Raw genomic sequence first — 81,242 nt, 5'->3', positions numbered from 1 at the left:
AGTCTGGAGTAAAGGTGAATTGAACGGGGCCTGACGTATGATTATCAGACCTTACGCTCGACTCTTCGATACATTCGACTGCTGGCTCCATCCCATCGGATGGGCCTGCCTCTCTCTTCCGTCTCTTCGCGGTATCCGGTTCTCAAGGTACCCGCCGCGGTCCCCGTGGGGCCGCGCGGCAAGGAGATATAATGCCAGAGAAACCCCGCCCCCCGGGCGACTTTCTCGCTCTCCACGACTCTTACACAATTGATTGGTTCGGAGATCTTCCCGACTTGCCGTCACCCGTTTCTGATATACCCGTCTAGCTGCTCTTTTAACCAGATATACGGACTGTCCGAATTGAAAGGCCAAAGATCTCCCCGATTCGGATTCGTCCATATACATGTCCTTCAACGCCAGAAAAATAATTTTTAGTCGCTGAATTGCGAAGTCAAACGCTATTGCCCATGCGTTTCGAGCGACATTGAATTCGAAGCCGGCCTTATCTGAACGGTCAATCCCTACATCAAAGTTGCGTTGCCTATGAATTAATGCACTTTGAGGCCGTCAAAAGGGAGAAAACCATAGGCAACAGCCAGAGAGCATAGGCGACTGCCAGAAACCATAGGCAACAGCGACGAACATACATCTTTATGCAGCATTCACGTCTATTACTCTACGTCTACTGCTCTATTACCTATGAATTGATGCGCTTTGAAATCTCCAAAACGCAGAAAATCATAAGCAACCGCAATGGAAGATAAATGCCGTGTGGATGCATCAGTGCCGCGCGGGTGCATAAATGCCATGCGGATGCATAAGTGATACGCGGTCACCAATCCACAGATATCGGTATACAAAAAGCGAGGCGTCCGAAGACACCTCGCTTGCAAACCCAACGGGTATTGATATGAGACTTAGGCCTCGAGCGCCTTCTTGGCGATGGCTGCGAGCTCGTTGAACGACTCGATGTCCTCGTAGGCCATCTGAGCGAGGACCTTGCGGTCGAGCTCGATGCCGGCGAGCTTCAGGCCGTGCATGAACTGGGAGTAGGAAATGTCGTTCATGCGGGCAGCAGCGTTAATACGGGTGATCCAGAGGCTGCGGATCTCGCGCTTCTTGTTGCGGCGATCGCGGTACTGGTACTGGAGGGAGTGCTGGACCTGCTCTTTGGCGTACTTATAAGAACGGGATGCCTGACCGTAGTAACCCTTTGCGCGGCTCAGGACAACACGGCGCTTCTTCTTGGCGTTCACAGCGCGCTTCACACGTGCCATAGTTAATCAACTCCTAAAACAGATAGTGGGAAAAACGGGGATTAACGACCGGCGAGGCGGGCGTTGATGACCTTGGCGTCGGCGGCGGCGAGCTCGGTCTCCTGACGGAAGCCGCGCTTACGCTTGGTGGTCTTCTTGGACAGGATGTGGCTCTTGTAAGCCTTGGCACGCATGATCTTGCCCGTGCCGCTGCGGCGGAAACGCTTCTTGCTGCCGCTGTGGGTCTTCATCTTAGGCATTGCAAACTCCTTCTATTACCTAGGAAACTACTACTTATCGCTCGGCTCGCCAGCGCCCTCGTTGTCGAAGGCTCCCTTGATGGGGGCGAGAAGCATGAGCATGTTACGGCCTTCCAGTTTGGGCTGGGATTCGACCGTAGCGTACGGCTTGAGATCCTCTGCGAGGCGCTCGAGAACGTTAAGACCCTGCTCCGGATGGGCCATTTCACGGCCGCGGAACATGATGGTGATCTTGACGCGTGCGCCCTTCTTGAGGAAACGCAGAACGTGGCCCTTCTTGGTCTCGTAATCGCCCACATCGATCTTCGGACGGAATTTCATTTCCTTGACCTCGATCTTGGACTGGTTCTTACGAGCCTGTTTGGCCTTCATGGCCTGCTGGTACTTGAACTTGCCATAGTCCATAACCTTACACACCGGCGGATCGGCATTGGGCGCGATTTCCACCAAGTCGAGGTTCTGGTCATCGGCGATGCGTTGCGCGTCACGCGTGGCGAACAGTCCCAGCTGCGAGCCGTCCACACCAATGAGACGAACGCGCGAAGCGGTGATCTCATCGTTGATGCGGGTGTCATCAGACTTAGCTATGTCCTTACCTCCTTTTGCATCTCGAACAAAAAACCCGGAACCATGGCGGTATCCGGGCGAACAGCTTCTTTGCAGTCGTGCGGCCACAGGGGCGAACACAGGCAACTCAGTTGTACGACCAGACAGCTACCGCAATGGCGCCGAAAGGTGGGGACCCTCGGGTCCCGCTTCCATGGCTGGAAAACCCAGCGACTCGTGAAGTTTATCACAAAACACGGGGGCTTCATGCATTCATCACGAGAATATGCAGATATATGGTGCCCGAGGTGAGATTCGAAGCGTGCGCCTTGCGGCGCCCGCACCGCTCGAGCTTGCGCTCTCGCGACCTCGCTACGAACAGGCCGCAGGCCTGTTCGCTTGACGCTCGGGCACTCGCGTGAGTTCGGCACGAAACCGCCGATCGCACAAGGCCAAGCTCCACCAAACAGGAATGGTGCCCGAGGTGAGATTCGAACTCACACGCTGTCGCCAGCGGAGGATTTTGAGTCCCCTGCGTCTGCCATTCCGCCACTCGGGCAACAAATACGCCGGGCTATGATACCACATGATATCGACAAGGATGTTGTACTTTTGAGAACGCAACGCACTTTGCGTCATGACGAATACCTCCGCTCGGAGCAGTCCGAGGAACCCTTCTCCATTCTCAGAACATTCCATATCGAACAATTCGCAGACAGCTGCACCCACATCTGAAGGCGTTTGGCGCTCTCAGATGCGAACGGCAGAAACAGTAGGGTAAACGGAGGACAGGTAGTAAGGCGACCACATTGCTGCAATGCTATATTGCTATAAATATATTAACCTCGTTAAATAGTGATATAGTTTGATTGCGTATATTTTCTAATTACATTTAACGAGGTAGACGATGCATGATGACATTTCTTTCGTATCGATGGCAGAGGCGGCTCGTGAGCTTAAGGTCACCAAGGCGCGCATTTCGCAGCTCCTCAGTGCCGGACTGCTGAAGGGAACGCTGGTTGAGGGACGACGCATGATTGATGTTTCGTCAATCGAAGCGTATCGCCGCGGTAGCTCTGGCGCATCTTCCCTCTTGAGAAAAAAACAATTCACGCTCATGTCTGCTCAGCATGAAATTGCACGCATTGACTACGATGACCGGAGAAATAACCCCTTGTCCGTTCTGGAGATAGTCGATCCTGCGCGGATGCCATTTGGAACCATAACCTCAAATGACACGATCAAGACACGGGAGTTCAACGACTGGTGGCGGCATCGATCGGTCCCCAATACCAGACCTGGCCTGATGCGCAAGCTTGACGAGTTCGGCCTTACGGATGCATCGGGCTTGCCCGTACGTAATCTCGGACTGTCCCTTTCCGACTGCTATTGGTTGCGCCCAGAAGACCAGAGCGCCCTTTCATGGGATGCGATCAACTACTTTGATAACGACTTTGAAGGAGCCGATTCCAATCGATGGGATGAATGGCTTGGAGCAATCGGCCTTGACTCTCCCGATAACACATCTGAAGGAGAGTTGCCCAAGCGATGGGGTATTAAGGACGGGATGCGCGTCTTGATAAAAGGATGCGGTTTCGATGATCAAAGACCGTATAACGAGGCCGTTGCAACGGCACTGTATCGCCGCCTGTTGGATGCCGGCGCTTTCGTAGCCTATGAGATTACGCGCGTAAGCGATAGGGCCGCCTGCATGTGCCCCTGTTTTTTGGGGGCACATGAGGAATATATCCCAGCGGTCTATGTAAAAAACGGCATCGGCAACACGCGGGGCGCGTCGACGTATGACAGGTTTGCGCGATACGCAGGCCGATGGACCGGCGATGAGGAAGAAGCGCGTCTAGCGCTATCCCAAATGATCGTGTGCGACGCGATAATCGCAAATACAGACAGGCATTGGCGCAACTTTGGCTTCGTTCGCTCCGTCGATACGCTCCAGATGCGCCCTGCGCCGATTTTTGATTCGGGCAACAGTTTGTGGTATCAAAAGTCAACTGTTGACTTGAAACAAGGAGACTGGACGTTCTCAGCACGGCCTTTCGATATTAATCCCGATCGCCAGCTAGCTATGGCAGACAGATTGGATTGGTTCGATTCAAGCCGCCTGTCAGATTTTGTCGACGAGGCGATGGCCATACTGTCCCAAAGCGAAAGCGCAACACGAGGCGGCAGATTGGACCTGCTTGCGCAGGGATTGAAATTGCGCGTTGAAACTGTTTCCGCGGCGGTTAAGACGCTAAGACACGTTCCGCGCTAACTCACTACCAGACGAAAAAGAGGGACGCCGTCGATTAAGACCGCATCCCTCCTATTAGCTGGGAATTAATACCAAAGTGCCCTTAGGCCTTGTTCACGCTGCCGAACTCCTCCATGAGCTCCTTGGTGCGCTCGACAATGGCGTCGCGACCGGGCTTGAGGAGCTTGCGGGGGTCGTAACCCTTGCCCTGCTGATCCTTGCCGGCCTCGATGTACTCACGCGTGGCAGCGGCGAAGACGAGCTGGAGATCGGTGTTGACGTTGATCTTCGCAACGCCCATGGAAATGGCCTTCTGAATCTGGTCCACCGGGATGCCGGTACCGCCGTGCAGCACGAGCGGGAGATCGCCGACCTCGGCCTTGATCTCGGCAAGGCGCTCGAAGGACAGGCCCGCCCAATCCGCGGGGTACACGCCATGGATGTTGCCGATGCCGCAGGCGAGGAAGTCGACGCCCAAATCGGCAATCTGCTTGCACTGTGCAGGGTCGGCAAGCTCACCGTTGGAGGTCACGCCGTCCTCGGTACCGCCGATACCGCCGACCTCGGCCTCGATGGACAGGCCCTTGGAATGGGCGAGCTCAACGAGCTCCTTGGTGCGGTCGAGGTTGATCTGGAAGGTTTCCTCGTGGGAACCGTCGTACATGATGGAGGTGAAGCCGGCCTCGATGCAGGCAAGGCACTGCTCATACGTGCCGTGATCGAGATGCAGGGCGACGGGAACCGTGATGTTGAGGGCGTCGATGCAAGCCTTGACCATGTCGGCGCAAACCTTGAAGCTGCCCATCCACTTGGCAGCACCACCGGTGCACTGGATGATCAGCGGGGACTTGGTCTCCTCGGCTGCCTTGAGGATGGAAAGCGTCCACTCCAGATTGTTGGTGTTGAACGCACCGAGGGCGTAATGACCGGCCTCGGCATCCTTGAGCATGTCAGCGGCATTTACGAGCATAGTCGGACCTCCTGTTGTCCATACTCGAACAGTAACGTTTCCAAGTTTACCATCGGGGTGCCATCACCTCGTAATCTACAGCACGGCACCCTACTTACGGAAATGCCGCAAACCGCGGCGCATGAAGAGATTGCCTTCGAGCTCCTCCGCGATCGTGGTGGGATCGTTGTGTCCGATCAGGCACAACGTGTCGGGAGGAAGCATCGAACCGAGCTTACCGAGCGAATGGAAAATCGCCGCCTCGTCTCCCCCCTCCAAATCCGTACGTCCATGGCCTTTGGGGAACAGCGTATCGCCTACCCAGGCGATATTGCCCGTCTGTGTTGCGGCGAACAGCACGATGCCGCCCGGCGTGTGCCCCGGCGTCTCCAGAACCTGCAGAGTTACATCGCCAAACGAAATGGTATCGCCCTCGCTGAGCAAGCGATCGGGCACAGGCGGCATCTCGTACTCGTAACCCCAGGTCACGAGCATGTGGCGAATCGCTCCCGGAATAATGTCGGCATCGTTTTTCGAAATGAGGAACGGCACGTCATCGCCAAGTGCGCGTCGCACGCCCGGTACGCCGCCGATATGATCGGCATGGCCGTGCGTGCAAATGATCGCCTTGAGCGTGACGCCCGGGCACTCTTCCTCAAACGCCGCTGCGAGCTTCTCCCCCTCCCAACCGGGGTCGATCATCACAGCTTCATTGCCACTCACGACAAAATAGGTGTTCGTTTCAATCGGTCCGTTCACCACGCAGTGGATTTCGAGCGACCCGGCAGGATTCAAATCGAGTTCCATACTCCCTCTTTCCAGATAAGACACAGCGCCCTTTTGCAAGAACGCTGTGCTGATGCTTTCCTTCAAGCGCCGTCATTTTCGACTGCGCTACACCTATCGGGCACGTTTCTTCTTCGACTTTGACCCCTCGCCCGGCATGAGGCGACGTGCGTCGTACACGTTTTCGACCGCGCCGATGGCCCCCAGCAACGGATCGAGACGGCTCGAATCGGAGATCTCAATAAGGAAGCGCAACGTGGCAATACCCTCGCGGCTTGTGGAAATAGCTGCGGAAAGAATGTTGCCGCCCGCATCTCCAATCGCGATGGTCACGTCTTTGAGCATGCCCATACGATCGATGCCCTCGACGATCACTTCCACCTGCACCGCGGCATCGGCGGCGTTATCCCAACTCACACCAATCATGCGCTCGGGATGCTCCATAAGCCCCTTGACGTTGGGGCAATCCGCACGGTGCACCGAGACGCCGCGGCCGCGGGTGATGAAGCCCACGATCTCGTCGCCTGCCACCGGGTTACAGCAGTGCGCCAAGCGCACGAGCATGCTGTCGCCATCGGCGCCTTCGACGCGAACGCCCGACTTGCTGCGCTTTCTTTGGGCGTTTCCCGTTCGGGGCGGCTGGTTTATCACATTGGCAATCGCTTCGGCCTTCGCAGAGGCAGCATCGGCCGGACGCGGATCGAGAATGGCCTGGACCTTATTGCCAACGGCGCGCGGCTGGACCTTGCCCGCGCCCACAGCGGCAAACAGATCCTCGAGGCTCTTGTAATTCATGTCCTCGGCAACGGCGTTGAGGGCACGCGTCGAGCGCGGGGTAGAAATACCGTAACCGCGCTTGCGCAGGTCCTTGGCGAGCATTTCGCGGCCGGCCGCTGCGTCCTCGTCCTTCGTTGCAGCGGCGAAATAGCGGCGGATCTTCGACTTGGCACTCGGCGTACGCACGATGTTCAGCCAGTCACGCGAGGGCTTGGAATTCTTGTTCGTGAGAATCTCCACGCGATCGCCCATCACCAGCTCGTGCGTAAGCGAAACAACCGCACCATTGACCTTGGCGCCTACACAATGGTTGCCTACCTCGGTATGGACGGCGTACGCAAAGTCAAGCGGCGTCGAACCCGCGCGCAGGCTCATGACCTCGCCTTTGGGGGTAAAGACGAAGATCTCCTGGTCATACAGGTCGACCTTGAGCGAGTGCAGGAACTCCTTGGGGTCTTCGATCTCCTCGTTTGCGACCCAATCGAGGCTGCGCTTGAGCCAGTTGATCTGGTCATCCAAACGCTGGGAGCTCGAGTCCTTCGTAGCCGTCGAGCCGCCTGAGCGCTTGTAGAGCCAATGGGCGGCGATGCCGTATTCGGCCTGCTCGTGCATCTCGTACGTGCGGATTTGAATTTCGAGCGGACGCGCCATGGGACCGATAACGGTCGTGTGCAAGCTCTGGTAGTTGTTGAACTTGGGCATGGAGACATAGTCTTTGAAGCGACCTGGCATCGGGTGCCACAGAGAGTGCACGGCGCCCAGCGCCGAGTAGCAATCTCCCACCGTGTTCATAATGACGCGCAGCGCAACAAGGTCGTAGATCTCGGAAAACTCCTTGCCCTTGCGCTTCATCTTCTGGTAGATGGACCAGTAGTGCTTAGAGCGACCCGTGATCTGGTAGCCCACAAGGCCCGCCTTCTTGAGCTCGTCGTCAAGTGCCTTTGTGGTTTCGGCCAAGAAGCGCTCACGAGCCTCGCGGCTCTCGGACACCATGCGGGCGATGCGCTGATACGCTTCGGGTTCCAGATAGAAGAACGAGAGGTCCTCGAGCTCCCATTTAATTGAGCTCATGCCCAAACGATCGGCAAGCGGAGCGTACACGTCCATGGTCTCGCGCGCCTTGAACAGACGACGATCCTCACGCAACGCTGCAAGCGTACGCATGTTGTGCAGACGGTCGGCAAGTTTGACAATCACCACGCGGATGTCGCGGCTCATAGCAAGGAACATCTTACGCAGGTTGAGTGCCTGCTTGGCATCCATCGTGTCGACATCGATGTTCGTGAGCTTCGTCACGCCGTCCACGAGCTCGGCGACGGTTTCGCCAAAAAGCTTCGTCACATCATCGAGCGAGGTGGTCGTGTCCTCAACGGTGTCGTGCAGCAACGCCGCACACACCACATCGCAGTCCATTTTGAGCTCAGCAAGGATGATAGCTACCTCGACCGGATGGTTGATATACGCCTCGCCGCTCCTACGGCGCTGGGCGCAGTGCTTTTCGGCGGCAAAACAATACGCGCGCTCGACCAGGCCCCGATCGTGCTCGCCCATGTACTTTTCCACCAAATCGAGCAGCTTGTCAAAGTTGTCCGCCTGGTACTCGGCAGGCAAGGCATCAGCGCTGGGATAGTGCACCATCTCGTCGCTCGGACGAAGTGGCTCGGAGCCCTGCTTCCACTCCTGCGCCTTGGGAATGCGCTCAAGGTCGAGCATGTCAGCCCTGGTTTCTCTCTTAACCATCTCAGTTGCCTCCCTCGCTCGTGTGCGGGGTAATTGGACGATTCACGCGTGCCAGCATATCACGAGGCGATGCGCTCAAAGCCCAATCCTTGAATGCGGAAAACTCAAGTTGGGCGTGCAGCCCCTCGAGATAGCGAATGGAACGATCAAGGTCCACGTGTCCGGGATTCTCAACCATCTCGATATGGTGAATGCCATCCACCTCGCTCAAGCCCACAAACCCGAGCTCTTCGAAAATCGCCAAACCGCTTGGAACCATGCGGTCCTCAACGGGTATGCGCGCGTCAACAGCCATGCACATCTGGGCAATATCCAAATCACTCGCGCAAAAAGACCGCTCACTGGTTTCCGCACGATGGCTGCGCCACATGGTCTGCAACGCACGGTACAGCGTCACGAGCGCCTTGCGCTCGGGAGCCGCCGCGTTAAGCAAGCGCTCATTGATGCGCGCATCGCGGCTTGAATACAGCAAATGAATCGTGGCAGGTTTGCCATCGCGCCCCGCGCGACCGCTCATCTGATTGAACTCGATGCTGCCAAAGGGCATGTGATAGAGCACCACGTGGCGAATGCCGGGCAGGTTCACGCCCTCACCAAACGCTGAGGTTGAAATGATGCACGTCAGCTCGTCGGCGCGGAAAGCCGCTTCAACAGCCGCGCGATCGGCGCGGGAAAGCCCGGCGTGATAAAACGCGATACGGCCGCCGAGCTCGGGAACACGACGGCGCAACGTCCTACAGAGCGCCACGGTCTGCTCGCGCGAGTTGACATACACCACGCACTTCTCACCCGTCGCGACAATGGACACCAAGCAGTTTTCCCTACTCGTCAGGTCGCGCTCATCATCCAAATTGAGATTCTCGCGCACGGCGGTATCGAGCACGCGCTCGTCGATGGGCAAAACGCGTTCGATTTCCTGAGCAACCTCATAGGAAGCCGTGGCCGTCAGGGCAAGTACGCACGGATTTCCCAGCGCTTTCAAGACAACGGGCATGTCGAGGTATGCACTTCGATTGCCGCCCTTTGCACCCGCCACGTGATGCGCCTCGTCAAACACGACGAACCCCACGCGCTGTGACGCGGCAAGGCGGTCGTAATGAAGCGCCAGGTATTCTGGCGTCGTAAGGATGATGTCGAGCTTGCCCGCAGCGAACTGCTGGTAGGCGCGTTCACGCGCAGAGGGAACCGTCTCTCCGGTGAGCACGCCCACGCGGACTCCCAACTCGGCGAGGTCCTCAGCAAGATGGAACGACTGGTCGGACACGAGCGCTCGGAGCGGATACACAAAGATGCTCGCACGATTGTTGAGCAGCGCCTCGCGCACCGCATGCACGTGGAAAATCAGAGATTTGCCGCGACCCGTTCCCATGACGGCGAGAACGTTCTTGTGTGCCTGCAGCGCATCAAGCGCCTGCAATTGAGCGCGATGGGGCTGCGCTGCCCCGATAAAGGTATGGATGAGGGAGCGCGTGAGCTGGTCATACGGCAACTTTGCATACGCCGCACGGCGCTCTGCGCTAGGAACGCATTCAGGCATAAGCGAAGAAACAGAGCTTGATGCCGAAATACCATCCTGGACATTCGTCCCGCTCGAATCATTCAGCTCCAACGGGATCTCGATTGTCGGGCGTGTGTCATCGCAGCTGCGACACAAGATGTCCTTCACCATGAGCTTGGTTTTGGTGCGCCCCTGCCAGCACTCCGCAACTGCCTCGAATACCAAGTCGACAACCGTGTCGCAATTCACCAGGTCTTCGACCTGCGGAACGCGGAACATGATGGCGGGGATGCTCGTCAGGCCGTCCGTGGCGAAAAAGCGCATATGATCGCCCGTTTTTCCCACCACGGTGCGGTCGCACATCGTCACGCCGCACGCGGCGAGCAACGGGACCTTGTTGCCCTGACCAAAGGGCTCAAGCGCGCTCATCTGCTGAACGGTTTCGATATCGAGCTCGGAGAGTTTAACCGTCGCCGCGATCTCCCCACGATCCTCAAAATCCTCGAGAGGAGCTTCGGAGAGCACGGCATTCAGGCGCTCACGCAAAGCATCCAGGTTCTCCGCAGCGCACGTCACACCCACAGCGCCCGCATGGCCGCCGAAGCGAATGAGCAAATCCGAACACTTCTCAACCGCTTGGAACAGGTTGATCTGCCCCACCGAGCGACCCGAACCGCGTGCGATGCCGTCTTCGATGGAGAACAGCAGCGTAGGAACGTGATAGCGGTTGACCAGGCGACTTGCCACGATGCCCTTGACACCCTCATGCCAGCCCTCACCGCCGACCACGATAACGCGGCCGCCGTCATACGTGCTCGCAACCAGGGCCTCCGCCTGTTCGGTGAGTTCCGCCTCGATGGAGCGCCGCTCGCGGTTGATGTCCTCGAGCTCCGAGGCAAGACGTCCCGCCTCAATGGCGTCGGTCGCCATCAGCAAATCGAGCGCCAGCGTCGGATCAGCCATGCGGCCGGCGGCGTTGAGGCGCGGAATCAAAGAGAAGGACAGCGCGTCTGCCGTAATCGTCGAGAGGTCAGTGCGTGAAAGCGCGGCGAGCGCCACATATCCAGGACGCGTTGTCTGCCGCATATGGGCAATACCATCTGCCACCAAGGCGCGGTTCTCGGGCGTAAGCAGCATCATGTCGCTCACCGTTCCGAGTGCCGCCACCTCGGTGAACGTCCGCCAAAGACCGGGATTTCCCATGCGAGCACCCAGCACCTGAACAAGCTTGAGCGCCACGCCCGCACCCGCAAGTTCGCGGCTCGGGCTCTCAGCGTCAAACTTGGGGTCGGCAACGGGAATGCCCTGCGGAACAAGGTCAGCAGGCTCGTGGTGATCGGTCACCACGATGTCGATACCGCGTTCTACGAGATACCCAACTTCATCTCGGGCGGCGATACCGTTGTCGACGGTGATGACAAGCGATGGATTGCATGCTTCGATAACACGATCGAGGGCATGTTGTGTTAAGCCGTATCCCTCGTCGAAACGGTGCGGAATAAAGGGGTGCACGCAGGCGCCCAGCGCACGAAATGCCTCGGTGAGCAGGCATGTCGACGTGATGCCATCGACATCGAAATCGCCAAAGACCGCAATGGTCTCATGGGAGCGAATCGCACGCTCAACACGGTCGGCAACTTCACGCATGCCGGGAATGATAAGGGGGTCTGTCCAATCGCGCTCCAGCGAGGGTGTGAGGAAGCGCTTGCCCTCCTCTACATCCGCAATGCCGTGAGCGACCATGACGCGTGCTACGAGCGGCGCGACGGAAAGACCGCGGACAAGTTCCGCCTCGAGCTCTGAATTGTTAGGCGCAATGCACCATCGGTGCGAGGTCTTAAGGGAAGCCATATCGTTTGATCCTTTTGCAACTGGCCCACACCCCTTCCACAAACTCATGGAAATGGGGCGCAGCCCAGACCCGCTGCGGCGGGCGTCTTTGTTGAACATGCATAAGTATACACGCGCATGCGGACATGCAATTGCACATGCCGTATTCCCAGCGCGCTTTTCACCTTGTTGAAATGCGGTCTGCATTCCTTTTCGGAAGGATTAACGAACATGGCGCGGACCCAGCGATGTCGCGCGCGCCCTATATACTTGCCCTCACAACCTGACACACGGCGCGGCGATTGGAGAGTTTTGGACGCGTGGCAAAAACTGGGAAGATTTATCGGGTCACACATGCCCTTCATCGTGCCGCTCTGCGTTGCGACGGGCGTGCTCTTTCCCGACCAAATCGGTCCAGTCAAGACAATCGTTCCCACGCTCTTCGCCTTCATGACGTTTCAGGGGGCGCTCAACAACACCCTAGAGCAACTGGTTCAGGTGTTTCGTAAGCCGTTGACGCTCATCGCCGTCCTCACAACGACGCTCGTGGTCATGCCCACACTCGCCTTCCTTCTGGCAAGCCTGCTGTTCGGCGGCAACATCAACATCGTAACGGGCATCGTGCTTGCCTATAGCGTGCCCGTAGGCATCGTCAGCTTCATGTGGATCGGTATGTTCTCGGGCAATGGACCACTTGGCCTTGCCATCATCTTGATTTCGACGGTGATTTCCCCCGTCTCCATTCCCCTCACCTTGAAGGTTCTTTTGGGTCAAACCATTCAGGTTGATGTTATGGGCATGTTCACCGACATGGTGTTCATGATCGCATTGCCTGCACTCGCCGGCATGTTGCTCAACGACTTCACGCACGGATGGGGGCACTCGAAGCTCTCCCCCGCCACCGCTCCGCTCAGCAAGATACTGCTGATCGTCATCATCACGTCAAACGCGACGGGCGCAAGCCCCTATGTGCTGCACATGAACGGCGAGCGCGTGCTGGCAATGCTGTTCGTGCTGCTTTTCACCACATCGGGCTTTGTGTGGGGTCTTTTGCTCTCACGTGTGTTGGGTAGCAGCCGCGAAGACTCCGTCACCCTCGCATTTGACTGCGGTCTGCGCAACATCTCCTCGGGCACGGTCATCGCCACGCAGTACTTCCCCGGCGAAGTGGTGTTCCCCGTCATGTGCGGCACGCTGTTCCAGCAGATGCTCGCGGCGCTCTTCGGCCGCGCCGTCGGATATGTTGTGGACAAGCGAGAGAAGAAGCGCGCGGAAGCGTGAAGCTGAATGCGCTGGTACATGAAACCAGCGCAAAGACGCGGCGCTCGCATGCGGGGTTTTGTATGCGATGAAATCCGGCGTCTCGTTATTATGCGTTTGAACTGAATAAGGCCGGTGTTTCTAAAGCTTGACGATGTTCGTGCCGTGAAGCTCCTCGACACCGAGTGCCCGGGCAACCGCCGCGGCGTTTTCGTGGGTGATACCGCCGCCGGGCAGAATGATAAGGCGATCGCCCGCATAGTCGATGAGCTCGCGCAGGTGATCGAAGTTGTCCTCGATCGGGGCGCCCGCAGCACCACCATGGGTGAGAATACGATCGACACCCAGCTCAACCAAGGCGTCAATGGCAGCGAGCTGGTTTGCAGGATCGATGGCGTCAAATGCCATGTGGAAAGTGATACCGAGCTCACGACCGCGCATCTCGCCCGCGCTTTGGGCAACCTTGACCAAGCGCTCCGTCGCCTTTTGATCGAGCATGAACCCACCGCTCTTGCGCGTTTTGAGGCACCCGAGCGCCACGCCGTCGATACCGTTGGCGGACGCCATGCGAATGTCGGTCTCCATGGCCTTGAACTCCGCCTCCGTATATACAAAGTCGCCACCGCGCGGACGGATCATGCAACGGACCTCGGCGCCATCGTATTCGCGCACCAGGGCAACGGCTTGCTCCATCACGCCAAGCGAAGGAGTCGTCCCTCCGACAGCAAGGTTGTCGCAAAGCTCGATACGGCCTGCGCCCGCGTCAAGTGCAGCGGCAATGTTGGTAAGGTTCTCGGCACAATACTCGAACAGCATGGCATGGCTCCTTGCGGCTTTCCGATGTTTCGCTCACAGAATAGCGCAACCGACGTGCGCGATGCGCGGCATTTAACGCACGGAGCTATCGAATGACGATTGCAAAGCGAGGTCACGCGGGTCGTGCGTGGCGACGATGAGCGTACGCCCCTGCAGGTGCTCAAGCACAAACGCGATTGCACAGTCATGCGCTGCAGCGTCAAGCCCCGTAAAGGGCTCATCGAGCAAAACGACGTCACCTGGAATAAGCATGGTGCGCACCAGTTCGACACGACGACGTTGCCCGCCGGAAAGCTCATTGACTGGCGCATTGGCGTCAATGTCAGGGATGAGGTCTGCAAGCAGCGCCTCAACTTCGTTCGCTTCAACGTTGCGTGGAGCAAAGAGCAGAACGTTTTGCAGAGCTGAAGCATGCTCAATCAAACACGATTCCTGAAACATCATCGAGCATCGAGGAGGGGCGCAGACCTCGCCCGAAGCAGGTTTCAGCAACCCCGCAACCAGGCGCAATGTGGTCGTTTTGCCCGACCCGGATGGACTCGTAAGGCACACACGCTCACCGGGAGTAACCGTTAGGTTGATATCTTGCACGAGCGCAGGAAAGGGCACGCGCACACCGTGCAGTTCGATACCCGTTGCAGAACACTCAGAGCTCTGCTCTTCAGCGGACCCCCTAAAGCGCAGCGCCAACGACACGGCTGCCGGCCCGCTGGCGCGCAGCAGGAAAAGCACCATTCGCTCGCAAAGCATCGACAGCACGATGATAGCGAACGTCCACGCAAGCACATCGGCCGTCTCGAGCAAAAGCTTCGACTGATATACACGCTCTCCGATACTCCCCAGCGGAACGCCGATGAGCTCGGCCGCCACACCCGCCTTCCACGCCATGCCCACCACATTCGCGCTGGCGGCGCATACGTACGGAAGCAGCTGTTGCCATGTGAGCGCAAGCGAGCGGCGTGCACCGTGAACCGCATGAGCGTCGAACAACTCCACCATATGCGAATCTTGATGCGCCAGGCCCTCAAGCGAGGTGAAATACAAGTTGGGCAGCGCCATGAGCAGCACCGCAGCAAAACTCACGTTGGCAGAACCCAACCACAGCAGCAGCAACACCACCAAACACGCGATGGGCGTGGCCTTGATGACCTGCAAGGGAGGATTAAGTAGCGTGCGTACGACAGGAAAACGATATGCCAGCACGGCGGCGGGAAGCGCTAAGACGTAGGACGCAAGCAAGCCCCCCATGATACGCAGGGCTGAAGAGCATACCGTCGTCCAAAAAGCAGCGCTCGGTACGAGAGCTACACAAGCGCGGAACACCTCGATTGGCCCCGGTAAGATAATCGGCTGCCCCATACACCACGAGGCAAATTGCCATACGCACAGCCACGCAGCGACGGATGCAACTGAGGCGCCCGTCGCCTTCAAGCTCTGTTCTGTCGAGTGCAACTGCGACATCGAGCGCTTACGCCTCTACATCCGTTAAGTAGAAATCCTCGTCGGGCAACGCACCGCCCACCGACGCGGAGTCGGCGTCGTACAGTACCTCGAGATAGCCCGAAAGCGCGTCGTACATCTCAGTGCCGGACAGGCACACGATGTTGCACCCGGGAATCGCCTTGGCAGCGACAGCAGCCTGCTCGACGATGCCGGCGTCCACCACGCCCTGCGCCCACGCCTCGGGATCAGCCACCACTGCCTCAGCACTTGCTGCATGCTCGCGCAGGAACTCGACCACAACCTCGGGATGCTCTTCCGCAAAGGTACGGCGCACCACCGTAACGCCCGTAACGAGCTGGGAGCCATCCTCCCCCGCATACTGAGCCCACACATCGGCGAGGCTCACCGGTGAAGACAACGCCTCATTTTTGGCAAGAGCCGCAGTCTTGAACGGCTCGGGCAGCACGCCCACCGCCGTGGGGTCGGCAACGAGGCCGGAGACGACCTCGGTCGCCTCAGATTTGAACTCGAGTGTCACCGAATCGACGAGACCCGCGGCGTTGAGCAGGTAGTTCATCACGTACTCGGGCGTAGTTCCCTTGCCCGTAAGGTAGACCGTGCGACCGGCGAGGTCTTCAAATGAGGTGATCGATGCGTCGCCCGTCACCACGTTGAGCACGCCGAGCGTGTTGATGTCGAGCACGGCGACTTCGCCCTCGGTTTTGTTGTACAAAACACTCGCCACGTTGGCAGGCACGAGCGCGATGTCGAGATCACCCTTGACGACCAGGGGCACAATCTCGTCAGCGGCAGCTGTGATCGTAAAGTCGTAGTCGTTTTCGAGCTCACCAGCACCCGCTTTATCCATGAACGGAACGAGGCCAATCGAGGTCGGGCCCTTAAGCGACGCCACACGAACGGCAACGGGCTCTGAATCAGAGTCGCTCACTGCCGCCGAGCCCGAGGCAGAACCGGAACCCGCAGGCGAGCCCGCACAGCCGGAAACAACAAGCGACAGGCCGCCCGCCGCCATCGCAACAAATCCCCTACGTGTCATGAAATCCATGTTCTTCATGAAGACCTTCCCATGCCAAAGCTCAGCGGACACCGAGCACATGTTCAAACGATGCACATTACTTCGATTATTCCACGGTTCCGTCCTTCGACCCTCTTCATTTTCAGGTGTGTGACGTCTTCTGTCGCGTAACAAAAAGAGCTCTCCCCATGCAATCATCGGGAAAGCTCTTTTTGGATTGGACTATATCGGGAGGAAGGGCGTGGTAAACGTGCATTTCCTCCAGGCGCTGTCATACCAACAAGGGGCTCATGGCCACGTCCGGCGGCACGCGAGTCCCAACGCAAAACTAGCCGCCGAGGTATGCCTTGCGCACCTCGTCGTTGTGCAGCAGCTCATCGCCCGTGCCGGTGATGGTGATGTTGCCCGTCTCCATCACGTATGCACGAGAAGCGATAGAAAGCGCCATCTGGGCGTTTTGCTCCACCAACAAGATGGTGGTACCAGCCTCGTGGAGCTCCTTGACGATCTGGAAGATCTGCTCGATCAGGATGGGCGCGAGACCCATAGACGGCTCGTCGAGCATGAGGAGCTTCGGCGAGCTCATAAGCGCGCGGCCCATGGCGAGCATCTGCTGCTCACCGCCGGAAAGCGTACCGGCAACCTGACGACGGCGTTCCTGCAGACGCGGGAAATGCGTGTACACGCGCTCAAGACCCGGCTCGATTTCGCTCGCGGGACGCGTGTAGGCGCCCATCTGGAGGTTCTCTTCGACGGTCATCTGCGCAAACACGCGACGACCCTCGGGAACGTGCGCCAAACCGCGCGCAACGAGCTTGTCGGCCGGAACATGCATGATGTTCTCGCCCAAGAACTCGATGGAACCCGTCTGCGAACGCAAAAGGCCCGAAAGCGTCTTCAGCGTGGTGGACTTACCTGCGCCGTTCGCGCCGATGAGCGCGACGATCTCGCCCTCATCGACCTGGAACGACACGTCCTTGATGGCGTGGATGGCGCCGTAATACACGTTGATGTCCTCAACGGACAGAATGCGGCTGCTCATCTACTCCTCCTTCTGCTTGCCGAGGTACGCCTCGATGACGGCATCGTTGTTCTGAATCTCCTCGGCGGTGCCCTTGGCGATGACCCTGCCGAAGTTGAGCACGCAGATGCCCTCGCAGATGTTCATGACGAGGCTCATGTCGTGCTCGATGAGCATGATGGCGATGTTGAACGTGTCGCGAATCTTGACGATGTTCTCCATGAGCTCGGCCGTCTCGGACGGGTTCATGCCCGCGGCGGGCTCGTCGAGCAGCAGCAGGCTGGGGTTGGTCGCCAGCGCGCGGACGATCTCCAGGCGACGCTGGGCGCCATAGGGCAGGCTGCCCGCCTGGTGGTTCGCGAGATCTTGCATGTCGAAGATGGACAGCAGCTCGAGCGCCTTCTCATGCGCCTCTGCCTCGCGGCGCCAGTACGACGGCGCGCGCAGGATGCCCGAGAGCGTGGAGTACGCCTTAGTGTTGTGCAGGCCCACCTTGACGTTCTCCTCGACCGTCATGGTGTTGAACAGGCGGATGTTTTGGAACGTGCGGGCGATGCCCATGCGGTTCACCTGGCTGACGCTCTTGCCGCTCGTGTCGTTGCCGTTGAGCAGAATCGTGCCGCGGGTGGGCGCGTACACCTTTGTGAGGAGGTTGAACACCGTGGTCTTGCCCGCACCGTTGGGGCCGATGAGGCCGGCGATCTCGGTCTTGCCGATGGTGAGGTTGAAGTCGTCAACCGCCTTGAGGCCGCCGAAGTCGATGCCCAGGTGCAGCGCCTCGAGGACCGGGACGGAGTTGACGTCGCGCTCGGGGACGATGGAGTGGCTGGGCACCGGCACCATCTTGCCGCGCTCGAATTCGAACTTAGGCATCTGCACGCACCTCCTCTTCAAGCGACGTGCGCTTGGGCAGCACGCGGGAGATGAGATTCTTCAGCGTGTCGTTGTTCGTGGCGATCATGACGATGATGAGCACGATGGCGTACACCAGCATGCGGTAGTCGGAGAACTGGCGCAGGGCCTCGGGAAGGATGGTGAGCACCGCCGCGGCCACAATGGAGCCGCGCATGTTGCCCAGGCCGCCCAGCACCACGAACACCAGGATGAGGATAGACATGTTGAAGTCGAACTTCGTGGCGGAGAGCTGGGAGAAGCTGTTGCCGAACAGGGCGCCCGCGGCACCGGCGAGGGCGGCGGAGACCACGAAGGCGATCATGCGGTACTTTGTGGTGGAGATGCCCACCGACTCGGCTGCGATGCGGTTATCACGCACGGCCAGGATGGCGCGGCCGGTGCGGCTGCGCACGAGGTTCAGCACGACCACGAGGGCGACCATGACGAGCAGGAACCCGGCGAAGAATGACGAGATGGTCTCGGTGCCGGCGGCGCCCTGCGCGCCCTTGATGATGGCGAAGCCGGTTTCGGTGAGGCCCAGGTCGTCAACGGTGAGCTTGCCTGTGAGGTTGAACAGCGCGTGGATGCCGCGCTCGTCCACGCCCACGATGAGGCAGGTCACGACCTCCTTGATGATCTCGCCGAACGCGAGCGTCACGATGGCGAGGTAGTCGCCGGAAAGACGCAGGACGGGGATGCCGATGATGAAGCCGGCGAGAGCGGCGGAGGCTGCACCCACCAACAGGGCGATGACCAAGCGAATGCCGTCGTTGGGGACGGCCTCGGCAAGGCTCATGGCGGCGACGATACCCGTGTAGGCACCCACGCTCATGAAGCCGGCGTGGCCGAGAGAGAGGTCACCCGCGACGCCCACGACCAGGTTGAGCGAGATGGCCATGACGATGTAGGCGCAGATGGGGACCAACTGGCCTGCGATCATGCGGGGGATCATGTGGTTTGCCTGCATGAAGCTCACAACGATGAACGCCAAGATCACCAGGCCATACGTCACGAAATCGTGACGCGTCTTCTTGTTCTTGAGAAACTGAGGCATGGCGCTACACCTTCTCCGGGACGTACTTGCCAAACAGGCCGGCGGGCTTCACCAACAGCACGACGATCAGCACGGCGAAGACAATCGAATTCGCGAGGCTCGTGGAGATGTAGGCCTGCGCCATCGCCTCGATGATGCCGAGGAGGATGCCGCCGACGAATGCGCCGGGAATCGAGCCGATGCCTCCAAAGACGGCGGCGGTGAACGCCTTGATGCCGGGCATGGAGCCCGTGGTGGGCTGCAGCACCGGGCTGTAGGAGCACAGCAGAACGCCGGCGATGGCGGCGAGCGCCGAGCCGATGGCGAAGGTCATGGAGATCGTGCGGTTCACGTTGATGCCCATGAGTTGCGCGGCGGCTTTGTCCTCGGAGCAGGCGCGCATGGCCTTGCCCATCTTGGTCTTGCCGGTGAACCACATGAGCGCCGCCATGATGACCAGGCACGCCACGACGGTGACCAGCGAGACGGCGGAGACGTTGTAGGCCTTGAGGAACGCGGGCACCTGGAAGCTCACGATGGACGTGAAGTTTTTGGGCGTGGCGCCCCAGATGAGCTGCGCGGCGTTTTGCAGGAAGTACGACACGCCAATGGCGGTGATCAGGACGGCGAGCGGACCGGCCTGACGTAGCGGCTTGTACGCAAGCCTCTCGATGAGGATGCCTAGCACCGTGCACACCACGACGGCGGCGAGCACCGACACGACCGCCGGCAGCCCCAGATACGAGGTCACGCAAAACGAGATGTAGGCGCCGATCATGATGACGTCGCCGTGGGCGAAGTTCAGCATCTTGGCGATGCCGTACACCATGGTGTAGCCGAGCGCGATGATGGCATACACGCTGCCCATCGACAGACCGTTCACAAGATATTGCAGAAAGACCGTCATGGCGCTTCTCCCCCTTTCATATGCAATGCGCCCGCAGGCGCGACAGGCAAAAGGGACGAACCTTGCATCCAAGGCCCGTCCCCCGTAATTCTATCTGCGCACCGATTGGTGCAGGACGGGCGCGCTTACGCCGCTACGTACTTCCCGTCCTGAATGACATAGACCATCGGGTCCTTCTCGACCTCACCCTTGTCGTTCCAGGTGAGGGTGCCGGTAAGACCCTCGACCTTGATGGAGGTCACGGCCGCCGGAAGCTTCTCGGCGATCTCGGCGGGATCGGCGTCGATGGCGAGGCCGGCCTCCTGCATGGCCATGACGATGGCGTGGACCGCGTCGTATGCGTCGGCGGCGAACTGATCGGGCACCTCGTCATAGGCGGCCTTGTAGGCGTTCACGAAGTCGGCGTTCTTCTCCTCGTCAGCCGAGAACGGCGTCATAAGGAACAGGCCCTCGGCGAGGCTGGTGTCGAAGCCCTCGACGCCCAGGATGCCGTCCATGCCGTCGCAGCCCATCATCTTGACCTCGTAGCCCATTTCGTTGGCGTTGGTGAGCAGCACGGAGGCGGGAGTGTAGTAGATGGGGGCGAAGATCATCGTGGCGCCGGCGTCCTTGGCCTTGGTGAGCTGGTTGGTGAAGCTCGTCTGGGAGTCATCCTTGAAGGACTCCTCGTCGACGACCTCGAGCTTGAGCTCGGCAGCCTTGGCGACGAACGCGTCGCGAATGCCGGCGGAATACGGGTCGCCGGAGTTGTAGAACACGACGAACTTCTCGTCGGGGAACATCTCGGCGAGCTTGACGGCAGCGTTCTCGCCCTGGTTGGGGTCGTTGAAGCACGCCTGGAAGACGCACGTCTTGTTGGCAGTAACGTCAGGGCTGGACGCGGACGGGGTCATCATGAAGACCTTGGGATCGGAGTTGGCGACCTCGGCCACGGCGATGGAGGCGCCGGTGGTGGTGGGGCCGACGAGCGCCTGCATGCCCCAGTCGGCGAGGCTGTTGAAGGCGTTGACGGACTTCTCGCCGTCGGCGACGTCGTCCTCGGCCTTGGACGTGAGCGGGAACTCATCGGTGGAGAAATCCTTGCAGCCGAGCTCGACGCCGTTGCACACGGAGTTGCCGTATGAAGCGGCGGCACCCGTCAGCGGGCCGATGGCACCGATCTTGAAGGCCGCGCCGTCGGAAGCGCCAGAGCCGCCCTCGGATGCGCTATCGGAGCAGCCAGCAAGAATGCTCGTTGCCCCCAGACCTGCTACGCCTGCGATAACGCTCCTGCGATTCATTACGGGATTGAACGTACCGGTGAGGCTCGACATACGGCTCTCCTTTCAATTGCGGCCAACGCTCGAGCGAAGGCAGTTGATGGATCCAAGCGATCGGGCGCATCGCAGGTGCCCGCCGCTCGGTTCGCATCACTTTACACGCTTTAGCAAAGAAAAGTACGAAATTCGACATCTTGAAATACGGGTGTAACAAACATGCAATTTTTGCCAGGGGCTTTGACATGCCGCAGCGTGATGTTCATGCGGCACGTACAATGCTTTCCCATGCAGATACCCAGCAGGTATCATGTTCATTAGACCCGTTTTCCCATCAGCTTCCCAAGGAGGCACCATGCAAGCACCTGCACAAACCGTCAATGTCGGCATCATCGGCCTGGGAACCGTGGGCGGCGGCACCGTGCGCGTCATCAACGAGCATCGCGCCGAATACTTGGATGCCTATGGCATCAACCTGCGCGTGGCGTGCGGCTGCTCGCTCGAACCCGAGGCCGCCGCTGCCCTGGGCCTTGAGGGCGACGCGTTCACGACCGACTGGCACGACATCACGTCCAACTCCGACATCGACATCGTGGTCGAGCTCATCGGCGGTGTGCACCCCGCAACCGAGATCTACCTCGACGCCTTTGCGCACGGCAAGCACGTGGTGACTGCCAACAAGGCGCTGCTGGGCAAAGAGATGGAGCACCTAGCGGGTGCCGCACGCGAAGCTGGCGTCCAGCTGCGCTGCGAGGCATCTTGCGGCGGCGGCATCCCCATCATCGACACGCTCGAACGCGGTCTGGCTGCAAACGGCATGCGCACCATCGCGGGCATCGTGAACGGCACCACCAACTACATCCTCTCGCGCATGGATGCCGAGGGCCTCGACTTCGCCGAGGTGCTCGCCGACGCGCAGCGTCTGGGCTACGCCGAGGCGGATCCCACCGCCGATGTCGATGGTCTGGACGCCGCCGCCAAACTGGCCATTCTCTCTTCCATTGCGTTCAAGTCGCGCGTGACGAGCGACGATGTGTACACGCAGGGCATCCGTGACGTGGGCGCCCTCGATATCGAACAGGCGTGCGCGATGGGCATGCGCATCAAACTGTTGGCGGTGGGCCGCAAGACGAGCGCCGGCATCGAGGCGCGCGTGCATCCGGTCATGATCCCGGCAGACCATATGCTCGCCGGCGTGAACAACGCGATGAACGCGATCTTCGCCGTGGGCGACGCCGTGGGCGAGACCATGTTCTACGGCGCGGGCGCGGGTTCGCTTCCCACCGCGAGCGCTGTGGTGGCCGATATCCTCGCACTCGCCGAACCGCTGGCGCATGGCCGCGCGGTCGTGGCGGAGGCCGAACCTTATGCGCGCGAGTTCCCCGTCGTGCCGATGGACGAGCTGGAGACCTGCTTCTATGTGCGCGTCGCGCTCACCGAGGACACGGAAGGTGCAAAGGTTGCGATTGCCGAGGAGTGCGGCGAGCGGGGCGTGACCCTGGCAAGCGTCGATCTCGTTGGGCAGGAGGTCATATTCACCACCGAGCGCGTGACCGAGTGCACGATGTCCGCAGCCCTTGAGACACTCGAGGGCCNATCGACGCCGTGCTGCGCAGCCAGGCCCCGCGCATCGCGGAGGCGACCGGCCGCAGCCCGGAGGAGGTCGCGCGGGCTATCGGCGAACTCGACATACCCTCATGGGGCATCGGGTCCCTTCCCGCCGGCGCCGTCGAGAGGCTCGCCGTCGAGACGAGCCTCTCGGGCATCGACGCCGTCCTCACCATCTACGACGACCCCGGCTACCTCACCCTCGAGGCCGGAGGGCAGCGCCTCACGCTCTCGGTCCCGCAGGGGGCGCAGGACCTCATCTCCCACCTCGGCGACTTGTAGCCGCGCACCCGGGACGCCTGAAAGGAGACAGCCATGCCGTTCGAGCCCATCGATGCGCACCTGCCCGCATTCAACCCGTTCGAGAGGTTCGGCCGCGACTGGGCCCTGCTCACCGCCGGGGACGCCGAGGGCGTGAACACCATGACGGTCAGCTGGGGCGGCCTCGGGGTGCTCTGGAACCTCGACGTCGCCACCGTCTACGTCCGTCCGCAGCGCTACACCAAGGAGTTCATCGAGCGAACCGGCCGCTTCACGCTCTCCTTCTACGCACCCGAGCACAAGGCCGCGCTCGGGGTGCTCGGACGCGTAAGCGGGCGCGACGAGGACAAGGTCGCGCGCGTGGGGTTCACCCCGGTCGAGCTCGACGGCGACTTCGCGTTCGAAGAGGCCGAGCTCGTGCTCGCCTGCCGCGTGCTCTACGCCGACGAGATCGACCCGAAGCTGTTCCGGGACGCCTCCTGCGATGCGCGGAACTACCCGGAGCGCGATTACCACACCGCCTACATCGGAGAAGTCGAGCGGACCTACGTCCGAGCGCGGGGCGTGCCGCGGGAAGGAGCCCTGCGAAGCTATGGCGGCTGAGGCTCATCGTCGAGGTCGCGGTGCACGGCGGCTTCACCGAGGCGGCGCGACGCATGTTCGTTTCGCAGCCGAGCGTCACCGCCGCCATGCGCGACCTGGAGCGCGAGGCGAGCATCTCCGTCTTCGAGCGAACGAGCGAGGGCATGGTTGCCGCCATGGAGGGCCAGACCTTCCCTGGTTACACCCGGCAGGCCATCGAACAGGCGGACCTCCCCCAAGATCAGGCACACGAGGCCATCGAGGATGTCGCCGACCGCCCCGCCCCTCAAAATGGGCACAGGCACCTTCTCGAGCAGGCGAACCGTACCGAAATGCGGTGCGGCTCCGAGCTCAATTTAGCGCCCGCCCCCAATCTGAGACCCGGGCGTCCCGCATGCGCTGCGCCCGTCCCGGCGCGCATGCGGGACGCCGTTATGTCAAGTACACTTCTCTCAGCATGACAATTGATATCGAGGAGGGGGCGGAAACATGGCACCGGATGCATCCGAGGGCTTCTTTGAACGCGTGTACGGAATGGTCGAGCAGGTACCCTGCGGCATGCTGGCGACCTACGGACAGATCGCCGCGCTCATCGGCGCGCCGGGGCGCGCCCGCCATGTGGGCTATGCGCTCCACGCCAACCCTCGACCGGGATGAGTACCTTGCGGCCGCATCGTCTTCGCCGACGGCCGCCTCGCCAAGGGCTTCGCGTTCGGAGGGCCCGAGGCCCAGCGCGCCCTGCTCGAGAATGAAGGCGTCACCTTCCTCGCAAACGGCCGCGTCGACCTCGCCGCCTGCCGCTGGCACGCCGGCATCGAGTGAGGTGCGCCCCGATGCGGAGCCGAGCGCCCTGACGGGAGCAGTGAATCGAGAGCAGAAGCGACCCTCGCATGCAATTCCTCCGACTTTACCCATCCGATTCAAGAAAAGCCTTTGTATACCGGCGCGCAAGCATTTTGTGAACTGGGGTTTTGTTTCTTGAAACCGGAGTCTACTCGACCATTTTCAAAAATGATGGGAAAAGTCGTCAAAACTGCATCTGAAACACCCCCGTTCTCTTGCAGCAATGCCCCTCGCGCCCGACCCCCCATAAAGGAGCGTCTATGGTCATAAGGCCCATCGAACCCCGCGACGACACCGCGATAGCGGAGATCGTGCGCCGCAGCCTCGAGGCACACGGACTCGATATCCCCGGCACCGCATACTACGACCCCGAGCTGGACCACCTGAGCGCGCAGTACGAGGACGGGAACGGCCGAGCTTACTTCGTGGCAGAAAAGGACGGCGAGGTGGCGGGCGGGGCGGGATGCTCCGCCGTCGCCGGCACGGACGGCGTCATCGAGCTGCAGAAGCTCTATGTCGCAGCCGCGTGGCGGCGGCACGGCATCGCCCGCGCCCTCGTCGCAGCCGTCGAGGGCTTCGCGCGCGAAGCCGGCTTCTCGACGCTCTATCTCGAGACGCATCACGACCTCGAAGCCGCCGTCGCGCTCTACCGCGCGCTCGGCTACCGCGAAACCGGCGAACCGCTTCCGGGCAGCCCACACACCACGATGGATGTGTTCTTCGAGAAAGAGCTGTGAGGGCCTTCGTGCAAGGCGAACGCACCCCGGAATCGCCCCGGGCCTTCTAGCAAATCGTCTCGCGCGCGTCGGTCGCCCGAGCCGCCGTACCCCTCTTCCCCGCGCCGCGCTCGAACCAATTGCGCAGGTCCTCCAAGGTGCTTCCGGCTGCATAGACCCTGAACTTCCGGCCGTCCGCGGCCGTGACCGCGCAGCGGTCGCCGCTCTCGCTCCCCTCGTGGGGCCCGACCCTCTTGAGGTAGTCGCGTCGAAACGCCACCACGCGGGCGTTGCTGATCTCGATGAACCAGTCGTCGACAACGAGCGAGGTGCCCGTGGCTCCGCGCTCGGCCATCTCGTCGGCGAACGAGAAGCCGAGCGCGGTCCGCACGAGGATGCGCTCCCCGTCGACATCGAGGCGGGGCAGGCTGACGAGCGCCCACACGCCCGCTCCCGCGAGCGCCATGGCGTGGCCGAACCACACGAGCTCGTTGTCCCACTCGCCCAGCGCGACGCCCTGCCATACGTAGACCCCGAGCATGAGCAGCTCGAACAGCACGGCGCACTCCGCCAGAGCGCTACCCAATCTTGCGGATGCTCGGGATCGCCCAGGTGATGCCTGCTAGGATCACCATTGCAGCACCGATGAGCACGAAGCACGCGCTTACGCCGATGGCGTCCGCGAACAAGGTCGATGCGACGAGCCCCACGGGCATGGCCCAGCTGCAGACCGCTCCGTACAGGCCGAAGACGCGGCCCATGCACTCGGGATCGACGCGCTCCTGCATGAGCGCCATCTGCGGCGCGCTGTACAGCGGACTCGAGACCCCCATCGCGAACGTAAGCCCCAGAAACACAACGAGCGCGGAAGGGGGCACGAGGCCGCCCGCGAGCGTGCCCGCTCCGAAGAGGCCGATGGCCAGCGTGCACGAAAGCGCGCGGTTCTTAAGGCCACCCGTCGCCCCGATCCAGCCGCTCGCCGCGATCATGCCGACCGAGAACGCGATCTCCACGATAGCCGACTGCGTAGTGGTGCCCCCAAAATGGTCGAACACCATGAGCGGGAACAGCGCGGATATGGGCGAGAACAGGACCGAGAAGGCGAAGCCGATCCAGAGCATGGCGAACAGACCGTGATGGCGTTTGAGCTCGCGGTACCCGTTGGCCGTCTCCAATAGGAAGGCCCGCACCGCGTGGTGCGACGCCTCGGCGTTCTCCTCGGGCGTATGGCGCTCGGGCGCCGGCGTCTTGATGCCGGAGGTCGCCACCGCGATGCTCGCGAGCACCGCGCCGGCGACATCGAGCGCGATCATGAAGGTCAGACCAAACGCCGGGTAGACCACCGCGGCGATGGCGTTGCCGATGATATAGCTACCCGACTGCATGAACTGCAGCATGCCCGCCAGCTTGCCGAGCACCTCGGGCGGGGCGATGAGCGGTGTGAGCGCGTTGAAGGCGGGCGTATGGAGCGTGCTGCCCAGCGCACGGACGAACAGCACCGCCGCCACAACGGCGACAGAGAGGTCGCCCCGAAGCGAGCCGAAGACAAGCGTGAGGCTCACGGCCGCGATGAAGAGATCGGCGCCGATCATGAGACGCTTGATGGACGTGCGGTCCACGATGGTGCCCGCGAAGGCGCCGAGGAGCGCCATGGGCAAGAAGGCCGCCAGGCTCACGAACGACAGGGCGCTCGCGGAGCTGGTGGTGAGGGTGACGTGCCAGATGAGACCCATCTGCAGAATGGAGCTCGTGAGCACGGAGAAGAACTCGCCGATCCAGACGATGGCGAGCGAGCGCTTCCAAGAAGCGCAGGGATTCGGTTGTGTCATGGAATAATCCTTTGATGCGATCGGTGGTATGCAGCGAAGTACCGGTCGCTCACGCGACCGTGGCTAGAGCCAAATCCTCATGGAAGCAAGCATGGTGCAGTTCCCCTTTCCAAATCTCGAGGTAAACCTTCAGCCGTGAGTGGGGGCTATTGTAGGGACTTGCGAGCCGAGATGCAACAGGAAGACCTCTACGGAGCGTAGATGCCGGGCGCCCCGAACCACTTATGCCATGAGAGACGGCATCCGATTCTCCTTGACTTGGTCTCAATGTGATATCACAATGCAATCAGCAGCCGCACGGACTGCTCGGGGATTCGCCTCCTCCCCATCGCAATCTGGAGGCGGCGCCGGGGCCGTCACGCAAACGCCAGCGCAGTCGTGAAAGGAACTCACAATGAGCGTGGAAAAGCAACTCAAGGCCACGTCGGGCTATGGCGTGCTCGCCGCCGTCATCGCGGCGCTGCTCGCCATCGTCGGCCTCTTCATATGGAGCGTCGCGGGGCTAGCCGGAACGCCGGACGGCGTCGACGCGCCGGCCGCCTACGGCTGGGGCCTAGGGCTCAGCATCGTATCCTTTTGTTTTTGGTTCCTGCCGCTGAACGGCTTCTTCTCACTGCAGCCCGGTCAGGCGCGCGTGTGCATCCTCTTTGGCAAGTACGTGGGCACCGTGCGCGACGAGGGCTTTTTCTGGGCAAACCCGTTCTTTAGCAAGAGCATGGGCGTGAGCGGCACCTCCGAGGACGCCATGGCCGCAGCCGCCGCAAAGGCAAGTCTTTCCCTGAGCGAGAGCGTCAAGGCGGCGGGCAACGCCGCCAAGGGCTTGTCCACCACCATCTCCACCCGCGTGCGCACCCTCAATGGCGAGCGCCTGAAGGTCAACGACAAGATGGGCAACCCCATCGAAATCGCCACCGTCGTGGTGTGGCACGTGGCCGACACCGCCAAGGCCCTGTTCGACGTGGACGACTACCAGAGCTACGTGGCCANCGAGCGCGGTCCGCACGAGGATGCGCTCCCCGTCGACATCGAGGCGGGGCAGGCTGACGAGCGCCCACACGCCCGCTCCCGCGAGCGCCATGGCGTGGCCGAACCACACGAGCTCGTTGTCCCACTCGCCCAGCGCGACGCCCTGCCATACGTAGACCCCGAGCATGAGCAGCTCGAACAGCACGGCGCACTCCGCCAGAGCGCTACCCAATCTTGCGGATGCTCGGGATCGCCCAGGTGATGCCTGCTAGGATCACCATTGCAGCACCGATGAGCACGAAGCACGCGCTTACGCCGATGGCGTCCGCGAACAAGGTCGATGCGACGAGCCCCACGGGCATGGCCCAGCTGCAGACCGCTCCGTACAGGCCGAAGACGCGGCCCATGCACTCGGGATCGACGCGCTCCTGCATGAGCGCCATCTGCGGCGCGCTGTACAGCGGACTCGAGACCCCCATCGCGAACGTAAGCCCCAGAAACACAACGAGCGCGGAAGGGGGCACGAGGCCGCCCGCGAGCGTGCCCGCTCCGAAGAGGCCGATGGCCAGCGTGCACGAAAGCGCGCGGTTCTTAAGGCCACCCGTCGCCCCGATCCAGCCGCTCGCCGCGATCATGCCGACCGAGAACGCGATCTCCACGATAGCCGACTGCGTAGTGGTGCCCCCAAAATGGTCGAACACCATGAGCGGGAACAGCGCGGATATGGGCGAGAACAGGACCGAGAAGGCGAAGCCGATCCAGAGCATGGCGAACAGACCGTGATGGCGTTTGAGCTCGCGGTACCCGTTGGCCGTCTCCAATAGGAAGGCCCGCACCGCGTGGTGCGACGCCTCGGCGTTCTCCTCGGGCGTATGGCGCTCGGGCGCCGGCGTCTTGATGCCGGAGGTCGCCACCGCGATGCTCGCGAGCACCGCGCCGGCGACATCGAGCGCGATCATGAAGGTCAGACCAAACGCCGGGTAGACCACCGCGGCGATGGCGTTGCCGATGATATAGCTACCCGACTGCATGAACTGCAGCATGCCCGCCAGCTTGCCGAGCACCTCGGGCGGGGCGATGAGNTCTTCGCCGACGGCCGCCTCGCCAAGGGCTTCGCGTTCGGAGGGCCCGAGGCCCAGCGCGCCCTGCTCGAGAATGAAGGCGTCACCTTCCTCGCAAACGGCCGCGTCGACCTCGCCGCCTGCCGCTGGCACGCCGGCATCGAGTGAGGTGCGCCCCGATGCGGAGCCGAGCGCCCTGACGGGAGCAGTGAATCGAGAGCAGAAGCGACCCTCGCATGCAATTCCTCCGACTTTACCCATCCGATTCAAGAAAAGCCTTTGTATACCGGCGCGCAAGCATTTTGTGAACTGGGGTTTTGTTTCTTGAAACCGGAGTCTACTCGACCATTTTCAAAAATGATGGGAAAAGTCGTCAAAACTGCATCTGAAACACCCCCGTTCTCTTGCAGCAATGCCCCTCGCGCCCGACCCCCCATAAAGGAGCGTCTATGGTCATAAGGCCCATCGAACCCCGCGACGACACCGCGATAGCGGAGATCGTGCGCCGCAGCCTCGAGGCACACGGACTCGATATCCCCGGCACCGCATACTACGACCCCGAGCTGGACCACCTGAGCGCGCAGTACGAGGACGNGATGCGCCTGGCGCCCGCCGGCGTCGAGGTCGACGACGCGCGCCTCACGCACCTCGCCTATGCACCCGAGATCGCCCAAGCAATGCTGCGCCGTCAGCAGGCCGAGGCCGTCATCGCCGCGCGCAAGAAGATCGTGGAGGGCGCCGTCTCCATGGTGGACATGGCCGTGAAGGAAATGGCCGCGGGTGGCACCATCGAGCTTGACGAGGAGCGCAAGGCGCAGATGGCCAGCAACCTCATGGTGGTGCTCTGCGGTGAATCCGAGGCGCACCCGGTCCTGAACGCAGGCTCTCTGTACTAACCACCCAACCTCAGTTTAGGGACAGTCCCTAAACTGAGGTTTTGATACGCTTGGAATCGTTCCAGTTACACGCATCTCAGCTCGATAAGAAAGCACGTCATGGCACGCAAGCAATACCCCCTTCGCATAGACCCCGCCATATGGGAGGCCGTCCAACGCTGGGCGGACGATGAGATGCGCAGCGCCAACGGCCAGGTCGAGTGGATCTTGCGCGACGCCCTCAAGCGCGCGGGAAGACTTCCCAAAAAGGAAGCCTTACCCAAAAGCGCGTCCAAAGACGATGAGGGCTAAGCGGCCCCGCGGGCGTCGCGAGCCCAACGCGAACTCAACGCAAAGTCAGGGCGGCACTCACTCCATATGTGAAAGCCAACCCCCGGAGGCATTCGCCTTTGGGGGTTTTATTTTCCCAGCTAGATGGCATATATAAAGCCTTTTGACAGCTCGTTTTTGCGCTGCGGGCGACAGATATAAAGACCTTTGATGGTACGATTTGCCCGCCAATGCCATGGTGGCCCTCGACAGGGGTCACCCCGACCCGCAAGGAGCAGACGCATGGAGCTGGGCTCGCACATCAAGGAGCATCGGACGGAGCTCGGACTGTCCCAGGACGACCTGGCGGAGCGCATCTACGTGTCGCGCCAGACCATCAGCAACTGGGAGTGCGGCCGCACGTACCCGGATGTCCAGAGCCTGCTGTTGCTCTCCAACGTGTTCGGGGTGACCGTGGACTCCCTCATCAAAGGAGATGTGGAAACCATGGCACAGGTAATGAACGAAGCGGTCAAGAAGTACAATGCCCTCTCCACGGTCACGGTCGTGAGCGCGGTCGTGTTCCTGGCGCTGAGCGCGTGGGCGGCGTTCCAGTTCGAATGGGGCTGGGGCGCCCACATCGCGCCCACCGCGGCGTTCGCCGCCGCGGCGCTCGTCGTGATGCTCGTGGCGTTCGTGTATATGGAGCGAATGAAGAAGCAGCACGACCTCGTCACGTACCGCGAGGTGCTGGCGTTCAGCCGCGGCGAGCAGGTCGAGCGCGACACGCTCGAGGGACGCCGCGAGCGCGAGATGAGCCCCTGGGTCAAGGGCGCGCGCAACGGCGTGCAGATCATCCTCGGCGCGATCGCCGGCGGCCTCGTGGGTGTTGGCATCGGCATGCTCGCCAAGATGCTGAGCTAAAAGCGCAGCGGGGAAGCTTAAGACCTCAATTTAGGGACTGTCCCTAAATTGAGGTCCACCCGCCGATACTGTCGCCCCGTTTCCGGTCGCTCATGCCAGAATGGGGGCGATCCCCGTTTAAGAGGTACCCCATGAACGTCACCGCACGCGCATCCCTCATCGCATTGATCGCAATCGTCGGCGCCTGCTGGGCGATCCCCGTCCTCCTGGTGAGCGTCGTCCCATCCGATGCCGGCATGATCGCCATGATGGCGCTCCTCTACGCCCTTCTCCCAATCACTGCGGTCGCCCTCGGCATGCTCGCCGCGGGCTCCGCGCGAACGCTCTTCTGGATACCCGCGGCGCTCGGAATCGGATTCGCGCTCCTGCTTCCCCTCGCCATCGAGGGTAGCCGGGACCTCGCGTTCCATGGCGTCGCCTATGCCGCGATCGGCTATGCCGCCATTGGCCTGCGCGTCTGGATGGCCGCTCGACAACATCGCTAAGCCATCGCCCCGCAAGCCTCCACAAGCCAGATCTCCCCGCGGCGATGGCATGCATCGCAGCAACAATCATGCAGGTAAACCCCGTGCAAAACAGATTTTGCAGCGCCCGGCAAGCCTTACCGCATATGATGTACAGCAGATTCGATAGCGCAGCCGGCGTGTTCGCGGGACGCTCCTTCACGACCGGGAGGTGACGATGGACATCAGCAACCAGATCAAGACGAGGCGCGAGGCGATGGGGCTCTCCCAAGAACAGCTCGCCGAGAAACTCTACGTGTCGCGTCAGACGATCTCGAACTGGGAGCGGGACAAGACGTATCCGGACGTCCAGAGTCTGCTCATGCTGAGCATCCTATTCGACACCTCCATAGACACGCTCGTGAAGGGAGACGTGACCGTTATGGAAGAGGCAGTCGAAAGGGACCGCAAGCGCATGGGGACGCGGATGCTATGGCTGGCTGTATTGATGCTCGCGTTATTGGCGGTGGCGTTCGCGCTGATATTGTCACCGGCGTTTAGCTGGATGGAGGATACCTGGGGCGTCGGCGTCGCCGCGGCCATAGCGTTCCTGCCGGCGATAGCGGCGCTTGTTGTCGCAACGGTCCTAGAGCGCATCAAGCGTGAGAACGACCTGGTGACCTACCGCGAGATCCTCGCCTTCATGAACGGCGAGGCGAGCATCGAGCGCGATCCGCGGGCACTCCTCCGCCGCGCATGGCCGGCGAAGCATCGACTGGCGTACGACTTGCTGACCTTCATCGCCGCGGCCGCCATCGGCGGCGCGCTCGGCTTTGCCGCATGGGGCCTGCTGAACTAGAGGCCGCATCTGCCGAAGTCCGCATCACGCGCGTCAAGAATCGGCGCTTTTCCCATCGGCGTTGCACTCGCGATGCGACCTCAATTTAGGGACTGTCCCTAAATTGAGGTCGCGAACGTCCTATCGGTCTCCGTCGATGCCCTTGAACACGATAGACACGATGCCGCATAAGATGCCGCCGATCACCCAAGGGAGCCAGAAGTAGCTGACAGGGGAATCCGCCACCGAATGGCCGCTGCCGATGGCGTCCCAAGTGGTCCCAGCGAGCGAAGGACCCATGAACAGCCAGCTCAGCGCAACGATAGTGGCAACGAGCATGATGACGCCACAGGCAGTCTCGATCTTCTTGTGCGTGCGCTTGGCAGATCGTAGCTCGGCTCGCACCGCTTCGGGAACATCTATGCGGGCGATGTCCTCAACCTCGAGTTCCTCGACCGCATCGCGGTTGTACTCATCGATATCCACGCGACCGTACATCATGCCCGCATGGACAATCAGCCATACGCCCACCGCGACCAGGGCGAGCAACGCAGCGGCCGCAGGAGCCTCCGTGCCAGACTCATGCTCGATGAAGTTGCCCAGCAGAACCCCCATCATGATGAGCATGAGCCCGGTAACCAACCCGCGTACCAGCAGTTGGCGTGCCTGAAGACGATCCTCGTCAGTATAAAAATCCTCGATAAAGGGATGCGCCTTCACAAAGGCAGAGTGCTCCATGCCGGCGGAGACCAAGATGCCAATGCCCGTAAGCACGCCGGCGAACAGGGCACCCAACCCCAGAAGCTCTCCCCAACTTGCAGCCATGCCGCTATTGAACAGGCCGCGCAGAGCCGTCCCCTCCCCAAACAGTACGAGTCCCACAACGCCCAGGATAAAGGCGGAGACGCCCGTGGGAACCCGCTTGGCAAACGAGCGCATGTGGTCGTCATAGCCGCACACATCCGTCGCGGGACCGGGCGGCACGGTAGCTGCGGCGGGTGCCGGAACTCGATCGGTAAGGTCACCCTGCACCAGATCATCGAGCGAGCACTCGAAGATCTGGCACATCTTGATGAGCTTATCCATCTCCGGGTAGGACTTCTCGGCCTCCCACTTGGTGACGGACTGGCGGGACACCCCAAGCAGCATGGCGAGCTGCTCCTGGGTCATGTGGCGCTCGGCGCGCAGATACTGAAGGTTGGTACGGAAGCTCATAGTAGGTCCTCTCGTTGGCTGGGAGCGACCGCTCGGGCGTTATGATCTTGGCTCACGGCGACGGCGCGGGCGCGGCATCCCAGCGTTTAGCGTTTTCCTGCCGGCGACTTACACACTACGGTAGCCACATGGCGGAAACCACCAACTTGAGGCTTCATTTTACGCAACCTGCGGGCACCCTATGGTTGCAAACCGCAGGTAGACTGAATGGACGTCAAATTATCAGGAGCTTGCATCCCCTGTGAACTCAAACAATCCCCGCCGATGTTACGACCCGTTGCTTGCGGCAACGGACCATCTGCGGGCAGCATTGCGGTAACGTAGGAACCGGGCGAGAGAAAGGATCCGCCATGCTGAACGAGAACATCCAGGCCCTCAGGAAATCGAAAGGGCTATCGCAGGAGGAGCTCGCGCTCAAGCTGAACGTGGTGAGGCAGACGGTTTCCAAATGGGAACGCGGGCTCTCGGTGCCCGACGCGGAGATGCTCGTCGCCCTCGGTGAGACGCTCGACGTGCCGGTGAGCACGCTGCTGGGAGAGACCGTTGCAGCGGCCGAGCCCGATGGCCTGCAAGCTCTCTCCGAAAAGCTCGAAGTGCTGAACGACCAGTTCGCGCGGGCGAGGGAATCCAAGCGGAGCGCGTTGCACGCCCTTTGCATCGCAATCGGCGTCGCGACGGCCCTTGTCCTCCTCGTGCTGGGGCAATCGGAGGCTCGTATCTCGAATGGGATTTCTCGAATCCCGAGTACGCGGTGGCGGGAACGATGCTCCACGGGTTCGAATGGCTCTTTGTGCGGATCGCGCCCTTCGTCCTGCTCGCCGCCGTAACGGGGGCTGTCGCCACCCGCAAGCGGGGCTAGAGAGATAACGCAGCAACAAGAGTCTCGGCACCGCATGCCAATCTCCTCGCAGACGTGAATTTCGAATGAGCGCAAAACCTTCGTTTGAGGTCATTCAAATATAGGTTTTGCGCACACCCGATGTGAGCGATCGGGAAAACCGCGCCTTATCACTTGCCGCGATGTTTCCGGCGCTTCTTTTCTTGACGCTGCTTCCAACGCTCCTGCGCTTCGCCCTGATGCCGATTTGCACGCTCGGATCGCGCCCGGTCCTTCATGCGCTCCCGTTCGCGAGCGAGTGCGAGCTGTGATGCAGTTGACGCCCCTCGCATATGCAAGACCTTTGCAGCTTCTCGTGCACGGCGCTTGGGATTGCCCGGCAGACGATTTGAACGGGACTCAGCTGGCTCGGTCTCCGCACTCAAACGCAAACTCGACCAATGTCCAAGCACCCATGTATAGACTTCTTCATTTGAAGGCTCCGCGCCAAACACCACACGCGCAACGCTCAACATGCCGTTTTCGACATGCTCGACCACGCCCACCCAGAACTGACCGTCGTGATAGACCGTCAGGGTCGATGAGACCTCACTCTTTCGCATAGCCGCGACCTCCTTCTATGTAGGGCTACGCGAAGAAGGGACAACCAAGGAGGCAGGTTACTGGCAGGCGGGCGCCCACGGCCCGACTACCCGACGGGCACTGTGTTTTATCTTCGATAAGCATTAGTATAGCGCCATGAAACTCGCCACATAAGGGAACAGCCGCCCTGGCCGGAGCGGCTGTTCGTGCGGGTTTTACCCCACCAACTCTGTTCCAGGAGGGCGTACGCCTCCCTAGTCGCCACCAGTATACCCGCTTTCCCGGCGCCCCTGCACGCCGTCTGCAGGTTTCTGGGCGGCGCCGGGCCTCGCGAGCTCGGCGCCGTTCTCTGATAATCGGACCTCAGCGTTGCGATGGCATGACTCTGCACAAAATCCCACAAACGAGCCTTCTACGGTCGCCCATCTACGCCCTGCGAATCGGATGCCTGATCACCGTCTTGAGCTTCTCGGGCGCAGTGCGACGGGCATCGTTGAGATAGATCTCGTGATGCAGGCGCTCATCGGAGAAATCCTCGACACAGCCCTGCTCCTCAGCGAACGCGCGCATCAACTCGACGGTCACCGGCTCGTCATCATACGGCCCGATATGCAGGCACTGGACGCACAGCTCAACCATGTCGGAACTGCGGCGCGAAGCGGCCTGCCACGTGTAGTAACCGACGAGTTGCACCATGAAGGGATACCCGGCGGCGGCGGCCGTAAGCGAATCGGACACCCCGGGGGCGACGGATTTGCCCGCGCGTACCATCGTGTCCTCGAACGAATCGCCGACCTCGAAATCCATCAGGCGCTTGAGCTCGATGTGCTTTGCCCGCTGCAGGAACGTCAAGGCCTCGCCAACCACAACGCCGTCGACCGAAGCGGGAAGTCCCGCGAAGGCGAACGCCACGTTCGCGCCCTGGCGAACCAGCAGCTGAATCTCGTTGCCGAGCTCCCGCATCTCGTCAAGAGGCGCGTCTTGAATCTCGTCTCGACCGATGAGCTCGGGTGGATTCATTCCAGCCGTCGGCTTGAACGGATTGACACGCGCCGCCATGCATCACCTTCTGCAGTCGCCGAAGTTTAACAACTTGAACAAGGTTTAACGAGATTAGCAAGGTTTAACAAGTTAAACAGACAATGCGCGTGCCAGCAGGCGGCAATGATGACCACGGGAACGCCAGGGGTCAGCGCGCGACAGCCGAATCGAGTGCGAGAAGGACGCAAAAGAGTCCTGCTCGAGAACTCCCGCAAGCTCCCCGCACGTATCCAGCAGATCAGCCCCCACCCGCTCTGCCACCGAGCACCGCCCGCTCCACCGCACGCGCGGTCACCAGGCCGTACACCGCCATGAGGCCGATGGTGAACGCCAGCACGCCCGCGACGATCGAGAAAAATCCGCTGGAACCGATGGCGAAGGCGAGGAAGGCCACGAGGAAGAGCCCGAAGACATCGTGCACGAGGGCGCCCGCCATCGGCGCGGCGAAATACAGGCAGATCTGACGCCGCAGTGATGAGCGCATAAGGGCCCGCTCGCATCCGAGCCGGTCGAGCACGCCGTATGCGCGACGCGCGTCGGCGGCGCCCGACAGCTGCTGGAGCGCGAGCACCGCCGCGGCGCTCAGCAAGAAAACCGCCCCGTAGAAGATGCCGATGTATCCGATGGGGGCCATCGACGCCGCGACACCGCTCGGCGGCATCTCGGGTGACCGCAGGCCGACGCTGAACGCAAAGCCCGCGACCATCATGCACACGGCCACGGCGATAAGCGCGCACACGCAGGCGAGCGCCATGGACGTACTGGACACACGGCCCTCGACCTGGCGCACCGTGAATGCCCGAAGGCCGCTCAGGTAGCGCTCGGGGCGGCGGCGCTCGCGCGCGCCCCAGGCCGATACGCCCAGGCGCGCGACGAGCGATGTCGCGAAGCACGCCGCGAACCCCATGGGGATGATGAAGGCGATGAAGTACACGGGCTGGAACAGGCAGGCGCCCCACACGACCGCGAGCAGGACCGCGGCCAGCAGCGCCTGGGCACCGCGCGCCATGCGCCCGCCCAGGCGCATGCGCTCGGGGACGCGGTCGGCGGAGAGGAGCTCGATGATCGGACGGCGGACGATATCGCGAGCCCCGTCCACCGCGTTAAAGGCGAACACCATGGCGAAGCACCCTGCGGTCCAAGCCGCGGCGTCGTCTGAAAACGTGAAGACGAGTCTCCACGGCACGTCGAACACAAACGCCGCGACGGCGCCGAACGCGGGCGAGAACGCGACGCCCACCGCGATACCCAACGCCAGCGCCCCGGAGCCGACGAGTGCCGTCTCCCCCACGAGCACGGCCGCAAGCGGGCCGCGACCCATGCCGCACAGCTCGTACAGCGCGAACTCGCGCTTGCGACGGCGCAGCAGGAAACGGTTGGCGTAGCGCACCAGGAACAGGAAGACGAGCACGGTGAAGATGGAGAACGCCTCGAGCACGTCGCCGGCACTGCCCAGCACTCCCATCTGGTCGGGCGAAAGGCCCATCGCGCGCAGATGGTCCATGGACCCGACAAAGGAGTAGAGCAGGCACGCTGCGAAGCCGAGCGTTATGAAATAGACCGAGTAGTCGCGCGCGCTGCGGCGCACGTTGCCGAGGGCGAGCTTGAGATACAGCCGCATACGAGTCCCCTTCCATGCGAGTTGCCGTGCTCATTCTCGCGAACGGGACTCGTCGCTACCATCGATTCGGCTTACGCGCGGCGAACAATACCGTAAGGTTGCCGCGGTCGGGGCGCCGTCGGCGCGGACCTCAGGACCGGGTCCTCTATAGGTCAAAGCTCGCGGATGATGCGAGCGGGCACCCCGGCGACCATGACGTTGTCGGGGACGGAATGCGTGACCACCGCCCCCGACCCCACCACGACGTTGTCGCCGAGCGTGACACCCGGGTTGATGGTGGCGTGCCCTCCGATCCAGCAGTTGCGTCCGATGGTCACGGGCTCGCCCCACTCGCGTCCCTGCGCGCGTTCCTCGGCATCGAGCGGATGCGTCACCGCGTAGATACCCACCTGCGGGCCGATGAGGGTGCCGTCGCCGATGCGCACGGGGGCGCAGTCGCAGATGACACACTCGACGTTGATGAACACGTCGTTTCCCAGGTGGATGTTGGAGCCGTAGTCGCACTTGAAGTTCGATTTGACGTTCACGTTGCTCCCGCAGGAGCCGAAGAGCTCCCGGAAGATCTCCCGACGCTCCGCTTTGTCGCCGTTGCTGGTCGCATTGAGCCGGTCGAGCAGGGCGTAGCAGCCGTGACGCATGGCCATGAGCTCGGGGTCGTCGATGAGGTAGAGTTCGCCGGCGAGCATCTTCTCGCGCTCGGTCTTCTGCTGGGACATGGGGCTCCTTTCGCGTCGGGCGTCTTCCCGTGCACCCATTGTAGCGACGCGCACGCCGGAAGATCGTGCTCTCGCACTGCCCGATGACGGAGTGGCAATCCATGTCGCACGGGTCCTGGCACCTGCACGGCAACATCCACAGCGCGGGCTCGGCATACAACGAGCTCAACCGCAGGCAGGGCCTCATGTGCTACGACGTGGACATGGACGCGAACGGGCTCGCCCCCCCGTGAGCCTGGACGAGGTCCGCGCACGGTTCGACGGCGTCGAGTTCCAGGGCCGCGCGCGGTGGTGGGAATGGGTGAACGGCACGAACGACCCGGATGTGGCGCGCGATTGCGAGGCCATCCGGGAGCTCATGGTCGAGACCCCGACTACTCGCTGCGCAGGGCCTCGACGGGATCGCGGCGGGCGGCGGAGCGGCTCGGGATGAGCCCCGCGACCACGGTGAGCACCACGGAGATGACGATCAGCCCCAGCGCCGACGAAACGGGTAGGTGCATGACACTCTCCACGTCGTAATCGGCGAGCACCCAGGCGTTGACCGGGAACGACACGAGCACCACCACGGCGATGGCCAACACGCCGGCGATGAGCCCTTCGATGAAGGTCTCGGCGTTGAACACGTTGGCGATGTTGCGCTTGGAAGCGCCCATGGCGCGCAGGATGCCGATCTCCTTCTTGCGCTCGAGCACACTGATGTAGGTGATGATGCCGATCATGATGGAGCTCACCACCAGCGAGATGCTCACGAACGCGATGAGCACCAGGCTGATCATGTTCACGATGTCCGTGACGCTGCCCATGAGCACGCCCATGTAGTCGGTGTACACGATGGCCTTGTCCTCTTCACCCGCGTCCGTGACCTCGGCGTTATAGGTGTCGATCACCTGGAGCACCGTTTCCTTGGCCTCGAAGTCCACGGGATAGATGCTCACGGCCTGCGGGTCGGCCTCGTCGGCATATCCCAAGGTCATGAGGTTGTTGTCGTAGGTAAGCCTGCTCGCGTTGGCATAGCTCGTCATGAGCGATGAGAGGTCGTCGGCATCCATGTTGAAGTGGATGGCGCTAGCGAACGCCGCGCCGTCCACGGAGAGCGCGTTTTGCATATTGACGGCAAGCTGCTGCGCCATCTGCGTGCCGAGCTGCCCCATTGAAACGGCGAGGGCGGACTGCAGCTGACTGGAAACCTCCGCCGCGATCTTGTCTCCCACCTGGTCGAGCAACGTTGCAAACACCTGCTGCATATAGGCGGACAGGTCATTTTGCACGTAGTCCTGCATCTTCTGCTGCACACGCTCCGCCACCGGCTCGCCCGCGTTCTTGGCAATGATGGAGAGCTGCGCCTGAGCCTCGGGGGTCTTGTTGTACTCCTGCAAAGCCGCGACCAGCTTTGCCGAATAGTCGGGGTCGCTCGGCGAGATGCCCCCGCCGTGGGTAGTGAGATACACCAGGAATCCCTGCTGGTATTCGACGACTGCGCGCACGGTATGGTCGAGCTGCTCGGGCGTGAGCAGGTCGCCTTGCTCCAGGTCGTCCAAAATGCCCGAGAAGTCAGGTGTCGGCGCGCCCGCAACCAGACTGTCGACGTCAATCGAATCCATCACGCCCGAAAGGTCGATGTTCACGCCACCCAGGTCGAGCCCCGCAAAATCGAAGCCCGAAAGATCGAGCCCGGCACCCAGTGCATTCTCGTCAAACTTGAATGCGCTCTTGATGCCCGCCTCGTCCACCGAGAACAGGCTCGACAAGTCGACACCGTGCTTGGCCTCTTCCTGCAACGTGTCAAACGACTTGCCGGTAAACACATCCGTCTCGGGATGGGCAAGCTGCTGTTGCACGATCGCAGAGTCGGCGGAGCGCTCCATGAGCTCGGAGGTCAAGCCGCTCGTATAGGCGATGCCCTGCGTGAGCGCCGCGGATTTGGCAGTGGGGCTCGGCTTCACCACGCCCACGATCTTGAGGTCGATGCCGTTTGCCACCTGCGCATTCATGAACTCTGCGTCGTCAGACATGTCGGTCCAGCCGCCCGTTTCCTCGTTTTTGCGATACGCGTCGGAAGCGGCGAGCACCTTGAACTCCGTACCGAGGGCGTCCTCGTAGGTGAAGTCGACGTCGACCTCGGGCACCTCGACCTCACCCGCACCCGACATGGTGCGGTCGACCATCTGATCCAGATCGGCAGGGTCGAGCACGCCGATGCTATAGAGCGTGAAGTCGGAAATCTTGCCGCGCTTGCTGAGCACGAGCACGCACTCGTCGGGCTCGGTTGCCCAGCGACCCGCCACCACGTCGTACTGCTCGTCCAAAAGCTCGGGGTTGTCGATCATCTCGTTGAAGGCGGTGGTACCGCCCGTCATCATCGTCCCGGCCATGGCGCCGCTCGACGCACCGCCGCTCATGGCATCGCTCATGCTGTTGGGGCTCAACTTGACCGCCTCGCCCTCGTCGTCGACGCGGTATACAACGGGCATGATACCGTAATCGTATTGGATGGCGGTCGCGTGGTCGGCAAGCTCGTTGGCGTGATCGTCGAGGTAGGTCTTGAAGCTCTTCATGTCGTTTGAACGCACCGTGGCGAACATATCGGAAAGCATGGTGAACACGGGGATTTTGTCTGTTGCCGCCGGGGCCTCGGAGGACGAATCACTCGCTTTGTCTTGAGCCTGGTCTGCGGTGGCCTCACCCGTGCCTTCTTCGCCCGACATGCCTCCGGCGCTGTCAGTGAGCATGCTCGTGAGGTCGTAGCTTTGCCGCGCGATGGTGAGCGGGTAACTCGACAGCGTGTCCTGCTCGACCTTGGCGATGTAGTCGTTCACGCCGTTGGAAAGCGCCAAAATCGACGCGATGCCGATGATGCCGATCGACCCGGCAAAGGCCGTCATAATGGTGCGGCCCTTTTTGGTCATAAGGTTGTTGAACGAAAGTGCAAGGGCTGTGAGCAGGCTCATCGATGCGCGCTTGGGCTGCGTGGAGGCGTCCTCGTCGACCTGACGTGCCGCCGCCAGCTCCTCTTCGGTCACCGGTTGCGTGTCGCCCACAATGCGGCCGTCCTTGATGCGCACGATGCGCGAGGCGTAGTCCTCGGCGAGCTGGGGATTGTGCGTCACCATGATCACCAGGCGCTCCTGGGCGATCTCGGCGAGGATGTTCATGACCTGGATGCCCGTCTCGGTGTCGAGGGCGCCCGTAGGTTCGTCGGCAAGCACGATCTCGGGGTCGTTGACCAGGGCGCGCGCGATGGCGACGCGCTGCATCTGGCCGCCGGAAAGCTGAGCGGGCCGCTTGTTGATGTGATCTCCAAGTCCCACACGCTCGAGCGCGGCACGGGCACGCTCACGGCGTTCTGCGCGGTCCACGCCCGCCAACGTGAGCGCCAACTCGACGTTGGCAAGGACGGTCTGATGCGGAATCAGGTTGTAGCTTTGGAAGATGAAGCCGACGCGGTGGTTGCGATACGCGTCCCATTCCGCATCGCCGTAATCGTGCGTCGAGACGCCGTTGACCACGATGTCACCGGAATCCGCATGGTCAAAGCCGCCGAGGATGTTCAAGAACGTGGTCTTGCCCGAACCCGAAGGGCCCAACACCGCCACGAACTCGCTCTCACGGAAGGTGATGGATACCTTGTCCAACGCCCTCTGCACCAGGTCGCCCGTGGTGTAGCTCTTGGAAATGTCACGAATCTCGATCATGCGCCGCCTCTTTGCCGCTATGCGTCTCAGATAAAAGATGCTATTAGATACCCAAAAATGGACGCATCCATCCATATTCCACGGGCGTGTTGCGGAAATCCACACCGTCGGTAGTCGACGCAAAGAGGGCGCGTCCCCATGGGAACGCGCCCTCCTGTTCAGCGCAACGTCTGCCTAACCGAAACTTCTCTCTTATATTCCAACACCACGCGCTACTCGCGCTCAGGTCCAAGCGGCAACGGATCCGCTTGCATGGCGACGTGACCCTTGCCGTTCGGATGCGGGCAATACGCTTTGCCGGAAATCGAATCGAGATGCACGACCCAGATCGCGGTCTTGTCGATCTCGCGATCGATGGCGCCGCCAATCTCCTTCTTGAAATCGGGAACGTACTTCAGACACAGCTTGGCGAGCGCCCAGCGGATCTTGGTCTCGTCGGTCACGCGCTCGACAGAGCCGCGTGCAATGATGCTCGCATAATACGTGGTAAAGAGAGTGCGCTCGTACACGGGCTCCATGTCGACCGCCACGGTGAGGCACACGCGAGCATCGCGCTGCCAGTCATCGGTCTTTTGACCGCCCTCGGCGCCGGTGTGGATAAACAGGTCGTTTCCATCAATGACGTAAGAAAGTGGTGTGCAGTACGGTGCACCGTCCTCATCGACCGTGGCGACTACACAATACTCTCCCGTTTCGAGAATCTCACGAGCGGCCTCATCCGAAATCGCGCATTCTGGACACTGCTTGATTGGGCGTTCCATATCGGCTCCCTTTTCGTGGACGAACGTCTACCGCATTATACCCGCACGCAAAAATGACGGAAATGCATAAATCATTCCGGGATTCCCGAGTACAGGCCTGTTTTCCGAGAAGAACCCACAGGTCAAAAGCTCGCACAATCACGCATACTCGACGAATCGCAAACGAATTGCGCATTTCCGTCATTTTTGTTTTGTACAAGGCCAAGCTTGGCATTTTTGCCCGGTAATTCGCCATCTCCCGCAACATCCGACCCCGCACCGGCTGCGCCGCCATGCACTGATATAGAAATACGCTCGAGAGACGCGAATAGACGTACTGACCAGCGACCCGCTGTCGTATCATGGAACAGTTAGCCATCCCCGCTGGACTATGGGCGAGCGACGGTGCACACGCACCGCGCACATACGTCGCAATGCCGTCCATTACCTGCGGGCCAACCGTTCACAGAAGGGCAGGACTTCATGGTCTCTCGCGTGTACGTAGAAAAGAAACCCGGGTTTGACGTCGAGGCGCAGCAGCTCAAAAACGAGCTGCGAACCATCCTCGGCATCGAGGGTCTTTCCGAGCTGCGCCTGATCAACCGGTACGACGTCGAGGGCATCGACGAGGAACTCTTTGCCCGCTGCGTCCCCACCGTGTTCTCCGAGCCGCAGGTCGACATCGTCTCTGACGAGCTTCTCGAAGATGCCGACGCCATCGTGTTCGCCGTTGAGTCGCTCCCCGGCCAGTTCGACCAGCGCGCCGACTCCGCAAGCGAGTGCGTGCAGCTCATCTCCCAGGGCGAGCGCCCCACCGTACGCACCGCCAAGGTCTACGTCCTCACCGGCGAGCTTTCCAACGCCGACATCGAGACCGTCAAGGGTTACGTGGTGAACCCCGTCGAAGCGCGCCTCGCCTCACTCACCAAGCCCGAGACGCTCGCTACCTCCATCCCCGATCCCGAGCCCGTCGAGATCATCGACGGCTTCCGCACCATGAACGCCGCCGCCCTCGATGCCTTCATCGCCGAGCGCGGCCTTGCCATGGACGCCGCGGACATCGCATTCTGCCAGCAGTACTTCCAGGAGGAGGACCGCGACCCCACCATCACCGAGATCCGCGTGATCGACACCTATTGGTCGGACCACTGCCGCCACACCACCTTCGGCACCGTGCTCGAGAACATCGAGATCGACGATTCCGTGGTGCAGGCCGCGTTTGACCGCTACATGGAGATGCGCCACGAGCTCGGCCGCGATGAGAAGCCCGTCTGCCTCATGGACATGGGCACCATCGGCGCCAAGTGGCTCAAGAAGCAGGGCATCCTCACCAACCTCGACGAGTCGGAGGAAATCAACGCCTGCACCGTCAAGGTGACCGTCGACGTTGACGGCGAGGACCAGGATTGGCTGTTCCTGTTCAAGAACGAGACCCACAACCACCCCACCGAGATCGAGCCCTTCGGCGGCGCTGCCACCTGCATTGGCGGCGCGATCCGCGACCCGCTCTCCGGCCGCTCCTATGTGTACCAGGCCATGCGCGTCACCGGCGCAGCCGACCCCACGGTCCCCGTGTCCGAGACCATCGCCGGCAAGCTGCCCCAGCGCAAGCTCGTGACCACCGCTGCCGCAGGTTATTCCTCCTACGGCAACCAGATCGGCCTGGCAACCGGCCAGGTGAGCGAGCTGTATCACCCCGGCTACATGGCCAAGCGCATGGAGGTCGGCGCCGTGGTGGGTGCCGCTCCCGCAAATCACGTGCGCCGCGAGTGCCCCGCACCCGGTGACAAGATCATCCTGCTCGGCGGCCGTACCGGCCGTGACGGCATCGGCGGCGCCACCGGTTCTTCCAAGGCGCACAACGTCGAGTCCATCGAAAAGGACGGCGCCGAGGTCCAGAAGGGCAACGCCCCCATGGAGCGCAAACTGCAGCGCCTCTTCCGCCGTGGCGATGCGTGCCGCCTCATCAAGCGCTGCAACGATTTCGGCGCGGGCGGCGTCTCCGTGGCCGTGGGCGAGCTGGCCGACGGCCTGTACATCGACCTCGACATGGTCACGAAGAAGTACGAGGGTCTCGACGGCACCGAGCTTGCCATCTCCGAATCCCAGGAGCGCATGGCCGTTGCCGTGGCAGATGAGGACGTTGAGGAGTTCATGGGCTACGCCGCCGAGGAGAACCTCGAGGCGACCGTGATCGCCGAAGTCACCCACGAGCCGCGCGTGCGCATGGCTTGGCAGGGCGACGCCATCGTGGACCTTTCTCGCGCGTTCCTCGACTCCAACGGTGCGCCCAAGTACCAGGACGTGCACGTTCCCGCCCAGGGCATCGCCCCCATCAACCCCGACAGCGAGCTCGCCGAAGCCGCACTGGCTGAGTTCGGCAGCCTCGAGGGCATCTACGAGAGCACCGTTCCCATGGTGCCTGGCGCCGAGACCTGCGAGTCGTTCCACGACGCCATGATCGAGCTGCTGAGCGACCTCAACGTGTGCTCCAACAAGGGCTTGTCCGAGCGCTTCGACTCCACCATCGGCGCAGCCACCGTGCTCATGCCCTTCGGCGGTGCCACCCAGCTCACGCCCGCTCAGGCGATGGTCGCCAAGTTCCCCGTGGACGGCGAGACGACCACCGTCTCCGGCATGGCATGGGGCTTCAACCCCTACATCATGGACGCCGACCAGTTCCGCGGTGCCTACCTCTCCGTGGTTGAGAGCATCGCGCGCCTGGTGGCAACCGGCTTTGACCACACCAAGGCATACCTCTCCTTCCAGGAGTACTTCGAGCGCCTGCGCGACGTACCCGAGCGCTGGGGCAAGCCCATGGCTGCCGTGCTCGGCGCCCTCATGGCCCAGGTCGACCTGGGCGCCGGTGCCATCGGCGGCAAGGATTCGATGAGCGGTTCCTTCGAGGACCTCGACGTCCCGCCCACCCTGGTTTCCTTCGCTGTCGCCGTGGACAAGCTCGCCAACGTGGTCTCCCCCGAGTTCAAGGGCGCCGGCCATCGCGTCGCGCTGATCGAGCCCGCTTACCGCGAGGACGACCTGCTGCCGCAGACCGACTCGCTGCTCACCGCTTTCGGCCTCGTCGAGGAACTCGTGCGCTCCAGCGCTGCGCTCTCCGTCTCGACCGCGGGCTTTGGCGGCCTGGCCGAGGTCCTGTTCAAGGCCTGCCTGGGCAACCGTCTGGGCTTCGAGGTCTCCGACGCGTACTATGAGGCTGACTGCCGCGACCTGTTCGATCACTCCTACGGCTGCTTCATGGTGGAACTTGCCGAGGGTGTTGAGCTACCCACCGCCGAGAACGTGCGCGTGGTTGAGCTCGGTTGCACCACCGATGAGTACACGCTCGTCGCTTACGGTGAGACGCTCGACCTCGCTGAGCTGCAGGAAGCCTGGGAGTCCGGCATCGAGTCCGTGTTCAGCTACCGCACCTCTCCCGAGGAGGACGCCAAGCTGGAGCCCGTCGCCGCCGAGCATTACCGCTGCGAGGAGGAGGGCCGCATCCGCGCCACGTACGGCGGTCTCAAGATCGCCCGCCCGCGCGTGATCATCCCCGTCTTCCCGGGCAACAACTGCGAATTCGACTCTGCGCGCGCCTTCACCGCCGCCGGTGCCGAGGCCGACGTGTTCGTTATCAACAACCTCACACCCGAGAACGTCGCCGAGTCCACCCGCGAGCTTGCGCGCCGCATCCGCGAGAGCCAGATCGTCATGATCCCCGGCGGCTTCTCCGGTGGCGACGAGCCCGACGGCTCCGCCAAGTTCATCACCGCGTTCTTCCGCGCACCCGAGGTCACCGAGGCCGTTCGCGATCTGCTCCAGGCGCGTGATGGCCTGATGCTCGGCATCTGCAACGGCTTCCAGGCGCTCGTGAAGCTCGGCCTCGTGCCGTACGGCGACATCGTCGATGCCACTGCCGACGCGCCCACGCTTACGTTCAACACCATCGGACGCCACCAGAGCCGCTTGGTGCGCACGAACGTTGTGAGCGATCTGTCCCCGTGGATGTGCCAGTGCGACCCGGACGAGCTCTACACCGTGGCGATTTCCCACGGCGAGGGCCGCTTCGTCGCCAACGACGAGGTGCTTGAGCAGCTGCGTCTTGGCGGCCAGATTGCCACGCAGTACGTGGACGAGGCGGGCGTGCCGTCGATGAACCTCGACGTGAACCCCAACGGTTCTGTTGCCTGCATCGAAGGCATCACGAGCCCCGACGGCCGCGTGTTCGGCAAGATGGGCCACGTGGAGCGTCGCGGCGACGGTCTGTACAAGAACGTCCCCGGCGAGAAGTTCATGCCGATCTTCGAGAGCGGCGTGGCGTACTTCGGTTAAGCCGAGGTTTTGGCGTACGTCGCGTCTCGTACCGTGCTTCGCGTCAGCGCCTGGCTTGCATCACAAACTGGGCGTTGGTTCGTACCGCAAACTGAGTGTTGGTTCGTACCGCACTCCGGACGCTCCCCATCAAGGTCAAGAGGCCGTCGTCCCATGTGGGGCGGCGGCCCTTTCATTCTCAACTGACGACCGTCGGCTCTGCACTCCTCAATCAATTGCACGAAGTACAGGAAACAGGGTACAAGGTGGATATTTAATCGCCACCAAAAGGAGGCGCCATGCCCATGAACGACCACGACCTCGTTTTATACATGAAACCGACATGCCCATTTTGCGTTAAAGTGCTCAATTTTATGAAGGAGCGCGGCATCGTGCTGCAGCAGCGCAACATCTCTGTTGATGCCGAAGCCGCCGAGGCGCTCGTTCGCGTAGGTGGAAAACGCCAGGTTCCATGCCTGTTCATCGATGGTGAACCGCTATACGAATCGAGCGACATCATCGCTTGGCTCGACCAAAATGCATAACGTCGCTTTCGCATAACGCTGTCTCGCTGCAACTGAATTACACCTGTTTCCTATGCGGGCTGCTTTTCCTTGTCCGCTCCTCACGCGCCGCTTTTCCGCTATCTCGATTTCCGGCACCGAACCGATATCCATGGGTGCTATGCTGACGTGCGAACAAATGGATGATTTACGGCGGAGGCACGCTGCATGATAGGTTTGGGAACGCTCATCAACGTTGGGCTCGTCATAGCGGGCGGTCTGGCCGGGCTTATGTTTGGCAGGTTCATCACCGAACGCATCCAGGACACGCTGCTCAAGGCTATTGGCGTTTGCATCCTGTTCGTGGGACTGAGCGGCGCCATTGAACACATGATGAGTGTCGAGGGAACGCATCTGGTCGGCAGCGGCTCCATGATGATGCTCATCTCGATGTCGGGCGGAGCCCTGATTGGCGAGATGCTCGACCTTGAAGCGCACATTGAGCAATTCGGCGAGTGGCTCAAGCAACGCACCGGCAGCCAGAACGACGCCTCCTTTGTCAATGCATTCGTGACCTGCTCACTGACTGTCAGCATTGGCGCCATGGCGATTGTCGGCTCCATCCAAGACGGCGTGACGGGCGACTGGTCCACCCTCGCTCTCAAGGGGGCCATTGACGCGGTGACCGTTTGCGTGATGACCGCGGGTATGGGACGCGGATGCATTTTCTCCGCACTGCCGATCCTTGTGTTTGAAGGCGGTATGACGCTGCTGGCACGCGTGCTTGAGCCCATCTTTACCACGGCGGCACTGTTAAACCTGTCGCTCGTGGGCAGCTTGCTGATCTTCTGCGTTGGCGTAAACCTCATCTGGCCTAAGACATTCAAACCCGCAAACTTGCTACCTGCCGTGGTCATCGCCGCGTTGCTCGCGTTCATATAAACGATGTGGTGCGCTTGGTTATGGCGGCGCTGAACCGGTCCATTTGAGCAGAATCGATAAGCCTGAAATCCCTTTCCCGCAACTTTTTTTGATGAAACAAAGTCAATTTGGCAAAAAATGCCAGATTGTAAGCTCGAGTCGCATACACAGAGCGCTTGAGACTCAGCTGCCGCAACAACATAACTGTTGCAGTTCTCCACGACCTGCGCTTTTAATGGGAACGATTGGCCGGCAGATTGCACAAAGCGTTTGAGACGCCTCTCGATTGACTTTTCTTCCTAACCCAACCGTGCAAATCTGGCATTTTTTGCCACTTTCGGCTCAAAACAAAAGAAAAAGTTGCCGGACAGAAATGCCCGAAGACTCATCAAACGTTAAATCCATCCCAACAAACAAAAAGGCCGGCTCGCCAATGGACGAACCGGCCTTTTCAACGACATGTTGATGACAACTACTGGCGGTTATAGTTAATCAGGCAACCGGCCTTTACGATCTCGCGCTCTTCGGGCGTCATCTCAGCGATGCTCAGCTCGATTTCCTCAACCGAGCCGTCCGCACGAACTACCCAAGCGGGAATGCGGGACAGATCGCCATCGAGCGTGGCGCGAATGCCCGGGACGAACACGTAATCCCCCACCTCAAACATGGGGTCGCCATCGAGTTGGAACGGCAACATGCCCCAGTTCATCACGTTGGAGCGATAGCGCTTGGTGGCATATTCGCGCGTGATGTTGGCAAGACCGCCGAGCACGCGCTGGCAGCTCGCAGCCTGCTCGCGAGCAGAGCCGTCACCGGGCTTCACCGCGTAAATCATCGAGCCAATTTCAACCTCGGCGGAAGCAACACCCTCAAGCGCGCCTGCGCCGCGAAGGGCATCGAACACAGGGGTAACCTCAGGGACAGCCTCGCCTGCAAGACGCGCGGCCTCAAGTTTGGCAATCTCCTTGGCGCGACCCACGTACTCCGGATCGCGACGGCTCAGCGTGAACTCAGCCAAACCGAGCGGGTTGGAGCGATACGAACTCGTCTCGCCCGAGGGAATCAGCTCGTCGGTCGTAGTGACATCGTCCATGATTTTGGATGCCACACGCAGCAGGATGTTATCGGCCAGCGGTTCGATCTCGGGCCAGTCCTTGATATTGGGTCCATAGACGAGCTCGGAATCCTTGTTGCCCGCACCAAAACCCTGGTACACGCGATGCTCATACGCGCTTGCATCAAAGTGGTACACCACCTGCTCATCCCACGTGTCGACGGGCAAATCGGTTGCCGGCGTCAGCACTCCGCCCGCAGCGGCAGTTGCCGCAATGGAACGGGCATCCATGAGCGCAACGCCCGTGAGCTGGCCGTTTCCCGGCTTTGAACCCTCACGGTTAGGGAAATTGCGCGTAGTGTGGCGGATGGAAAGACCGTTGTTCGCCGGCGTATCGCCCGCGCCAAAACACGGACCGCAGAACGCCGTGCGCAGAATGGCGCCTGCCTGCATGAGCTCCAACGCGGCGCCGTTGCTTGCCAACTCCAGGAACACCGGCTGCGAACTCGGATAGACCGACAACGCGAACTCGCCGTTGCCGCAATTCTTGCCGCGCAAAGCGCGCGCGGCCTGCATCACGCTGGTAAACGTACCGCCCGAGCAACCGGCGATAACACCCTGCTGCACGTGCAAACGACCATTGCTATCAATCTTGTCACGCAGCGAAAGCGTTGCACGCCCGCCACCGATCTCGAGAGCACGCTGCTCAACCTCGGCCAAAAGCTCGTCGAGGTTGCCGTTGAGCTCGTCGATCTCAAAGGCGTTGGACGGATGGAACGGCAGAGCGATCATGGGGCGAACCGCCGACAGGTCGACGCGCACACAGCCGTCGTAGTACGCAACCGGCGCGGGGTTGAGCTCGCGGTAATCGTCCGCACGGCCATGTTCGGCCAGGAAGGCGCGGGTGTCCTCGTCCGTGCGCCAAATGGAAGACAAGCAGGTGGTCTCCGTGGTCATGACGTCCACACCGTTGCGGTAGTCGGTCGTCATGCTGGATACGCCCGGACCCACGAATTCCATAACGGCGTTCTTGACATATCCGCAGTTAAACACCGCGCGCACGAGTGCGAGCGCGATGTCCTGCGGACCGACGCCCGGCACGGGGGCACCTTCGAGATACACCGCGACCACGCGCGGATACGCCACGTCATACGTATTGTTCAGCAACTGTTTGACCAGCTCGCCACCGCCCTCGCCAATGGCCATGGTGCCCAGAGCACCGTAACGGGTGTGCGAGTCGGTGCCGAGGATCATCTTGCCGCAGCCCGCCTGCATCTCGCGCATGTACTGGTGGATAACAGCGATGTGCGGCGGAACAAAGATGCCGCCGAACTTCTTGGCAGCGGAAAGACCGAAAACGTGATCGTCCTCATTGATGGTGCCGCCGACCGCACACAGCGTGTTGTGGCAGTTGGTGAGCACGTACGGCAGCGGGAACTCGGTCATGCCCGAAGCGCGAGCCGTCTGGATGGCGTTCACATACGTAATGTCGTGGCTGGCAAGAGCGTCAAAACGAATCTTGAGCTGGTCCATGGAGCCGCTCGTATTGTGCGCCTCCAAAATGCCGTACGCCATGGTCCCACAACGAGCGGCTTCGGGGTCGAGCACGCGTCCGTCACGCTCCGCAACACCTTGGGCATCCTTGGCAGCAACAAGCTCCTTGCCGTCCAGCAGGAACACACCACCGTCGTAAAGCTTCACTGGATCTGCCATACTCGTTTTCCTTCCCATCAATGACATTCGATACGGCTGCGGCATCAGCCCCGGCACGCATCGACGCGATTGCACGATAGCTTTAGCATGGGAAAGTATAGCCGACCGATTGGAGATCAACGAGGGGACGCGTCATTCGGCCCTGAAATCGAGCAGCTTTAACATACCGCACGCTTTGACTGCACGATTTGACAACGCCCAGGCGAACAGCGAACCGCCCCCCGTCTTATTGACGACGTCCTAACGGACGGCGCATCGCGTCCTTCCCCCTTCCTGACGGACGGCGCATCGCGTCCTTCCCCCTTCTTTTCAATTCCTTGACGAGCAGCGCGCCACGCCCTTCTCTCTTGATAACAAGAACGCACGTTCGATGTCATGATAGAATGATTTGTTACCACAAGCGTCGAATTGCCGTTGCAGATGAACGTGCAAGACGCATCGAACCGCGAAGGGAGGGGACATGGACGATCAGTTGTACCGGGACGAACCGATTCCGCAAAGGAGATCGAGCCGCCCCTCTCCGCGCACGCCCATGAACGGCAGCAAGCCCGAGGCAAAACAGATCATCGAGCGCATCCTGGCCGACGAGCGATTCGCACATGTGCGTCTTCCAAAAACCGTTACGCATGCCGTAAACGACGAGCGACCTGCACATGCGCATCCGTCGATCGAGCCCACGTTCGAGCTCGAACAACGGACGGCTTCGAACTTGCCGAACCGCTATCGGGAAATGCGCGCGATATCGCGGTGGGAGCAGAGCACTGACGGTAAGCGGGGCAGATGGCTCTCGGAAGCCGAGCTCTTCTACCGTCAGGGCAAATTCATGGAGGACTTTGAGGACAACTGCCCGTACGAAGGTTCCTTCAAGTCGTATTTCCCCACGTACAATGCCATGAGCGACCGTCAGTTGCGGGGGTATTTCGCATGGCGCACGGCGGTGCGGAGCGGTGAAATTGAGCGGACCTCGCTGTCCTATGCGTATGTGTACCTCTATGAGCTCATCAACGGCATCGGCGTGACGGACCCGCTCGGCGGGTTCCGCACAATCGAACGCTTCTGGCAAGCGTATCGTGCGTTCTCCCCCGAAATCGACCGCTTTGCAGGCGTGTGGCTCCAAGACTACGCGGTCTACCACAACCTGCCCGCAGAGCTGCTTGAACCGTATAAAACGCTGGCGTTTGACCGTTCGCTCATCGCGTTACGCCGAGCGGACGAACAGGCCGCGCGTTACTTTGAGATGGAGCAGATGGGTACAGCTGAACATTTACAGGAGCCCGCTGCAGCTCAAAGCCCAAGTGAATCGCTTGAGACGCCGCAGAGCCGCACCAAATCGCGCAGGAAAAAGAACGCTGCATCCGCACTCCCTCTTCCCGTCCGCACTGAGCTGGAAGAACCGCTATTCCACGCCATCAACGCGCTTTCGACGTATCGCCTCACTGGAAGCAAACTGTACAAGGAACAACCCGCTGCCCTGTGCCATGTTGCCTGTGCGGTCTTTGTCCGCATGAGCGCATACCATCGTAAACATCGAAAAGGGACCTTGTTGGAGAGCTGGTTTGGCGAGGAGGTGGCACTGCCTTATACGATGTTTGGGTCGGCGGTCTTTTTTGCCGAGAAGGAGCACGAGGATTGCGTCTATGAGCTTGACGAAATCCATCGATATCGGTGCTCGCGCGGGTATTGGACCTGCGAGCGACACCATGGAAGTAGATCGAAAAGTCCCAAATTGGGAAGCATGATGCACGCTGTTGATCGCTCATTGCGAGAGGCCCTGGAGTTCGAGCACCCGCTCAAGAAAATGGATAAAACTCCGAAGTACCTGCAGAAATTCATTGATCAGGAGATTGAGATCTGGCTTTCTTGGAGCGAAGCACACGCACCGCGACGCATCGACATCGATCTTTCGCAGCTTGCGGGTATTCGCTTTGCGGCGGAGGCCACACGCGAGTCCCTACTCATCGATGAGGAACGCGACGGGCGGGGCGGGGCAATGCTTGATGCCGCGATACCCGATGAGGGAACGACCGGCAGGAAGGCAGGCAGCGAAGTGATGATCAGCGCAACAACTCCGTTGCCTGAATGTGCGGAAACGCCTGCCGAGCTTACAGGATGTATTGATGTCCCCGCTAAGTTGAACGAGCACATGTACACACACATGGACACGTCCCCCAAACCGAGCTCTTCAACAGGTTCCTTCGATGGAAAAGATAGTGCCCTAGAACGTGGCAAACCTGTTGACGTTGCGCCAACTTTAATGCAACCACTGGGCGCGGCGACAGAGTTAAATTCGCCTTTGACGTGCGATCAACGCGCCTATATCCAAGCCCTGTATGAGGGGGACGAAACGGCGCAAAAGGAAGCTTTGCGGACATCGGACATGTCGGAAGACATGCTGGTCGACGCCATTAACGAAGCGCTATTCGACCTCATCGGGGACACCGTGATCGAATATGGATCAGAGGGACCCGAGCTCATTGAAGACTATCGAAGCGATGTGGAAGGATTCATCGACCATGCCCAATGCGCATAACCCTGCGAACCAACCCACACCGACTCAAACGAGCCTCGGCCAGAACGCACCGCGCGTTCCCAAGCGCGTGGCTGCCGTGGTGCTGAACTCCCTCAAGGGCGGCGTGGTGCCGCGCATCGGCTTGCCTTACATCACCGTGGGACGCGAGTTTGAAATCCAAGCGCTGCTCACAGACCTAAAGCTCATCGAAGATGGAGGCGCGAGCTTTCGATTCCTCGTGGGGCGTTACGGTGCGGGCAAAAGCTTTTTGCTGCAAACCATTCGCACACACGCCATGGGTGAGGGCTTCGTAGTCGCCGATGCCGACCTCTCCCCCGAACGACGTCTGCAGGGAGGCCAGAGGCAGGGCCTTGCCACATACCGCGAGCTTGTGCGCAACCTTTCCACCAAAACGCGCCCTGAAGGAGGGGCGCTCAACCTCATCCTCGATCGCTGGGTCGCCAACATCGAAGCGGAAGCGACCATGGATGCCGATTCGGTTGCGTCGTGCAGCCTCAGCGCGCAAATGCTGGAACTGCAGGAGCTCGTACACGGATTCGAATTCACCCGAGTGCTCGACATATACCGCACGGCCAATCGCGAGGGCGATGACGAGCGGAAGGCAAGCGCCGTCAAATGGCTGCGCGGCGAGTACCGCACCAAAACTGAGGCGCGGGCAGATCTGGGCATCACGACCATCATCGACGATGACGGCTGGTACGACTACATCAAGCTCATGGCGCGCTTCTTGGTCGGCGCGGGATACAAGGGACTGCTTGTGCTCATCGACGAGCTGGTAAACCTGTACAAGATTCCCAACGCCATTACGCGCCAATATAACTACGAGAAGATTCTGCAGATGTACAACGACACGCTGCAGGGAAAAGCTCAGCATTTGGGCATCATCATGGGCGGTACGCCCACCAGCATCGAAGACCGCAGGCGCGGCGTGTTCTCCTACGAGGCGCTGCGCAGTCGTCTGACGCAGGGGCGATTTGCCCGCGAGGACATGCGCGACATGCTCGCACCCATCATTCGCCTGCACCCGCTCACGTATGAAGAGCTGCTCGTTCTGATTGAAAAACTCGCGCAAATCCACGCCGGATATTTTGGATATGAATGCACGCTTGCGGTAGATGATCTGGTCGATTTCCTGAAGATCGAGTTCGGTCGCGTTGGCGCAGATACGCACCTCACCCCGCGCGAGGTCATCCGCGACTTCATCGAACTGTTGGACATCATGTATCAGAATCCCGATGCCAACATGGCGGATCTTCTAGCACGGACAGGCGGATGGAATGGAGCATCGGAGGGCATGGGCGTTGAATTTGCAGGCACAGCAGGTGGGGCAACCATGTCGGATGGAATAAGAGTAGAAAGTGCGACCAGCGCCATGGGAACGAGCGGAACTTCATCGGACGCCCCATTCGCTGAGTTCACGATTTAAGAAAAGAAATTCGTCGCTGAAACATAACATCGCGGACACCATCGACAGTTTCATCTTTTATAGCTATTTCAGTTATAACTGAAATTTTTTCAATCAATCGCATATAATTCAGTTGTATCTGAATTATCTTAGGAGCGCCTCATGATTGAACGGCCAAAATATATCGAAAAGGTCTCACGATGGGCCAATCGAAACGTAATCAAAGTGTTGACCGGCGTGCGTCGTTGCGGAAAATCCACCCTCATGGAAATGTGGGCAAATACCCTCCGCTCGCGCGGAATCGAGAGCCGTAACATCATTCACATCAACCTTGAACTACTAGAAAGTGAAAAGCTCCTGGAATATCACGTGCTTCACGATGAAGTGCTGCATCGCTGCGCGCCATCAGGAATGAATTATGTGCTCATAGACGAAATCCAAAACGTACCCGAATTTCAAAAAGCAATCGACAGCCTCTACATCAGGCCTAATATCGATCTGTATGTGACCGGCTCCAACGCGAAACTGCTGCGTGGCACCCTCGCAACACTTATGTCTGGCAGATACGTAGAAATCGAGGTGCTTCCGCTTTCTTTTGCGGAATTCGTATCAGCAAAAGCTCAACATCCAAACGAGCCCCTCTCTTCGCTAACCCGTATCTGGTCTGAATACCTACAAAATGGATCAATGCCCGCCGTGTCCGAATTCGCCAATCATCCCAGTATTGTCCACGATTACCTGCAGGGAATCTTGGATACCGTCCTACTGAAAGATGTTATTGCGCGCCTCGGAATCAAAGGAACCGACAAACTCTCATCGGTTGCCACGTATCTATTCGACAACGTTGGAAACCTCATAACGCCAAACTCGATCTCGAAGGCATTCGCATCATCTGGCATTCGAATTGCCCCCGAGACGGTTTCTGATTATCTTGAGGGCCTTTGTTCTTCCTATATCTTTTATTCTGCGTCCAGATTTGACCTGCGCGGCAAACGGGTGATGCAGCGAGAGAGAAAATACTATGCTGCCGATTTGGGTATGCGTCGCATATCCTGTTCAAACAACCTTCGAGATGAAGGCAGGTTGCTAGAAAACATCGTTTACCTCGAACTTCGAAGACGTGAAGGCGAGGTCTATGTCGGCCAAGGAACACGCGGTGAAATTGATTTCGTAACCAATGGTTACGAAGGTCGGAAGTATTATCAGGTCTCTCAAAGCGTGAAAGACCAAACAACACTTGAACGAGAGCTATCGTCTCTCGAAGCAATAAACGACAGCTACCCCAAAACACTCATCACTCTGGATGACATTGGAGAAATATCGCATAACGGTATCCGTCAGGTTTACGCACTGGACTGGCTTCTTGAATGAGAGACACGCCAGGCGTGAAGTATCACTGCGAACGTTTCTAAATGCATGTAGCAAATCCAACCGATTACTCGAGAAAGATTCCAGGCAATCGCGACACAGACAGTGTCAGATTACTATAATAATAGAACATTTGTTCGTATTATGCTAAGATGAAGCTGCTCGATGGAGGGAGGTTGATTCGTGAACACGTTTGATCGATACGCGCCGTTTGTGCAGGACTTCATCTACGCTCATGAATGGGAGTCGTTGCGCGCCATTCAGGTGGCTGCGGCCGATGCCATTTTCAATACCGATGACCACGTGCTGCTCACCGCCTCGACCGCATCGGGAAAAACCGAAGCCGCCTTCTTCCCCATCCTCTCAGAGTTCTGGGGAGACCCACCTGCAACAGTGGGAGCGTTGTATATCGCCCCGCTCAAAGCCCTTATCAACGACCAATTTTACCGACTGAACGACCTTTGCGAAGAGGCGGACATCCCCGTATGGCACTGGCATGGAGATGTGTCTGCCTCGCACAAAGCCAAGCTACTCAAACATCCATCCGGCATCTTGCAAATCACGCCCGAGTCACTTGAGGCACTCCTCTTGCACAAGCATCAAATGGTCGGACGGCTTTTCGGCGACTTACGCTATATCGTAATCGACGAGGTGCACTCGCTGTTGCGCGGGGACCGCGGTGGACAAACCCTCTGCCTGATTGAACGCCTCTCGCGCTTGGCGGGTGTCGATCCGCGCCGCATCGGGCTTTCGGCGACTATCGGCGATCCGGAACGAACGGGAGCATTCCTCGCTGCAGGAACCACGCGCGGATGCGTGATTCCACGCTTTGAGGAACCGCGACGCACGTGGCGCTTGTCGATGGAGCATTTCTACATCTCGGGTCCCCAGGCACCGGAACGCGCGCAGGACGCACAGGGGATTATTCCTGCGGATGTAACAAACACAGGACAATCCCATGAGCTGCCCAAACCCGACGAAGTGCGCATCGAGGGACCGAACGAGCAGGCACTTCTTACCACTACCGACATGGCGCCGCGTGATGCCGATCCGGGTCTTGGCTATATCTTCGAGCACACGCGAGGTAGCAAATGCCTGGTATTCGTCAACTCGCGCGAAGACGCTGAGGCGGTTTGCACGAGTCTGCGCGGCTACTGCGAGGCAAACGGCGAACCCGATCGATTCCTCATTCACCATGGCAACCTCTCTGCCGCCTTTCGTCAGACCGCCGAAGAGCTCATGCGCGATGAAGAGCAAGTGCAAACCACCATCACCACCGCAACACTTGAGCTGGGCATCGACATCGGTCGCCTCGAACGCGCATTCCAAATCGACGCACCCTTTACGGTGTCGAGCTTCTTGCAGCGCATGGGTCGAACCGGACGTCGCGGTATGCCACCGGAGATGCATTTTGTAATGCGAGAAGAACAGCCCGAACCGCGAATGATGATGCCCGAGAGCATTCCTTGGAAACTACTCCAAGGCATTGCACTCGTGCAGCTCTACCGCGAGGAACACTGGGTCGAACCGCCTGCCCTCGATCGTTTGCCCTATAGCCTGCTCTACCATCAGGTAATGGGAATCCTCACGAGTTGCGGAGAAATGTCCCCCGCTGAATTGGCCGCTCGCGTACTCACTCTGACCTATTTTCACCGCGTTTCACCTGACGACCTTCGCTGCCTATTGTGTTATCTCATCGAAATCGACCACATCGAAGTTACCGAAACGGGTGGGCTCATTGTGGGTATCGCCGGCGAGCGAATCATCAACTCCCACAAGTTTTATGCCGTGTTCCAGGAAAACGAAGAGTTCACGGTCAGATCGGACAGCGCCGAGCTTGGAACGATCGTCAACCCACCGCCTGCGGGGGAGCGAATCGCCATTGCAGGTCATTGCTGGCTCGTTGAAGAAGTGGACTGGAAACGACGCCTGGTTTACTGCACGCAGGTCAAAGGCCGCGTGCCGGCGTATTTTGGCGATGTTGCGGGAGATATCAATACACGCATCCTCGAACGCATGAAACGTGCCCTTGAGGAGCATGAACCCTACCCGTATCTAATGGAAAACGCACGGGCACGCCTCAATCACTCACGTCATGTTGCTCACAACGCCGGCGTTGTTGGGCGAGACGCCAGCCCCCTTATCAATTTGGGGGGCAACACCTGGGCGCTCTTTCCTTGGCTGGGCAGTTATGCATTCCTCGCCTTGGAACGTTTGCTCAAAATCAAGTGCGCCTCGCAGCTGGGCCTGCGTGGACTGGACCCTTCTCGCCCCTACTTCATGCAGTTCCAGATGGATGCCGATGCCGAAACATTCTTCGATGTGGTAACCGCAGAAGCCGAAGCGGAATTCGAGCCTTTGGAACTCGTATATCCAGGTGAAGTTCCACGTTTTGACAAATACGACGAGTTCCTACCCGAGGAGCTCATTCGCAAAGGATTCGCCGAAGGTGTGCTCGACATCGAAGGGATGCGCAAACGCGTGCTCGAATGGCGCGCATAACCTTTGAGACGGCTGATGAGGGCGCAGTAGAACGGAGGTCGATTCGAATTAATGGGACATGCTCGGCACATTAGGATGCAGGCGAATCGCCGTCATGAAGCACCGTGCTGAAAAGGGCCTCATCAAATGGCATACAACCTGAAAAGTCATAGGACGCGTCAGAAGCAACGAGCAGATAGTTATCTTCTCCTCCGAAGACCTCGTCCTCGCAGGGAATGATAGCTACGCGAGAGAAAATGACCGCGGCCGTCGTCAGCGCATTGCGCAGGAACTCAATGTTACATCCAGCGTTTTCAGATACCACATTGGCAAGATACAAACCTCCTGGACGCAAGCACTCCTTAACTTGACGCAAAGCTTCGACCGTTGCCAATGCGCAAACGGGATTCGCACCCGTAAAGCAGTCATTTACAATCACGTCATATCGTACGTCTGCGTTCGCGGCCTCGGCCAGGTAGATGCGCGCATCCTCGGTGTGTATATTCAGGCGCTCGCCCACTTTACGCTCGAGCTCATCGAGGAAGAACCAGCGGCGAGCGATCCTGACAATACCCGGGTCGATTTCCACCACGTCCATGGTCAGTTCAGGATGTTGCGATAACGCGTGCTTTGGATAAGAAAAACCTCCACCGCCAAGCATCAAAACGCGCTCTATGCCGTGACCTGCCAACTCGCGCATAGCGGGCTCAGCCTCAAACATCGCATCAAAGGCTCGGTAATACGAAAACACGGGTTCAAAGCGTCGCTCATCCAGATACGTCGCGCTTTGGAATACGCCACCTTGCTGCAAGACGCGCACGCGCTCGCCTTGCTCGCCGCGAATCATCTTGACGCGTGCAACTCCAGCGCGCGTGCGAACGATCTGCAAGCATTGAGAACCAACGGCAACAGCCGCGGCACCCACAGCAACCGCGCCGATTGCCACGCCGACAGCGATTCCCGCGGCGGAGGTGATATCGAGCTTTCCCCTGCTCATGACAACCTTCTTTGCTGGTACAAACCGTGATCCACAAATCCCAAGTGTCGGTAGTATTCGCGCGTCCCCACGGCGCTGATAACGTTGAGCCGCTGATAGCCCGCCTCACATGCTAGCCCGCACGCGCGTTCTACGAGGCGCTTACCCAGGCCAAGATGCTGCGCTGAAGCGCCGTCCTCGCCGAGTTGCGTCGATATGCCATACACGTGAACCTCGCGAATCATCGCCTCATCACATTCAACGGGAAGGTCGCCGGCACGCCGCTCAACATATGCAGCGTGAGGAAGTGAGAGACGAAGGAACCCAGCAATGCGATTCTCGGGAGTAACCCACTGAAGGAATCGCTCACTCGTATTGCTCGTCTCATACGAGACGATGTCAAGTCGAAGCGCGTTCACGTCGACATTCGCCGTGCCCACCTCGCGAAAACGAATCTCCTGAATACCCTGGGTATTTCCCTGCTCGCGAAGACGTTGCTCAACAAGTTGGCGCAGGTTAGGCTTTTTGTTACCCACCAAGATGTCTTTGGATGAGAAATCCCTAATCATGCGCGAAATACGACAGAACGGAGGCGTTACCGCCACATCGCTCACCAGCACATCGAGCAACTCGTCCTCAGTGTAGGGACGCCATGAGCCATCTTGGAAATACTTGCACAGCCGCGCGCCTTCAATCAGCGCGCACGGATAGAGCTTGATTTCGTCGGGTTGGAATGGAGCATCTTCGACCAAACGCTGGAAATCCTGCTTATCGAGCTCGGGCGTGGCGGTGTACAGATTCGCCATCGCATGCGCATGGATTTTGAAACCGAAGATACGCAGCAGCTCAAAGGCATCCTGGATGCGAGCAACCGAAATACCGCGGTCATTTGCATCGAGTACGTCCTGGCGAAGCGTTTGGATTCCCATCTGGACCTTGGTGCACCCGAGGCGCCGGATGAGCGCAAGCGACTGCGGAGAAATGGCATCGGGGCGCGTCTCGATAACCAAACCCACCACGCGATGCCGCGCCGTCTCATTTGCGTGCTGCAGCTGTTCGAGATCTTCCAAGTTCGCTGTTTGCATGCGCGCGGCGCGGCTCCACGCGGAACTTGTACCGTAAAGCTCTCGAAACGCCTGGTTATACGAATACCGCAATGCATTGAGTTCGCTTTGGGACTGCTGGGAAAACGCATCGAAGTCAGTTGCATTTTGGGGGAATCCGGCGTGTCGGTAAAACGCCCGCCGCTCTGAAACGGTACGCCCCATGTCGCCGAATGCATTGCCAGGTGCCTGCACCGCATCTATTGGACGAAGATCCACATCCTGTGAACAACCCACGTGATGCGAAGAATCGCCATTTTGCACTGTCGCCGTTGCGTTGTCGTTGAGCGCCCGGAACAGCTCCGAGATGAACCAGATTTGATAGCCTTGCGGATAATCGCTCCACGTACCACCAAGCACGATGAGCTCGATTTTGTCCGTCGAATGCCCCATCTGGGACAACGCGGTGAGGCGAGATGCCACCTGAAGATACGGATCGAACCAGTTTTGCTCAGCCCGCTCGCACGCAGGTTCACCATGTAGGTAACTTTTGGGCATGCGAATGTCGTTGGGGCAGAACAGACAATCGCCACCGCAGGGCCACGGCTTGGTAATGACCGTGATGGTCGCCACGCCGGAAGCGCTGCGTCGGGGCTTCATGCGCAAAACGGAAACGAGCTGTTCCTCCAGCTCGGGCGTAACGTTCCAGCTTTTCCATCGCACGGGGTCATTGCGCTTGATATCTTGGTAAAACGGCAGCAGACGGCGCTTGGCAAACATGCGCTTGTCGGAGTCCGCGCGACGCGCTGCGGCATGGCTCAGCTTGAGCAGCGTGCGGTCATCCACCGTGCCGCCTGCCCGCAGCGTATCAAGTATCTGCAAAATAATCTCTTCCATGCGTACAAATTGTACGCCATTCCGTACGTCGGGCGTCTGATGCCCCCATCAACATGGAATTCGTTTCCAATAAGGCACCCCATGTCCGGATGGGCCATTACAATACCAACGGAAGGAGGCACATGGACACCGCAACTGCTCGCGCGCTCATCGCGCTCAACAATTCGTTTTACTCGCAGCATACGGCATCGTTTTCCTCTACACGCTCTGCACCGTGGGACGGATGGAAACGCCTTGTCGATGTGCTCCGCTCTTGTGGGTGGGGCGACGTCGACACGAATAACAAAGCTCGCACGGTACTTGACCTCGCATGCGGTAACTTGCGTTTCGAGCAGTTCCTCACCAGTGCTTTTTTGGGTGAGAAGGATGCAATTGAAAGCCGTACAGCAGGTGAGCGCCACACTGATTCTCCCCTCACCTTCCATGCCGTTGATTGCTGCCCAGCCCTTGTAGACACCGACACGCTTCACAGCCGATCGATTGTCTATCACGAGGTCGATATCCTCGAGCGCTACTGCAATCACGCAGATCCCCTCGGCGGGATTTCCGTCTGCGATCTCTCCGTCTGCTTTGGATTCATGCATCATGTCCCCGGCGTCGACCTGCGCAAACAAGTGCTTTCCGACCTGCTTGCACATACTAAGGCCCATGGCTTGGTCGTCATATCTTTCTGGCAGTTCATGCATGACGAGCGTCTTGCACGCAAGGCCTTGCAAGCCGATGAGATCGCACAACGCAAGGATTTCGGGGCTGATGCCGATCCGCCCTTCAACCCTACCCACCTCGACGAAAACGATCACTTCCTGGGCTGGCAATCGGACAGCAACCCGCTGCGGTACTGCCATCATTTCTCCGAAACGGAAATCGACGAGCTTGTAGCCTCTATGGGCGCGGACGTTCGCGAGCGCGAACGCTACTCAGCAGACGGCGCATCTGGTAACCTCAATCGGTACCTTGTCCTCGAAAAACTCTAGAAAAGCGAGAGCACATCCATGCATGCACGCATGCCCAAAAACTTCGTCCTCGACCAGCGCATTGAACGTGCGGCCGACGCCATTGAGACCAACGCTGCCGCATATCGCGGGCGTTGGGCAGAGGCCTGTTTTCCCTTGTGCGCCGAAGGCGTATCGCGCTTTGAACGCGTACATCTCGACCTTGGTTGCGGAAAGGGCGCCTACATTGCCGCCATGGCCAAGCGGCACCCTACGACGCTTTTCATCGGCATGGACAGCGAGCCCGTCTGCGTGGTGCACGCCGCGCAGCTCGTGTTGGACGAGGATATCAAAAACGCGCTGGTTATCCCGGGCGATGCGGCAAAGCTCGACCAGATTTTCGCCGAAGGGGAGCTTGACGCCATCTCGATCAACTTCCCCACGCCGCACCCCAAGCGCCGTCATGCACGTCTGCGTCTAACGTCGGCACAGCATCTGGAAGGCTACCGCCCCCTGCTCGCCGGCAGCGCTACCGTTGCGTTGCGCACCGACAGCGAACCTCTCTATAAGTATTCGCTGCCGCAGTTCGAGGCACTCGGGTGGAACATCTTATGCGCCACGGACGACGATCGCGCCGCCCATCCCGAGCAGCCCATCACCGAATACGAAGAGCGATTGACGGCGCAGGGTGCCACCGTTCATGCGATTTACGCTACACCGCCGTCGACTCCCGCAACGACCGAACAGCTCCAAGCCGCAGAGGATATGCCGCTGAGTCTTATCGACTATCTCCCCGAAGACCTGTTTGCCAGCGATTACATTCCCTATGGCATGAGCTATGCTGTGGACAACCTGCGCAATCGTCGCCGTAACGAAAGCCGTAAAAAGCGTGTGTAATGCGCGCATGCGATAAACGCAGGCAACGCGACGCACTCCGCCTGAGACAACGCCCCCAGCCTTGCTCCCACCCAGAACAAACGCCCACGTCATGCACATCAGAAGAGAGACCTCATGACCGATCAAACGGACACCCGCACATTCGACCCCTTCGTCCACGGTTCGCTGGGCGATCTGGCTCCCAGCTGGTGGGAACCGGAGGACGGCAGCGAGCCAGAGCCCTGGCTCACCACAGAGGAGGCATACGAGCGCTTTTTGGAGTGGACATCGGCGCGTGGCATCGAGCCATGGCAACACCAGGAGGACGCCCTCTTCAGCATCGCCGCCGGCAGCAATGTGATTTTGGGCACGCCTACCGGGTCGGGCAAGTCGCTGGTCGCACTCGGCATGATGTTCATGGCGCGTGCCACTGGACGCAGGGCGTATTACACTGCACCCATCAAAGCGCTGGTCAGCGAGAAGTTCTTCTATCTTGTCGAGATTCTCGGACGCGATAACGTGGGCATGATCACCGGCGACTCGCATATCAACACCTCCGCCCCCGTTATTTGCTGCACCGCCGAAATCCTCGCCAATCAAGCGCTGCGCGAAGGCGAGGACACCGATGTAGCCTGCGTCGCTATGGACGAGTTCCACTTCTTCAGCGATCCCGACCGCGGCTGGGCCTGGCAGGTTCCGCTGCTCACACTCCCCCACGCGCAGTTCCTGCTCATGAGCGCCACGCTGGGCGACATGAGCGCCATCGCCGCCACGCTTTCGCGCACCACTGGCCGCGACCTCGAGCTCATCGCGGACGCACCGCGACCCGTCCCGCTCTCCTATGAGTATGTGAAAACGCCACTCGAGGCCACCGTCGAACTCGCCCTGCGCCAAGGCGACTCTCCGCTCTACATCGTTCACTTCTCCCAAGACGCAGCGCTCACCAGCGCACGTGCCCTGGCAAGTTACGGTGTCACAACTAAGGAGCAACGCGAGGCCATCAAAGACGCCATCAAGGGCGAACACTTTACCACGGCATTTGGCAAAACGCTCAAGCATCTCATTTCGAGCGGCGTGGGCCTTCATCACGCCGGCATGCTTCCCCGCTACCGTTTGCTTGTCGAAAAGCTCGCGCAACAGGGGCTGCTCCCCGTCATCTGTGGTACCGACACGCTGGGCGTGGGTATCAACGTCCCCATCCACACGGTATTGCTCACGGGTCTCACCAAATTCGACGGTTACAAGCAGCGCCGTCTGCGCTCGCGCGAGTTCCACCAAATCGCCGGACGCGCAGGGCGTTCGGGATTCGATACCGAGGGCGTAGTAATCGCCGAAGCTCCGGAGTTCGAGATTGAAAACCACAAAGCCGAACTCAAAGCCATGGGCGACCCCAAAAAGATGAAGAAGTTCAAGAAGAAAAAAGCGCCTGAAGGGTTTGTGGTATGGAACGAGACGACGTTCGATCGCCTTATCGAGAGCGAACCGGAGACCCTACGTCCGCGTTTGCGCATCACGCATTCGATGGTGCTCGCGGAAGTCGAGCAAGGCGGTGACGCGTGGACACGCATTTTGGAGCTTATCGACGCCTCGTTGCAAACCGAGCCGGAAAAGGTAAAGCTCAAGGCACGTGCCGCTGAAATCTTCGCAACGCTGATCGATGCGGGCGTCGTTGTGCGCACGCCCGTTGACGAAGAGGGCATCGTGGCACGCACGCCCGTTAAAGCGGACGACGAAACTCAAGAGCGCAAAGCGGAGGAGGCAGATACCTCGGTGCGTGCCGCAACCGGGGATACCGCCTCGCAAGAGCAAGCGGCAATCGGGGAAACCGTATCCGATCATCCGCTCGACGGACCCGCAAATTACATGCTCACCGTCGATTTGCCGGAAGACTTCGCGCTTGACCAGCCGCTTTCTCCCTTCTTGCTCGCCGCACTTGAACTGCTCGACCCGGAAAGCGAGCAGTATGACCTCGATCTCATTTCGATGGTTGAGGCAACGCTTGAGGATCCCAAGCAAATCTTGCGGGCGCAAGAGCGTCACGCGCGCGATGCCGCGATGAATGCCATGAAGGCGGAGGGCGTCGACTATGAGGAGCGCGTTGAGCGCTTGCAAGACGTGACCTATCCCAGGCCGCTTGCCGAACTGCTCGACACCGCGTTTGCCCAATACTGCGCCGAAGTCCCCTGGGCCAACGATTACGAACTCTCTCCCAAGTCCGTCCTGCGCGACATGCTCGAATCCGGCTGTGACTTCAAAAGCTATATCGCACAATACAAAATCGCACGTTGTGAGGGTATTTTGCTGCGGTATCTCACTGAGGCGTACCGTTCGCTCGACCGCACGGTTCCCGTAGAGCACCGCACCGAACAGCTCACCGACATCATAGCGTGGCTGGGCCTGGTCATCCGCTCCGTTGACTCGAGCCTGGTGGACGAATGGGCATCTGCGGGCAGTGATGCCGGTGCATTGCCGCCTCAACTCAAGGATGCGGTGGTCAAGGATCGCCGCGGTTTGCACCTGCTCGTACGCAACGCGCTGTTCCAGCGCGTCCGTCTTGCCGCGCGCAATAAGGTTGATGATCTGGGCGAACTCGACGAAAATTGGGGCTACGGCAAGCTGCGCTGGCAGCGCGTGCTCGATGCGTTCTTCGAAGCACATGTGGAGCTGCTCACCGATGCCGATGCGCGCTCCGCCGCGTTCCTGTCCATTGACGAAACGGATGAGGAAACCGACCACATCTGGCATGTCCACCAGGTTTTCTCCGATAGCGATGGCGACCGAGACTTCGGCATCATGGCCGACATCGACTTGGATGCCACGCAGGACGGCGACGGCATCGTGTTTAAGAACTACCGTGTCGGCGTGATTGAGGATCTGCTGGATTAAGTTCCGCAACATTACGTACAGGAACTGAAGCGAAGGGAGGGAAACGTGAACCGAGAATGTATCTTGGCGCTCGTAGATGCCGGGCTCTCCAATCCGGATATCACTTTGCAGCTTCTCGCCGATGATCTTTTGGAAGCACTCGAGGTGTATGAGCGTATCTTCGCCAGTGATACGGTGCCCGCGCGCCCCTTCCCGCTCCAAACCGTCATGCTTTCGCATGAAGCCCTCCCCACGCCTTCTGATTCCTCCCAACCGATGCGTCTCTATGCTCTGAGCTGCACCGATGACCCTGAGCCAACCAAAGCAGTAGCAGCGCTCACGCAGCTTCGCGAACAATGCAATAACAAGGGCGTTGCCTGGCAGGGCGGTGCCGCCTTGCCTGGGGGACGGCTCGTTGCCCCGTGCGCAAACGGTCCCCGTATGGGTCGCATGCGTCGATCGCAGTCCGAGGCGATTGATCGCCTCATTCTTGCCATGCGTTGCGGCTGCTCCTTGAGTGATTTGCTGGCCAACGAGCAGGCTCTTGCCGAACACAACCCGCGCACGCGAAAGCCTTGCAACACCGACACCGACATCATCGTCGCTCGCTGTCCTGTTCCCTTTTGCATCTACAACCAAGTAGCCACGTTCTACGAAAGCAAGCGCATTTCGAGGTGCAAGCGTTAACGAATCGGATCAAAACTCGCCACGCCTAAAATCCGGGCATTGGAACCAGATCGTATGTAACAAATGCGCTCGCCGCGTCTCAAAATAGCGATTCTTCTTGACAGTTATTTAGAAAAGTATTTAAATATCTAACAATCTAAACGACCCGCAATGTTGCAGGCACTGTCATTGAAAGGAACCCTATGGGAGGAGAAGCATTCAAAGCTCTCGCGGATCCAACGCGACGGCGCATCCTCGAGCTACTGCGCATGGGCGACCTCACCGCGGGTGAACTCGCCGAGCATTTTGACATGACCAAACCGTCGATCAGCCATCACCTCAATACGCTTAAGGCATCTAAGCTGGTAGATGTTCGACGTGAAGGTCAAAACATGGTGTACAGCCTCAACACGACCGTTCTGCAAGACCTCATGAGCTGGTTTTACACCTTTACCGACAAGGACAAGAATCATGACTGAAACTGACCGCATAACCACACAGAGTGAGGAGTCCGCACTCGAGCCGCTTCGCGAAGGCGCAGGTCCGCAAGAGAAAAAGACACCCAACCCCATAAACAAACGCGCATGGATCGTACTTGTGGCCCTCTGCGTGTTGAATCTCGTCCTTCATCTGCTGTGTTATCCGCATCTGCCCGAACTCGTACCGCTTCACTGGGGCGCCGATGGCAGCGTTAACTCATGGGGTGAGCGCTGGACCGCGCTTTTCCTCGATGCTCTTCCGCTCCTTATGCTCCTGCTGTTTTACGTCACGCCAAAAATCGATCCGCGCGGGCACGCCTATGAGCGGGTATCCGGGCTTTACTCTGCCTTTGTAGGTGCATTTACTGTATTCATGATTTGCATAAGCTGGAGCATTGAGCTCACGGTCTTCGGCATCATGCCCACAGATAACAGCCCCATGGGTGCTGCCGTATGCACAGCACTGGGCGCCCTCTTTCTGTTCTTGGGCAATTACCTGCCGCGCGTTCCGCGCAACTACACCTTTGGCATCAAAACGCCCTGGACGCTCGACAACGAGCAAAACTGGCGTCTCACACACCGATTCGGTGGATTCATCTTCATGCTCATGGGCGTTGTGATCATGATTATCGGCCTGGCGCTTCCCCGTTTTCAGGAGCTCTTGGTGCCCACCTTCGTAATCGCCATCTTGGGTCTTACGGGAGTGGTTTTCGTATACAGTTACCTCGTTTTTCGTCATGGCAACATACCGCTGCGTAAGAAGGAATAGCTGAACGGACGGCCAGAAGCCGAGTGACGATTTAGAGGCTCGATAAGCCCAGCACACAAAAACAGCCCGCGTAACGTAACGACGAAACGCGGGCTTCGTTATCTGCGAACAAGAACGATATGCTGCTACCCCTCGGAAACGGGCACGTCCTTGTGCATGACATAGCGCGTGATGAGCGCAAGCAGCACCAAGCCGTCAACATGAGCCTCGTCTTTGACATCGAGCTCGTACGTGTCGCCGCGCTCCCCAGCGACCTGCCGTGCCTGAAGCAAAACATCACCGCTGCTGGAACGAATCTCAAATCTGCTGGTCCAAGCTCTGCGCGTTATGGCCTGCCATCCTGTGCTACCCACCTTTATGTAACTCTCGGTCGTGCTCGCGGGATTGCGGAACTTACGCACCAAGTCAAAAACGCGGCCATCGGAGGTGACCACGTGATGGGCGCGGTTCTTATCGTCCATGCGCACCGTGGTGATAGTTGCCAGGATCTCGTCGTTGGCGTCTTTGAAATAACTCTTGCGAGGAGCGGAAAGCGGCTCGGTGTCGGAAGAATACAGCAGCGCTCCTTCCGGCGTCGCAACCTCAACTTCGCTGTATACACTGGTGGGCTTAGGCCTCAAAATGAGCTTCATATCACGCTCCATTCATCCGATACTAAGCAGATTCTACCCACCTTTTGTCCAGGAACGACAGCCGTATCTCATAAAGAAAACCCGCCGCAACCTTTCAGGTCACAGCGGGTTTCGTTGTTTTCAATACAGCCAGAAGGGCAGCCGAACTAGCTCAGCAGCATGCGGTCGTTTGCCAACTCGCCGCCGGAGACCTCCTCGAACTTCTGAAGCAGGTCGGGAACGGTAAGGGCCTTCTTCTCCTCGCCACGCACATCGTAGATGATGTTGCCCTCGTGCATCATGATCAGACGATTGCCCAGGCGAATGGCATCGTTCATGTTATGGGTCACCATGAGCGTGGTGAGGTTGCGCTCCGCCACGATCTGCTCGGTGAGTTCAAGCACCTTGGCAGCCGTTTTGGGGTCAAGCGCCGCCGTATGCTCGTCAAGCAGCAAAAGCTTAGGATTGGTAAGGGTCGCCATAAGCAGCGTGAGCGCCTGACGCTGGCCACCGGACAGCAAGCCCACCTTGGCGGACATGCGCGTCTCGAGGCCAAGGCCGAGCTTGGCGAGCAGCGCCGGATACTCCTCGCGTTCCTGCTTGGTGATACCCCAGGCAAGACCGCGATGCTGTCCACGACGACGAGCGAGAGCAAGGTTCTCCTCGATCTGCATATCAGCGGCAGTACCGCGCATGGGGTCCTGGAACACGCGACCAAGATACATGGCACGTTTGGGCTCAGACAGACGCGAAATGTCGTGACCATCGAGCTCCACCGTACCGGAATCCAGCGGATATACGCCCGCAATCATGTTGAGCAATGTGGATTTACCTGCACCGTTACCACCGATGATGGTAACGAAGTCGCCATCCTCAAGCGTGAGGTCGACGCCGGTAAGCGCGCACTTCTCGGTTACGGTGCCTTTGTTGAAGGTCTTCTTAACACACGTGAGCTTAAGCATTCGCCTCACCGCCCTTCGAGTAACTCGATCGTTGCTGGTACTTCTCCCACACAACGGGCACACACAGGGCAATCGCCACGATAATGGCCGAAAGCAGCTTCATGTCGTTGGCGTCCATACCCATCTGCAGCACGATTGCGCGGATGAGGAAGTACACCACAGAGCCGACCACAGCGGAAATGAGGCGGCTCTTGAATCCCGTGAGCTTGCCCGGCGTCAGACGACCGAGCACCTCGCCGATGACGATGGCCGCAAGGCCGATGACGATGGCGCCCGTACCCATGCCGATGTCAGCGTACTTTTGGCTCTGGCAAATCAGGCCACCCGAGAGGCCCACCAGCGCATTCGAGAGCGTAAGGGCGATGACCTTGGTTTTTGCCGTGGACACACCTAGCGCGCGAATCATGTGCTCATTGCTGCCGGTTGCACGCAGGGCGGAGCCGATCTCGGTACCAAAGAACCAGTACATCACAACGACCACGATAATCGCAACGACCACGCCCACGATAATGGCAATCGAGCTCTGCGGCAGGCCCGTGAGTTCGGATGCGCGCGAGAACACCGTGGGACTCGTGAGCAGCGGTGTGTTGGACTTGCCCATGATGCGCAGGTTGATGGACCACAGAGAAATCTGCGTGAGGATGCCCGCGAGAATGGCGGGAATCTCAAACAGCGTATGCAGCAAGCCGGTGACTGCGCCCGCCAGAGCGCCCGCCGCCGTTGCGGCAAGAACCGCCACAATGGGGTCGCAGCCGCTCAAAATGGCAACTGCACACACGCAGCCACCCAAGGCAAAGCTGCCGTCCACAGTGAGGTCGGCGATGTCGAGCAACTTGTAGGTGACGAACACGCCGAGCACCATAATGCCCCAGAGCACACCCTGGGACACGGCACCCATAAAAGCGATATCCATGCCATCTACCTCCTAAAACATGAGCGCGCAAAGCACCTCGGCAAGCGCATGCGCCTTACCGAGGTGCCAAAAACCAAATATGCGAACGCCTATCTTACTCGTCGAGCACGGAAAGGTCGATACCCAAAGCCTCAGCAACCTCTTCGTTCTTCACCACGACAAGGTCCTCGGCAGGGAGCTGCTCAATTGCCATATCGGCAGGCGTTGCCTCGCCCTTGAGAATCTTCACAGCCATCTCGCCTGCGCGGTAGCCCAGGTCCTCGTAGTTGATGGAGAGGGTGAACAGACCGCCGGCCATGCACATGTTCTCCTCGCCCGTGATGAAGGGGATCTTGGCCTCAAGGCAGATCTGACCAACCTGAGCGGCGCCCTGAGCGATGGTGTTGTCGGTGGGCGAATAGATTGCGTCGACTTTGCCCACGGCAGACTCGACGACAGACTGAATTTCGTTCGTGCTGGAAACGGTGTAACGCTCGTGCGCGATTCCCAGCTCATCGAGGGCTTCCTCGGCCATCTTGATCTGGATTTCGGAGTTAGACTCGTTGGAAGCGTACAGCAGGCCGACCGTCTTGGCATCGGGCAGAACCTTGTGCAGCATCTCAATCTGCTGCGCCACCGGGGTGAGGTCGGAGGTGCCCGTCACGTTGTTGCCGGGCTTGTCGTTGCTCGCCACAAGACCGGACTCCGCAAAGTCGGTGATGGCGGTACCCACGATGGGGATGTCAGTCGTGGTGCCGGCAGCAGCCTGGGCAGCGGGAGTCGCGATGGCGAAGATGAGGTCATCGTTGTCGCCTACGAACTTGGACGCGATCGTCTGGCATGCGGACTGATCGTTCTGCGCGTTCTGCTGATCGATCTCAACGTCGAGACCGGAGTCCTCAATCGCCTGGACAAAGCCCTTGTTGGCCGCATCGAGCGCCGGGTGCTCGGTGAGCTGGATAACGCCGATCTTATAGGAGCCGCTGCCCGTCTGAGCAGACCCCTTCGGAGCATCCGTGCCGTTGCCGCCGCACGCGGCGAGTGCAAGCGCGAGCATGCCCGCTGTCAGGGCCGCCCCCATGGTTTTGAGTTGTTTCTTCATGGTGCAACCTGCCTTTCTGTGTCAAAACCAACCGCGCGCCGGGCAATACGCAAACAAAAACGCCCTGTGCCGCGGTAATGCATCATGGTAAAGCAGCACAGGGTGTTTTATTGAACGAGCGTTCGAGTTACGGAATGTTAACCAAATGCGGCCCCAAGCGTCCGTTCACCTTCTGTGAACGGCATAAGCGCAGGTCGAGGCAGTGGGTCAACGCGCAAAGTCAGAAGTCGCAAAGACGGAGCCCACGGGAATTAGAACTCGCAGGAACCCACGGTGCGCGGGTGCGGAATGGCATCGCGGATGTTGCCCACGCCCGTGAGGTACATCACGAGGCGCTCGAAGCCCAGACCAAAGCCCGCGTGCTTGCAGGTGCCGAAGCGACGCAGGTCCAGGTAATACTTGTACTGGTCGATATCCATACCAAGCTCGGCGATGCGGCGCTCGAGCACGTCGAGACGCTCCTCGCGCTGCGAGCCGCCGATAATCTCACCGATGCCGGGAACCAGACAGTCGGCCGCGGCGACGGTCTTGCCATCGTCGTTCATGCGCATGTAGAACGCCTTGATCTCGGCGGGGTAATCGGTCACAAACGTCGGGCGCTTGAAGTGCTCCTCGGTTAGGAAGCGCTCGTGCTCGGTCTGCAGGTCGACACCCCAGCTCACAGGGTAGTCGAACTTGTGGCCGGAGGCGACAGCCGCTGCGAGGATCTCGACGGCCTCGGTGTAGGTCACGCGCGCGAAGTCGGAGCTCGCCACGTGCGTCAAACGCTCGACGAGGCCTTTGTCCACGAACTTGTTGAGCATGGCGAGTTCGTCGGGGCAGGCGTCCATCACGGTGCGGATGACGTACTTGAGCATCTCCTCTGAGAGGTTCATCTCGTCCTCGAGGTCGGCGAAGGCAATCTCGGGTTCGACCATCCAGAACTCAGCGGCGTGGCGCGTGGTGTTGGAGTTCTCCGCGCGGAAGGTGGGGCCGAAGGTGTAGATGTCGCCGAACGCGCAGGCGAAGTTCTCGCCGTTGAGCTGGCCGGACACCGTGAGCGAGGCGGGCGTGCCGAAGAAGTCCTGGCTCCAGTCGATGTTGCCCTGCTCATCCAGCGGCGGGTTTGCCGGGTCGATAGTGGTGACGCGGAACATCTCACCCGCGCCCTCGCAGTCGCTCGCGGTGATGATCGGCGTGTTCACGTACAAGAAGCCGCGCTCCTGAAAGAAGCGGTGGATGGCACCGGCCGCGACCGAGCGGATGCGGAAAACGGCGCGGAACAGGTTGGTGCGCGGGCGGAGATGCTGCTGGGTGCGCAGGAACTCGACGGTGGTGCGCTTCTTCTGCAGCGGATAGTCGGGCGTGGACGTGCCCTCGACCATGATCTGCGTAGCGGAAAGCTCGAAGGGCTGCGGCGCGTCGGGCGTGAGCTTGAGCTCGCCCGTACAGATGAGGGACGCGGAGACGTTCTGATGCGCGATCTCGTCGTAGTTTTCGAGCGCGTCACGGTTCATGACGACCTGCAGATCCTTGAAGCAGCTGCCGTCGTTCAAGGTGACGAAGCCGAAGTTCTTCATGTCGCGGACGGACTTGACCCATCCGGCAACGGTGACGGTCGTACCGCCGAGCGCCTCGGCATCGGCGTAAAGCTGGGCAATCTTTGTGCGATCCATGCGTGCTCCTTGTATATCCCATATGTCTCTTCAATATCTTCATCGGCGCGTTATTCAACACGCCAATTGTTCATTGTAGCAGGCACGGTATCACGTGGGTGTATGCCGATGCACACTCTCGAAAAGCCTCTTACTTATATGTCCCAGGAAAAGGCAGTTGCAGCAAACCGCGACTCTGCAAAATGAGTTCGTTGTATAACCCGGTAGTCTCCTCTCGCTCTTGCCCGCGTCCTCCTTGTAGATACATCTGTATAGATTTGGCGACGGTTCGGCATCGAGCACAATGACGCAAAACTCACTAATTTGTCCAAGATGCATGCGCAGCCCATTTTTCTTGCAAATTGGCCTCTTTGTGGCAAAAAATGCCAGATTGTGAGGTCTTCGATTGCGACTTCCGGTGCGAAAGTATCCGTCGGAACCAACAAGATTAAGGTGTCGCTCTCGTAACCTGCGGTTTCTTCAATACGCATTACGGTCTGATAAAGGAAAATACTTGACGAGCCCTCTTTCAGCAGGCTTCAAACAACATAATCTGGCAAAAAATGTCATTTCGAACCCGAATAGTAGAAAAACTTGTCTTATGGGCGAAAAGGATTCTAGCGTTTCAGCGAAGCTTAACCTTGGGCTGTTTTTCTGTATTTGAGCGCTTGAAACAGGGGTCAAATGCCGAAAAACAGCCCAAACTTGCGTTCCGTAGAATACGAATGCCGGACACGAAACGCATATGCGCGGTGCACGGCACCCACCCATACAAAAAAGCGGGGCAACACCGTGCAAGCAAACGGGGTTTATCGGACAAAAAGTGTGCCCGGATCAGGGTTGGCGGCGCGGGCTGTCGTCTGCCTTTTCCCGTGTCATTCGGCGGAGAGCTCGTCGAAGTCCGACCTCATGCACGATACGGTAGGGTTTTTGCATTCCGATCGGGTTTTGCCGAATAGCTGGAAAGCCGCGTCGATAAAACCGCTGGTAGAAGCGCCAACGTTTTCCGAAACGGGCCGTCTACTCGGGATTTCGCCGAGGCGATGCAAAAACCCTACCGTATCGTGCAGAGGCACTTCCGGGACGTGAATATAACGCGGCGACCAACTGGGAAAACGGCAACGGAGATGAATACGCGCAAATACGTGCCGTGCTATGGCGCCGCTTTGCCGCCGAATCAGGTGCCGGGCGTAACCCCCATTGCTTTTTCGGTCGCACCGCACCGCCGCCCCGTACGCGCTTTCCGTCCGAGCGGTTAAATTGCGCCGGTGAATATAAAATGTGCGAAAAGGGCTATCGACCTGCGTCGACGGTCCTGAAACGGACACACATTTTGTCCTATAAGCCCAAACGGGGCAGAGTCCAAAGCTCTGCCCCGTTTCCATCGCATGGTCCGAAAATGAATCTTGCAATGAAGCAACTAACTTATACTTGCGCTAAAGTCCCACGGCATCAGCACCATATACTGCCTGCTCATACGTAAAACCTTCGAACATGAGCTGATCTATCAATCCGTAGCGCGAGAAACCCATTAAGTCCAAATAGTCTGCGGCTTTTTCCGCAGCTTGTTCATTCCAATCTGCGCCGCAATTATCAACGGCAAACGTCGCATCTTCCGTTGTATAACCTTCAAACTCAAGTTGCTCTATCAAACCAGAATATGAGAACGCCATGAGATCAAGATAGCTCAAGGCGGTACGGAACGCATTTTTCTGAGAGGTTGTCATTTCAATCGTGTATGTTTCAGAACTAATCGTCTCGCCGCAAACCGCGCAGAACATCTCTCTCGTTCCAGGAGTAAGTGCCCCATCTGAAGCAACCGAAACGGGTCTGGTAATAACCCACTCCCCTTCAGTGTGAGGCAACTTCTCGATCGTCTGTGTTACTTCTTTTCCACACCTAAGACACGTTCCCTTTTCTATGCCCATCTCTGAGCAGCTTGCCTCTTTTTCAACAGCCCAATCACCACAAACATGCCCTAGCGACTTGCCCTTCTGCTCTCCGCATCGCTTGCAAGTTCTAGGCTCTTCACAGGTTGCTTTCTGCCAATCATGACCAAGCGGTTCGCCTTCCGTCGCTTCGCATTTCTTACATGTTTTTGGGCTTTCGCAAGTTGCCGGCACCCACTCATGCTGGCATGGAATCAGCTGGACAACGACAATCAAGAAAACAATCGCACCGATTACACCCATTATCTTGCGTAGATCAACAGGCTTGGATTGTTTCTTTATGTATTCTTTTCCGCCTTTTCCTTCTGAAATTGAGGCTGAAGACACTTCTTCATCAACCGAGGAGGACGCGGCATCTTCCTGTTCGTCTTGCAAGCCTTCTATTTCAGATTTGATCTCATCCCGTTCTTTTGCCGGAGGCGCCTCGAAATTATCAGAATTCTCTAAACCGGCCGCCTCATTGTTTTCCGATTGAACCTGACCCGTTTCACCCGGCTCCAATCCACGCTCATCTTCATCCATGTTGCACTCCAATTTTGAAGGGATACTGACAATGCCCAGAGTACTGCCCCCCCCCCGCAATTACGCAACACTATTTGAGGCGAGTATCGGCGAACGGTTTCTATTATTCAATTAACATTACATATCGCACTCTTTTGTTTCAAGGTTTTCTTTTCACCTCGATTCTATTGTTCAAAATTGTCAAAAAAGCGGGGCTCGCGCTATGCGAACCCCGCTTCAAAAGAGCGACTATGCTCAAGCAGCTTGCAGGTGATACACCTGCGGGAAACTACTTAAGGGTGACAGCAGCGCCGGCAGCCTCGAGCTTCTCCTTGGCAGCCTCGGCGTCCTCCTTCTTGGCACCCTCGATGACGGCCTTAGGAGCGGACTCGACGACCTCCTTGGCCTCCTTGAGGCCGAGGGAAGTGAGCTCACGGACAACCTTGATGACCTGAATCTTGTTGTCGCCGAAGCCCTCGAGCACGACGTCAAACTCGGTCTTCTCCTCAGCCTCGGCAGCGCCAGCAGCAGGAGCAGCCACGACGGCGGCAGGAGCAGCGGCGGAAACGCCGAAGGTGTCCTCGATAGCCTTGACGAGCTCGGAAGCCTCGAGCAGGGTCATTTCCTTCAGAGCCTCGATGATCTCATCGGTGGTAAGCTTAGCCATTTCTAAGTCCTTTCAGTTACCCTGCGCATGCAGGGAGTTCAGTGTAGCGTTTGGCGCATGTGCGCCGGGATGCGCGACGAGTGCCGCGCGCAAAAGCAACCGCTAGGCTGCCTTCTGCTCGGAAACCTGCTGGATCGAACGGGCGAGACCGCTGGCAACACCATTGGTGCAAACGGCGATATCGCGAGCGAAACCAGAAATGAGACCGGCGATCTGGCCGAGGAGCTGGTCCTTGGTCGGAAGATCGGCGATAGCCTTGACATCGTCGGCGGTAACGGCAGCGCCGTCGGAAATGCCGCCCATGATCTCGAGAACGCCCTTGGACTTCTCGGAGAACGTCTTGAGGGCCTTGGCGGCCTCAACGGGCTCGGTCTCGTAGAACACATAAGCGCAGGGGCCGACGAGAATCTCGTCGATCTCCGGCTGCTCCTGGTTCTTGAGGGCCAGACGCACGAGGTTGTTCTTGTAAACCTTCATCTCGGCGCCAGCCTCACGAAGCTGGTGACGCAGTTCCTGAGCCTGGAGAACGGTGAGACCGGAGTAGTTCACGACGAACATACCCGCGTTGGACTGCACCTTGGACTCGATCTCGGCAACTGCATCGATCTTGTACTGCTGTGGCATGTGGTACACCTCCTTCTCGTTCTTTCTCAGGCACGACCCGCCTTAAGAGGGACGGGGGCGTGTCTAAAAAAGAAAACCCCCGCGCTGCATAGAGCGACGGGGGCGAGAAGACATATCTACTCGACCACCTCGGCTGGCGGGTTTACCCTTTACTCCGTTGCGCTCGCTTGCGCGGGCACGCAGGTACCGGCTGTCTCTGGCAGCGAATCGTGCGTGTGCACGGGATATTGTGACGGGTGCGAGCAAATGCGTCAAGGGTTTTGCAACAGTTACCTGCCACTTCCCCACCGGTTGACCATATTTGAATATATTGCCGGGGAAATTCTTTGCCGCTGCCTGTCGATAATACGGAAATCCGCATTGGAAAACGCGCTCGTTTTGAACTTGAGAGGATGAGGCGTGCCTCGTCAAGCAACCACGCGTTTCGAATACAAGTTTTACTATCATTCGCCCAGTTGAATGCAATGACAAACTATGGTCCATTTTACTGCCATCGACTTACCATCCCATTTTCGAAAAGGGCGAGCAAAATCCATCCAACTCGTTGCGAAATTCTGAAGGTAAAACTTACCACGCCGAGTAGACACCCGTTTTGGATGCAACCCCGCTTCCATTTTCCCAGATATTTGCTTTATTTCGCTAAAGTGTACTTTGACCTTGCCGCCTTACCTTCAGAACTTCGAAACGAATTGGCGAGCACCGTTCAAACTCGCTTCGAAATGAGAAGGGTATTACCGGTGAATGTATCAATGGACAGGGTTTCCGACTATCAACTCGCCACGAAATTAGGAAGAACTACCCCGTTCCGTATTAGCCCTGGACAAGCAGGGAAAACCCATCTGACCTGCGCATCTTACACCAGTCCAAGCGCCAAGCCAATCAGACGCACGGCAAAGGCAACGACCCATGCAACGAGACACTGCAGCACGAACACCGCCAGTGCCCAACGGGGCCCAAGCTCGTTTTTCACAGCACCGATGGCAGCCACACAGGGCGGATACAGCAGCGTAAACACCAGGAACACATAGGCAGAAAGCGGAGTGAACAGCTCGGAAAGCGCACCCGCTGAGGCGGAACCCAGCAGCACGGCAAGCGTGGAAATGACACTCTCCTTGGCGAGCAGTCCCGTGACCAACGCCGTCGAAGCACGCCAATCGCCGAACCCGAGCGGCGCCAACACCGGGGCAATGAGCCCTCCCAAACCTGCAAGCAAACTCTGTGACTGATCGGTCACCACATTCAAACGCATGTCAAACGTCTGCAGGAACCACACCACGATGCTCGCCACGAAAATGATCGTGAACGCGCGCTGGATAAAGTCCTTCGCCTTATCCCACGCGAGCATCACCGTCGTTTTCGCACTCGGTAGGCGGTAATTGGGAAGCTCCATAATGAACGGCACGGGTTCGCCTTTGAACACCGTGTGCTTGAAAATTAGCGCAACCACGGCAGCAACCGCCACACCTAACAGGTAGAGAGAAACCATAACCAGCACGCTGTTCCGTGCAAAAAACGCGGCTGCAAGCAGGCCATATACCGGCAGCTTGGCTGAACAGCTCATAAACGGGGTGAGCATCACGGTCATCTTGCGGTCGTGCTCCGAGGGCAGCGTGCGCGTGGCCATGATGGCCGGCACCGAGCAGCCAAATCCCACCAGCATAGGCACGAAACTGCGGCCCGAAAGTCCAAACCGGCGCAGCACCTTATCCATCACGAAAGCGACGCGCGCCATGTAGCCCGAGTCCTCGAGCATGGAAAGCAGCAGGAACAGCACCACGATGAGCGGCAAAAACGAGAGCATACTGCCCACACCCGCAAAAATGCCGTCAACCACGAGCGACTGCACCACGGGATTCACGCCCGCGCCCGCAAGCGCCACCGCAACGGCGTCGGTAGCCCACGCCACGCCCTCCTCCATGAGACCTTGCAGCCACGCGCCAAGCGAACCGAACGACACCCAAAACACGAGCGCCATGATGGCGAGGAACGCGGGGAACGCGCTGTAGCGACCCGTGAGGATGCGGTCGATGGCAACGGAGCGCTTGTGCTCGCGACTCTCATGCGGCTTGACCACGCAGGCGCGACACACGGATCCAATGAACGAAAAACGCATGTCGGCGAGGGCGGAAAGCCGGTCGCTACCCGACTCCTCCTCCATCTGCGAAATGATGTGTTCAAGTGCGTCGAGCTCGTTGGCATCGAGGTTGAGTGCCTTGCGCACCAGCTCATCGCCCTCCACCAGTTTAGTGGCGGCAAAGCGCACGGGAATGCCCGCGTTTTCGGCATGGTCTTCGATCAGGTGAATCACCGCGTGGATGCAACGATGCAGGGCGCCGCCATCAACGCCATCCATTGAGCAAAAGTCGAGGCGCCCGGGGCGCAAGTCGTGGTAGGCAACCTCGCGCACATGTTCCACAAGCTCAGCGATTCCCTCGTTTTTGACAGCGGAAATCGGCACCACGGGGATACCGAGCTTCCGCTCGAGCAGATTCACGTCAATGGTTCCACCATTAGCTGTGACCTCGTCCATCATGTTGAGCGCGAGCACCATGGGACGGTCGAGTTCCATGAGCTGCATGGTGAGATAAAGATTGCGCTCGATGTTGGTGGCGTCGACGATGTTGATAATAGCGTTGGGGCGTTCGTCGAGGATGAATTGGCGGCTCACGACCTCTTCGCTTGTGTAAGGCGAAAGCGAGTAGATGCCCGGCAAATCGACCACGGTCGCCTGAGGGAACCCCTTGAGCTGGCCATCTTTGCGGTCGACCGTGACGCCCGGGAAGTTACCCACATGTTGGTTCGAACCCGTGAGCTGGTTGAACAGCGTAGTCTTGCCGCAATTTTGATTGCCCACGAGCGCGCAAGTGACGGGCTGATTGGGCGAGAGCACATGCCCGGCGGCACGCGGTCTGAAAACAGGCTCGTCAGTTTCTCCCAGCGCAGGGTGTGCCATGCCGCGCGTGGCAACCGGGTTTTCGCGCGAAACGTTATGCGCGTCGTGAATGTCCATGAGCTCGATACGCGCTGCATCGGCACGGCGCAGCGTGAGCTCGTAATCGCGCAGGCGAATCTCAAGCGGATCGCCCATGGGCGCGTGCTTCATCATGGTGACCTCAGTTCCCGGCGTAAGACCCATGTCAAGAATGTGCTGATGAAGCGCTGGATCGTCCGAATCAACGCAGGCGACAATGGCATCTTTGCCGATTTCTAGCGTGTCCAGTCTCATGCGCAGGTCCTTTCCGAGTGTTTTTCCGCACACCATATTACCCATGGCCCAACGGTCTCAAAGGATAAAGTTACCTAGCA

General features: G+C 59.6%; 61 protein-coding genes, 1 tRNA gene and 4 pseudogenes. 28 read left to right on the top strand and 38 right to left on the bottom strand.

What is annotated here, in order from left to right; translation table 11 throughout:
• Nucleotides 1-899: 899 nt before the first annotated feature.
• The 4 genes from rplT to C1711_RS07650 form a co-directional block, all read right to left on the bottom strand.
• A complete protein-coding gene (gene rplT / locus C1711_RS07665; RefSeq protein ID WP_102338483.1) occupies nt 900-1,259 on the bottom strand; it encodes a 50S ribosomal protein L20 in 360 nt (119 codons plus the stop codon).
• A 41-nt stretch (nt 1,260-1,300) separates the two neighbouring features.
• Nucleotides 1,301-1,498 carry a 50S ribosomal protein L35 gene (rpmI, locus tag C1711_RS07660; protein WP_102338482.1) on the bottom strand — a complete coding sequence of 66 codons (198 nt, stop codon included), beginning with the start codon at nt 1,496-1,498 and terminating at the stop codon, nt 1,301-1,303.
• Nucleotides 1,499-1,528: 30 nt separating this feature from the next.
• On the bottom strand, nt 1,529-2,086 hold the full coding sequence (gene infC / locus C1711_RS07655) for a translation initiation factor IF-3 (RefSeq protein ID WP_102338648.1): 558 nt from the start codon (nt 2,084-2,086) through the stop codon (nt 1,529-1,531).
• A 431-nt stretch (nt 2,087-2,517) separates the two neighbouring features.
• Nucleotides 2,518-2,603 (bottom strand) — tRNA-Leu (locus C1711_RS07650).
• Nucleotides 2,604-2,951: 348 nt separating this feature from the next.
• Between C1711_RS07650 and C1711_RS07645 the strand changes: the two genes are divergently transcribed.
• Nucleotides 2,952-4,319: a HipA domain-containing protein gene (locus C1711_RS07645; RefSeq protein WP_102338481.1), complete on the top strand. Its 1,368-nt coding sequence runs from the start codon at nt 2,952-2,954 to the stop codon at nt 4,317-4,319.
• Between the two features lie 82 nt (nt 4,320-4,401).
• Here the strand turns inward: C1711_RS07645 and fba are convergent, their stop codons facing one another.
• From fba to recJ, 4 genes are all read right to left on the bottom strand, one after another.
• Complete coding sequence (fba, locus tag C1711_RS07640) at nt 4,402-5,268, bottom strand: class II fructose-1,6-bisphosphate aldolase (protein WP_102338480.1); 867 nt, start codon at nt 5,266-5,268, stop codon at nt 4,402-4,404.
• Nucleotides 5,269-5,358: 90 nt separating this feature from the next.
• Complete coding sequence (locus C1711_RS07635; protein ID WP_102338479.1) at nt 5,359-6,054, bottom strand: MBL fold metallo-hydrolase; 696 nt, start codon at nt 6,052-6,054, stop codon at nt 5,359-5,361.
• A 93-nt stretch (nt 6,055-6,147) separates the two neighbouring features.
• Complete coding sequence (locus tag C1711_RS07630) at nt 6,148-8,448, bottom strand: RelA/SpoT family protein (RefSeq protein WP_199824894.1); 2,301 nt, start codon at nt 8,446-8,448, stop codon at nt 6,148-6,150.
• A 103-nt stretch (nt 8,449-8,551) separates the two neighbouring features.
• On the bottom strand, nt 8,552-11,899 hold the full coding sequence (gene recJ, locus C1711_RS07625) for a single-stranded-DNA-specific exonuclease RecJ (protein ID WP_102338478.1): 3,348 nt from the start codon (nt 11,897-11,899) through the stop codon (nt 8,552-8,554).
• Between the two features lie 333 nt (nt 11,900-12,232).
• Here recJ and C1711_RS07620 point away from each other — a divergent pair, with 333 nt between their 5' ends.
• Nucleotides 12,233-13,159, top strand: coding sequence for a bile acid:sodium symporter family protein (locus C1711_RS07620; protein WP_234346351.1), 927 nt, complete (start codon nt 12,233-12,235; stop codon nt 13,157-13,159).
• 120 nt (nt 13,160-13,279) lie between these two features.
• Here the strand turns inward: C1711_RS07620 and C1711_RS07615 are convergent, their stop codons facing one another.
• The 8 genes from C1711_RS07615 to C1711_RS07580 form a co-directional block, all read right to left on the bottom strand.
• A complete protein-coding gene (locus tag C1711_RS07615; protein ID WP_102338476.1) occupies nt 13,280-13,954 on the bottom strand; it encodes a copper homeostasis protein CutC in 675 nt (224 codons plus the stop codon).
• Between the two features lie 72 nt (nt 13,955-14,026).
• Nucleotides 14,027-15,193, bottom strand: a complete 1,167-nt coding sequence (locus tag C1711_RS07610) for an ATP-binding cassette domain-containing protein (RefSeq protein WP_159060086.1) — start codon at nt 15,191-15,193, stop codon at nt 14,027-14,029.
• A 229-nt stretch (nt 15,194-15,422) separates the two neighbouring features.
• Nucleotides 15,423-16,472, bottom strand: coding sequence for an ABC transporter substrate-binding protein (locus tag C1711_RS07605; RefSeq protein ID WP_102338646.1), 1,050 nt, complete (start codon nt 16,470-16,472; stop codon nt 15,423-15,425).
• Between the two features lie 289 nt (nt 16,473-16,761).
• Nucleotides 16,762-17,475, bottom strand: a complete 714-nt coding sequence (locus C1711_RS07600; protein ID WP_199824868.1) for an ABC transporter ATP-binding protein — start codon at nt 17,473-17,475, stop codon at nt 16,762-16,764.
• Complete coding sequence (locus C1711_RS07595) at nt 17,476-18,327, bottom strand: ABC transporter ATP-binding protein (protein WP_102338474.1); 852 nt, start codon at nt 18,325-18,327, stop codon at nt 17,476-17,478. It abuts the gene before it with no gap.
• The gene (locus C1711_RS07590; protein ID WP_102338473.1) at nt 18,320-19,402 is read right to left on the bottom strand and encodes a branched-chain amino acid ABC transporter permease; all 1,083 of its coding nucleotides are present in this window, start codon (nt 19,400-19,402) and stop codon (nt 18,320-18,322) included. The genes C1711_RS07595 and C1711_RS07590 overlap by 8 nt, the downstream gene beginning before the upstream one ends.
• Nucleotides 19,403-19,406: 4 nt before the next feature.
• The gene (locus C1711_RS07585; RefSeq protein ID WP_102338472.1) at nt 19,407-20,288 is read right to left on the bottom strand and encodes a branched-chain amino acid ABC transporter permease; all 882 of its coding nucleotides are present in this window, start codon (nt 20,286-20,288) and stop codon (nt 19,407-19,409) included.
• Nucleotides 20,289-20,413: 125 nt separating this feature from the next.
• Nucleotides 20,414-21,601 carry an ABC transporter substrate-binding protein gene (locus C1711_RS07580; protein ID WP_102338471.1) on the bottom strand — a complete coding sequence of 396 codons (1,188 nt, stop codon included), beginning with the start codon at nt 21,599-21,601 and terminating at the stop codon, nt 20,414-20,416.
• Nucleotides 21,602-21,854: 253 nt separating this feature from the next.
• Between C1711_RS07580 and C1711_RS07575 the strand changes: the two genes are divergently transcribed.
• The 5 genes and pseudogenes from C1711_RS07575 (at nt 21,855) to C1711_RS07555 (ending at nt 25,575) form a co-directional block, all read left to right on the top strand.
• Complete coding sequence (locus tag C1711_RS07575; protein ID WP_456318600.1) at nt 21,855-23,570, top strand: homoserine dehydrogenase; 1,716 nt, start codon at nt 21,855-21,857, stop codon at nt 23,568-23,570.
• Complete coding sequence (locus C1711_RS07570; RefSeq protein ID WP_102338469.1) at nt 23,468-24,016, top strand: flavin reductase family protein; 549 nt, start codon at nt 23,468-23,470, stop codon at nt 24,014-24,016. Before C1711_RS07575 ends, C1711_RS07570 begins: the two co-directional genes overlap by 103 nt.
• A gap of 53 nt (nt 24,017-24,069) precedes the next feature.
• Complete coding sequence (locus tag C1711_RS07565; RefSeq protein ID WP_199824895.1) at nt 24,070-24,456, top strand: helix-turn-helix domain-containing protein; 387 nt, start codon at nt 24,070-24,072, stop codon at nt 24,454-24,456.
• A gap of 28 nt (nt 24,457-24,484) precedes the next feature.
• Nucleotides 24,485-24,817, top strand: a pseudogene (locus tag C1711_RS07560) (MGMT family protein).
• A gap of 281 nt (nt 24,818-25,098) precedes the next feature.
• Nucleotides 25,099-25,575 carry a GNAT family N-acetyltransferase gene (locus C1711_RS07555; RefSeq protein WP_102338468.1) on the top strand — a complete coding sequence of 159 codons (477 nt, stop codon included), beginning with the start codon at nt 25,099-25,101 and terminating at the stop codon, nt 25,573-25,575.
• 46 nt (nt 25,576-25,621) lie between these two features.
• Here C1711_RS07555 and C1711_RS07550 read toward each other — a convergent pair whose 3' ends face one another.
• Nucleotides 25,622-26,113: a hypothetical protein gene (locus C1711_RS07550; RefSeq protein WP_234346350.1), complete on the bottom strand. Its 492-nt coding sequence runs from the start codon at nt 26,111-26,113 to the stop codon at nt 25,622-25,624.
• A 19-nt stretch (nt 26,114-26,132) separates the two neighbouring features.
• Complete coding sequence (locus C1711_RS07545; RefSeq protein WP_102338467.1) at nt 26,133-27,383, bottom strand: MFS transporter; 1,251 nt, start codon at nt 27,381-27,383, stop codon at nt 26,133-26,135.
• Between the two features lie 394 nt (nt 27,384-27,777).
• Here C1711_RS07545 and C1711_RS07540 point away from each other — a divergent pair.
• Nucleotides 27,778-28,374 (top strand): annotated as a pseudogene (locus tag C1711_RS07540) (SPFH domain-containing protein); the annotation flags it as partial.
• 199 nt (nt 28,375-28,573) lie between these two features.
• Here C1711_RS07540 and C1711_RS07530 read toward each other — a convergent pair.
• Nucleotides 28,574-29,428, bottom strand: a complete 855-nt coding sequence (locus tag C1711_RS07530; RefSeq protein WP_407641533.1) for an MFS transporter — start codon at nt 29,426-29,428, stop codon at nt 28,574-28,576.
• A gap of 6 nt (nt 29,429-29,434) precedes the next feature.
• Here C1711_RS07530 and C1711_RS07900 point away from each other — a divergent pair.
• From C1711_RS07900 to C1711_RS07500, 6 genes and pseudogenes are all read left to right on the top strand, one after another.
• A pseudogene (locus tag C1711_RS07900) lies at nt 29,435-29,578 on the top strand (cysteine methyltransferase); the annotation flags it as partial.
• Nucleotides 29,579-30,009: 431 nt separating this feature from the next.
• Nucleotides 30,010-30,306, top strand: a pseudogene (locus C1711_RS07520) (SPFH domain-containing protein); the annotation flags it as partial.
• A gap of 99 nt (nt 30,307-30,405) precedes the next feature.
• Complete coding sequence (locus tag C1711_RS07515; RefSeq protein ID WP_102338466.1) at nt 30,406-30,597, top strand: Arc family DNA binding domain-containing protein; 192 nt, start codon at nt 30,406-30,408, stop codon at nt 30,595-30,597.
• 261 nt (nt 30,598-30,858) lie between these two features.
• Nucleotides 30,859-31,479: a helix-turn-helix domain-containing protein gene (locus C1711_RS07510; RefSeq protein WP_102338465.1), complete on the top strand. Its 621-nt coding sequence runs from the start codon at nt 30,859-30,861 to the stop codon at nt 31,477-31,479.
• Between the two features lie 131 nt (nt 31,480-31,610).
• The gene (locus C1711_RS07505) at nt 31,611-31,964 is read left to right on the top strand and encodes a hypothetical protein (protein ID WP_102338464.1); all 354 of its coding nucleotides are present in this window, start codon (nt 31,611-31,613) and stop codon (nt 31,962-31,964) included.
• A gap of 196 nt (nt 31,965-32,160) precedes the next feature.
• Entirely contained in the window at nt 32,161-32,781 is a 621-nt protein-coding gene (locus C1711_RS07500) for a helix-turn-helix transcriptional regulator (protein WP_102338463.1), read from the top strand.
• Nucleotides 32,782-32,901: 120 nt separating this feature from the next.
• On the opposite strand, the gene C1711_RS07495 is transcribed toward C1711_RS07500, so the two are convergent.
• The gene (locus C1711_RS07495; protein WP_102338462.1) at nt 32,902-33,975 is read right to left on the bottom strand and encodes a helix-turn-helix transcriptional regulator; all 1,074 of its coding nucleotides are present in this window, start codon (nt 33,973-33,975) and stop codon (nt 32,902-32,904) included.
• A 350-nt stretch (nt 33,976-34,325) separates the two neighbouring features.
• Between C1711_RS07495 and C1711_RS07490 the strand changes: the two genes are divergently transcribed.
• A complete protein-coding gene (locus C1711_RS07490) occupies nt 34,326-34,802 on the top strand; it encodes a helix-turn-helix domain-containing protein (RefSeq protein WP_234346347.1) in 477 nt (158 codons plus the stop codon).
• A gap of 181 nt (nt 34,803-34,983) precedes the next feature.
• Here the strand turns inward: C1711_RS07490 and C1711_RS07485 are convergent, their stop codons facing one another.
• The 6 genes from C1711_RS07485 to C1711_RS07455 all read right to left on the bottom strand — a co-directional run bounded on the left by C1711_RS07485 (nt 34,984) and on the right by C1711_RS07455 (nt 43,229).
• Nucleotides 34,984-35,415 carry a YjdF family protein gene (locus C1711_RS07485; RefSeq protein WP_102338461.1) on the bottom strand — a complete coding sequence of 144 codons (432 nt, stop codon included), beginning with the start codon at nt 35,413-35,415 and terminating at the stop codon, nt 34,984-34,986.
• Nucleotides 35,416-35,821: 406 nt separating this feature from the next.
• The gene (locus tag C1711_RS07895) at nt 35,822-36,454 is read right to left on the bottom strand and encodes a GyrI-like domain-containing protein (RefSeq protein ID WP_234346346.1); all 633 of its coding nucleotides are present in this window, start codon (nt 36,452-36,454) and stop codon (nt 35,822-35,824) included.
• A gap of 220 nt (nt 36,455-36,674) precedes the next feature.
• Entirely contained in the window at nt 36,675-38,057 is a 1,383-nt protein-coding gene (locus tag C1711_RS07475) for an FtsX-like permease family protein (protein WP_199824866.1), read from the bottom strand.
• Nucleotides 38,058-38,209: 152 nt separating this feature from the next.
• Nucleotides 38,210-38,773 carry a sugar O-acetyltransferase gene (locus tag C1711_RS07470; RefSeq protein WP_102338460.1) on the bottom strand — a complete coding sequence of 188 codons (564 nt, stop codon included), beginning with the start codon at nt 38,771-38,773 and terminating at the stop codon, nt 38,210-38,212.
• Between the two features lie 374 nt (nt 38,774-39,147).
• A complete protein-coding gene (locus tag C1711_RS07460; RefSeq protein WP_102338459.1) occupies nt 39,148-42,468 on the bottom strand; it encodes an ABC transporter ATP-binding protein/permease in 3,321 nt (1,106 codons plus the stop codon).
• Nucleotides 42,469-42,680: 212 nt separating this feature from the next.
• On the bottom strand, nt 42,681-43,229 hold the full coding sequence (locus C1711_RS07455) for a pyridoxamine 5'-phosphate oxidase family protein (RefSeq protein ID WP_102338458.1): 549 nt from the start codon (nt 43,227-43,229) through the stop codon (nt 42,681-42,683).
• 462 nt (nt 43,230-43,691) lie between these two features.
• Between C1711_RS07455 and C1711_RS07450 the strand changes: the two genes are divergently transcribed.
• The 3 genes from C1711_RS07450 to C1711_RS07440 all read left to right on the top strand — a co-directional run bounded on the left by C1711_RS07450 (nt 43,692) and on the right by C1711_RS07440 (nt 48,961).
• The gene (locus C1711_RS07450) at nt 43,692-47,537 is read left to right on the top strand and encodes a phosphoribosylformylglycinamidine synthase (protein ID WP_102338457.1); all 3,846 of its coding nucleotides are present in this window, start codon (nt 43,692-43,694) and stop codon (nt 47,535-47,537) included.
• Nucleotides 47,538-47,815: 278 nt separating this feature from the next.
• Complete coding sequence (locus C1711_RS07445; RefSeq protein ID WP_234346344.1) at nt 47,816-48,061, top strand: glutaredoxin family protein; 246 nt, start codon at nt 47,816-47,818, stop codon at nt 48,059-48,061.
• Nucleotides 48,062-48,247: 186 nt separating this feature from the next.
• Nucleotides 48,248-48,961 (top strand): DUF554 domain-containing protein, encoded by a 714-nt coding sequence (locus tag C1711_RS07440; protein WP_199824865.1) that lies wholly within the window; start codon nt 48,248-48,250, stop codon nt 48,959-48,961.
• A gap of 451 nt (nt 48,962-49,412) precedes the next feature.
• On the opposite strand, the gene C1711_RS07430 is transcribed toward C1711_RS07440, so the two are convergent.
• Complete coding sequence (locus C1711_RS07430; protein WP_102338455.1) at nt 49,413-51,707, bottom strand: hydratase; 2,295 nt, start codon at nt 51,705-51,707, stop codon at nt 49,413-49,415.
• Nucleotides 51,708-52,167: 460 nt separating this feature from the next.
• Between C1711_RS07430 and C1711_RS07425 the strand changes: the two genes are divergently transcribed.
• The 4 genes from C1711_RS07425 to C1711_RS07410 all read left to right on the top strand — a co-directional run bounded on the left by C1711_RS07425 (nt 52,168) and on the right by C1711_RS07410 (nt 59,512).
• Nucleotides 52,168-54,237 (top strand): TerB N-terminal domain-containing protein, encoded by a 2,070-nt coding sequence (locus C1711_RS07425; protein WP_102338454.1) that lies wholly within the window; start codon nt 52,168-52,170, stop codon nt 54,235-54,237.
• Nucleotides 54,221-55,663: an ATP-binding protein gene (locus C1711_RS07420; protein WP_102338453.1), complete on the top strand. Its 1,443-nt coding sequence runs from the start codon at nt 54,221-54,223 to the stop codon at nt 55,661-55,663. Before C1711_RS07425 ends, C1711_RS07420 begins: the two co-directional genes overlap by 17 nt.
• 141 nt (nt 55,664-55,804) lie before the next feature.
• Entirely contained in the window at nt 55,805-57,013 is a 1,209-nt protein-coding gene (locus tag C1711_RS07415) for an ATP-binding protein (protein ID WP_102338452.1), read from the top strand.
• 180 nt (nt 57,014-57,193) lie between these two features.
• On the top strand, nt 57,194-59,512 hold the full coding sequence (locus tag C1711_RS07410; RefSeq protein ID WP_102338451.1) for a DEAD/DEAH box helicase: 2,319 nt from the start codon (nt 57,194-57,196) through the stop codon (nt 59,510-59,512).
• Nucleotides 59,513-59,582: 70 nt separating this feature from the next.
• On the opposite strand, the gene C1711_RS07405 is transcribed toward C1711_RS07410, so the two are convergent.
• Nucleotides 59,583-60,488, bottom strand: a complete 906-nt coding sequence (locus tag C1711_RS07405) for a spermidine synthase (protein ID WP_102338450.1) — start codon at nt 60,486-60,488, stop codon at nt 59,583-59,585.
• Nucleotides 60,485-62,407 (bottom strand): elongator complex protein 3, encoded by a 1,923-nt coding sequence (locus tag C1711_RS07400; protein WP_102338449.1) that lies wholly within the window; start codon nt 62,405-62,407, stop codon nt 60,485-60,487. The genes C1711_RS07405 and C1711_RS07400 overlap by 4 nt, the downstream gene beginning before the upstream one ends.
• A gap of 122 nt (nt 62,408-62,529) precedes the next feature.
• On the opposite strand from C1711_RS07400, the gene C1711_RS07395 reads away from it, so the two are divergent.
• From C1711_RS07395 to C1711_RS07370, 6 genes are all read left to right on the top strand, one after another.
• Nucleotides 62,530-63,381 (top strand): hypothetical protein, encoded by an 852-nt coding sequence (locus tag C1711_RS07395; RefSeq protein WP_102338448.1) that lies wholly within the window; start codon nt 62,530-62,532, stop codon nt 63,379-63,381.
• 30 nt (nt 63,382-63,411) lie between these two features.
• Nucleotides 63,412-64,236: a tRNA (guanosine(46)-N7)-methyltransferase TrmB gene (gene trmB, locus C1711_RS07390; protein ID WP_234346338.1), complete on the top strand. Its 825-nt coding sequence runs from the start codon at nt 63,412-63,414 to the stop codon at nt 64,234-64,236.
• Between the two features lie 114 nt (nt 64,237-64,350).
• Entirely contained in the window at nt 64,351-67,101 is a 2,751-nt protein-coding gene (locus C1711_RS07385; RefSeq protein WP_102338446.1) for a DEAD/DEAH box helicase, read from the top strand.
• A 45-nt stretch (nt 67,102-67,146) separates the two neighbouring features.
• Entirely contained in the window at nt 67,147-67,767 is a 621-nt protein-coding gene (locus C1711_RS07380; RefSeq protein WP_102338445.1) for a hypothetical protein, read from the top strand.
• A 182-nt stretch (nt 67,768-67,949) separates the two neighbouring features.
• On the top strand, nt 67,950-68,225 hold the full coding sequence (locus C1711_RS07375; protein ID WP_102338444.1) for an autorepressor SdpR family transcription factor: 276 nt from the start codon (nt 67,950-67,952) through the stop codon (nt 68,223-68,225).
• Nucleotides 68,218-68,994 carry an SdpI family protein gene (locus C1711_RS07370; protein ID WP_102338443.1) on the top strand — a complete coding sequence of 259 codons (777 nt, stop codon included), beginning with the start codon at nt 68,218-68,220 and terminating at the stop codon, nt 68,992-68,994. The genes C1711_RS07375 and C1711_RS07370 overlap by 8 nt, the downstream gene beginning before the upstream one ends.
• 125 nt (nt 68,995-69,119) lie before the next feature.
• On the opposite strand, the gene C1711_RS07365 is transcribed toward C1711_RS07370, so the two are convergent.
• The 9 genes from C1711_RS07365 to feoB all read right to left on the bottom strand — a co-directional run bounded on the left by C1711_RS07365 (nt 69,120) and on the right by feoB (nt 81,162).
• Entirely contained in the window at nt 69,120-69,626 is a 507-nt protein-coding gene (locus C1711_RS07365) for an LURP-one-related/scramblase family protein (RefSeq protein WP_102338442.1), read from the bottom strand.
• Nucleotides 69,627-69,772: 146 nt separating this feature from the next.
• Nucleotides 69,773-70,567, bottom strand: coding sequence for an ABC transporter ATP-binding protein (locus C1711_RS07360; protein WP_102338441.1), 795 nt, complete (start codon nt 70,565-70,567; stop codon nt 69,773-69,775).
• Entirely contained in the window at nt 70,560-71,480 is a 921-nt protein-coding gene (locus C1711_RS07355) for an ABC transporter permease (RefSeq protein ID WP_102338440.1), read from the bottom strand. Before C1711_RS07355 ends, C1711_RS07360 begins: the two co-directional genes overlap by 8 nt.
• Before the next feature lie 94 nt (nt 71,481-71,574).
• A complete protein-coding gene (locus tag C1711_RS07350; protein WP_102338439.1) occupies nt 71,575-72,561 on the bottom strand; it encodes an ABC transporter substrate-binding protein in 987 nt (328 codons plus the stop codon).
• Nucleotides 72,562-72,812: 251 nt separating this feature from the next.
• Entirely contained in the window at nt 72,813-74,216 is a 1,404-nt protein-coding gene (asnS, locus tag C1711_RS07345; protein ID WP_102338438.1) for an asparagine--tRNA ligase, read from the bottom strand.
• A 1,415-nt stretch (nt 74,217-75,631) separates the two neighbouring features.
• Nucleotides 75,632-76,666, bottom strand: coding sequence for an Ltp family lipoprotein (locus tag C1711_RS07805; protein WP_199824864.1), 1,035 nt, complete (start codon nt 76,664-76,666; stop codon nt 75,632-75,634).
• A gap of 268 nt (nt 76,667-76,934) precedes the next feature.
• Nucleotides 76,935-77,312, bottom strand: coding sequence for a 50S ribosomal protein L7/L12 (rplL, locus tag C1711_RS07335; protein ID WP_102338437.1), 378 nt, complete (start codon nt 77,310-77,312; stop codon nt 76,935-76,937).
• Nucleotides 77,313-77,414: 102 nt separating this feature from the next.
• Nucleotides 77,415-77,936: a 50S ribosomal protein L10 gene (gene rplJ / locus C1711_RS07330; protein ID WP_102338436.1), complete on the bottom strand. Its 522-nt coding sequence runs from the start codon at nt 77,934-77,936 to the stop codon at nt 77,415-77,417.
• Nucleotides 77,937-78,789: 853 nt separating this feature from the next.
• A complete protein-coding gene (gene feoB / locus C1711_RS07325) occupies nt 78,790-81,162 on the bottom strand; it encodes a ferrous iron transport protein B (RefSeq protein WP_102338435.1) in 2,373 nt (790 codons plus the stop codon).
• Nucleotides 81,163-81,242: the final 80 nt, after the last annotated feature.

Origin of the sequence: Collinsella provencensis, from assembly GCF_900199705.1 — a bacterium.
GTDB classification, from domain to species: Bacteria; Actinomycetota; Coriobacteriia; order Coriobacteriales; family Coriobacteriaceae; genus Collinsella; species Collinsella provencensis.
The sequence above is the reverse complement of the archived record's forward strand: the minus strand, read 5'-3'. Positions and strand labels throughout refer to the sequence as shown.

Bases quoted from the DNA above. Each gene is read 5' to 3' on its own strand.
- rplL (WP_102338437.1), bottom strand. From the start codon at position 77,312: ATGGCTAAGCTTACCACCGATGAGATCATCGAGGCTCTGAAGGAAATG.
- C1711_RS07420 (WP_102338453.1), top strand. From the start codon at position 54,221: ATGCCCAATGCGCATAACCCTGCGAACCAACCCACACCGACTCAAACG.
- C1711_RS07355 (WP_102338440.1), bottom strand. From the start codon at position 71,480: ATGGATATCGCTTTTATGGGTGCCGTGTCCCAGGGTGTGCTCTGGGGC.
- C1711_RS07620 (WP_234346351.1), top strand. From the start codon at position 12,233: ATGCCCTTCATCGTGCCGCTCTGCGTTGCGACGGGCGTGCTCTTTCCC.
- C1711_RS07510 (WP_102338465.1), top strand. From the start codon at position 30,859: ATGGAGCTGGGCTCGCACATCAAGGAGCATCGGACGGAGCTCGGACTG.
- C1711_RS07375 (WP_102338444.1), top strand. From the start codon at position 67,950: ATGGGAGGAGAAGCATTCAAAGCTCTCGCGGATCCAACGCGACGGCGC.
- C1711_RS07400 (WP_102338449.1), bottom strand. From the start codon at position 62,407: ATGGAAGAGATTATTTTGCAGATACTTGATACGCTGCGGGCAGGCGGC.
- C1711_RS07600 (WP_199824868.1), bottom strand. From the start codon at position 17,475: ATGAGCAGCCGCATTCTGTCCGTTGAGGACATCAACGTGTATTACGGC.
- C1711_RS07545 (WP_102338467.1), bottom strand. From the start codon at position 27,383: ATGACACAACCGAATCCCTGCGCTTCTTGGAAGCGCTCGCTCGCCATC.
- C1711_RS07570 (WP_102338469.1), top strand. From the start codon at position 23,468: ATGCCGTTCGAGCCCATCGATGCGCACCTGCCCGCATTCAACCCGTTC.
- C1711_RS07405 (WP_102338450.1), bottom strand. From the start codon at position 60,488: ATGAGCAGGGGAAAGCTCGATATCACCTCCGCCGCGGGAATCGCTGTC.
- C1711_RS07440 (WP_199824865.1), top strand. From the start codon at position 48,248: ATGATAGGTTTGGGAACGCTCATCAACGTTGGGCTCGTCATAGCGGGC.
- asnS (WP_102338438.1), bottom strand. From the start codon at position 74,216: ATGGATCGCACAAAGATTGCCCAGCTTTACGCCGATGCCGAGGCGCTC.
- C1711_RS07590 (WP_102338473.1), bottom strand. From the start codon at position 19,402: ATGCCTCAGTTTCTCAAGAACAAGAAGACGCGTCACGATTTCGTGACG.
- C1711_RS07595 (WP_102338474.1), bottom strand. From the start codon at position 18,327: ATGCCTAAGTTCGAATTCGAGCGCGGCAAGATGGTGCCGGTGCCCAGC.
- C1711_RS07415 (WP_102338452.1), top strand. From the start codon at position 55,805: ATGATTGAACGGCCAAAATATATCGAAAAGGTCTCACGATGGGCCAAT.
- trmB (WP_234346338.1), top strand. From the start codon at position 63,412: ATGCCCAAAAACTTCGTCCTCGACCAGCGCATTGAACGTGCGGCCGAC.
- C1711_RS07585 (WP_102338472.1), bottom strand. From the start codon at position 20,288: ATGACGGTCTTTCTGCAATATCTTGTGAACGGTCTGTCGATGGGCAGC.
- C1711_RS07385 (WP_102338446.1), top strand. From the start codon at position 64,351: ATGACCGATCAAACGGACACCCGCACATTCGACCCCTTCGTCCACGGT.
- C1711_RS07635 (WP_102338479.1), bottom strand. From the start codon at position 6,054: ATGGAACTCGATTTGAATCCTGCCGGGTCGCTCGAAATCCACTGCGTG.
- C1711_RS07350 (WP_102338439.1), bottom strand. From the start codon at position 72,561: ATGAAGAAACAACTCAAAACCATGGGGGCGGCCCTGACAGCGGGCATG.
- C1711_RS07515 (WP_102338466.1), top strand. From the start codon at position 30,406: ATGGCACGCAAGCAATACCCCCTTCGCATAGACCCCGCCATATGGGAG.
- C1711_RS07805 (WP_199824864.1), bottom strand. From the start codon at position 76,666: ATGGATGAAGATGAGCGTGGATTGGAGCCGGGTGAAACGGGTCAGGTT.
- C1711_RS07455 (WP_102338458.1), bottom strand. From the start codon at position 43,229: ATGGAACGCCCAATCAAGCAGTGTCCAGAATGCGCGATTTCGGATGAG.
- C1711_RS07370 (WP_102338443.1), top strand. From the start codon at position 68,218: ATGACTGAAACTGACCGCATAACCACACAGAGTGAGGAGTCCGCACTC.
- C1711_RS07895 (WP_234346346.1), bottom strand. From the start codon at position 36,454: ATGGCGGCGCGTGTCAATCCGTTCAAGCCGACGGCTGGAATGAATCCA.
- C1711_RS07445 (WP_234346344.1), top strand. From the start codon at position 47,816: ATGCCCATGAACGACCACGACCTCGTTTTATACATGAAACCGACATGC.
- C1711_RS07360 (WP_102338441.1), bottom strand. From the start codon at position 70,567: ATGCTTAAGCTCACGTGTGTTAAGAAGACCTTCAACAAAGGCACCGTA.
- C1711_RS07475 (WP_199824866.1), bottom strand. From the start codon at position 38,057: ATGCGGCTGTATCTCAAGCTCGCCCTCGGCAACGTGCGCCGCAGCGCG.
- rplT (WP_102338483.1), bottom strand. From the start codon at position 1,259: ATGGCACGTGTGAAGCGCGCTGTGAACGCCAAGAAGAAGCGCCGTGTT.
- C1711_RS07645 (WP_102338481.1), top strand. From the start codon at position 2,952: ATGCATGATGACATTTCTTTCGTATCGATGGCAGAGGCGGCTCGTGAG.
- C1711_RS07500 (WP_102338463.1), top strand. From the start codon at position 32,161: ATGGACATCAGCAACCAGATCAAGACGAGGCGCGAGGCGATGGGGCTC.
- C1711_RS07565 (WP_199824895.1), top strand. From the start codon at position 24,070: ATGTTCGTTTCGCAGCCGAGCGTCACCGCCGCCATGCGCGACCTGGAG.
- C1711_RS07605 (WP_102338646.1), bottom strand. From the start codon at position 16,472: ATGAAGAACATGGATTTCATGACACGTAGGGGATTTGTTGCGATGGCG.
- fba (WP_102338480.1), bottom strand. From the start codon at position 5,268: ATGCTCGTAAATGCCGCTGACATGCTCAAGGATGCCGAGGCCGGTCAT.
- C1711_RS07460 (WP_102338459.1), bottom strand. From the start codon at position 42,468: ATGATCGAGATTCGTGACATTTCCAAGAGCTACACCACGGGCGACCTG.
- C1711_RS07425 (WP_102338454.1), top strand. From the start codon at position 52,168: ATGGACGATCAGTTGTACCGGGACGAACCGATTCCGCAAAGGAGATCG.
- C1711_RS07615 (WP_102338476.1), bottom strand. From the start codon at position 13,954: ATGCTGTTCGAGTATTGTGCCGAGAACCTTACCAACATTGCCGCTGCA.
- rplJ (WP_102338436.1), bottom strand. From the start codon at position 77,936: ATGCCACAGCAGTACAAGATCGATGCAGTTGCCGAGATCGAGTCCAAG.
- recJ (WP_102338478.1), bottom strand. From the start codon at position 11,899: ATGGCTTCCCTTAAGACCTCGCACCGATGGTGCATTGCGCCTAACAAT.
- C1711_RS07555 (WP_102338468.1), top strand. From the start codon at position 25,099: ATGGTCATAAGGCCCATCGAACCCCGCGACGACACCGCGATAGCGGAG.
- C1711_RS07450 (WP_102338457.1), top strand. From the start codon at position 43,692: ATGGTCTCTCGCGTGTACGTAGAAAAGAAACCCGGGTTTGACGTCGAG.
- C1711_RS07490 (WP_234346347.1), top strand. From the start codon at position 34,326: ATGCTGAACGAGAACATCCAGGCCCTCAGGAAATCGAAAGGGCTATCG.
- C1711_RS07365 (WP_102338442.1), bottom strand. From the start codon at position 69,626: ATGAAGCTCATTTTGAGGCCTAAGCCCACCAGTGTATACAGCGAAGTT.
- C1711_RS07505 (WP_102338464.1), top strand. From the start codon at position 31,611: ATGAACGTCACCGCACGCGCATCCCTCATCGCATTGATCGCAATCGTC.
- rpmI (WP_102338482.1), bottom strand. From the start codon at position 1,498: ATGCCTAAGATGAAGACCCACAGCGGCAGCAAGAAGCGTTTCCGCCGC.
- C1711_RS07430 (WP_102338455.1), bottom strand. From the start codon at position 51,707: ATGGCAGATCCAGTGAAGCTTTACGACGGTGGTGTGTTCCTGCTGGAC.
- feoB (WP_102338435.1), bottom strand. From the start codon at position 81,162: ATGAGACTGGACACGCTAGAAATCGGCAAAGATGCCATTGTCGCCTGC.
- C1711_RS07630 (WP_199824894.1), bottom strand. From the start codon at position 8,448: ATGGTGCACTATCCCAGCGCTGATGCCTTGCCTGCCGAGTACCAGGCG.
- C1711_RS07485 (WP_102338461.1), bottom strand. From the start codon at position 35,415: ATGCGAAAGAGTGAGGTCTCATCGACCCTGACGGTCTATCACGACGGT.
- C1711_RS07495 (WP_102338462.1), bottom strand. From the start codon at position 33,975: ATGAGCTTCCGTACCAACCTTCAGTATCTGCGCGCCGAGCGCCACATG.
- C1711_RS07580 (WP_102338471.1), bottom strand. From the start codon at position 21,601: ATGTCGAGCCTCACCGGTACGTTCAATCCCGTAATGAATCGCAGGAGC.
- C1711_RS07395 (WP_102338448.1), top strand. From the start codon at position 62,530: ATGGACACCGCAACTGCTCGCGCGCTCATCGCGCTCAACAATTCGTTT.
- C1711_RS07470 (WP_102338460.1), bottom strand. From the start codon at position 38,773: ATGTCCCAGCAGAAGACCGAGCGCGAGAAGATGCTCGCCGGCGAACTC.